Source organism: Virgibacillus salexigens (assembly GCF_014905415.1).
GTDB classification, from domain to species: domain Bacteria; phylum Bacillota; class Bacilli; order Bacillales; family Amphibacillaceae; genus Virgibacillus; species Virgibacillus salexigens.
This window is the reverse complement of the sequence record NZ_BNEO01000001.1, coordinates 346,028-461,370: the sequence shown is the minus strand read 5'-3', so window position 1 is coordinate 461,370 and position 115,343 is coordinate 346,028. Positions and strand designations below refer to the sequence as shown.

The 115,343-nt window shown below is 38.1% G+C and carries 102 protein-coding genes (2 of these 102 running past the window's edge); 75 read left to right on the top strand and 27 right to left on the bottom strand.

Going from position 1 to position 115,343, the window contains the following annotated elements; all coding sequences use genetic code 11:
• Window positions 1-1,145: the 3' portion of a PTS sugar transporter subunit IIC gene (locus JKP73_RS02230; RefSeq protein ID WP_021289310.1), read on the top strand. 202 nt of this gene lie to the left of the window's left edge; 1,145 of the gene's 1,347 nt are visible here — the last part of the coding sequence; the start codon falls outside the window, past its left edge; it ends in the stop codon at window positions 1,143-1,145.
• Window positions 1,146-1,147: 2 nt separating this feature from the next.
• The gene (locus tag JKP73_RS02225) at window positions 1,148-1,480 is read left to right on the top strand and encodes a PTS lactose/cellobiose transporter subunit IIA (protein WP_021289309.1); all 333 of its coding nucleotides are present in this window, start codon (window positions 1,148-1,150) and stop codon (window positions 1,478-1,480) included.
• Here the strand turns inward: JKP73_RS02225 and JKP73_RS02220 are convergent.
• Entirely contained in the window at window positions 1,477-2,208 is a 732-nt protein-coding gene (locus JKP73_RS02220; protein WP_021289308.1) for a MurR/RpiR family transcriptional regulator, read from the bottom strand. The genes JKP73_RS02225 and JKP73_RS02220 overlap by 4 nt on opposite strands.
• 189 nt (window positions 2,209-2,397) lie before the next feature.
• On the opposite strand from JKP73_RS02220, the gene JKP73_RS02215 reads away from it, so the two are divergent.
• Complete coding sequence (locus JKP73_RS02215) at window positions 2,398-2,967, top strand: sigma-70 family RNA polymerase sigma factor (protein ID WP_021289307.1); 570 nt, start codon at window positions 2,398-2,400, stop codon at window positions 2,965-2,967.
• Between the two features lie 63 nt (window positions 2,968-3,030).
• Here the strand turns inward: JKP73_RS02215 and JKP73_RS02210 are convergent, their stop codons facing one another.
• The 3 genes from JKP73_RS02210 to JKP73_RS02200 form a co-directional block, all read right to left on the bottom strand.
• Window positions 3,031-3,717, bottom strand: a complete 687-nt coding sequence (locus JKP73_RS02210; RefSeq protein ID WP_021289306.1) for a DUF421 domain-containing protein — start codon at window positions 3,715-3,717, stop codon at window positions 3,031-3,033.
• Window positions 3,718-3,878: 161 nt separating this feature from the next.
• A complete protein-coding gene (locus JKP73_RS02205; RefSeq protein ID WP_038242801.1) occupies window positions 3,879-5,012 on the bottom strand; it encodes a M20 peptidase aminoacylase family protein in 1,134 nt (377 codons plus the stop codon).
• The gene (locus JKP73_RS02200) at window positions 5,002-5,817 is read right to left on the bottom strand and encodes a MurR/RpiR family transcriptional regulator (RefSeq protein ID WP_160806662.1); all 816 of its coding nucleotides are present in this window, start codon (window positions 5,815-5,817) and stop codon (window positions 5,002-5,004) included. The genes JKP73_RS02205 and JKP73_RS02200 overlap by 11 nt, the downstream gene beginning before the upstream one ends.
• 120 nt (window positions 5,818-5,937) lie before the next feature.
• Between JKP73_RS02200 and JKP73_RS02195 the strand changes: the two genes are divergently transcribed.
• Both JKP73_RS02195 and menC read left to right on the top strand, forming a co-directional pair.
• Entirely contained in the window at window positions 5,938-7,350 is a 1,413-nt protein-coding gene (locus JKP73_RS02195; protein ID WP_021289303.1) for a YfcC family protein, read from the top strand.
• Between the two features lie 17 nt (window positions 7,351-7,367).
• Window positions 7,368-8,474, top strand: a complete 1,107-nt coding sequence (menC, locus tag JKP73_RS02190; protein ID WP_021289302.1) for an o-succinylbenzoate synthase — start codon at window positions 7,368-7,370, stop codon at window positions 8,472-8,474.
• A 247-nt stretch (window positions 8,475-8,721) separates the two neighbouring features.
• Here menC and JKP73_RS02185 read toward each other — a convergent pair whose 3' ends face one another.
• Window positions 8,722-9,621 carry an NAD(P)/FAD-dependent oxidoreductase gene (locus tag JKP73_RS02185; protein ID WP_200410844.1) on the bottom strand — a complete coding sequence of 300 codons (900 nt, stop codon included), beginning with the start codon at window positions 9,619-9,621 and terminating at the stop codon, window positions 8,722-8,724.
• Window positions 9,622-9,944: 323 nt separating this feature from the next.
• Here JKP73_RS02185 and JKP73_RS02180 point away from each other — a divergent pair, with 323 nt between their 5' ends.
• The 13 genes from JKP73_RS02180 (at window position 9,945) to JKP73_RS02120 (ending at window position 26,649) form a co-directional block, all read left to right on the top strand.
• A complete protein-coding gene (locus JKP73_RS02180) occupies window positions 9,945-11,039 on the top strand; it encodes a nitric oxide synthase oxygenase (RefSeq protein WP_021289300.1) in 1,095 nt (364 codons plus the stop codon).
• 196 nt (window positions 11,040-11,235) lie between these two features.
• Entirely contained in the window at window positions 11,236-12,078 is an 843-nt protein-coding gene (gene glcT / locus JKP73_RS02175) for a glucose PTS transporter transcription antiterminator GlcT (RefSeq protein WP_021289299.1), read from the top strand.
• Window positions 12,079-12,231: 153 nt separating this feature from the next.
• Window positions 12,232-14,280, top strand: a complete 2,049-nt coding sequence (gene ptsG, locus JKP73_RS02170; protein WP_021289298.1) for a glucose-specific PTS transporter subunit IIBC — start codon at window positions 12,232-12,234, stop codon at window positions 14,278-14,280.
• 293 nt (window positions 14,281-14,573) lie between these two features.
• Window positions 14,574-15,302, top strand: a complete 729-nt coding sequence (locus JKP73_RS02165; RefSeq protein WP_021289297.1) for a GntR family transcriptional regulator — start codon at window positions 14,574-14,576, stop codon at window positions 15,300-15,302.
• 45 nt (window positions 15,303-15,347) lie between these two features.
• Window positions 15,348-16,397: a TRAP transporter substrate-binding protein gene (locus tag JKP73_RS02160; RefSeq protein ID WP_021289296.1), complete on the top strand. Its 1,050-nt coding sequence runs from the start codon at window positions 15,348-15,350 to the stop codon at window positions 16,395-16,397.
• 33 nt (window positions 16,398-16,430) lie between these two features.
• The gene (locus JKP73_RS23000) at window positions 16,431-18,338 is read left to right on the top strand and encodes a TRAP transporter large permease (RefSeq protein ID WP_200410843.1); all 1,908 of its coding nucleotides are present in this window, start codon (window positions 16,431-16,433) and stop codon (window positions 18,336-18,338) included.
• Window positions 18,339-18,383: 45 nt separating this feature from the next.
• Window positions 18,384-19,571, top strand: a complete 1,188-nt coding sequence (locus JKP73_RS02150; RefSeq protein ID WP_021289294.1) for an iron-containing alcohol dehydrogenase — start codon at window positions 18,384-18,386, stop codon at window positions 19,569-19,571.
• A gap of 61 nt (window positions 19,572-19,632) precedes the next feature.
• A complete protein-coding gene (locus tag JKP73_RS02145; RefSeq protein WP_021289293.1) occupies window positions 19,633-19,929 on the top strand; it encodes a LysR family transcriptional regulator in 297 nt (98 codons plus the stop codon).
• Window positions 19,923-21,698: a sulfoacetaldehyde acetyltransferase gene (gene xsc / locus JKP73_RS02140; RefSeq protein WP_200410842.1), complete on the top strand. Its 1,776-nt coding sequence runs from the start codon at window positions 19,923-19,925 to the stop codon at window positions 21,696-21,698. The genes JKP73_RS02145 and xsc overlap by 7 nt, the downstream gene beginning before the upstream one ends.
• A gap of 174 nt (window positions 21,699-21,872) precedes the next feature.
• Complete coding sequence (locus tag JKP73_RS02135; protein ID WP_021289291.1) at window positions 21,873-23,174, top strand: 6-phospho-beta-glucosidase; 1,302 nt, start codon at window positions 21,873-21,875, stop codon at window positions 23,172-23,174.
• Between the two features lie 12 nt (window positions 23,175-23,186).
• Window positions 23,187-23,489, top strand: a complete 303-nt coding sequence (locus JKP73_RS02130; protein WP_021289290.1) for a PTS sugar transporter subunit IIB — start codon at window positions 23,187-23,189, stop codon at window positions 23,487-23,489.
• A gap of 16 nt (window positions 23,490-23,505) precedes the next feature.
• Window positions 23,506-24,771: a PTS cellobiose transporter subunit IIC gene (celB, locus tag JKP73_RS02125; protein ID WP_021289289.1), complete on the top strand. Its 1,266-nt coding sequence runs from the start codon at window positions 23,506-23,508 to the stop codon at window positions 24,769-24,771.
• A 33-nt stretch (window positions 24,772-24,804) separates the two neighbouring features.
• A complete protein-coding gene (locus JKP73_RS02120; protein ID WP_160806658.1) occupies window positions 24,805-26,649 on the top strand; it encodes an exo-beta-N-acetylmuramidase NamZ domain-containing protein in 1,845 nt (614 codons plus the stop codon).
• Between the two features lie 185 nt (window positions 26,650-26,834).
• Here the strand turns inward: JKP73_RS02120 and JKP73_RS02115 are convergent, their stop codons facing one another.
• Complete coding sequence (locus tag JKP73_RS02115) at window positions 26,835-28,229, bottom strand: NAD-dependent succinate-semialdehyde dehydrogenase (protein ID WP_038242814.1); 1,395 nt, start codon at window positions 28,227-28,229, stop codon at window positions 26,835-26,837.
• A gap of 522 nt (window positions 28,230-28,751) precedes the next feature.
• Between JKP73_RS02115 and JKP73_RS02110 the strand changes: the two genes are divergently transcribed.
• On the top strand, window positions 28,752-30,368 hold the full coding sequence (locus JKP73_RS02110) for a S8 family serine peptidase (protein ID WP_021289286.1): 1,617 nt from the start codon (window positions 28,752-28,754) through the stop codon (window positions 30,366-30,368).
• 240 nt (window positions 30,369-30,608) lie between these two features.
• On the opposite strand, the gene JKP73_RS02105 is transcribed toward JKP73_RS02110, so the two are convergent.
• Complete coding sequence (locus JKP73_RS02105) at window positions 30,609-30,935, bottom strand: hypothetical protein (RefSeq protein WP_021289285.1); 327 nt, start codon at window positions 30,933-30,935, stop codon at window positions 30,609-30,611.
• A gap of 711 nt (window positions 30,936-31,646) precedes the next feature.
• Between JKP73_RS02105 and nikB the strand changes: the two genes are divergently transcribed.
• From nikB to JKP73_RS02045, 12 genes are all read left to right on the top strand, one after another.
• A complete protein-coding gene (gene nikB, locus JKP73_RS02100) occupies window positions 31,647-32,585 on the top strand; it encodes a nickel ABC transporter permease (protein WP_021289284.1) in 939 nt (312 codons plus the stop codon).
• A gap of 19 nt (window positions 32,586-32,604) precedes the next feature.
• On the top strand, window positions 32,605-33,498 hold the full coding sequence (locus JKP73_RS02095) for an ABC transporter permease (RefSeq protein WP_021289283.1): 894 nt from the start codon (window positions 32,605-32,607) through the stop codon (window positions 33,496-33,498).
• A gap of 21 nt (window positions 33,499-33,519) precedes the next feature.
• Window positions 33,520-35,046, top strand: coding sequence for a glutathione ABC transporter substrate-binding protein (locus JKP73_RS02090; RefSeq protein ID WP_200410841.1), 1,527 nt, complete (start codon window positions 33,520-33,522; stop codon window positions 35,044-35,046).
• 14 nt (window positions 35,047-35,060) lie between these two features.
• On the top strand, window positions 35,061-36,059 hold the full coding sequence (locus JKP73_RS02085; RefSeq protein WP_200410840.1) for an ABC transporter ATP-binding protein: 999 nt from the start codon (window positions 35,061-35,063) through the stop codon (window positions 36,057-36,059).
• Window positions 36,031-37,002 (top strand): ABC transporter ATP-binding protein, encoded by a 972-nt coding sequence (locus JKP73_RS02080; RefSeq protein WP_021289280.1) that lies wholly within the window; start codon window positions 36,031-36,033, stop codon window positions 37,000-37,002. The genes JKP73_RS02085 and JKP73_RS02080 overlap by 29 nt, the downstream gene beginning before the upstream one ends.
• A 497-nt stretch (window positions 37,003-37,499) precedes the next feature.
• A complete protein-coding gene (locus JKP73_RS02075; protein ID WP_021289278.1) occupies window positions 37,500-37,814 on the top strand; it encodes a PTS sugar transporter subunit IIB in 315 nt (104 codons plus the stop codon).
• A 76-nt stretch (window positions 37,815-37,890) separates the two neighbouring features.
• Window positions 37,891-39,189: a PTS cellobiose transporter subunit IIC gene (gene celB, locus JKP73_RS02070; protein WP_021289277.1), complete on the top strand. Its 1,299-nt coding sequence runs from the start codon at window positions 37,891-37,893 to the stop codon at window positions 39,187-39,189.
• 26 nt (window positions 39,190-39,215) lie between these two features.
• A complete protein-coding gene (locus JKP73_RS02065) occupies window positions 39,216-39,521 on the top strand; it encodes a PTS sugar transporter subunit IIA (protein WP_021289276.1) in 306 nt (101 codons plus the stop codon).
• Window positions 39,522-39,546: 25 nt separating this feature from the next.
• Window positions 39,547-40,929 (top strand): glycoside hydrolase family 1 protein, encoded by a 1,383-nt coding sequence (locus tag JKP73_RS02060; protein WP_021289275.1) that lies wholly within the window; start codon window positions 39,547-39,549, stop codon window positions 40,927-40,929.
• 188 nt (window positions 40,930-41,117) lie between these two features.
• Window positions 41,118-43,046 carry a BglG family transcription antiterminator gene (locus JKP73_RS02055; RefSeq protein ID WP_021289274.1) on the top strand — a complete coding sequence of 643 codons (1,929 nt, stop codon included), beginning with the start codon at window positions 41,118-41,120 and terminating at the stop codon, window positions 43,044-43,046.
• 313 nt (window positions 43,047-43,359) lie between these two features.
• Window positions 43,360-44,214 (top strand): ROK family protein, encoded by an 855-nt coding sequence (locus JKP73_RS02050; protein ID WP_021289273.1) that lies wholly within the window; start codon window positions 43,360-43,362, stop codon window positions 44,212-44,214.
• A gap of 170 nt (window positions 44,215-44,384) precedes the next feature.
• Complete coding sequence (locus JKP73_RS02045; protein WP_200410839.1) at window positions 44,385-45,578, top strand: Ger(x)C family spore germination protein; 1,194 nt, start codon at window positions 44,385-44,387, stop codon at window positions 45,576-45,578.
• 259 nt (window positions 45,579-45,837) lie between these two features.
• Here JKP73_RS02045 and JKP73_RS02040 read toward each other — a convergent pair whose 3' ends face one another.
• Genes JKP73_RS02040 through JKP73_RS02025 form a run of 4 tightly spaced genes read right to left on the bottom strand, consistent with a single transcriptional unit; the run spans window position 45,838 to window position 48,826 of the window.
• Complete coding sequence (locus JKP73_RS02040; protein WP_200410838.1) at window positions 45,838-46,515, bottom strand: N-acetylmannosamine-6-phosphate 2-epimerase; 678 nt, start codon at window positions 46,513-46,515, stop codon at window positions 45,838-45,840.
• Between the two features lie 46 nt (window positions 46,516-46,561).
• A complete protein-coding gene (locus JKP73_RS02035) occupies window positions 46,562-47,449 on the bottom strand; it encodes an ROK family protein (protein WP_038242822.1) in 888 nt (295 codons plus the stop codon).
• Between the two features lie 10 nt (window positions 47,450-47,459).
• On the bottom strand, window positions 47,460-48,137 hold the full coding sequence (locus tag JKP73_RS02030) for a FadR/GntR family transcriptional regulator (RefSeq protein WP_021289268.1): 678 nt from the start codon (window positions 48,135-48,137) through the stop codon (window positions 47,460-47,462).
• Window positions 48,134-48,826, bottom strand: a complete 693-nt coding sequence (locus JKP73_RS02025; protein WP_200410837.1) for a FadR/GntR family transcriptional regulator — start codon at window positions 48,824-48,826, stop codon at window positions 48,134-48,136. Before JKP73_RS02025 ends, JKP73_RS02030 begins: the two co-directional genes overlap by 4 nt.
• 211 nt (window positions 48,827-49,037) lie before the next feature.
• On the opposite strand from JKP73_RS02025, the gene JKP73_RS02020 reads away from it, so the two are divergent.
• From JKP73_RS02020 to JKP73_RS02005, 4 genes are all read left to right on the top strand, one after another.
• Complete coding sequence (locus JKP73_RS02020; RefSeq protein WP_021289266.1) at window positions 49,038-49,907, top strand: N-acetylneuraminate lyase; 870 nt, start codon at window positions 49,038-49,040, stop codon at window positions 49,905-49,907.
• 75 nt (window positions 49,908-49,982) lie between these two features.
• Window positions 49,983-51,506: a sodium:solute symporter family protein gene (locus tag JKP73_RS02015; RefSeq protein WP_021289265.1), complete on the top strand. Its 1,524-nt coding sequence runs from the start codon at window positions 49,983-49,985 to the stop codon at window positions 51,504-51,506.
• Window positions 51,507-51,594: 88 nt separating this feature from the next.
• Window positions 51,595-51,906 (top strand): hypothetical protein, encoded by a 312-nt coding sequence (locus tag JKP73_RS02010; RefSeq protein WP_021289264.1) that lies wholly within the window; start codon window positions 51,595-51,597, stop codon window positions 51,904-51,906.
• 156 nt (window positions 51,907-52,062) lie between these two features.
• The gene (locus JKP73_RS02005) at window positions 52,063-53,424 is read left to right on the top strand and encodes a GntP family permease (protein ID WP_074436633.1); all 1,362 of its coding nucleotides are present in this window, start codon (window positions 52,063-52,065) and stop codon (window positions 53,422-53,424) included.
• A 191-nt stretch (window positions 53,425-53,615) separates the two neighbouring features.
• Here JKP73_RS02005 and JKP73_RS02000 read toward each other — a convergent pair whose 3' ends face one another.
• A complete protein-coding gene (locus tag JKP73_RS02000) occupies window positions 53,616-53,810 on the bottom strand; it encodes a TrkA C-terminal domain-containing protein (RefSeq protein WP_158295219.1) in 195 nt (64 codons plus the stop codon).
• Between the two features lie 144 nt (window positions 53,811-53,954).
• Window positions 53,955-54,260 carry a hypothetical protein gene (locus JKP73_RS01995; RefSeq protein ID WP_188943070.1) on the bottom strand — a complete coding sequence of 102 codons (306 nt, stop codon included), beginning with the start codon at window positions 54,258-54,260 and terminating at the stop codon, window positions 53,955-53,957.
• 135 nt (window positions 54,261-54,395) lie between these two features.
• Between JKP73_RS01995 and JKP73_RS01990 the strand changes: the two genes are divergently transcribed.
• From JKP73_RS01990 to ilvA, 11 genes are all read left to right on the top strand, one after another.
• Window positions 54,396-55,223 carry an aldo/keto reductase gene (locus JKP73_RS01990; RefSeq protein ID WP_200410836.1) on the top strand — a complete coding sequence of 276 codons (828 nt, stop codon included), beginning with the start codon at window positions 54,396-54,398 and terminating at the stop codon, window positions 55,221-55,223.
• Window positions 55,224-55,408: 185 nt separating this feature from the next.
• Window positions 55,409-56,470, top strand: a complete 1,062-nt coding sequence (locus JKP73_RS01985; protein WP_021289259.1) for an NAD(P)H-dependent flavin oxidoreductase — start codon at window positions 55,409-55,411, stop codon at window positions 56,468-56,470.
• Window positions 56,471-56,730: 260 nt separating this feature from the next.
• Window positions 56,731-58,416: a dihydroxy-acid dehydratase gene (ilvD, locus tag JKP73_RS01980; RefSeq protein ID WP_160806650.1), complete on the top strand. Its 1,686-nt coding sequence runs from the start codon at window positions 56,731-56,733 to the stop codon at window positions 58,414-58,416.
• Between the two features lie 790 nt (window positions 58,417-59,206).
• On the top strand, window positions 59,207-60,928 hold the full coding sequence (ilvB, locus tag JKP73_RS01975; RefSeq protein ID WP_200410835.1) for an acetolactate synthase large subunit: 1,722 nt from the start codon (window positions 59,207-59,209) through the stop codon (window positions 60,926-60,928).
• Window positions 60,925-61,443, top strand: coding sequence for an acetolactate synthase small subunit (gene ilvN / locus JKP73_RS01970; RefSeq protein ID WP_021289256.1), 519 nt, complete (start codon window positions 60,925-60,927; stop codon window positions 61,441-61,443). Before ilvB ends, ilvN begins: the two co-directional genes overlap by 4 nt.
• A 26-nt stretch (window positions 61,444-61,469) precedes the next feature.
• Window positions 61,470-62,513, top strand: coding sequence for a ketol-acid reductoisomerase (gene ilvC / locus JKP73_RS01965; RefSeq protein ID WP_021289255.1), 1,044 nt, complete (start codon window positions 61,470-61,472; stop codon window positions 62,511-62,513).
• On the top strand, window positions 62,500-64,047 hold the full coding sequence (locus JKP73_RS01960; protein WP_160806649.1) for a 2-isopropylmalate synthase: 1,548 nt from the start codon (window positions 62,500-62,502) through the stop codon (window positions 64,045-64,047). The genes ilvC and JKP73_RS01960 overlap by 14 nt, the downstream gene beginning before the upstream one ends.
• 14 nt (window positions 64,048-64,061) lie before the next feature.
• Window positions 64,062-65,168, top strand: a complete 1,107-nt coding sequence (gene leuB / locus JKP73_RS01955) for a 3-isopropylmalate dehydrogenase (protein WP_021289253.1) — start codon at window positions 64,062-64,064, stop codon at window positions 65,166-65,168.
• Window positions 65,169-65,186: 18 nt separating this feature from the next.
• Window positions 65,187-66,593 (top strand): 3-isopropylmalate dehydratase large subunit, encoded by a 1,407-nt coding sequence (gene leuC, locus JKP73_RS01950; protein WP_021289252.1) that lies wholly within the window; start codon window positions 65,187-65,189, stop codon window positions 66,591-66,593.
• A gap of 12 nt (window positions 66,594-66,605) precedes the next feature.
• Window positions 66,606-67,190: a 3-isopropylmalate dehydratase small subunit gene (leuD, locus tag JKP73_RS01945; protein WP_021289251.1), complete on the top strand. Its 585-nt coding sequence runs from the start codon at window positions 66,606-66,608 to the stop codon at window positions 67,188-67,190.
• A gap of 69 nt (window positions 67,191-67,259) precedes the next feature.
• Entirely contained in the window at window positions 67,260-68,219 is a 960-nt protein-coding gene (ilvA, locus tag JKP73_RS01940; RefSeq protein WP_038242839.1) for a threonine ammonia-lyase, read from the top strand.
• A gap of 82 nt (window positions 68,220-68,301) precedes the next feature.
• Here ilvA and JKP73_RS01935 read toward each other — a convergent pair whose 3' ends face one another.
• Together JKP73_RS01935 and JKP73_RS01930 are read right to left on the bottom strand one after the other, a co-directional pair.
• Window positions 68,302-69,153, bottom strand: a complete 852-nt coding sequence (locus JKP73_RS01935) for a YitT family protein (RefSeq protein WP_031335018.1) — start codon at window positions 69,151-69,153, stop codon at window positions 68,302-68,304.
• 113 nt (window positions 69,154-69,266) lie between these two features.
• The gene (locus JKP73_RS01930; protein ID WP_021289248.1) at window positions 69,267-69,725 is read right to left on the bottom strand and encodes an SRPBCC family protein; all 459 of its coding nucleotides are present in this window, start codon (window positions 69,723-69,725) and stop codon (window positions 69,267-69,269) included.
• 793 nt (window positions 69,726-70,518) lie between these two features.
• Here JKP73_RS01930 and JKP73_RS01925 point away from each other — a divergent pair.
• The 7 genes from JKP73_RS01925 to JKP73_RS01895 all read left to right on the top strand — a co-directional run bounded on the left by JKP73_RS01925 (window position 70,519) and on the right by JKP73_RS01895 (window position 78,952).
• Window positions 70,519-71,928: a hypothetical protein gene (locus JKP73_RS01925; protein WP_021289246.1), complete on the top strand. Its 1,410-nt coding sequence runs from the start codon at window positions 70,519-70,521 to the stop codon at window positions 71,926-71,928.
• A 159-nt stretch (window positions 71,929-72,087) separates the two neighbouring features.
• Window positions 72,088-73,674, top strand: coding sequence for a lipase family alpha/beta hydrolase (locus JKP73_RS01920; RefSeq protein ID WP_021289245.1), 1,587 nt, complete (start codon window positions 72,088-72,090; stop codon window positions 73,672-73,674).
• Window positions 73,675-73,781: 107 nt separating this feature from the next.
• Entirely contained in the window at window positions 73,782-74,246 is a 465-nt protein-coding gene (locus tag JKP73_RS01915) for a hypothetical protein (protein WP_438874661.1), read from the top strand.
• A 213-nt stretch (window positions 74,247-74,459) separates the two neighbouring features.
• Window positions 74,460-75,821, top strand: a complete 1,362-nt coding sequence (locus tag JKP73_RS01910) for an extracellular solute-binding protein (RefSeq protein ID WP_021289243.1) — start codon at window positions 74,460-74,462, stop codon at window positions 75,819-75,821.
• An 83-nt stretch (window positions 75,822-75,904) separates the two neighbouring features.
• Window positions 75,905-76,810: a carbohydrate ABC transporter permease gene (locus JKP73_RS01905; protein ID WP_051170039.1), complete on the top strand. Its 906-nt coding sequence runs from the start codon at window positions 75,905-75,907 to the stop codon at window positions 76,808-76,810.
• Between the two features lie 12 nt (window positions 76,811-76,822).
• Window positions 76,823-77,647 carry a carbohydrate ABC transporter permease gene (locus JKP73_RS01900; protein WP_021289241.1) on the top strand — a complete coding sequence of 275 codons (825 nt, stop codon included), beginning with the start codon at window positions 76,823-76,825 and terminating at the stop codon, window positions 77,645-77,647.
• 180 nt (window positions 77,648-77,827) lie between these two features.
• Complete coding sequence (locus JKP73_RS01895; RefSeq protein WP_200410833.1) at window positions 77,828-78,952, top strand: GntR family transcriptional regulator; 1,125 nt, start codon at window positions 77,828-77,830, stop codon at window positions 78,950-78,952.
• 45 nt (window positions 78,953-78,997) lie between these two features.
• Here JKP73_RS01895 and JKP73_RS01890 read toward each other — a convergent pair whose 3' ends face one another.
• Genes JKP73_RS01890 through rfbA form a run of 7 tightly spaced genes read right to left on the bottom strand, consistent with a single transcriptional unit; the run spans window position 78,998 to window position 85,750 of the window.
• A complete protein-coding gene (locus tag JKP73_RS01890; protein ID WP_306465031.1) occupies window positions 78,998-80,698 on the bottom strand; it encodes a DUF6044 family protein in 1,701 nt (566 codons plus the stop codon).
• Window positions 80,658-81,788, bottom strand: coding sequence for a dTDP-4-amino-4,6-dideoxygalactose transaminase (rffA, locus tag JKP73_RS01885; protein WP_021289238.1), 1,131 nt, complete (start codon window positions 81,786-81,788; stop codon window positions 80,658-80,660). Before rffA ends, JKP73_RS01890 begins: the two co-directional genes overlap by 41 nt.
• 4 nt (window positions 81,789-81,792) lie before the next feature.
• A complete protein-coding gene (locus tag JKP73_RS01880; protein WP_021289237.1) occupies window positions 81,793-82,149 on the bottom strand; it encodes an EamA family transporter in 357 nt (118 codons plus the stop codon).
• Window positions 82,150-82,151: 2 nt separating this feature from the next.
• The gene (locus tag JKP73_RS01875) at window positions 82,152-82,841 is read right to left on the bottom strand and encodes a GNAT family N-acetyltransferase (protein WP_021289236.1); all 690 of its coding nucleotides are present in this window, start codon (window positions 82,839-82,841) and stop codon (window positions 82,152-82,154) included.
• A gap of 4 nt (window positions 82,842-82,845) precedes the next feature.
• Window positions 82,846-83,811 (bottom strand): glycosyltransferase family 2 protein, encoded by a 966-nt coding sequence (locus JKP73_RS01870; protein WP_021289235.1) that lies wholly within the window; start codon window positions 83,809-83,811, stop codon window positions 82,846-82,848.
• Entirely contained in the window at window positions 83,787-84,827 is a 1,041-nt protein-coding gene (rfbB, locus tag JKP73_RS01865; RefSeq protein WP_308436474.1) for a dTDP-glucose 4,6-dehydratase, read from the bottom strand. The genes JKP73_RS01870 and rfbB overlap by 25 nt, the downstream gene beginning before the upstream one ends.
• The gene (gene rfbA, locus JKP73_RS01860; RefSeq protein ID WP_038242855.1) at window positions 84,824-85,750 is read right to left on the bottom strand and encodes a glucose-1-phosphate thymidylyltransferase RfbA; all 927 of its coding nucleotides are present in this window, start codon (window positions 85,748-85,750) and stop codon (window positions 84,824-84,826) included. Before rfbA ends, rfbB begins: the two co-directional genes overlap by 4 nt.
• 384 nt (window positions 85,751-86,134) lie before the next feature.
• Here rfbA and JKP73_RS01855 point away from each other — a divergent pair, with 384 nt between their 5' ends.
• A complete protein-coding gene (locus JKP73_RS01855; RefSeq protein WP_200410832.1) occupies window positions 86,135-86,287 on the top strand; it encodes a hypothetical protein in 153 nt (50 codons plus the stop codon).
• Here JKP73_RS01855 and JKP73_RS23705 read toward each other — a convergent pair.
• Together JKP73_RS23705 and JKP73_RS01850 are read right to left on the bottom strand one after the other, a co-directional pair.
• On the bottom strand, window positions 86,277-86,621 hold the full coding sequence (locus JKP73_RS23705; RefSeq protein WP_438874666.1) for an acyl-CoA dehydrogenase family protein: 345 nt from the start codon (window positions 86,619-86,621) through the stop codon (window positions 86,277-86,279). The two genes, JKP73_RS01855 and JKP73_RS23705, sit on opposite strands and share 11 nt — an antisense overlap.
• A 6-nt stretch (window positions 86,622-86,627) precedes the next feature.
• The gene (locus JKP73_RS01850; RefSeq protein WP_438874660.1) at window positions 86,628-87,434 is read right to left on the bottom strand and encodes an acyl-CoA dehydrogenase family protein; all 807 of its coding nucleotides are present in this window, start codon (window positions 87,432-87,434) and stop codon (window positions 86,628-86,630) included.
• A gap of 542 nt (window positions 87,435-87,976) precedes the next feature.
• Between JKP73_RS01850 and JKP73_RS01845 the strand changes: the two genes are divergently transcribed.
• The 13 genes from JKP73_RS01845 (at window position 87,977) to JKP73_RS01785 (ending at window position 104,548) form a co-directional block, all read left to right on the top strand.
• Window positions 87,977-88,996 (top strand): ABC transporter ATP-binding protein, encoded by a 1,020-nt coding sequence (locus JKP73_RS01845; RefSeq protein ID WP_160806646.1) that lies wholly within the window; start codon window positions 87,977-87,979, stop codon window positions 88,994-88,996.
• Window positions 88,983-89,915, top strand: a complete 933-nt coding sequence (locus tag JKP73_RS01840) for an ABC transporter ATP-binding protein (protein ID WP_021289230.1) — start codon at window positions 88,983-88,985, stop codon at window positions 89,913-89,915. Before JKP73_RS01845 ends, JKP73_RS01840 begins: the two co-directional genes overlap by 14 nt.
• 7 nt (window positions 89,916-89,922) lie before the next feature.
• Window positions 89,923-90,885 carry an oligopeptide ABC transporter permease gene (gene opp4B / locus JKP73_RS01835; protein ID WP_200410831.1) on the top strand — a complete coding sequence of 321 codons (963 nt, stop codon included), beginning with the start codon at window positions 89,923-89,925 and terminating at the stop codon, window positions 90,883-90,885.
• A 28-nt stretch (window positions 90,886-90,913) separates the two neighbouring features.
• Window positions 90,914-91,819: an ABC transporter permease gene (locus tag JKP73_RS01830; RefSeq protein WP_200410830.1), complete on the top strand. Its 906-nt coding sequence runs from the start codon at window positions 90,914-90,916 to the stop codon at window positions 91,817-91,819.
• Window positions 91,820-91,945: 126 nt separating this feature from the next.
• Window positions 91,946-93,778 carry an oligopeptide ABC transporter substrate-binding protein gene (gene opp4A / locus JKP73_RS01825; protein ID WP_021289227.1) on the top strand — a complete coding sequence of 611 codons (1,833 nt, stop codon included), beginning with the start codon at window positions 91,946-91,948 and terminating at the stop codon, window positions 93,776-93,778.
• 210 nt (window positions 93,779-93,988) lie between these two features.
• Window positions 93,989-95,836, top strand: a complete 1,848-nt coding sequence (gene asnB, locus JKP73_RS01820; protein WP_200410829.1) for an asparagine synthase (glutamine-hydrolyzing) — start codon at window positions 93,989-93,991, stop codon at window positions 95,834-95,836.
• 415 nt (window positions 95,837-96,251) lie between these two features.
• Window positions 96,252-98,636 (top strand): penicillin acylase family protein, encoded by a 2,385-nt coding sequence (locus JKP73_RS01815; RefSeq protein ID WP_200410828.1) that lies wholly within the window; start codon window positions 96,252-96,254, stop codon window positions 98,634-98,636.
• Window positions 98,637-99,035: 399 nt separating this feature from the next.
• Complete coding sequence (locus JKP73_RS01810; RefSeq protein ID WP_021289223.1) at window positions 99,036-99,872, top strand: MIP/aquaporin family protein; 837 nt, start codon at window positions 99,036-99,038, stop codon at window positions 99,870-99,872.
• Window positions 99,873-99,885: 13 nt separating this feature from the next.
• Window positions 99,886-101,379 carry a glycerol kinase GlpK gene (gene glpK, locus JKP73_RS01805; RefSeq protein ID WP_021289222.1) on the top strand — a complete coding sequence of 498 codons (1,494 nt, stop codon included), beginning with the start codon at window positions 99,886-99,888 and terminating at the stop codon, window positions 101,377-101,379.
• 116 nt (window positions 101,380-101,495) lie between these two features.
• Window positions 101,496-102,491, top strand: a complete 996-nt coding sequence (gene dhaK, locus JKP73_RS01800) for a dihydroxyacetone kinase subunit DhaK (protein ID WP_200410827.1) — start codon at window positions 101,496-101,498, stop codon at window positions 102,489-102,491.
• Between the two features lie 10 nt (window positions 102,492-102,501).
• Complete coding sequence (gene dhaL, locus JKP73_RS01795) at window positions 102,502-103,122, top strand: dihydroxyacetone kinase subunit DhaL (RefSeq protein ID WP_021289220.1); 621 nt, start codon at window positions 102,502-102,504, stop codon at window positions 103,120-103,122.
• A gap of 1 nt (window position 103,123) precedes the next feature.
• The gene (gene dhaM, locus JKP73_RS01790) at window positions 103,124-103,507 is read left to right on the top strand and encodes a dihydroxyacetone kinase phosphoryl donor subunit DhaM (protein ID WP_021289219.1); all 384 of its coding nucleotides are present in this window, start codon (window positions 103,124-103,126) and stop codon (window positions 103,505-103,507) included.
• A gap of 93 nt (window positions 103,508-103,600) precedes the next feature.
• Window positions 103,601-104,548, top strand: coding sequence for a threonine ammonia-lyase (locus JKP73_RS01785; protein ID WP_160806641.1), 948 nt, complete (start codon window positions 103,601-103,603; stop codon window positions 104,546-104,548).
• Between the two features lie 47 nt (window positions 104,549-104,595).
• On the opposite strand, the gene JKP73_RS01780 is transcribed toward JKP73_RS01785, so the two are convergent.
• A complete protein-coding gene (locus tag JKP73_RS01780) occupies window positions 104,596-105,045 on the bottom strand; it encodes an Lrp/AsnC family transcriptional regulator (protein ID WP_021289217.1) in 450 nt (149 codons plus the stop codon).
• Between the two features lie 261 nt (window positions 105,046-105,306).
• On the opposite strand from JKP73_RS01780, the gene JKP73_RS01775 reads away from it, so the two are divergent.
• From JKP73_RS01775 to JKP73_RS01750, 6 genes are read left to right on the top strand one after another with little or no spacing between them, the layout of a single operon-like run.
• A complete protein-coding gene (locus JKP73_RS01775; protein ID WP_021289216.1) occupies window positions 105,307-106,290 on the top strand; it encodes a tripartite tricarboxylate transporter substrate binding protein in 984 nt (327 codons plus the stop codon).
• Window positions 106,291-106,301: 11 nt separating this feature from the next.
• On the top strand, window positions 106,302-106,778 hold the full coding sequence (locus JKP73_RS01770; protein ID WP_021289215.1) for a tripartite tricarboxylate transporter TctB family protein: 477 nt from the start codon (window positions 106,302-106,304) through the stop codon (window positions 106,776-106,778).
• Window positions 106,779-106,793: 15 nt separating this feature from the next.
• Window positions 106,794-108,299, top strand: a complete 1,506-nt coding sequence (locus tag JKP73_RS01765; RefSeq protein ID WP_021289214.1) for a tripartite tricarboxylate transporter permease — start codon at window positions 106,794-106,796, stop codon at window positions 108,297-108,299.
• Between the two features lie 24 nt (window positions 108,300-108,323).
• On the top strand, window positions 108,324-109,937 hold the full coding sequence (locus tag JKP73_RS01760; RefSeq protein WP_038242869.1) for a gamma-glutamyltransferase family protein: 1,614 nt from the start codon (window positions 108,324-108,326) through the stop codon (window positions 109,935-109,937).
• Between the two features lie 34 nt (window positions 109,938-109,971).
• Entirely contained in the window at window positions 109,972-110,553 is a 582-nt protein-coding gene (locus JKP73_RS01755; protein WP_021289212.1) for a chromate transporter, read from the top strand.
• On the top strand, window positions 110,553-111,080 hold the full coding sequence (locus JKP73_RS01750) for a chromate transporter (protein WP_021289211.1): 528 nt from the start codon (window positions 110,553-110,555) through the stop codon (window positions 111,078-111,080). The genes JKP73_RS01755 and JKP73_RS01750 overlap by 1 nt, the downstream gene beginning before the upstream one ends.
• 321 nt (window positions 111,081-111,401) lie before the next feature.
• Here the strand turns inward: JKP73_RS01750 and JKP73_RS01745 are convergent, their stop codons facing one another.
• Together JKP73_RS01745 and JKP73_RS01740 are read right to left on the bottom strand one after the other, a co-directional pair.
• Window positions 111,402-112,217, bottom strand: a complete 816-nt coding sequence (locus tag JKP73_RS01745; RefSeq protein ID WP_234447037.1) for an HAD family hydrolase — start codon at window positions 112,215-112,217, stop codon at window positions 111,402-111,404.
• Between the two features lie 455 nt (window positions 112,218-112,672).
• On the bottom strand, window positions 112,673-113,452 hold the full coding sequence (locus tag JKP73_RS01740) for a DeoR/GlpR family DNA-binding transcription regulator (RefSeq protein WP_038242871.1): 780 nt from the start codon (window positions 113,450-113,452) through the stop codon (window positions 112,673-112,675).
• A gap of 265 nt (window positions 113,453-113,717) precedes the next feature.
• Here JKP73_RS01740 and JKP73_RS01735 point away from each other — a divergent pair, with 265 nt between their 5' ends.
• Both JKP73_RS01735 and JKP73_RS01730 read left to right on the top strand, forming a co-directional pair.
• The gene (locus tag JKP73_RS01735) at window positions 113,718-114,830 is read left to right on the top strand and encodes an MDR/zinc-dependent alcohol dehydrogenase-like family protein (RefSeq protein ID WP_021289208.1); all 1,113 of its coding nucleotides are present in this window, start codon (window positions 113,718-113,720) and stop codon (window positions 114,828-114,830) included.
• A gap of 30 nt (window positions 114,831-114,860) precedes the next feature.
• On the top strand, window positions 114,861-115,343 hold the 5' end (the start) of the coding sequence (locus tag JKP73_RS01730; protein WP_021289207.1) for an MFS transporter. Its footprint extends 795 nt past the window's final position; the window shows 483 of its 1,278 coding nt (coding positions 1-483); its start codon is at window positions 114,861-114,863; the stop codon falls past the right edge of the window.

The window sequence follows — 115,343 nt, the reverse complement described above, 5'->3', positions numbered from 1 at the left end:
TAGATAAATTATTCCCGAATCTAAGTAACTATCAAGAAATCTTTACCCCAGTATTACGGGGATCGACAGAAATTATGTCTATCTTCATTGTGTTTTTAGTTGCAAGAAATCTTGCAATCTATTTAAAGGCGGATGATTTATTAGCAGGTTTAACTGCTTTATCCTCTTATTTTATCGTTTATACGGCAAATATCGATGTTGATGGGCAAGGTTATATGACTGTTCAATGGCTTGGTGCTCAAGGATTATTTGTTGCGTTAATTATTGGATTATTAGTTGGTGAAATCTTTAGTAAGCTTTCGAAAGCAAAGCGATTACAAATTACTATGCCGCCTCAGGTGCCATCGGCAGTAGCAAGGTCATTTCGTGTGTTATTCCCGATCATTTTTATTACAATTGGTGTTTCTGTATTAAACTATTTAATTATTAAATTTAATGATGGGGGCATTCATGAGTTAGTTTATACCGTATTACAGGCGCCATTGAAAGATATGGGCACAAACGTATGGACAGTACTATTTCTAGGTGTTGTTTCTAACCTCCTTTGGATTTTTGGAATTCATGGGCCAAATACAGTTGCGGCTGTACGGGAAGCAATTTTTGCAGAGGCGAATTTAGAAAATCTGGAATATGTAGGACAAAATGGGATGGCTTGGGGAGCACCGTATCCTGAAACATGGGGAACGTTGTATGATGCTTTTGCAAACTATGGTGGTTCTGGAATGACGATTGGTTTGGTACTAGCAATATTGTTTATTTCTAAGCGGAAGGATCATCGTGAAATTGGAAAACTTTCACTTGCGCCAGGTTTATTCAATATTAATGAACCCGTTATTTTTGGTTTACCAATCGTTTTGAATCCGTTGTTTATGATTCCGTTTATCATGGTTCCTTTTGTTAACACACTCATTGGTTATTTTTTTATTACACTAGAATTGATCCCACCCTCAGCGTATGCGATACCTTGGACAACGCCTGGCGTACTTATCCCTTTCTTAGGTTCGGGAGGAAATTGGCTGGCTTTATTTGTAGGGATTTTATGTGTGGTTGTCTCCATTCTAATTTATTTACCGTTTGTAATTGCCGCGAATAAAGCAATACCTGGGAATCAACCTAATGATAGTTTAGATAAAGAAGAGGTGTGACTATGAAGGTAGAAGAACAAGCAATATTTGATCTAATTAGTCATGTAGGTTCAGCTAGAAGTTCATTAATGGAGGGATTATATGCCGCTAGAGAAAATCGAATGGAAGAAGCAGAACTAAAAATAGCTGAAGCCGTTACATTATTAAATAACGGCCATAAGGTTCATACAGCTTTTATAACCCAAGAAGCTGCAGGGAGCAAAATTGAATTCTCCCTGCTCCTCATGCATGCGGAAGACCTGATGCTCACAACCGAAACTTTAAAAGAGATGGTGACAGAAATGGTAGTCATGTATAAGAGAATCCATCATCTCTCCATACATGGGCAGAATTAATCTCGTTGCATTACTTCATAGGTTGCTTTAGCTAGGCTTTCTAAAAAATGAATCACAGGGATTTGGGTGGTAAGGTTATATGTTTTCCGATATTCTGGTGTAACAAAGTAAGCAAGGTTATAATCCGAAATTTTAGCTAATGTGCAGTCAGAATGATTGGTAATACTTACCACCGTACTTCCTCTTTGTTTCATCTGATTGGTTAAATTAAGTACATGATCTGTCTCCCCGGATACGGAAAGGATAAGGGCAACACTGTCTTCAAAAGTTGTTGGGTGAATGGGAAAGAAAGGGTCCTTTATATGTAGGGAAAATTTCCGCAATGCAGAGAAATAACGTGCTCCATATTCTGCTAAAATACCAGACGTGCCAATACCAATAAAAATTAAATTTTTCGCCTTTACTAAGTGGTTGGCAATCTCATATATTTTCGTTTGATAATCGTGTTGTAACGTACGTTCGAGAAATTCAGAAAGGGAAGTAGTTGTATTTATCATCCGCAGCTGCTCTGCTTCTTTCAGGTATAATTTTAACTTAATTTTGAATTCCGAAAAACCATCACAATCAATCTTTTTACAGAAACGAAGAATACTGGTTGTAGATACATGCGTTTCCTTTGCTAATTCTCTAATCCGCATATACTGTACCTTTTCCAGATGGTTCATAATAAAGTTATAAAGACTATATTCTAATTCAGAAAAATGACTAATCTGGTTGTCAGAAAACATAAAACCCCTCCCCAATAAACGAATTTTATTCCATTATATACGATTTACACGATCCTTATATGCATAGATTGCCTATATCACCGGTTTGGTAGGTACCAGCTTTTTTGAAGGAAATTGATAACAAAATGCCACTATTTGTCATGTTTATTCGATTATAGTATTAACAAGCATTGCTAGGAGGAAAGTGGCATGAAGCAATCCAATACGTTTGATCTAACTTTTGAAGAAGTACTTGCTCAGAATGAACGGAGAATTCATTATCATATTCACAGGTTAAAGATAAGAGATCCCCATCAAGAATTTTTTCAAGAGGGGTTAGTGGCGATGTGGAATGCGTATGAAACCTATCATGCGGATAAAGGCCCGCTAGCTACCTATTTCAATTATGCAATTCGTAATCGGATGATCGATTTGATTCGTAAACAAACAAAAGAGAGAGAAAATGTAAAAGCCTACATTGAACAACAAAAAATAAAAACGATGACTGGAAATTATTATCAGAAAGGAACAAGTAATTATTCAGTTAAGCAGATGGAATCCGTACATTTCGATGAGAAGATCTTTTTAAGTGAGGCGAAGAAGGTATTAACCGAAAAGCAATGGAAATGGTTAAATCTATTTGCTGTTCAGAACTTAACGATGAAAGAGATTGCCGAAATGGAAGGTGTATCAATTGATGCAGTAAAAAGCTGGGGGAGAGAAGCGAGAAAAAAACTACGTACCAGTGAATCACTGGATGTAGGAGATAATCGCTTTTAAAAATTTCATGTCATGCGGCGGGAATTAATGTCAACTATTTGAATGATTACATAACTGTACAACTTATGGCTGTCGGTGTACATCTCCTTCTCCATTATCAATCGTTAACAAATGGTTGTTATCTTGAACGACTGCATAAAAAATGTTGCGCTCATCTGAATATCCAGCTGAAGTAAGCTCTTTTCTTAACCATTGGACGTCTTTGTTAATAAGTTTCAAGTTTTGATGCTGAATTTTCCCTTCAACAATCGCTGCAAGCGGAAGTCCTTGGTAGGGAGCAGCCATATCTAGTTGCTTTGGTGTGACAGGTGCATCTTCTGGTTTTGGTAAAATACTAATTTCCCCACTAGGTTCAATAATTGCATACTCAATAGAATCGATTGTTGAATACCCTTTTTCTCTTAAGCTCGACAACAATTCAGCCAGTGCAAAACGAGATTGTTTTAGATTTCTCTTAATCAGCTTGCCGTGTTTGATAACAATAGTTGGCTGTCCGATGAAATATTTATTTAACCGATTAATTAGTGTAAGTTTTGAAAAGATGATATGAATAGTGCCAATAGCTATGAGTGCGACAATTGCATAGGCCAGGTTATCTGTAACCACCGGGCCGATCGCTATCGAAACGACGAAAAAGACGCCTGCTAAATCGTGAGCGGTTAATTGAGCAAAAGCGGATTTACCTAACAAACGAATAATGATGATCGTTAGGATGTATATTAAAATGACTTTTCCGATATATAAAATCATATTCGTATCCTCACCTCTAACATATCTAGTAATAGTATGGATGAACCAAGCAAAAATATAAGTTAAGATAGGAACCTTTTGCCTATACACTTGAAAAGGCATTCTGTCTGTTTATGAAAGTTAAAAAATCCCCAAACCATATCGGGCTGGAGATTTTTTAACTAAAATTTATATACTTGTTTTACTGCCTCGTATAGAATATGAACCCCGTTCATTAATGCATCTTTATTGAACATCATTTGCGGATGATGAAGTCCAGGAGTAAGATCGCAACCCAATCCAAGCATGGTGGCTTTTAAGTTGGGTTTTTTAATGGTATAGAAATGAAAATCATCGCCACCAGGTGTTTCTAGAGGAGCATCTGTGTTTTCTGTTCCTAGCACATGGTTTATTGCAGCTTCCATAATGGCAATTGCTTCATCGCTGGTTTCGGCTGCAACAATGCCATCGGTATTGGTAATGTCGATTTCGACGTCATATAAATTCTTCATGGTTTCAAAAATATGAAGTACCTTTGCATCGAGTTCTTCCATAATTGCATTCGTTTGGGCCCTCATATCTAGGGAGAAGGATGCGTTACCAGGAATAATATTTGTGCTCTTTCCACCTGCTTGGAAGTTCGTCATTTTTACAGAATGCGGAATACGAGGATCTAGATGAATTTTACTTAATAAATTGACAATTTGAGCACCTACTTCAATCGCGTTGATATTTAAATGTGGTCTGGCGCCATGTGCATCATGTCCTTTGATGACTGCATTGTACATTTTAGCAGCACCGTGAACAATAACTGGTGTAGCATGACCCATTTTCGTCTCTTGTTGTGGACGAAGGTGAACGCCGAATAAGTAGTCAACTTCGTCTATCATTCCTTTATCTACAATGGATAATGCACCAGATCCCTTTTCTTCAGCTGGTTGAAAAATGAACCGTAAAGCTACTTTGTCTTTTAATTCTGGAGATTGGTTTATTTTCCATAATAGCCCTAGAACTATGGACATATGGGCATCATGACCGCAGGAGTGATTCGCTTGAAATTGACCATTTACTTCTTGCCATAATGCATCTATATCAGCTCGAACCGCAACAATTGGTAGGTTTGCATGAAATCTTCCGAAGTCGCCAATGACACCTGTTTGATCATGGAAAGTAGTAACCCGGCAGCCATTCTTTTCTAAGATAGAGGCAATATATTGCGTGGTTTCCGTTTCTTCCCAACTAATTTCTGCGTGATTATGTAAATACGTGAATGTATCTTTAACCTGTTGTTCAATATTCATATACCTATTCGCCATCCTTTATAAAGTATTTATAGGTTGATTGAATCTTCCCTCTGTTCTCCACTCGCTCCACTAATTCAAACAGAATTGCGTTGATTACTGCTAATGTCACAGGTCCTTTACTAAATAATGTATGCTGATTAATAGATAAGGAGATACAAATATCTGCAAATTCCACAACTGGTGACACTCGTGAGTCAGTAATGGTAATGACAGTAATTCCTTTTGCTTTTGCTTCTTCTGCTAAGCGAATCGTATCTATCGCATATCGGTAAAATGAAAAAACAATGATACAGGCTTTATTGGGTAATAAATCGAGCAATCCTGCATCTGTCTCTGGCCGATACAAGTCAGCATTTCCAACAATATAATTTAAGTTAAAATAAAGCCAGTGTGCAAATGTGAAGGAATGATGATATCCAGCAACGACTATCTTTTCACAGTCGATAATCGTTTCTACTATTTTTTCCATGTCATGGATGGACAACTTCTCTAAATTATTTTCAATCATCTTGATATCCTTCTGTACACTTTCAGCAAAGTAATTGGCTTCTATTTTCATATCATGGTTAGATGTTTGGCTTAACTCTAGTAAGTGTTGACGGACCTCTTTTTGTAAGGAAGTATAGCCATTATATTCGATAGAATGACAAAAACGGATTACCATTGTTTCACTAACACCAAGTATATCTCCTACTTTTTTTGCAGGATGAATTGCAAAAATCATTGGATCAGATAATAACGCATCCGCAACTACCTTTAATCCCTTCGTTAGTTTTGAAAAGTTGGCCTCCGTTTTTTGAATAAAATCAGCAGTCAAGGTTATTCTCCTTATTCTTTTTAAAGTTTTTACAATATTTTATATTGAAATAAATTATATCCTTTATTATAATACAATGCAAGTTGTTAATATTTCGAAAATTGAAAGAGGAGGAATTGAATGGAGAACAAAAAGAGGAATAGCAAACAAAGAAAGCTAGCGCTCCCAGATGCGTATATTATTCTATTTATCATACTAATTGTAGCGGCCATTGCAACGTATTTGATACCAGCCGGGACATTTGAAAGAGAAACAGTGAATGATATCACGACGGTGGTGCCAGATAGTTATCAGCAAACAGATCAACAGCCCACATCCTTTATTGACATTTTCACATCGATTCAACAAGGGATGATTGATTCAGCAGGGTTAATTTTCCTCGTACTTATTATTGGAGGAGCTTTTGCGGTAATTGAATATACTGGAGCAATTGATGCGTTAATTATGAAAACCATTAATCAGACGAAAAATAGAGAGTATTTGCTGATAATTATTGTATGTACGCTGTTTTCAATTTTTGGCGCATTAGGTATTATTGTAAATGCAGTGATTGCTTTTATTCCAATTGGTATTATTCTTGCTCGATCCATGAAATTGGATGCAATTGTTGGAGTTTCTATTATTTATCTTGGCGCATATGCCGGTTTTAATACTGCCTTTCTTGATCCTTTAACGACAGGAATGGCGCAGGAAATTGCACAAGTACCCTTGTTTTCGGGAATTGGTTTTCGGATACTGATCTATGTAACGGTGCTTGCCTCTACCATTGGTTATATATGGTGGTATGCCAATCGTGTCAAAAAAGATCCAATGCGCAGTGTTTTAGGCGAAAATCGCTTTCCGAAATATGATGAGAAAAGTGTGGATACAGCACCTTCCGAGTTAACAGGTATACATAAACTCGTCTTATTATGGTTAGCTATTGGAATTGGAATTTATATTTTTGGTGTATTTCAATACAAGTGGTCGTTAAACGAAATGGCAGCGATGTTTCTCGTCATTGCTATTGGAACTGCAGTTATAGCCAAAATTAATCCGAATGCGCTCGTTGTACAATTCTTTGAAGGATGTAAAGGGCTTGTCTATGGAGCATTAATCATTGGAATGGCTCGTTCCATTGTCGTTATAATGGAAAATGGACAGATATTAGATACGATTGTCCAAGGCATGGCAACGATTATGGAACCATTTACGAATGTGATGGGCGCGTTAGTTATGTTTGTAGCAAACTTCTTATTTAATATTCTCGTCTCATCAGGTAGTGGTCAAGCTGTAATTGTAATGCCGATTATGACACCACTTGCAGATATTATGGAAATCCCTCGCCAAGTAGCCGTGCAAGCCTATAAAATGGGAGATGGATTTTCAAACGTCATCACCCCCATTTCTGGAATATTAATGGCCAACCTAGCCATCGCAGGGGTATCCTGGGTAAAATGGATTAAATTTGTGATGCCGCTAGTAATTATATGGTGTCTAATTGGAATTATTTATCTTACAATTGCTGTCTTAATGGGTTGGGGACCAATTTAAAAAGGAGAATGATGGTTATGAAAATCAAGGAAGTTATCATGTATAAAATGAAAATGCGCATGAAAAACCCGTTTACGACGAGTTTTGGAACCGAGCAAGATCGTGAGTTCTTATTAGTTGAGGTGAGAAGCGAGGATGGACTTTCCGGCTGGGGAGAAGGGGTCACCTCTGAACGGCCATTATATAGCGAAGAATTCACTCTGCAAAGCTGGTATATGCTGGAGGAGTTTCTGATCCCGCTAGTAGTAGGTCAAAAAATTGATCACCCGGATAATTTACAAGAACTATTCAAGCCCTATAAGCGTAATCATATGGCCAAATCAGCTTTAGAAGGTGCGGTTTGGGATTTATATGCGAAGCAAAACGGGGAATCTTTAGCGAAAAGTCTAGGAGGAACGAAGTCTAGAATTGAAGTTGGTATTAGTTTGGGGATCGAGAATAGTTATGAAAAGCTAATGGAGTCCATACAAGCAAAAGTGGATGAAGGCTATAAACGAATCAAGCTCAAAATTAAACCAGGAAAAGACGTTGAGATGATTCGTGAAGTTCGTAAGCATTTTCCAGATATTCCGTTAATGGTAGATGCAAACTCTGCCTATACATTGGATGATATAGACGTGTTGAAAGCATTGGATGAATTTGATTTAATGATGATTGAGCAACCATTAATGGCAGGGGATTTGATCGATCATGCAAAATTACAAAAGCAAATCAGTACCCCAGTTTGTTTAGATGAAAGTATTCACTCCCATGAAGACGCTCGTCAAGCCATTGAATTAGGAAGTTGTAAAATTATCAATCTAAAGATTGGCCGCGTTGGCGGATTGACTGAATCGAAACGAATTCATAATTTATGTGAGCAGGCAGGCATTCCTCTATGGTGTGGTGGGATGTTAGAATCCGGTATTGGCCGCGCACATAATATTGCAATTGCTTCGTTGGCCAATTTTACATTACCAGGGGATACCGCTTCCTCATCAAGGTATTGGAACAAAGATATTATCCAACCAGAGGTGATAGCTGAAAATGGTATCCTTACAGTAAATGATCATCCTGGAATAGGATATGGTGTTGACCGTAACGAGGTGGCCAAGCATACAGTGAAGAAGAAAATATTTGATTAGCATTAGTAGCTGGAACGTAAAAAGACGGATAATTGTATCACAGTGGAAATCGTTTCCCTTTCTGCCGGGCATGGCCCTAGCTAACTCTAGTAAACGCAAATCGCTTACTAGAGTCGATCTACGAGCTATGTTGTTCCCACTGGAGTTTCAACGATTTCCACTGTTTGATTATCGACAGTCCAGTCATTACATCTTCTATAAAGTTGGAAAAACGCGGATTGTAATGAATCTTGCCATTTTATTTGGATTAGAAATCTTCCTCAATAAACGCTGCATTGACTCCAATAGCAGCTTTATGACCTTCTGAAGCAGCAATTACTAATTGGGCTGGACCTGCAATTGCCATGTCTCCGCTGGCAAATACACCGTCGACATTTGTACGTCCGATACGATCTGTTATTATTCCACCTTGCTCATTTAATTCACAGCCTAAGGATTCACCAATAGAAGAAGCCTGTTTCATTTCTGGCACAACGAATCCCCCATCACGCAGAATCTCTGTACCATCAGCAAAGATGATCTTTTCCAAATAGCCGTTTTCTCCAACTAAAGATGTAATTGATTCCACGTATACATGTATTCCTTTTTTCTCTAGCAAATCCTGTTGTTCACTGGAAAGAATGTAATTACCATTTGTACAAACAATCAGATCTTTACTCCAATTAAAAGCAACTTTAGCCATATGAAAGGCATGGGTATTGTCTGCAATAATAGCCAATCGGCGATCTCTTAATTCCCAACCATCGCAAAATGGACAGCTGAATATACTAGTACCATAGAACTGTTGCATCTGCTTTACATTTGGTAGTGTTTCTTTCAAGCCTGTTGCCAAAATTAATTTCTTTGATCGATAAACTTCTCCAGCCTCTGTCTGCATCGTAAATAGTTGCTGAACTTTATGCACTTCTGTTACGCGCTGTTTTTTGATGGTAACATCTGGATAATTTTTTAAATCTTCCTGCCCCAGTCTTCTAAATTCAGAAGGGGTGATACCATCACGAGTAAGGAAGCCATGTGATTCGTTAGTTACAGCGTTCCGAGGTTGATTATCATCAAATAAAATGGTTTTACGTCTTGATCTTCCTAAAACTAAAGAAGCGTTCATCCCTGCTGGACCCCCACCAATTACAGCACAATCTAAAATCACCGAATCATCTCCAATCTAATTTGTTTAAAAGTGAAGAAAGATAGATTACTTGTTGAGTTAGGTTCACTTCCTCAATCTCAATCCATCTCCGCTTAATATAGTTATTAAAGACTCTTAATATCTATAATTAAAATCTTACCATGATAGACATAGTCACTCAACTTTTTTGTATTTATAGTTTATATAGGCGCTTAAGCCTTTCTATTTATTCAGGTAAAATGTTGTGTTACGCTTTTTCAGAATTATATTGTACGTACTTTGTCACAAAAAATGAGCTGCGCTTTGATACACTAGAAAGAGACAAAAGTCGGGGGCAATAGGACATGGATAAACAACAACTTTGGGAAGAAGCATTGACATTCCTTAAACAGTACCATTCTGAACTAGAAACATCATCAGATGATTTCCAACTAAGATGCAACGAAGTGAAACAAGAAATACAGGCGAATGGAATGTATAGACAGACGTATGATGAAATCGCTTATGGAGCAAAATTGGCTTGGCGTAATTCCAATCGTTGCATCGGTCGTCTATTCTGGGAACGTATGGAAGTGATTGATGCAAGAGATGCTTCGACAAGCGAAGAAGTATTTACGTATCTCATTGATCATATAAACAAAGCAACGAATCATGGGAAAGTTAAACCATTCATTACCATTTTCCAACCCGAACAATATCAAACTGGTGAGCAGCCGATTAAAATTTGGAATCATCAATTGCTTCGCTATGCTGGCTATGAAACAGAGAATGGGGTTATTGGTGATCCAGCGTCATTAGAATTTACGAAGCAATGTCAAAAGTTAGGTTGGGAAGGAAAAGGAACGTCTTTCGATATACTGCCATTGGTAATTCAGGTAAATGATCAATCACCACAATGGCGGGAGATCCCAGAGGAGGTAGTCACTGAAGTTCCCATTAACCATCCAACAGTAGACATTTTTGCTGGAAAAAATGTGAAATGGTATGCCGTACCAATTATTTCTGATATGCGTTTAGAAATAGGTGGTCTAAATTATGTAGCGTCCCCATTTAATGGGTGGTATATGGGAACAGAAATAGGTGCTAGGAATTTCGCTGATGAAGATCGTTATAACTTGCTCCCCATTGTTGCTAGACAATTAGGTCTAAGCACAAAACATTTAAGTACATTATGGAAAGATCGGGCGCTTGTTGAGCTAAATGCTGCTGTTCTTGAATCATACAAAAAAGCAGGCGTATCCATTGTAGATCATCATACCGCTGCGAAACAATTTGAAATATTTGAGAAGCAAGAAGCGAAACAAGGCAGAGTTGTGACTGGAAAATGGGCTTGGTTAATCCCACCGCTTTCCCCTGCCACGACGCATATCTTTCATAAACCATTTGATAATACAACCAATAAACCGAATTACTTTTATCAAAATCGTTTTTGGGAGTAAATGAAAGATTATCAGAGCATCCGATCGAGCATAGACTTCGGATGCTTTTCGTACTTTTAATAAATTTTAAAGCTACGGATAGCTTTTCATTATAATTAATTGGTATTTTTTAGATAGCTAGATCGTTTTGCCTAAATCGGGAATCATGTTATAATCATACGTATTGCAAAACACCGACTTGAGGGGACGGACCACTTTGAATACGTTTACGGTAAAAAAAGTCTTAAATAATAATGTATTAATTGCCCTGGATCAAGGTCAATCAGAAGTCGTATTAATCGGCAATGGAATTGGTTTTCACCATAAGAAAAAAGAGAATATAGATGAAAAGGCAATAGAGAAGTTATTTGTTTTACGTAATGCAAAAGAGCAAGAAAACTATAAAAAATTACTGCCAAATATAGATGAACCCCTATTACAATCAATTATAGAAGCCATTGGTATTATTCGAAACAGGTCACAGGAAATGCTAAATGAAGCGATTCACGTTGCATTAACGGATCATATTCTTTTTGCTGTAAATCGTTTGAAAAATGGATTAGAAATTCGTAATCCATTTCTAGCCGAGACAAAAGTGCTCTATCCGTTTGAATATGAGATTGCTGCGGAGATGGTTGATTATATTAATCATCATTTAGCTATTAACTTGCCGGAAGGAGAAGTTGGTTTTATCGCATTACATGTGCATAGTGCGATTACGGATAAAAAACTTTCTGATATTAACAAATATTCACAACTTGTTACTCAATTTATTGATATCATTGAAAGCCAGCTAAGCATCCGGGTCAATCGAGAAGGGATTGAGTACATCCGCTTGGTAAGGCATATTCGTTATACGATTGAACGGGTTTTGAAAGGAGAACGAATTGAAGAACCAGAAAAAATTGCTTCTCTATTGAAAAGAGAATATCCGACATGCTATAATCTAGCATGGAAGTTGGTAAAAATTATGCAACAAACGATGAAAAAACCCGTATATGAAGCGGAAGCGGTTTACTTAACCATGCATTTACAACGCTTAAATCAAAAATACGAATGATATCTAACGTGTTACTGATACGATCAGGCATGAGTGGAAAGGATAATAAGTAGATAAGGAATGGATGTCCTTGTTAGCTTATTTGTAATTTCTGCTCATGCTTTTTTTAATGGTTTTTTCGAAAGAATGGTTGAGAAAAAGGAGGAATATAATATGTTTAAAAAAGCATTTGGCGTGCTGCAAAAAGTAGGTAAAGCATTGATGCTTCCAGTTGCATTATTACCTGCAGCCGGTTTGCTTTTAGGATTGGGTAATGCTGCACAGCAGGAAACGATGCTCGAGTACTTGCCATTCTTAGGAACAGAATGGATTCAACTTGTGGCTACCGTAATGGAAGATGCTGGTGGCATTGTTTTTGATAACTTAGCACTAATTTTCGCAGTTGGTGTTGCAATTGGTTTAGCAAGTGATGGAGCTGCTGGACTTGCCGCGCTTGTTGGCTATTTAGTACTAAATCAAGTGATGGGGTCTTGGATCGGTGTGACACCGGAAATGATCGAAAATGATCCTAGTTTTGCTTCTGTATTAGGCATTCCAACCCTGCAAACAGGGGTATTTGGCGGGATTATCATTGGTCTGATTGCTGCCTTTTGTTACAATCGCTATCACGATATTGAAATGCCTTCATTCCTTGGTTTCTTCGCAGGAAAACGATTTGTGCCAATCGCAACAGCCGCCTTTTCGTTTGTAGCAGGTTTTATATTACTGTTCATCTGGCCTCCTGTCCAAGAAGCAATGAACAGTGCATCTTATTGGTTAATTGAAGAAGGAACGTATCTAGCCGTCTTCTTTTTCGGTTTTATAAAACGATTGCTTATTCCATTTGGTCTGCATCATATCTTCCATGCGCCTTTCTGGTATGAGTTCGGTTCTTATACTACAGAAGCTGGAAATTTGGTACGTGGGGATATGACGATCTTCTTTGCCCAATTGAAAGACGGTGTAGAAATTACAGCTGGTAATTTCATGGCTGGTGAATTCCCAATTATGATGTTTGGTCTACCAGCAGCAGCATTAGCAATGTATCATGCTGCTCGACCTGAAAAGAAAAAATTAGTAGCTGGATTATTAGGCTCTGCAGCTTTAACATCTTTCTTAACAGGAATTACCGAACCATTGGAATTCTCATTTATGTTTGTATCGCCGTTACTATTTTTCTTGCATGCGGTGTTAGATGGTTTGTCCTTTGTGCTCATGACCTTGTTTAGTGTGAATGTGGGTTACACGTTTTCTGGCGGGGCCATCGATTTTGCATTATTTGGTATTCTGCCAAATCAAGAGCCGTGGTGGATTACAATTGTACTTGGTCTTATTTTCGCAGTAATCTATTACGTCATTTTCCGCTTCTTCATCAAGAAATTCAACTTAATGACGCCTGGTCGTGAAGAAGATACGGAAGAAATAGAAAGTGGAAATAGTAAAAATGGTGATTTAGCTTATAATGTTCTAGAAGCCATGGGTGGAGAGAAAAACATCTCCCATTTGGATGCATGTATTACCAGACTGAGGGTTTCGGTAAATACGATCAATAACGTAGATAAAGAAGAATTAAAACGATTAGGTGCTTCAGGTGTATTAGAAGTTGGCAATAATATTCAAGCTATATTCGGACCACGCTCGGAAACGATTAAGGGACAAATGCAAGATATTATTTCTGGAAAAACACCACGAGAAGCAGAGGTAGATCAACAAGCTGAAATTCAGCAACAAATTGAAGAAGTGAATCCAGATGCGATGCAGAATGAACCGTTCGCGGATACATTCGTCGCCCCGTTATCAGGTGAAATCCTAGCGATTACAGAGGTACCTGATAAAGTATTTTCTGAGAAAATGATGGGAGATGGCTTTGCAATTGTACCAAAAGATGGACTTGTTGTTGCACCGGTAGATGGAAAAATCGTAAATGTTTTTCCAACGAAACATGCCATTGGTATGCAATCAAATGGAGGAAAAGAAATACTTATTCATCTTGGTATTGATACCGTAAACTTAGAAGGGGAAGGTTTTGAGGCATTGGTATCAGAAGGAGAGCATGTCAAAGCAGGTCAGCCAATATTAAACGCCGATCTCTCATTCATTCAAAGTAAGGGTTTGAAGATCATTACGCCGATTGTATTTACGAATTTAAACGATGGCGAGCAAGTTACCCTACAAAAATCAGGAAATATAGAAAAAGAAGAATCTAATATTATTAAATTATAGAAAGAGAATAAATCTAAACACCTCCAAACCGTCGAGTATGCGTAACGACATGGAGGTGTTTTTATAAGGAAATAAATATAGCAAAGGAATGATCTATTCCGATTTCATGTGAAGGAAGATTTGCTTCTTAGATTGCGTATAAATACTTATAAAATATTCTTATAATTCAAATTAGGGTTAATTATTGATTTATTGTAGGATACCTGTTTTAATAAAAACAAATTAATCTTGCCAAATTTTATTTAAATTAACTGGTAGGTACGTCATGATGAGCATGAAATGGAGGGAAACCGATGATTGATGCAGAATTACCTATCCCGTTGCATATACAAATTGGAAATGTTTTAGAAAAACAAATATATAATGGGACGTATACAGATAAGATTCCTAGTGAACGGGATCTGATGGATATGTTCTCCGTAAGTAGAACTACAGTTAGAGAGGCTGTAACCAAATTAGTCCAGGATGGTGTATTGAAAAAAATACACGGAAAGGGAACTTTTATTGCAGAGAAGCCCCCAATTGAGGAATGGCTCTCTTCCCTAAACAGTTTCACAGATACGGTAAAAAGAATGGGAATGAAACCAGGGAGTAAATTGCTATTCGCTGGAAAGCAGAAGGCAGATACATTAGCCCATTTTTTCGGAGAAGAACTTTACACGATCAAACGTTTACGATATGCAGATGCAAAGCCCGTTGCGATAGAGAAGCATTATTATCCAATTCAGGTTGGATTGGAACTTCAAACGTATAATTTAAATAATGCAACCATTTATGACTTATTAGAGAATGAATTACATATTACATTGACAGAAGCAGAGCAGTTTATTTCTACAGAGAAGGTAATAAAGGCGGACGCGGTACATTTAAATATAGAGCCTTCCTCCCAAGTATTAAGTGCGGAAAGAGTTATTTACGATCAGTATGGCGAACCCATTGAAGCATATCAAGGTTTGTATCGACCGGATATGTATCGATTTCGGATTAAGACGAGGCGTGATAGTAGACAGAGGAGAGGTTGAATGTAATTAATTTGTAAGCGTTATCAACGTGGGGGGTGAGAAGGGTTGAAGCATTTTATGAATTCGGTTTTTGTTGTACTTATATTTATCACCTTATTTGTACTTGGAAACCTTGCAATGAATCAAAGTGCTGGTTCAACAGATGCCGATGTAATTACTTTTCGGGTTGCCCAATCGAAATCTGCTAACCACCCTGTTTCTAAAGGGATCGATAAGTTTGCAGAACTTGTAGAAGAAAAATCAAATGGGCAAATTCAGATTCAAACGTATCATGATGCACTAATCGGAAATGATCGAGAAGTGATAGAGAGTGCACAAAAAGGAGGTATTGCATTTGCTAGTTCATCGACACCGAATATGACAAGCTTTACAAACTATTTTACAGCTTGGGATTTACCATACATTTTTGAAAACAAGGACGAGGTATATCAAGCAATTGATGGAGAACCTGGAGATGTTATTCGTAATGAAATGAAGAAATCGGGATTTCAAGTTATCTTCTTTCCAGACTATGGATTTCGGCAAATTGTTAATAACGTGAAGCCAATTCAAGAGCCATCCGATTTAAAAGGGATGAAGGTTCGGACAACGAACTCCAAGATTGAACAGGCTGATTTTGATGCACTTGGTGCAACTCCTACCCCTGTTTCATGGTCTGAAGTATTTACTGCCCTGCAGCAAGGAACGGTTGAAGGAGAAGGGAATAGCTACTCCTTATTATGGGATTCAAAACACCAGGAGGTGCTTCGTTATGCTACCGAAGTTAACTATAACTATAGCTCCGACATTGTCGTGATGAATAAAGAAAAATTTGATGAGCTAACTCAAGCAAATCAACAGCTTATTATGGAAGCTGGAGATGAGGCGATGATATGGCAGCGGAAATTAGCAAATGAAAGAGAGGAAGAGGCGAAACAACAATTTATTGATTACGGGATAGAAATTGTCGAACCGAATGAGGAAGAGATGCGGAAATGGAAACAAGCTGTAAAACCGGTTTGGGATCGTTTTGTCAAGCCTGGTGTCGCTGATCCTGCATATGTTGACTTAATTCTTGAAACACTTGGTAAGACAAAGCAAGAAATCTTTGAGTAAACAAATAGATTCTGCTGAAGGGATGGAAAGGGAATGAGCCAAGGGTCTTCTGTAGTCAAGGGTATACAACTTTCTACTTCTAAGAATAAAAGAAATCCGTGGAATCGTTTTTTAAAGGGCTTGGATAGGAGATTGGAAGAAGTACTGATTGTGATTGGGTTTCTTGTTTTTACAATTTTAATTAATTTACAGGTGATTAATCGCTATTTACTGCCTTTCATTGAAATTGCCAATATTACAACATGGACAGAAGAAGTAGCTAGATATTTGTTTGTTTTTGTTTCCTTTATTGGTGCTAGTTTATCTGTAAAGAATAGAGAGTCTATCCAAGTAACGATTGCTGTTGATAAGTTATCGAGTGGAATACAAAAATCGATTTCAACAGTAACCGTTATCTTCATGCTTTATTTTAGCTATATTTTAATTCATTACGGGGTTGATATGATTTTATTTCAATTGGAAACCGCGCAGACAACACCTGCTCTGTCGATACCGATGGCAATACCCTATAGTGCAATTCCAGTTGGGTTTCTGTTTATATCAATCCGACTATTACAGAACCTATGGCAAGATATGAAAGGGATGACTGTAAAAGAGGGATGGATGACTTGTCTAATAGCTGCCCTTTTTATCATACCTTCCCTATTTCTAACTCATTCCTCTATTGCTATTTTACTATTTGGCTATTTTCTATTGTTTATTCTAATTGGTATGCCAATCGCTTTTGCGCTTGGAATTAGTACGCTAGCAACCGTATTAGTTACCGATGCGATCCCGATTGATTTTTTTCCACAAACCGCATTCACAAGCATTGATAATTTTCCAATTATGGCTGTTCCTTTTTTTATTGCGGCAGGTGTCATTATGGGAAGCAGCAGTATGATTAAAAAGTTACTTCATTTATCGGATGAATTATTAGGCTTCCTTCCGGGTGGTCTGGCATTAGTAGCAATTGTAACGAGTATGTTTTTCTCGGCAATTAGTGGGTCGGGACCAGCAACTGTTGCGGCTATTGGTACGTTATTAATACCTGCAATGATTAAACAAGGGTATCATCCCGGCTTTGCAACTGCAATCGTGGCTGCCGCAGGAACAATTGGCGTCATTATTCCACCAAGTAATCCTTTAGTGATATATGGTGTTGTTTCACAGCAATCTATCTCCCAGCTGTTTATGGCTGGGATCCTACCAGGGATCCTTTCTGGGATCGCACTAATGGTGGTTACCTATGTAATTGCCAAGAAAAAAGGGTGGAGAGGGAATCAAACATCCTTTCAATTCAAGAGCGTATTACGTGCAGCATGGGATGCAAAGCTCGCATTATTGGTACCAATTTTTATTCTTGGAGGTATCTACGGTGGCATTATGACACCGACAGAAGCAGCAGCAGTTGCCGTTTTATATGGGTTAATCATTGGGATGTTTGTATATAAAGATTTATCAATGAAAGCAGTCTATGAAAATGTAGTAAAAGCCGGCATGACTTCTTCGATTATTATCTTACTTATTGTTATGGCAAGTATTTTCGGAAAACTGATTACATTGGAAAGAGTTGCCGAGACCGTTGCCAACTTTGTATTAGGGATTAGTGAGAATCAAATCATCATCTTGCTATTATTAAATATCCTGCTATTACTCGTTGGTCTTGTAATTGAAGCGTTAGCGGCAATTGTTATTCTAACACCAATACTTTTACCAATGGCAATGGAAATAGGCGTTGATCCTATCCATTTTGGTTTGATGATGATCTTTAATTTAGCGATAGGATTTATTACCCCACCTGTTGGAGTGAACTTGTTTGTGGCAGCAAGTGTTGCCAAATTGCGTATTGAGGAGGTGATCAAAGGAATTGGTCCACTGTTAGTTACCCTGGTGGTTATCTTACTATTCATTACTTATATTCCAGCAATAAGTATGTGGTTAGTTGATGTTTTGAGGTAAAAACAAGAGAAGAGGACTATTTTTGTAAACCGAAGGAGGGAGAAGATGTCCACAACATATTTACCGAGGCAAATGATGTTAGGAGAAGGCAAGCTAGCACATCTAGATAGACTTGCTTCGGAACTAGGTGTTCGTCATTTGTTTATTATCATCGATCATTTTTTAGTTTCTCCGCCTCTAAATTATGACCAAAAGATACGAAAGCAGTTAAGTAAAGGTGTTCATCTAACCTTTTTTACTGACTTTCAGGGAGAACCCACAACCGAACATGTATCAGAAGCTGTTGACCGATTACATCAAGTAAAAGCAAATGGTGTGATAGCAATCGGAGGTGGAAGTGCGATTGATTTAGCGAAAGCTGTTTCGTTGTTCGCTGCCTCTCCACACCTGGATTGGGAGGAAATACCCCATCAACATCAGTTAAATAGACTTCCATTAATTGCGGTTCCAACAACATCTGGCACAGGATCAGAAGCAACCAAGATAATGGTGATTAAAAACACAGAGACATATGTCAAAATGAATCCGGGCCATAAAGATTTAGTTCCAGATACTTCCATTTTAGATCCGGAATTAACAATAAGCTTACCAAAGAAATTTACAGCCTATACAGGATTAGATGCATTAACGCATGCTATTGAAGCATATATATCAACAAAAGCTACTCCTGTTACAGATTTTTATGCTACCTTTGCCATTGAAAAAATCGGGAAGCATTTACCTATTGTTTATCAGAATGGGGAGAACTTACAAGCGCGCGAAACAATGCAAATGGCAAGTTGTTTTGCTGGAATCGCCTTTTCAAATGCATCTACGAATCTCGCACATGCAGCTGGCAGACCTTTAGGAGCACACTTTCATATCCCCCATGGATTGAGTGTTGCTTTATTGCTGCCATTTGTGCTGCGATTTAGTCTTGATTCAGCGGTAGAGAGACTTTCACAAATTGCAATTCTTTTAGGCGAGCAGGATAGAGAAAATCAACATTTATTAGCTGAAAAGGCAGTGCAAAGAATCGAGCAATACAATAACCAGTTCGGGATTTGGCAAGATGCGCTTGCTTATATCGATCTAGATGAGTTAAAACAGGAGCGGCATACACTTGTGGAGGATGCATTAAATGGGAATGGGATTGTAACGAACCGGAGAATTCCAGAGAGACGGGATATTGAAATGCTCTATTTATCCCTCGGTGAAAAATTAGAAAAGCAAGCGAAATCTCAAACAGTATAAATGGCTTCTTCAACTGGTACGGACGTCACTATGAATCATTATTTTTCATGGAGGAAAATCTATGAATTATGAAAGATTGAAGACATTTCTAGCAGTAGCTGATAAAAGGAGCTTTTCAGAAGCAGCGAAAATATTACATGTGACGCAGCCGAGTGTAACGATACAAATAAAAGAACTCGAAATGGAATTAGATACGCGATTATTCGAACGCTCTACAAAACAAGTCAAGTTAACACCATCAGCAGGAATTCTGTTAAACTATGCGACTGAAATCGTACGTTTAGGTGAATTAGCAAAGAAAGATATTCTAGAAGCAAAGGATGCTTCATGCATTATGAAGGAGGAATGGAAATGGTAAAACAACAGGAAGAAGTTAAAAACGTAGTCCGTAAAAAGGTGAGAATGACACCTAGTGAAGCAATTGTAGAGACTTTGGTAGCGGAAGGAATTCGAGAAGTATATGGCATTGTCGGATCTGCATTTATGGATATGCTCGATCTTTTCCCAACTGCAGGCATTCGGTTTCTTCCGGTAAGGCATGAGCAAAGCGCTGCACATATGGCAGACGCATATACAAGGGTTTCCGGTACAGCTGGTGTGGTGATTGGACAGAATGGACCTGGTATTACAAATATGGTGACTTCCGTTGCAGCAGCCAACCAAGCGCATACGCCAATGGTGATTATTTCACCATCTGCAGGAACGCCGTCAGTTGGCTGGGATGGCTTCCAAGAAGCAAATCAAGTATCCATTTTTGAAGATATCACAAAAGAAACGGTTCGAGTTACACATAAAAGCAGGGTAGCAGATTGTTTACGTACAGCCTTTCGAATTGCCTATGCTGAAAGAGGGCCGGTATTGTATGATATTCCGAGAGATTTATTTTATGGGGAATTAGAAGATGAAATTCTAGAACCTCGCCAATATCGAGTAGATAATAGAGGAAGTGGCGACCCCGCGTCGATTCAAGCAGCCGTTAATTTACTTAAAAATGCAAGTAATCCAGTAATTTTGTCTGGTCGTGGTGTGGTAGATGCAGAGGGTGTTGATACGGTAAAGAAAATCGCAGAACATCTAACAGCCCCTGTTGCTGTGTCATATATGCACAATGATGCTTTCCCTGCAGATCATCACTTAGCTGTGGGACCAATCGGTTATATGGGATCAAAAGCAGCCATGTATACGCTGCAAAAAGCAGATGTGGTTTTAGCAATTGGCACAAGATTATCGGTATTCGGTACATTGCCTTGTTATGATATTGATTATTTTCCGAAGGCTGCCAAAATTATTCAAATCGATATTAATCCGCGTCATATTGCGAGAACGCATCCGGTTGAGATTGGCATTATAGGGGATGCAAAAGCAACTAGTGATGCCATTTATCATCAATTAAGTCAGAAGGCCCAAGACAGACCTAAAAATCAGCATCGATTAGATGATATAAGCAAATTGAAGACTGCGTGGGAGCAAGAATTAATTGATTTAGCGATGGAAGACGGGAATCCAATCAATCCACGTCGTGCATTATTAGAATTAACAAGAGCTTTACCTGAAAATACGATCATTTCCACAGATATTGGAAATGTCTCTTCCACAGCGAATGCGTATTTAAAATTTAACCAGACCAGACGTCATATTGCTGCATTGACATTTGGTAATACGGGCTTCGCTTATCCAGCGGCATTAGGGGCGCAATTAGCAGAACCGGATTCACCTGTGGTTGCTATTATTGGGGATGGTGCATGGGGAATGAGTTTGCATGAGGTAAGCACAGCCGTTGAGCAGAATATACCGGTAATTGCTTGTGTATTTAATAATAAATCCTGGGCTGCTGAGAAAAAGAACCAAGTCGACTATTATGATAATCGATTTGTCGGATCCAATATTCAAGCTCCTGATTTTGCTGAAGTAGCGAAGTCAATGGGAGCTCTTGGCTATACGATAAATAATCCAAACGAGATGGAACCCGTGATAAAAGAAGTGTTAGAAATGAGAAAGCCGGCAGTTCTGAATATTTTTGTTGATGGTACGCAGCTCGCTCCACCTTTCCGAAAAGATGCCTTAAAAATGCCAACCAGGTACTTGGATAAATATAAACATCTGGATTATGAAGCGTGGAGAAAATAACATCGTTGGTTGAAACGTTGGATCAGAAAAACTGATTCAACGTTTTTTTTAATGGAATAGATAAAATTTTCCCAGCTGCTAAACATATGTGTTCCATTTAATTAAATATCTACTAAATTACAATCATCCTTAATAAACTGTATCAAGGACGTTTACTAGAAAGGATGGATTACTATGAAACCACTAAAAATTGTGGTCATTGGAGGTGGATCATCGTACACCCCAGAATTAATTGAAGGCTTGATTGACAACCATGATGTATTACCAGTTTCAGAGGTTTGGTTGGTAGATATTCTTGAAGGCAGAGAAAAATTAGAAATTATTGAAGCATTGGCGAAGCGAATGGTAGAAAAAGCAGGATGTCCGATTAAGATAGTTGCCACATTAGATCGCCGTGAAGCAATAGAAAACGCTTCCTATATTATCACCCAGATTAGAGTAGGGCAACTAACGATGCGAAAAAGTGATGAATACTTATCCATTAAGCATGGTGTTATTGGGCAGGAAACCACGGGAGCAGGTGGTTTTATGAAAGCATTACGGACAATTCCAGTAATGTTGGATATTTGTGAAGATATCGAGGAACTTGCTCCAGATGCATGGTTACTTAATTTTACGAATCCAGCAGGTATTATAACCGAGGCAATTCTCAAGCATCGTCATGTGAAAGTAGTTGGATTATGTAACAATCCAATCAACTTTTATAAAAAATTTGCTAAAGACTATCAAGTACCAATCAAGGATGTGAGTCTCCAGTTTGTTGGTATTAATCATTTGATTTGGATTACTGATTTTTCAATTAAAGGGATATCACGATTAAATGATGTGTTAACAGGAACATCTGATAGTTATCAAGCTAAAAACATACCAAACATGGGATGGGATCCTATTTTCTTACAATCACTAGATGCCATTCCATGTAGCTACCATAAATACTATTATCAGACAGATCAAATCCTGGCGAAGCAATTAGAGGAATATAAGCAAGGAGAAACAAGAGCTGATCAAGTGCAACAAGTAGAACAGGAATTGTTTACTATTTATGCGGACCCATCTACCACAGAAAAGCCAGAAGCACTAGATAGACGAGGCGGTGCGTATTATTCAGAAGCAGCGATTAATCTAATTAAATCCATTCACTTGGATGTTAAGCAAATTCACACAGTGAATGTGCGTAACAATGGTGCTATTCCATGCTTACCTAACGATGCCTGTGTCGAAGTCAATTGTCTTGTTGAAAATCATCAAATAACACCCTTGCAAACAGGAGATATTCCACCACAAATCAGAGGGTTACTGCAGGTTGTTAAGGCTTATGAAGAATTAACCGTAGAGGCAGCAGTTACTAGAGAAATAGGTACTGCTCTACAAGCTTTAACGCTTCATCCATTAATTCCATCAGCTGAAAAAGCGCATGAATTGCTACAGGATATGTTTATAGCGAATGAGGCTTATTTTCAACCAATTCTTACTTAGGAGGTGAGATATATGAAAATTACCCTGGTATGTGCATTAGGAATGAGTACAAGTATGCTTGTAGATAGAATGGAAAAGGTGGCAGAGGAAAAAGCAATTAATATCCAAATTGAAGCACATTCGGTTGATGAAATGGAAAAGCAGTTTGCTACCTCAGATCTTATTTTGCTGGGACCGCAAATTCGCTACAAACAAAAAGAACTTGCCGAAAAAGCAGCAGAAGCTAATGTGCCTATAGCTATGATTAATATGAAAGCATATGGAACGCTGAATGGAGAAGAGATACTGGAACAAGCTTTGGAGATATTACGTTAGAAAGGAGTGTAGACTATTGAATAGGTATCAAGCATTTATGGAACGTTACTTTTTGCCGGTTGCTGCGAGGTTGGCTGAACAGCGTTATTTACGGGCAATCCGAGATGGAATTATTGCCACGATGCCTTTATTAATTATTGGAAGTATTTTTTTGATCATTTCTTCGCCACCTGTTGAATCATGGGCAGCATTCATGAAGCCATATGCCACAACACTTAATATCCCAGTTAATGCAACATTCGGTTTGTTGGGACTGATTGCCGTGTTTGCGATTGCATATCATTTAGCCAAAAGTTATAACATGGATGGTTTGTCAGCAGGGGTACTTAGTATTGCAGCGTTTTTTGTAGCGACACCATTAACAGAAAACGGGAATATTCCACTTCATTTGATGGGAAGTGAAGGACTATTTATTGCTATTTTATTGGCATTATTTACGGTGGAAGTATACCGCTTTTTTGAAAGTAGAAATATGGTCATTCGTATGCCTGATGGCGTACCACCGTCTGTTTGGCGGGCTTTTACAGCGTTAATTCCAGGAGCAGCAATCATTGCTATTGTTTGGGGCATCGATTTGGTATTAAAAACAACTTGGGACTTATCCTTGCATGGTATCGTTGGTGCTGTGTTAAGAGAACCATTACAGCTGCTCGGGGGAAGTTTTTGGGGGGCAATTGTAGCGATTATCTTAATTCACTTATTATGGTCTTTTGGCATTCATGGTATTTCTGTCGTTGCTAGTGTAATGGCACCTATTTGGTATAGTTTGACGGAAGAGAATGTCGCAGCTCATCAGGCGGGAGAAGCACTGCCACATATTGTTGGTCAGCCGTTTATGGCAATTTGGTGGGCAGTGGGCGGTTCTGGTATGGCTTTGGCTTTGACATTGTTATTTGTATGGCGAGCTCGATCCAAGCATTTGAAAAGTTTAGGAAAAGGTTCCGTATGGGCAAGTGCGTTTAATATTAGTGAACCAGTTATTTTTGGTGCTCCGGTGGTAATGAATCCAATCCTTGTTATCCCGTTTATTCTTGCACCGCTTGCGGTTGGAATTATTACCTATGTTTCGATGTCGATTGGTTTGGTTGGAAAGCCATACGTGATTGTTCCTTGGACAACACCACCGCCGTTTTCAGGTATTTTGACAACAGGTGATTTTCGGGGTGGCATTCTTATGATTGTAAATATAATTGTAGCGATGGCTATTTATTATCCTTTCTTTAAGATGTATGATCGTCAGCTTGTCCACGAAGAGCAAGGAGATCAAACAGAAAACGTATAAATGTTCGCTATTTAGATGGATGGGAGTGTTTTGGTGAAGATTAAGATACTATGTTTATCAGCAATTGCAATTGTTTCCGTTCTATTACAGCAACATACGGTACTTGGACAAAAAGAACTGAGTCATAATGGGAAGAAGAAAGTAAAACCAGGTATTGAGGTTTTGTTAGAAGATCATTTGGATTGGATAGCTGGAAAGCGCGTAGGTTTAATTACCAATCCAACAGGAATCGATCAAGATTTAAAAAGTTCCATTGACCTTTTACATGAACATTCAGAAGTGAATTTAACCGCTCTATTTGGTCCAGAACATGGAATTCGTGGAGATAGAGAAGCTGGAGAGTATGTGGAGTCCTACATTGATGAAAAGACTGGATTACCTGTTTACAGTTTGTATGGTCCAACCTGGAAACCGACAGAAAAGATGCTTGAAAATGTTGATGTGTTGCTATTCGATATTCAAGATATCGGTTCGAATGTGTATACGTATATTTATACCCTTGGTTTTGCAATGGAAGCAGCTGCGGAGCAAGGTAAAGAGATCATTGTCCTAGATCGACCAAATCCGATTGGCGGTGAGCGAGTAGAGGGTCCTGTTCGTTCAGCGGATGCGGTTAGTTTTATGGGGAGGTTTTTGCTACCGGTTCGCCATGGAATGACAGTAGGGGAACTAGCAACGATGTGGAATCACGAATATAGTTTGGGTGTATCGTTAAAGGTAGCAAAAATGAAAGGTTGGAAGCGTTTTATGCATTTTGAAGATACTGCATTGCCATGGATTCAACCTTCACCAAATATTCCCACTCAAGAAACCGCTTATCTGTATGCAGGAACAGAACTACTGGATGATACAACATTAACAACTGGTCTGGGAACAACCAAACCGTTTGAACTAGTAGGTGCTCCATGGATTAATGGCGAGCAATTAGCGGAAGAAATGAATGCCAAGAGCCTAGAAGGTGTCCGATTTCGGTCCGCTTATTTTACACCGATGTTTGGAACATATGAAGGGGAACGAATCGGTGGTGTCCAAGTGCATATAACAAACCCTAAGAAAATAGAGTTAGTTAACTTAGGACTACAGCTTTTAGATACGATGCGTAATCAAGATCCAGCGCAATTTTCGATGACAGAAAAATACGCGAATCTAATTGGCGATTCAGATGCGGCTGAAATGATTGAAGAAGGGGAACCGGTGGAGAGGATTATCAATAGTTGGCAAGAGGAATTGACGAATTGGGTTGACCATGTACGTAATCAATACTTACTTTATGGACCTTATCCAGAAGGGGTAAAGCCTTATAAAGAAAAAACCGTACTTGGTATCTTACCATTGGATTTATCCGCTGCAGTTGGGCAAACAATCCCTCTAACCTTACAAGGTTTTGATAAGAAGGGAGAGGAACTAGAAATAAACCCGGAAGAAATTAATTGGGAAGTCTCAAACGGATTAGGGAATGTTGAAGATAATCAATTTTATGCAATCAAAGAAGGTACCGGTGAAATTATTGCAACCTTTCGAGAAGAAAAAGCAGTACGTAACGTTGATATATCTGCTACGTTAATTAAAAACATCCGTTTTGGTATACACGATGCTTATACACGAATCGTACTGGATTTAAATAAATCTGTGACCAATTATACTTTGGAAGAAGATGATCATCGCTTGTTATTAACCATTCCATATGGAGAGATAGATGGTGAGTTAGCTCAGGAAGGCGGAAGTATACCAGTCTCGAACAGCCCGGTAATAGAGCATGTTGATTATCGGGTAGAGGGAGAAGATTTTTTGGCAGAATTTCATTTAAAGCAACCTTCCGTAGATATAGAAACGCCAACATATGACTCACGTATTGTAGTAGATTTACAACATCAATAGAACAATTTGTCAAAAATGCGTATTCAAATCGAAATTCCATGTGACAAAATCCCACTATTGCAAGGAATTGGTTTCTGTGAAAGCAACGAAACACGATTAAGCTATTTTACTTTTTGTAAGAAAACGCCAATTCAATGAGCGAAATGGAAGCTCATTGAATTGGCGTTCAACATCTAGTGACAACCTTATTCTAAATTTCCAATGGACAAGTACTTTGTCTCTAAATATGGTTCAATGCCTTCTAGGCCGCCTTCACGTCCTAGCCCACTTTCTTTCATACCACCGAATGGTGCGTGTGCTGCAGATGGACCGCCATCATTCCAGCCAATAATTCCATAGTCTAATTGTTCATGGAGATACGTACCTGTTCGGTAATCATTTGTAAAAAAGTAAGCGGCAAGGCCGAATGGTGTATGATTTGCAATAGAAACGGCTTCCTCAATTTCAGTAAAGGTGGTTATAGGAGCAACTGGACCAAACGTTTCCTCGTGCATGATATCCATTTCTTTGGTTACATTTGTAAGCACGGTTGGATGAACAAAAAAGTAGCCTTTCTCTTTATTCGCATCGAAATGGTCACCTAACAGCACCTGGGCACCTTTTTTCTTTGCATCTGTAATATGAGAAATGATTTTTTCATAACCGCCTTGGTTTATAATTGGTCCAATATCAACACCTTCGTTTAATCCATTTCCGACCTGCAGTTGTTTTACTTCTGCAATCAATTTTTTAGAGAAGTCGTCAACGACATCTTCATGGACAATAATCCGGTTGGCGCAAACGCAAGTCTGTCCAGCATTGCGAAACTTAGTTGCAACGGTTTGTTTGGCGGCCAACTCGATATCTGCATCTTTGGCGACAATTAATGGTGCATGACCACCCAGTTCCATTGTTACATGCTTTACTGTATCTGCACTATTTTTTATTAATTCTTTACCCACTGACGTAGATCCAGTAAATGTAATTTTTCGAACATATTCACTTTCCGTAAATAAATCTCCAATGACGCTACCTGATCCAGTAACATATTGAATAGCTTCTTCTGGAATACCAGCTTCATGTGCTAATTCTATGATTCGTATACCAGTTAATGGTGTCTCAGAAGCCGGTTTTACAATAAATGTACAACCTGCTGCAAGTGCTGGTGCAGCTTTACGCGTCATCATAGCCGCTGGGAAATTCCAGGGGGTAATGGCTGCTACCAAACCAACGGGCTGTTTACTAATTATAATACGCTTTGATTCGGTATTTGCAGGGATTGTTCGTCCATATATTCGCTTTGCTTCTTCAGCATACCAATCAATATAACTTGCAGCGTACTCTACTTCTCCATACGACTCTTTTAATGGTTTCCCATTTTCAAGCGTCATTTGTTCGGCAAGATCATCTTTGGCATCGCGAATTTTTTTCGCCCATGCGTTTAATAGTTTCGCACGTTGATGGGCGTTGACCTTCGACCATGTTGAAAAATAGTCGTGTCCTTTCTTAAGAGCAATCTGAACATCTTCTTTGCTGTGCTTTTTAATCTCTTTAATCGTTTCCCCATTAGCAGGATTTGTAACAACAATCGAATCAGTCATGATAAAAACTCCTTTACTTAGTAATAGAACACTTCATTATTTTTATTATATTCCCTAATAGTCCATGGATAAAAACATTTGCTTCCTGTATTTAGGGAAATTTACGAGAAAAGGCTTATAAATGAAGAGGAAAAATAGTAGGTTCCAAAGGAAGTATAGGTGTTATTATTCATTTTTGTAAAAATATACTAATTTATGATTGAGCTTTGAAGCTGCGAATAAAGCTTGAAAACAAGGTATACATTTGATTTGAAGCAAATCTAATAAGTGAAATTCATTATAATTACCTAGGATAAAACATGAGAATTTTGCTACGAATCTACTAATTTATCAATAACGGCTTTTCTTTCGACTGCAATCGACAGCTTTTTTCTCGCTGCTTTTACTATACTTTTCATTACAACCTAGATCGTTCAAAAAAGCACCACTGTCAGCTAAGGGCCAAAATTTGTAAGGAGGGTAGACAGCAGGTGTTCTTTATCAAGGTTCTTATCTGATCTAAAAACGATGGGAGGAATAGCTGTGAGAATAAAACGGAGACATCGAATGAAAGCAGTTTTTAGCATAGCTGTATCGGCAATCATGACTTTCTCATTATTCACACCAGCAGTAGTAAATGCAGAAACAAGTACTAAATCCAATCAGGTGGTACAAGCAAAAGTTAGTAAGCGGTTAGTGAACGAATTTAATGATGATAGTAAAATAACCTTCCTAGTCAAATTTCGTGAAAAAGCCGATACGATGAGGGTGGCTAAACAAGCAAAAGCTTCCAGTCAAAGGGCACAAGTAACTGCTGAGAAGGCTGAGCTAACCCAACGGTCTGCTGTCTTAACCGAATTAAAGGAAACATCGTTGGATACGCAGCAAAATGTGAGGCAGTTTCTAGCAGAAGAAGCTAAAAAAGGTAATGTAGAATCATTTAAGTCGTACCATATTGTAAATGGGATGGCAGTAACAGCAACAAAAGACACAGCTAATAAAATCGCCGGTTTTGAGGAAGTAGAAAAGGTGTTGCCTAATGAAACAAGGGAATTATTTACAGCAGTTAGGCAAGATGCAGAAGCGCCTGCTTCACGCATTGCTAATGTAGAATGGAATGTTGAGCGTATCGGTGCTCCCGCTGTATGGGATATGGGATTTGATGGTTCTGGTGTAACTGTTGCTAGTATAGATACGGGGGTTCAATGGGATCATCCGGCATTAAAAGAAAAATACCGTGGCTATGATGCAGCTTCAGGAGAGGTAAGTCATGATTTTAACTGGTTTGATGCAACAGCAGGTGAAGCAGCGCCTTATGATGATCAAGGCCATGGTACACACGTAACCGGTACAATGGTTGGAAGTGAAGCTGATGGCTCTAACCAAATTGGCGTTGCTCCTGGAGCAGATTGGATCGCAGTAAAAGCATTTTCTGCCACTGGAGGTACAGATGCAGATTTATTAGAAGCAGCGGAATGGATATTAGCCCCGACGGATGCTGAAGGAAATGCACATGTAGAAATGGCTCCAGATATTGTTAATAATTCCTGGGGGGGCGGTTCAGGTCTTGATGAATGGTACCGTGATGTTGTACAAAATTGGAGAGCTGCAGAAATATTCCCTGAATTTTCAGCAGGCAACACGACGCTTACGAATCCAGGTGGACCGGAATCGGTAGCAGTACCAGCGAATTACCCTGAATCATTTGCAACTGGTGCAACGGACTTGAATGATCAACTAGGTAGCTTTTCTTTACAAGGACCGTCCCCTTATGAAGAAATAAAGCCTGAAATTTCAGCACCAGGTGTAAACATCCGTTCTAGTGTACCAGGTGGTGGCTATGAAGGCGGATGGAATGGAACTTCCATGGCTGGCCCTGCAGTTTCTGGAGTAGTAGCATTAATGAAACAAGCAGATAGTAGTTTAACCGTCGATGAGATAGAACAAGCGATTATATCGACAGCTAACCCATTGACGGATAGCGAATTTCCTGAATCGCCCAATAATGGATACGGTTATGGATTAATAAATGCATCTGATGCAGTTTCATCAATTGTACCGGGTGTCGGAACAACTCAACGACAATTAAAGAAAACAGTAGTGAATCAGGATGTCGCCATTGCATTTGTAAATCAACATAGAATAGCCCTCATGCGTTAACACAACATAGTCGGTTATTTTTGATTAAAAGGCAGATCTATCCGAACTATCATTCCGAGTATACGAAATTATAGTGGGGAAGGGTAGTTCGGATTTTATTGGTCCAACTAAATAAACCTAACGACTTAATGGTTAAGTGGTATGGTTCTAAGGAACTTTATCGACTATTCTTCAATTGAGGATAACATATCCTTGGTGTGATTATCGCTAATACTATTCGTACTAATTTAAAACAAATGACTAATTCACATAAAGATTACAGAGACGATTGTGGCCATTATATGGATAAATAAGGAAATCATATCTGGTGCGATAACTTTCTTGGGTATCCATTGAAGTGTAGCCCATATAGTAGATTGCGATGGTGGATACGTAACTAATAGCCACTCCGAGAGCCAACCCCAGCAAGAGCCACCGCCAGGATACTTTACGAAAGTCAAAAGAAAAAGCGGATCGAATACGTATGATGAAGGCTGCTCCAAAGGATCCTAATCCGTCCAAAGCGGATAATGCAGAGAGAGCATGACCCATAAACCCGGGATTAGGATCGGTGACTTGTTGAAGCAATATCACAGCTCCTACAATAATTACGATATATATTTTCGACCGTGATTTCTGGCCAACCAGGCGTCTATTTACCCCGATTAAGAGTATCTCCAGTTTTGTGAGGATTCTTGAGTCCCCTATTCATTCATATCATAACAACTCCCATCATTTGTTGACGTATTTCAAGAGAAAACTGTGACATATTAAAACTCCTTTTCTGTTTAAATTTAGTTGATTTGATTTAATTCGTAGCGTACATAAGCTATGGGAACAGCCATATAACAATGAATTGTAGTATCAGGAGAGAAAACTGTAACAAATTCAAGTTAAAAACATTATGCAAAATCTACTTATTTAACTCTGTAGTGATTTCGTGTACTATTTTCAGGATCATGATAAAGGGATCAGTGGTAACGATAAAATCTTCATTTCATGTAGACTTCAGCCAGTGCAGAATCGCTATATATAATGAAGATTAGTGCTTTTTTATCCACGTTTCCGATGTAATTGAAGGTATTTAAACATGTTATGGCAGCTATAAACAACAATATAGTGCTAATGACATAAACGAAATAATTATAGGGATATTTCCTTAAAAAAGAAAGTAATTATTTAAAAAAATGGTTAAATCGACAGCTGATAATATTGACAACTGTCGAATTGTGAAATAGAATAATATTTAATTTATATAGAAAAATAAGAAAAATGAAACAATTGAAAGGGGAGGAATGAATGGTCGGATTAATTATTCGACGGTTTTTACAATTACTATTGCTGTTATTCGGTATTTCGTTTTTGGTTTTTATGAGCATGCATCTTGCACCAGGAGATCCTGCAACTATCATTGGTGGTCCTAATGCAACCGCATCAGATTTGGAGGCTATTCGGGAAAATTTAGGACTAAATCGGCCTGTCGTTGTTCAATATTTTGACTATTTAGCTGGAGTGTTGCAAGGAGATTTCGGCTACTCATATCAAACGAATCAAGCAGTTACAGAAGCAATTATTACTCGATTTCCTGCGACAATAAAGCTTGCAACCGCTAGTATGATTGTGGCTATTATTATTGGAATCGTTGCAGGTATGATTTCAGCAAGAAAGCAGAATAGCTGGATTGATGTGACAAGTACAACTTTCGCTTTAGCTGGTGTTTCTATTCCTAATTTTTGGCTTGGTGCAATGCTTATATTAATTTTCTCCGTAAACCTACAAATACTTCCAGTAGGTGGATTGAATTCCCCTTTTTACACAGTAGAAGGCATGAAAGAGTTAATTTTACCTGCAATTACTTTAGGTACGGCATCTGCAGCACTTATTGCGAGGATGACTAGGTCATCTATGCTTGAGGTAATTCGATCAGACTATATTCGTACAGCCAGAGCAAAAGGGGTTCGCAAGCATTCGTTAATATGGATACATGCACTTAAGAATGCAATGATTCCGGTAATTACTGTCATTGGCATTAACTTTGGTGGGCTACTAGGGGGAACGATTATTACGGAGCAGGTTTTCGCCATTAATGGTGTTGGCAGATTAATGATTGATGCGATAGCAGCAAGAGATTTTCCTATTGTACAAGGAACGGTATTATTAGTTGCCGGCATATTTGTAGTTGTCAATTTGGTAGTAGATATTATCTATGCACTCATTGACCCAAGAATAAGTTATTAAGTTAGAAAGGAGGTAAACAATGTCATCGGTAGCTGGGCTTAAGGAAAAACAAGAGAAATCATGGAAGGAACATCGATTGATCACCATATTTCGGGATTTAGTTAAAAACAAATTAGCTGCGATTGGGATTGTAATCATCGCAAGCATTTTTATTGCAGCGGTATTTGCTCCTTGGTTATCGAGTTATGGTCCCTATGAACAGGATTTAAGTGGTACCAAATTAGCAGCTGGGGCAGATGGCCACATCTTAGGAACAGATAATTATGGGAGAGATATGTGGTCGAGATTGGTTCATGGAGCGAGGCTATCTCTAGTGGTGGGTTTAAGCTCCGTAGCAATCGGATTGATCGGCGGAATTGGTCTTGGTCTACTAGCAGGTTATTACCGAAAGTTAGATGGATTGATTATGAGAGTTGTTGACTTATTGTTTGCATTTCCTGGAATTCTATTAGCCATGTTAATTATAGCAATGCTTGGCACAAGTTTAATAAATGTCATTATTGCGATAAGTATTTGGTCCATTCCAGGCTGTGCTCGTATCGTTCGCGGAAGTGTGTTATCCATAAAACAACAAGAGTATATTCTTGCTATGAAAACATTAGGGGCAAGTGATAGAAGAATCTTATTAAAACATATTCTTCCTAATTGTACTGCTCCTTTAATTGTATTTGCGACAATGCGAATGGCTACTGCTATTTTATCAACCTCTGCATTAAGTTACTTAGGATTAGGAGCGCAACCACCTACGCCTGAATGGGGGGCAATGATAGCAGCAGGGCAGGATTTTATGTGGGAAGCGCCGCATATGGCTATTATCCCAGGATTAGGTATTATGTTAACCGTTTTTGCCTTTAATGTAGTTGGTGATGGATTAAGAGATGCACTTGATCCAAATATGGACATGAATGTTTAAAAAAGAGAGAGGGAGATATGAATGAGAAAATGTTTTGTACCAATATGTTTGCTCGTATTAATGATTGTTTCTGCTGCTTGTAGTAGTGAGAATAGTAGTGGAAAAGAAAGCACAACACCCCCACAAGAAATCACATATGCCTCTACTTCAGATGCAGCAGGGTTGTCTCCAATTGATACCAATGACTCTGTATCTTCAAATGTAACGTATCAAGTGTATGAAACATTATTCACACAGGATCCAGAAACAATGGAAATCGAACCATTATTAGCTGAATCGTATGAAAATCCTGATGATAATACATGGGTTATTAAGTTAAAAGAAGGGATTACCTTCCACGATGGTACTCCGTTTAATGCTGAAGCGGTGAAGTATACATTTGAACAATTGAAAGATCCAGATAGAGCCGCGCCTCGAGCATCTTTGCTTGCACCGATCGAATCGATCGAAGTGGAAGATGAAAATACCGTCGTATTAAATACGGAGGAACCGTACGGACCGATGTTAGCTGCTCTCAGCCATACGAATGCAGCAATTGTTAGCCCAACAGCTGATCAGGAAGGGGATATCAATAAAGAACCAGTTGGAACTGGACCATTTGTATTTGATGAGTGGGTGGAAGGCGATCATATTACATTAACTAGAAATGAAGATTACTGGAGAGATCCAGCAAAATTAGAAAAGGTGACATACAAAGTAGTTCCAGAGTTTTCAACCGCTATATCCATGTTGGAAACAGGGGAAGTCCAATTTATCGATGCAATCGCATCTGATCATATTAATCGTGTCGAATCGATTCAAAATGTTGAAGTACAAAAAACGGAAGGTACGCGTGTATCCTATCTAGGATTTAATATGGAAAAAGAACCATTTAATGAATTGGCATTTAGACAAGCGGTTGCATACGGTATTGATCAAGAAGCATACGTATCTCAACTGAATGATCTTGGTATAGACAATGAGAGTATTATTGGTCCAAATGTTTTCGGCTATCAAGAAGATGCTAAGGAAAAAGGGTATGCATATAATCCTGAAAAAGCCAAGCAACTGATAGAAGATAATGGGTACGCTGGTCAGGAAATCACACTATTTGCTGCCAACCGTGACAATTATATGAAAATGGCCGAAATTGTACAATCACAGTTATCAGAAATCGGATTAAATGTTTCTATTGAAACAATGGAGTGGGCAAGCTTTTTGGAGAGTGCTAGAAAGGGAGACTACGAGATGACTTTTCTAGGCTGGTCAAATAGTACTGCAGACGGAAGTGAATTACTCTATCCGAATTTACACTCAGATAATATTGGTTCTTCCAATTATGCAAGATACGAAAATAGCGAATTTGATAAATTGGTACAAGAATCACGTTCGTCTGTTGATCAAGAAGTTAGAAAGCAAAAATTACACGCAGCAAATTTAATTGCTATGGAGGAAGCTCCTTGGATTGTAATGAATCATGGCATTGTAACAGCAGCTTATGATGCGTCTATGGAGGGGTTAATTGTTGATCCTACCGGAAAGTGGTCGCTATATCCAGTTAGTAGATAGAAAGGATGAATCTTATGAATCCACTATTACAAGTAACGGATTTAGAAACAACGTTTCATACACCAAATAAAGATTTGACTGCTGTCCGAAATGTATCCTTTTCGGTGGATCATGGGGAAACGTTGTGTATTGTCGGTGAATCAGGTTGCGGAAAAAGTTTGACTTCTCTTTCAATCATGGGTCTTTTACCAGCGAAGGGAAGAATAACGAATGGAACCATTTTACTCGGGGAAGAAGAACTAACGAAACAATCAGAAGTGCAAATGGAGAAGATAAGAGGAAATAAAGTATCCATGATTTTTCAAGAACCGATGACTGCGCTTAATCCCGTCCTAACTATTGGTTTTCAACTTCGTGAATCACTAATGATTCATCGGCAAATGAATAAAAAAGCAGCTACTGTAAAAAGTATAGAGTTATTAAACAAAGTAGGAATTCCTAGTCCGAGAGAGAGGTTAAAACAATATCCACATGAATTAAGTGGTGGTATGCGTCAGCGGGTGATGATTGCTATCGCATTAGCTTGTGAACCAGATCTATTAATTGCTGACGAACCAACTACTGCGCTTGATGTAACCATTCAAGCACAAATTTTGGATTTAATTGATGAGCTGCAACAAGAGATTGGAATGGGAGTTATTTTTGTCACACACGATATGGGGGTGGTTGCTGAAATTGCTGATCGTGTCATGGTAATGTATGGAGGGGAAGTCGTTGAGACGGCTGATGTCGATGCGATTTTTGAAGCTCCCCAACATCCGTATACAAAAGGGTTACTTCATTCCGTTCCAGATGTTGATAATCCAATGCAGGAGTTAAAAATAATTGAAGGTTCTATGCCTGGACCCGACGATAAGATAACAGGATGCCGATTTCATCCCAGATGTCCATTTGCTATGGAAAAATGTAAACAGAAAGAACCTCCATTATTTAATCTGTCTCCGATGCATACTAGTAAATGTTGGTTACAGGAGGTGACAGAGAGTGAGTCGAACACCGTTATTAGAGGTTAACAATGTAACCAAACATTTCCCAATAAAAAAAGGGGTGTTTCGGCGTACAAAAGCACATGTAAAAGCGGTTAATGGTGTGGATTTGTTTGTTCATGAGGGAGAAACATTAGGTGTGGTTGGGGAATCAGGCTGTGGTAAGTCTACCTTAGGAAGAGTAATTATTGGTCTTGAAAAAATGACCAATGGAACCATTTATTTTCAAGGGGACTCTATTGGACAATTATCAGATCGTCATTTGAAAAAATATAAACGGAATTTGCAGATGATTTTTCAAGATCCTTTTGCATCACTTAATCCAAGACAAAAAGTGGGAGACGCCTTAGAAGAAGTATTTATTATTCATGATTCCGATTTAAATAAACAGCACCGAAAGCAGCGTGTTTTGGAATTACTTAAAGAAGTTGGATTAAAAGCAGAACATTATCATCGATATCCACATGAGTTTAGTGGGGGGCAACGGCAGCGCATAGGTATTGCACGTGCGTTAGCATTAAATCCGTCATTGATTGTATGCGATGAAGCTGTATCTGCTCTTGATGTTTCTGTACAAGCTCAAGTTATAAAGCTTTTAAAAGATTTACAGAAAAAATATCAGCTTAGCTATTTATTTATTTCCCATGATCTGGGAGTCGTCCGACATATGAGTGATCGAGTCCTTGTTATGTACTTAGGCGCACAGGTTGAATTAGGAGATGCAAGTCGAATTTATGCAAATCCCCTTCACCCATATACGAAGGCATTATTATCTGCTATTCCTCGCCCGAAAACTAAAATAAAGCGAGAACGCATCAAGTTACAAGGGGACATGCCTAGTCCAGCAAATTATCCAAAAGGCTGCCCATTTCATACACGATGCCCGATTGCAAAATCCTATTGTGCGGAAAGGATGCCTGCGTATCGTGAAGTAGAAGAAAATCATTTTGTTGCTTGCCATGAGGTTTAACAAACATGCAGGAACTGGTTCTTTGCCAGTTCCTGCAACCTTTTTCTTCATAATAGTATCTGATCCTTATAGTTCCCCGCTATTAATCATATCTACGACAGCTTCCAGCGAAAAATCATCGCCATTTATAAGCGATTGCTTTTTCTCTTCTATTGCAGCTTGTTTTTTATATGGTTTTCATTCGCCGTTTGTTGTATGCAAATTCGTTAGACTTGATCATTCATCTTAAATAGACATTGATGTTCAACTAAAACTTCCTCCATCCAAGCTGCTTCATATTGATTTAACCTTTTCATGAACTGTCTCCTTCTCATTTCTGTCTAAATATGTTAGTACCCACCTAATTGATGAATTAAACTTTATCCTTTACTTATGTAAATAATTGTAAGCGCTTAATTATTTCCGTTTCGTGACGGAAAAAGTATAGGTGTAGTTTCCGGTAGTATTCTTTTAAACTATAGTTAAAATTAACTAATTACCAACTAGGAGGAATTCTCTTGAAAAATATTGTTTTAGCATGTTCAGCAGGTATGTCAACAAGTTTATTAGTTTCTAAGATGGAAGAAATAGCTACTGAAAAAGGACTAGATGTCCGGATTTGGGCAGTAGCACAGGATAAAGTGGTTAAAGAAATGGAACAAGCAGATGTACTACTTATTGGACCGCAAATGCGCTTTTTGAAGAAGAAGCTTTCGAAGGCCGCGGAAGAGTTGAATGTCCCTATTGATGTCATTGATCCGATTGCATATGGAAGAATCGATGGAGAAGCGGTGTTAACAACAGCATTAGAGATGCTTGAGGGAAATAAATAAAAAGTTAATAACGATTTCAAGTGTTTGATAATTATTTAATCGTTATTTAGCTGCCATTTAAAAGGGGGAGATTTAAATGAATGGGAAGTTTATGGAAATGTTGGAGAACTTCTTATTACCTATTGCTGATAAGTTAAACAATAATCGGTATTTATCAGCTTTACGTGATGGATTTATGGTTGCTTTACCACTGATTATTTTTGGATCCATTTTTGTTGTTATTGCCAATTTTCCTTTTCTGGATAAGATGATTAGTGAGGAGGCATATACAGCATACCAAAATGCTTTAGGTCCAGCTTCAGCTGCAACGTTGAGTATTATGGGGATGTTCGTCATTGTTGGGATCGGTTATAAGCTAACCGAACATTATGAAGGCGAGGCAATATACGGTGGAGTTGTGGCATTAGCTGCATTCCTTATCTTAACTCCGCAAGTATTAGAAGGTGTTTCCGGGGTTATTCCTACAGCGAGTCTTGGAGCAGAAGGAATGTTCCTTGGTATCTTTACAGCCTTTATCTCTGCAGAATTATATCACTTTTTTGTGAAAAAAGATTGGACTATCAAAATGCCTGCTGGAGTACCAGGTGCTGTTTCTAGATCATTTAGTGCATTAATTCCAATCACGTTAACATTATCTGTATTTTTAGTTATCCGTATTCTATTTAGTTATACTAATTTTGAGACGCTACAGAATTTTATTTATACTATTATACAACAACCATTAACTGAATTAGGTAGTGGATTACCCGCAACGATTATTGCCGTACTATTAATTCAACTCTTCTGGTTCTTTGGTCTTCATGGCCAAATCATTGTGAATTCCGTTTTCGATCCAATTTGGTATGCATTAAATGATCAAAACCTGTCTGCATTTCAGGCTGGAAATGAATTGCCAAACATTGTGACCAAACAGTTTGTTGATTCTTTTCTTGTTGGTATGGGTGGGTCAGGTATGACATTAGCTGTCATTATCCTAATCTTTATCATCGGGAGAAGTAGACAATTGAAAGAATTAGGAAAGCTAGGAGCTCCTGCTGGTATTTTTAATGTAAACGAACCAATTATTTTTGGTTTACCAATTATTATGAATCCATTGATTATTATTCCATGGCTTGTTGCACCAGTAGTAGTTACCGTTATTACGTATGTTGCAATGGCTACAGGATTAGTTCCACCACCTGCAGGGGTCATTGTTCCTTGGACAACACCTGTTATTTTAAATGGATTTCTAGCAACTGGGAATGCATGGCAAGGCGGTGTATTACAAGCTTTCAATTTACTTGTTGTTATTGCTATTTGGTGGCCATTCTTGAAAATTATGGATAAAAGCTACTATGAGAAAGAGAAAAAAGCAGAAACAAAAAAATCGACGTAATTGAACAGTCATGAGAGGTGAAAATCGTGGATCAAACAACAGAAATTGCATTTCAAATTATTTTGCATGCAGGTAATGGTAAATCGAATGTGATGGAGGCTATTCAAGAAGCTAAACATGGTGATTTTTCTAAAGCGGATGAATTAGTAGAAGAAGCGGGTGAAGAATTAAGTAAGGCACATGAGTATCAAACAAAACTCCTTCAAAATGAGGCAAAAGGGGAGGAGAATGTGATTAATGTCATGCTTATCCATTCACAGGATCATTTAATGACAACTATGACAGTAAGAGATCTTGCGATTGAAATAATTGAAATCTATCGAAATAAGTAGTCAGATATAAATAGGAGGTACAGTAATGGAAGTGAATTATCAGTTTCCACAAGGTTTTTGGTGGGGGAGTGCAACTTCAGCAACGCAGATAGAAGGGGCGGCAAACGAAGACGGCAAAGCAAAAAACATTTGGGATCATTGGTATGAACAAGAACCTCATCGATTTTTTGATAACGTCGGTCCGAGTAAGACCTCTGATTTTTATCATACCTATAAAGATGATATACAGTTAATGAAAGAAATTGGACATAACACCTTTCGAATCTCGCTTTCATGGTCTAGGCTCATGCCTCAGGGAGAGCTAAATCAACAAGCTGTAACATTTTACAATTCGGTAATCGACGAGTTAATAGCTAATGATATTGAACCGTTTGTCAATCTCTTTCACTTTGATATGCCATTTGATTTGCAAAAACAGGGTGGTTGGGAAAGTAGAGAAGTAGTAGATAAATATGTAGATTATGCTGCTACATGTTTTCGGCTGTTTGGCGATCGTGTAACGAAATGGTTTACGTTTAACGAACCAATTGTACCAGTAGAAGGTGGCTACTTATATGATTTTCATTATCCAAACATCGTTGATGCCAAAAAGGCTGTTCAAGTAGCTTATCATACGATGATTGCACATGCGAAAGCAGTGCAAGCATTTCGTCAATTTGACTTTACACAAAGTAAGATTGGAATTATCTTAAATCTAACTCCTTCTTATCCAAGAAGCAATAACCCAGCCGACCTTAGAGCTTCTCGAATCGCGGATCTATTTTTTAATCGTAGCTTTTTAGACCCAGCTGTTCTTGGTGAATATCCAGAAGAATTGATTGCTATTCTAAAAGAGCATGGTCAACTGCCTTCAACATTCGAAGGGGATAAGGAGCTCTTAAAACGAAATACGATTGATTTACTTGGCGTAAATTATTACCAGCCTCGTCGAGTCAAAGCAAAAGAGCATTTACCAAATCCATATGCTCCGTTTATGCCTGATTGGTTTTTCGATAATTATGAAATGCCAGGAAGGAAGATGAATAAGTATCGGGGTTGGGAGATTTATGAAAAGGGTATTTATGATATCTTGATTAATTTAAAAGAGAACTATGGAAATATTGCGTCTTTCATCTCAGAGAATGGGATGGGCGTTCAAGATGAGGAGCGTTTTATAGAAAACGGAGAAATTCAGGATGATTATCGCATTGAATTTATCCGTGATCATCTAAAATGGGTCCATCAAGCGATTCAAGAAGATTGTAATGTAAAAGGCTATCATTTATGGGCGTTCATGGATAATTGGTCTTGGATGAATGCTTATAAAAATCGTTACGGTTTCTACTCGGTGAATCTCAAAACCATGAAACGAACACCAAAGAAAAGCGCACATTGGATAAAAAGCGTAGCTGAGCATAACGGATTTTAAAAAAGAATGGCCTTCATATCCATTAAAAGACAAATACTAAAAAAGTATCATTCTATTAACAAATCGACTAAAATAAAGAGAATTGAGTAATTTTGGTCTTCAGTAAAAAAACAGCGTTCTGGTGGATTTAGTACATTCAACTACCAGAACGCCCTCTTTTCTAAACCTTCAGTAAGGAGCAATTAGATATGCTTACCTTAAGGATGCGAATGATTTTAAAAAAAATGATGATTGCCGATGCTCCTGTTACAGGAGCTTTTTTGGCTGATTTAAATAATGTAACTTCTCGCACGACAAGGGGAGATATAAAGAAGTTGGATGACCAGATTCAAGGATATGGCGCAAAGATTGAAACGATTATGGGAAAAGGGTATAAACTAGCAATACTTGACGAGACGAGGTTCCGCGATTTTCTGCATAGGATTGCTTATCATGAATTACCAATTGGAATAATGCATCCACAAACACCAGAAGAACGGGAGACAGAAATTATTCGCAGGCTATTAGTTAGTAATGACTATGTAAAGTTGGAACAATTAGCTGATGAGCTGTTTGTTAGTAAATCTACCGTGCAAAATGACTTGAAGCAAGTGAAACGTATTTTACAGCGCTACTCCATTCATTTAAAATCCCGACCTAATTATGGATTGCGATTAGAAGGTGAAGAATTAAAGATTCGATTTTGTATGGCTGAATATATCGTTGAGCGAAACGATGATCGTGGTGAACAACCAATGGAAAAATTCATTGATTCTATCGAAAAGGAAGATGTAGAGTCTATTTCCCAGGTTATTATCCGACAGATTAGGAACTATCATATTAGTATGTCAGATATTGCCATTCAAAACTTAGTTGTCCACATCGCTATTGCGTTTCAGCGCATACGTAGTGGAAATCATATCACGTTGCAGTCTAGTGAAGTAAAACAAATTCGTACGCAATACGAATATCAAGTAGCTGCAAGGATCGTAAAGAAAGTTGAGCAGCACTTTCAAGTTGCATTCCCACTTGAAGAAACAGCCTATATAGCTATTCACTTACTAGGAACAAAAATGTTATCGGAACCTAATAAAGCAGAAGTACTCGATGAACATATGATTTCAGAAAATATCTTAGCTATTATACGAAAAATGCTGCATAAAGTAGAGGGAGAATATAACTTAGGAATTGAACATGATAAGGAGTTAATTATTGCGTTAGGATTGCATTTGAAACCAGCCATCAATCGATACAAATATGGCATGAATATACGAAATCCATTACTTGAAGAAATTAAAAGAAAGTATCCTTTGGCATTTGAAGCAGGAATTTTAGCAGGGTTGGTAATTGAAGAGGAAACAGGTTCAGAGATTGATGAAAATGAAATTGGCTATATTGCCTTACACATTGGTGCTGCAATCGAAAGGAAAAATTTCCATACAGGTCCGAAACGCTGTTTAATTGTTTGTGCTTCTGGGTTTGGAACAGCACAGCTTATTTATTACAAAGTAAAAACAGAATTTAAACAAACGCTAGACGTTGTTGGAATTACGGAACGATACAAGTTACATGAGTATCCGTTACATGAAATTGACGTCATTATTAGTTCCGTGCCAATTGCATCGAATATTTCTGTGCCTGTTGTCGAAGTTAGCGCTATATTGGGAAGTTCGGATTTAGAACGGATTGAACAGTTTATTAACAATCAAGGACGAATAACTACCTATTTCCAAAAACACCTCATGTTTTTAAGAGAAGATTTAGTGACAAAAGATGAAGTGCTTGAATTTTTATATCATCAGCTCTTTCAGTTAGGGATGGTTCAAGGTGATTTCCTGAATTATATATATCAACGTGAAAAAATTGCGCCAACTTCCTATGGTAATTTAGTGGCCATTCCACACCCAATCACACCGCAGACAAATGAAACATTTTTAACCGTATGTACGTTAAAAAAGCCGGTGTTATGGGGGACAAAGCCTGTTCAGTTCATATGTTTGTTAAATGTGAAAAAAGATAGTAAGGAAGATTTACAGCAGATGTATGAGTTGTTAGGATCTATTGTCAATTCAGAAATAACTGTCCAACAACTGATAAAATCTACTACCTATCAAGCTTTTATCCAAGAATTGCAATAAAGGCAGGGCATTGTTTTCTTCTGGTTTATCTATGAAACAAGTTAAGTAAGATTTTGTTATACTATTACTGAGTAATGAGCAGGACATATGGTATGGATAAGGATCCGATTTTTTTAGCCCGTGTCTCAAAAGAGAATATGGGCGGGGAGAGAACAATCGCTGGATTTTCTACAATGTAGCGTGATAAAACAATTTGCGATTGAAAAAGGAGACCATTTTATTCTGCATCGCGGCATACAAACATATCAAATTGAATGGTCATGCAGAATTCATTGTCTCCCATACATAAACATTTAGTGAGGAGCGAGCATGTATGTTAACAGGTGGTATTGAAGCTGGCGGTACAAAGTTTGTCTGTGCAGTAGGTAAAGGATCAGGGGAAATCATTGACAAGGTAACCTTTCCTACAACAACTCCGGATGAAACACTTAGGCGTGTACGTGACTATTTTTCTGAATTCTCTATACGTGCTATTGGAATTGGAAGTTTTGGACCAGTGGATTTGGACAAGAAGAGTACCTCTTACGGGACCATTTTGCATACGCCAAAGCAACAATGGCGGCAATTTGATTTACTAACTGCAATGAAAGAATATGTTCAAGTCCCGCTTTTTCTAGATACGGATGTAAATGCTGCAGCTTTAGGAGAGTACAAATATGGAGTTGCACAAAAAGATCAGAGCTGCTTATATATTACTGTTGGAACGGGTATTGGTGCTGGTTTTGTTAAAGATGGCGTAACGTATCAAGGAAAAAGTCATCCAGAGATGGGACATATCATGATTCAAAAACATACGGATGATTATTTCGCTGGCATTTGCCCCTCTCATGGTGCATGCTTAGAAGGTCTAGCGTCCGGCCCAGCCATTGAAAAGCGATATGGTAAAAAAGCAGAATTGCTTGCAAGTCACAAGGAGGTATGGGAGTTAGAAGCTTTTTACCTCGCACAAGCGATTATAAACTATACGCTTGTATTATCTCCCGAACGAGTTATTATTGGTGGCGGCGTTATGAAACAGCATGAATTATATCAGCGTATTCGTAATTACTTTTCACAGCTAATGAATAATTATGTGGAATTAGGTAATCTAGAAGATTTTATCACAGCTCCAACGTTATCAGATGAGCAGGGGATAAAAGGCGCTATTGCACTTACGTACATGGAATAAGAAAAAATATATAAAGTGAATGCATTTTGAATACTTTTTTTGCTAGAGACTGCCCCGCTTTGGTGCAGTTTTTTATATTGTTTTGCTATGCATATCTCCTTCTTATTGAGGACAAGTTAACCATAAAAATGCTGGAATTATAGCTTAACGTGGTAAGGGATTTGGTATGAGTGGGCAAAAAGCATATCGTTATCGTACTCAGTTGTTGCATATTCCTAACAGGTTGTTGGGATCGTGTGGAAATTGAAGATAGAGGGTTCGTTATTGGATCCGCTATTGATTTAAAAGAAAAAAAACCTGACGGCTCGTATGTATTAGAACTGACACACCAAGCAGCTGTTCCTTCCGAGTTTGGTTCCCCTTTAAAAGGAGGAGGTGGCAGTGAAAAAGCATATTCCAATATATCAGCTTCTGGAGAAAGCTTGTTTGAGTTAACTAGGCAAATGTCTACAATAACCAGCCATGCCTTGTTTTTTTCTCATATGCAAGTACTCATTCTTTCTGAAGAATTAGCGAAAGAGCCCAATTTAATTGCAAATATTGTGGATTACTTTATTCGAGATCATGAGATGAGACGTTCGATAAAGTTAGTCATTGCAGATGGTGGAGCTAAAGAAATCTTAAACTCAAAAGTGGAGAATGAACATCTTCCGGCTTTGTATTTGGAATCGCTCATGGATAATGCATATAAAAATACAGAATCAATGAAACCAGTACATATTGGAGAAGTTCAAGAGATGCTCCTAGGCAATCAAAGTTTTGTCATCCCTAAAGTAAACATGACGGATAAAAATTACATTCAATATAAAGATGCTGCTGCATTTCAAGGAATGAGCCATAAAATGGTTGATTCATTATCGGATGAAGAATCAAAAGGATTAAACTTCCTAACACAACATAACCAAGGAGGACCAATTAAAATTAAGATCGATGGTCAAATGGTTGCTGTTGAATTAAGTGATATTAAACCGTCCATCCGTCTAGTAAATAAGCATAAAAATACGGCAGAAATTGCTATAACCATTGATTTAGAGGGAAGAATCACCGAAAGAATAGGGGATATGAGTGTTTTAAATGATGCATACCTGAAAAAGGTAAAAAAAGCCATTGAAGAAAAGGTAAAGGCCATGTCCTACCAAGTAATAGCAAAAGCACAAGATGAATTGCATACGGATATACTTGGGATTGGAGAATTCTTATACACATATCATTATGGGTTTTGGTCAAAGGTTAAGGATAATTGGGAAACGGGAGAAAATTATTTCTCACAAAGCTCGATCCATGTGTCAACAGATGTAAAAATTGAAATGGTTGGTTCGGCAGATAAAGTAACCAATACGAAAGGGAATAGAAATTCTCGTTAAAGCTAGCTGATTGAAGCACGTTGTCAGATGAGGCAGGTGCAAGAGCAATTTCGAAATAAAATAACTGTAAACCCGAATACGTATTATTGTATTCGGGTTCTTGTCTCTTTCTATAGGATTTTATAAACAGGAAAATGAAACAGTTGAGCATGTTGAGAAATCTGCAGGAACGGCACAGGTCGTGCTGTTCCAATCGGGGGAATTGCTTGTTGCATACCCGAGTTAGCAGAGGTTGTTTTCGTAGAAGTTGCCGTATGACTTAACAACATACATTGATAAATCGTTTCGTTATTTCCTTTGGTCTAGTAATTGCACCACCTACTACACATGCAAAAGCGCCAATTTCTTTACATCGTTTGTACATATCAGGAGTCACAATATTCCCCTCTGCGATTACAGGAATAGAAACGTGTTCGATAACTTTCTTTAAGAAGGAGAAGTCATCATCGTATAGTTTCTTTCCATTTGTTCCTTCTGTATATCCGTGAAGTGTAGTTGAAATACAATCGAATCCTAATTTTTGTGCAGATATAGCTTCTTCAACGGTAGCTATATCCGCCATTAGCTCAACATGGGGAGCTGATCGTTTTGTATGTTTAATTATATCCCTAATTGTCGCGGATTTGGGTCTTCGCCGATCTGTAGCATCCATAGCGATCATTTCACAACCACTCTCTATTAATTCATCAATTTCTTTTTTCGTTGCTGTTATAAAAACAGAGCTGCCTTGGTAATCCCTCTTTACAATACCGATTATTGGAAGTGGTACTTCCTTTTTTATTTCTACGATATCTTCTTTGGTATTGGCTCTTATCCCACAGGCACCACCCTGAAAAGCAGCAAGTGCCAACTTCGACATAATAAAGGAGCTATGTAGAGGCTCATCAGGTAAAGCCTGACAAGAAACAATTAATCCATTTTTAACTTGCGCTAGCATTCGATCAACTCCTTATCTAAAGTTCTTCATCCTTTTTAAAAGTAGATTAATGCAAAGACGCTTCCGCGTTTGTTTTTAAAAAAGGGTAGATGGCGCCATATAACGCTGCATGATTATGTAAAGCAGCCATCCTTACCTTTGTCTTTAGAAAATGTTTAGGCAAATAGTGATGTATTTCTTTTTGAATAAAATTTAATAGATAATCACCTTGTTTGGAAATGCCACCACCAATCACGATATACTCTGGATCATATAGTAGGATAATCTGTGCCAAGCCACTTGCTATTTCCTTTGCCCAGTTACGAATAATAGTTAAACATTTGTGACACCCCAATTTTGCACGTTCAAATAACGATTCTGGGGTAACAGTATCATCAAGATGTTCCTTTATTGTTGAAATAAGTGCATTGGTAGAAGCTCTGGACTCGTAGTTTGTTCCTGTAGTAGGGTCATATGATAAGTAGCCCACAGAATTCGCTTGTTGATTTGCTCCATCTATTAAGTGATTTTTGTAGTAAGCTCCACCAATTCCAGTACCAATAGTGATGCAGAAGATATTGTTTTTATTTATCATAGAGCCTTTCCAGATTTCTCCCAATAATGCTGCATTCACATCATTCTCAACGACAACTGGTATACTGAATTTTTTGGTTAAAGGCTGTTTCCATTCCATCCCTTTGTAGAAAGGGAGAGTTGGTCCAGCATAAACAACCTTGCCAATGTATCTATCCACAATACCAGCAGTACTGATCCCAATTCCAGATAGGTTATATTCGTTCTGTATCTCTTTAATAATCTGTTCTATTTGTTGGTATAAAACTTGTTTACTAGTAGTTTTGGTTTGTTCCTTCCTATGATCGTTTAATTCTAAGTTTTCGTTTAAGAGGGCGTACTTAATATACGTTCCACCAATATCGATTGATAAATATTCCATCTAAAGCCCCCTATAGTTTTGCTCGTTTTATATGATTATTCAACAATGATTTTGCTAATTCAGCATTTTTGTTTTTAATTGCTTCTATGATGGATTGATGCTCACGAATAACTTGCTGATATTCTTCTAGACTAAGTTGGATGTACTCGGTTTCAAAAAAGTAGCTATTAATCATATTGGTCATTTGTATAAAAAGTGGGTTTCTTGTTGCTTTAAGTAATTGTTTATGGAACAACATATCAAAATTTCTATATTCCTCCATGGTATCAGCATCTTTACTCTTGATTAGGAGTGCTTGAATCGTTTCCATTTCTTCACGGTTTTCTTGTTTTACAATCTCTTCTACGGCACTTGATTCAAACATAATACGCAGGCTCATAATATCTTCAATATTGCCGCCGTTTATCTGCCAAAGAAAAAAGAAGCTATTTAAAAGAGTGTCAATATTTGATTCATTTAAGTAAGCTCCTTTTCCTTGCGTGGTCGTTATTACTCCTGTATTTTCTAAATAGCTTAAAGCCTCACGTACAACAGACCTGCTGACTTGAAACATCTCAGCTAGTCTTCGCTCGGTGGGAAGTTTATTCCCAGACGACAATTCGTTTTCGATAATATAGTTTTTAATCTCCTGAATAACTGTTTTTTTAAGTGAGGTTCTCTCCATACTCTGGATTGGTTCTATCTTCACGATTCTTCCTCCATTTGTTTTATAAATGTGAATATAGGATTGAAGTGTTGTGTTATCGTTTGCTGTGCTTTCGTCAAATCCTTTTCAGCAACTGCTTTAATTATTTGCGTATGTTCATCGTAGGACTTCATAAGATCTTCCTCTTTTTGAAATAAATCCATCTTTGCCAATAAGAAATATTCATTGATAATTTCGCTGAAATGATAGAACGTTTCGTTTTGAGTTGTTTTTATTAGTAACTGATGGAAATCATTATCATATTGATTTGTATTGTTATTATTAATGATCGATTGATAATAGGAATGATTAATGCTGTAAAATGCTTCTAGATTAACATCTATGTTTTTTTCAATTATTAAACGAAGCGCTCCGAGCTCAATTATTTTACGTATTTCCACAAGTTCTTTGATTTTTACACCGTAGGTTTCATAATGATGTTTTAAGATAGAAGTAATTGCATAGAGCTTTGTATCTGCAACAAATACACCGCCTCCAGCCTTAACCTTAAGAATGCCTAGAGCTTGAAGAGAAATTAGCGCTTCTCGAATAACGGTTCTACTGACTTGTAGTTGTTCGACTAATTCTCCTTCGGACAAAAATTTATCATTTGGTTTAAGATTATTGTCGATAATGGATTTTTTAATTCTTTCGATAACTACTTCCACTAATGATTGTTTTTTTGCTTTCATTCTAATCTCCTCATCCACTCACAAAACCATTGATATAGTTAGGTTTGTGATGATTGTTATCCATATCATATCATATTGGAATAGGAAACCCCTTACGAAAAAGGGTTGACTTTTATGGATAAGGAAATTATGATGAGTTTAACTAAAATTGGTCTGACCATATTATAACTTGATTAAGTTTATAAATCAATACATTATCGGAGGGGACAACATGAAGGGAATATTTTCTGCTCTACTCGTACCATTTGATGAAAGCGGAGACATAAAAGAGCAAGGATTACGTGAGATCATTAGACAAAATATTGATAAACAAAAAGTGGATGGATTATATGTGAATGGTAGTTCTGGAGAGAATTTTATGATGTCTACCGAGCAAAAAAAAGAAGTGTTTCGAATAGTGAGTGAAGAAAATAAAGGGAAAGTAAAGCTGATAGCTCAAGTAGGGTCGATTAATTTAAATGAAGCTGTTGCGTTAGGGAAATATGCGACAGATTTAGGCTATGACAGCTTATCGGCTGTTACTCCATTTTATTATAAGTTTTCATTCGATGAGATAAAATATTACTATGAAACAATTATCAATGAAACGAAGAATAATATGATTATTTATGCTATTCCTGCTTTAACAGGTATTTCGATGTCATTGGATCAATTTGAAGCACTTTTCCAAAACGAGAACGTAATAGGGGTTAAATTTACAGATGGGAATTTCTATTTATTAGAGCGTCTAAGAAAAAAGTACCCAAACAAGCTGATTTACTCGGGATTTGATGAGATGTTAATTTATGGTGCCATTTCAGGAATTGATGGTGCAATAGGAAGCACATTTAATATTAATGGAAAACGTGCAAAACAAATACTTACACTTTGTCAAGAAGATCAAGTTTCAAAAGCATATGAAATACAACATATAACAAATGATTTAATAGAGAGAATTTTAGATTTAGGTTTGTATCAAACACTGAAAGAAATTTTAAAAATTACGGGTATCGATGCCGGAGTCTGTAAAAAACCATTTGAAGCATTCAACTCTGAGAAACGAGCAGAAGTGAAGAAGTTAGTAAGTACATTTAATCTATAAGATGTCAGAAACGGTGCTGCTTAGGCGTGTGTTGCTGCGGCAGCACCGTAAAAATGAAACAAGGGGGAACTCGAAATGGATAAGGTAGGTTTAGGAGCAGTAAATTGGATCGTATTAATTGTTTATCTAGTTGCTATGCTTGGTGTGGGAGTATATTTTACAAAACGCTCAGGAAAAAATACGGATGCTTTTTTTACAGCAAGTGGAAAAATTCCTGCCTGGGCAGCAGGATTTAGTATTTACGCTACAACATTAAGTGCTATTACGTTTATGTCAACGCCGGAACAAGCTTTTTTAAGTGATTGGTCGTATGCTGCTGGTAATCTTGCAATTTTTGCGATTATACCAATACTCATCTATTTTTATATTCCGTTTTTTAGAAAACTCAACGTAACGACGGCTTATGAATATTTAGAAGAGCGTTTTGGACCTTCGTTACGGGTGGTCGGCAGTCTATTATTTGTGCTTTATCATATAGGTAGGGTAGCAATTGTTATTTATCTGCCTACGCTTGCAATTACATCCGTTTCTAGTATTAATCCAATTGTAATCGCTTCCGTGGTTGGTGGACTCTGTATTATTTATACCTTTTTAGGTGGAATGGAAGGTGTTATTTGGAGCGATGTCATTCAAGGGATTTTATTACTTGGAGGAGCAATTTTAGTTTTAGTCCTTGGTATATTAACGATCAATGGTGGATGGTCAACTGTAATAAACGATGCATTGGTCAATGATAAATTAATAACTACGGATAATTTTAAATTTGGAGCAGCTGCAGCCGCAATTCCTATTATTTTTATCGGATCAATTTTTAATAATTTACATCAATACACCGCTAGTCAAGATGTTGTTCAACGTTATCAAACAACAAAATCAATAAAAGAAACGAATCGGTCATTATGGACAAATGGTATTTTAGCATTAATCACAATTCCAATATTCTATGGAATGGGTACAGTTCTTTTTAGTTATTATTCAAATGTGGAGGCGCTTCCAGAAGGTTTTAATACTTCTGCGATTGTTCCTTACTTCATCGTAACAACCTTACCAGTTGGTGTTGCTGGATTATTAATTGCAGCGATTTTTGCGGCATGTCAGTCGACGATATCATCGAGTTTAAATAGTATCTCTGCCTGTATAACTGTCGACTTTAAACAACGTTTTTTTGACAAAACATGGAGGCTTAATGATGTGGTACTAGCAAGACTTGTTATAATCATTACCGGAATTCTTGGTATGAGTGCTGCGCTTTACCTGGTATCTACAAATCAAGCGGAAACATGGAATCTCTTTTTGGCAATGACTGGATTATTTGGAGTTCCAATTGCCGGAATATTTGCTCTTGGGATTTTTACAAAAAGAGCAAATGCTCCCGGTGTACTTATTGGTCTAATATTAAGTGCAATTACATCCTACTTTATTCAACAGACTAGTTTTTCACCATTTGCGGTAAGTGTGATGGCGTTCTTTTCTTCCTGCATTTTTGGATATATAGCAAGTATCTTTTTTCCGACTTACACCAAGAACACTACCGGACTAACGATTTATACGAAAAATGAAGATTTTATTAAGTCAGGTGTTAAACAAAATATTTCTTAAAAACATTTACATGCTATATAGGAATAATATTGATTTTATTGTTAAAACTAAATAGCAAGCAAAGAATTTACAATAAAGTGGTGATGGCATGCGGAAAAGACTGGTTATTATAGGCTTAGCTCTATTGCTTTTAGGCCTACCAACTATTGCACTTGCTCATACAGAGACGACGGAAGATGATTCCAACAAGTCGCATAATTGGCAAGAATATAGTAGAGATACGAATATTATTGATACAGGTACCCATGAATTTACATATTGGAAAAATTTTATGAAACACAAGCGCACATGCCAAATATCTCAAAAGGTTGAGACAATCGTATATTATTGTGATGTACATGATCACACCAAATCAGAAACGAAGTATCTGGAAACAATACACAGTCACAAACATAGCTAATGGAGAGCACCATCGGATTTATCGATGGTGCTTTTGTTATGCTTACGGAAAGATGAAGATTAAAACTTCCATTGGTCTATATACAGAATGGATGATAATATAATAATGTAACAATTGAAAACGCTAACAAACATCAGAGAGAAGGAGAGGAACAACGTGGAAGGATTAGGACTTATTTTTGTTATTATTCTGGGTGTTTTATTTGTTATTTTTGCTACAGCAAAGATGAAACTTCATCCCTTTTTATCTTTACTAATCGCAGCTTTTGCAATTGGCATTGTTGCAGGTCTTCCATTATCAGATGTAGTTGAAGCTGTGAATAGTGGATTTGGTGGATTAATGAGCAGTATTGGTCTGGTCATTATCTTCGGAACAATCATTGGTGTGATATTAGAAAAGTCAGGTGCTGCCTTACGAATGGCTGAAGTTGTATTGCGAATTGTTGGCGAAAAACGACCGCAGATGGCAATGAGTCTAATTGGCGGGATTGTTAGTATTCCGGTATTTTGTGATTCAGGGTTTGTTATTTTATCTTCTTTAAAAAAAGCACTGGCAAAAAAAGCAAAGGTTGCGGTCACCTCCATGACTATTGCTTTATCAACGGGCTTATTTGCTACGCATACTTTAGTACCACCGACTCCAGGACCAATTGCGGCAGCTGGTAATATTGGTGCAGAAGCGTATTTGGGTACGATTATTCTCATTGGCATTATTGTGGTTATTCCGGTGATTTTTACCGGCTATCTTTGGGCAATCAAAGTTGGCACAAAGATGAAAGTAGAGGGAGAAGATAAAGAAGAAGAGGCATATGATTATGAGGCTATTGTGAAGGCATTTGGCGAGATGCCTTCTGCCGCAAAGTCGTTTGCTCCAATTATTGTACCGATTATCTTAATTGGATTAAGCTCGATTATAACATTTGCTGGTTGGAATGGTACATTAGCATCTATCTTCTTATTTCTTGGTTCACCGGTGGTTGCATTATTGGTTGGGGTACTATTTGCCTTTGCACTGCTGCCCTCATATGATGAAGAAACATTAACAGAATGGATAGGCATCGGCATTAAAGAAGCGGCTCCAATATTACTGATAACCGGTGCTGGTGGTGCATTTGGAACAGTCATTAGCACCACACCAATTGCAGATTATATTCAGAGTTTTGGTCAAAACACGTTATGGACAGGCGCGATGTTTCTAATTATTCCATTTTTAATTGCTGCTGCTTTAAAATCGGCACAGGGTTCATCGACTGCGGCAATTGTCATTACATCTACATTAATTGCTCCACTTTTACCTGATTTGGGGATTACGGGTGCTGTTCCACTTGCTTTAGTAGTAATGGCCGTTGGAGCTGGGGCGATGGTTGTTTCCCATGTGAATGACAGTTATTTCTGGGTCGTTAAGGAATTTAGTGGGATGACGGTAACACAAGCCTACAAAGCACAAACAGCTGCAACATTATTCCAAGGATTGGTTGCATTTATTATCACATTCCTCTTGTGGTCCATCTTTGTTTAAACAGATGAGGTTGGGACAAAATCCTGGTAATAAAGAAAGAAGTCAGGCAAATCACCTAATGATGGATGATCTGCCTGACTATTATACGTTTGACTTAGACTACAGGTGTCTGCCTTCCGCGGGCACGGCCACAGTCACCTTTTGCTTCAGTCACCTGCATATTCTTAGCTAATTATATCATCACAGCCTCGTTAGTTTTCTTCTCGTAACACAAGATCAAGATCTTCTCTATTATTATCGGGCGCCAAGATATAAAGGACATCACCTTGGAACAGTTTGGTCTTTGCAGTAGGTGAAATCGTCTCACCGTCTCTTAGAATGATAATAATATTTGCTGCAGGAGGAAATCGTTGCAATGACTTGTCCATTAATTTTATTTTGTTCACCAACTTGATATTCAATGATACTAAGTTCCTTTTTGCCAACAGATAGTAGGTCTAAGGTATGCAATGGGTTTGTACCAACTGGTTGCGATAGTCCTAATTTTTTGGCGAATAATGGAATCGTTGTTCCTTGAATAACTGTAGAAGTTAATACAATAAAGAAAATAATATTGAAATACAATTGACTGTGTTGTAAATCAGCAAGCATAGGAATAGAGCAAGAACAAATAGAATAATAACTAATGCCATCATTCCAATAAGTTGAGCGATTTCCGGATCACGAAAATCAAAGACATCAATCGTGTCACTTCCAAGTATCATGCCGATGATAATAAAAAAGACCAAAGATGGTGAATTGATGCGTGCAGAAAATTGAACACCTAGGATACTAATGATAAGGATAATCGATACTGCAAGAATAAATAAATTTGAATGAAATAATTCTGGTAACATGTTTCACACCCTTTAATACCATTTACTGTACCCGGTTTCTGAACACGCTACACATCGCGTTATAGACTTATTCATTTTAACGATGAATGTTTTCCTTTAAAATATAAGTAGCAAAACTAATGGAGGATTGGATATATGATGAAGCATTTGCAAGATACGATAACTCTAAATAATAATGTGAAAATGCCTGGGTTTGGTTTAGGTGTGTATAAAGTAGAAGATGGAAGTACAGTAAAGGATGCAGTCAAAAACGCAATTATACATGGCTATCGCAGTATTGACACGGCTTCGTTCTATGATAATGAAACGGGTGTCGGTGAAGCGATTCAAGAATCAGGTATTCCGAGAGAGGAATTGTTTATCACAACAAAGGTTTGGAATGATCAACAAGGATATGGGAATACGAGAAAAGCTTTTCATCATAGTATGGAAAGGTTAGATTTAGAGTTTTTGGATCTTTATCTTATCCATTGGCCAGTAAAGGGGTTATACAAGGACACTTGGATGGCAATGGAGGAGCTCTATAAAGAGGGGAAAATCAGGGCCATTGGTGTCAGCAATTTCCATCAACATCATTTAGAAAATTTAATGGATGGTTGCATGATTAAACCAGCTGTAAATCAAGTAGAATATCATCCACATTTAACTCAACAAGCTCTCCATGCTTTCTGTAAAAAGCATGACATTCAATTAGAGGCATGGTCTCCACTTAAAAGAGGTGGCTTGGTTGATGAACCTGTATTAAAACAAATAGGTGAAAAATATAATAAAACCGCTGCACAAGTTATCTTACGGTGGGATATTCAGAATGAGGTTATTACGATACCTAAATCAACAAAAGAACATCGTATAATTGAAAATGCATCGATTTTTGATTTCACTTTAACAAAAGAAGAAATGAAGCAAATAACTAATCTAAATATAAATGAACGAAGTGGTTCAAATCCAGATCGTTTTGATTGATCAATAGGGTCAGGTATGATAAATAGCCTCCGATTATCGGGAGGCTATTTATTTGGCTATCTCCATATTTGTGTTACGTTAATCGAAAAAGAAGACTTCATCGTCCCTGGATTTATCGTTATAATGAGATGAAGGATATGTCTGAATAGGAAAAGGAAAGCACATGTATAGAGGAGGAGAAATGGATGTGGTATAGGAGTGAAATAACGAAGAAGCTAGGTGTCCAGTATCCCATCATACAGGCTGGAATGGCAGGAGGTGTTACCACCCCCGAGTTAGTAGCTGCTGTTTCGAATAGTGGTGCACTTGGTACATTAGGGGCAGGATATATGACTCCAGAAACGATGCAACAAGCGATTAAACAAATTAAACAACTTACAGATCAACCTTTTGCGGTAAATCTATTCATCCCGGAAATTCCGAATGTGGATACAGAAGCTATTAACCAAGCAAATGAATGGTTACGACCTTATCGAGAAGCATTACAACTAACCAAACCAGAAGTGAAGCAACCTTCCTCATCGAATTATGAAAAACAATTAGAGATTCTTTTACAAGAAGGGGTACCAATTTGCAGTTTTACATTTGGCGTACCTGATAAAGAAACCATTCAAAAACTCAAACAACATCATTTGTTATTAATTGGTACAGCAACTACTGTACAAGAAGCAATGATAAACGAAGTAAACGGGATGGATATGGTGGTTATGCAAGGGAGTGAAGCAGGAGGTCATCGTGGAACATTTTTAGGGGAATTTGAGGATGCGATGATTGGAACGATGGCACTTGTACCTCAAGCTGTTGACCAGGTATCTATTCCAGTTATTGCAGCAGGTGGAATAATGGATGGTCGAGGTATATTGGCAGCACTTACTTTGGGTGCTCAAGCTGTACAAATGGGTACTGCTTTTCTGACTTGCCTAGAAAGCGGTGCAAAAAAACAACATAAAGAAGCGATCTTACATACGACAGAAGAACAGCCAGTAATTACTTCCGCCTTCAGCGGCAAGCCGGCAAGAGGAATAAAGAATCAATTTATAACAAAGATGGCAGCATATGAGGAAGACCTACCAAGCTATCCAATTCAAAATGCATTGACGAAAGAGATACGTAGAGAAGCAGCTAACCAAAATCGACCAGAATGGATGCATTTATGGAGTGGTCAAGGCCCAAGATTAAGCAGACAACAAGCAGCTGGGGAGATGATATCAAAGTGGATCTTACAAATTGATGAGCGAATAAAATGAAGCTAATCATATACTTATATAATTATTGCCCCTAGTACTTTGTTATCACCAGTTTTCCATACTTGTGTCCAGGTTGGGTGTGTAAAAAGGGCATGATCATATCCATATAACAAAAGGCTTACGCTAATCCATGGCGTTAAGCCTTTTTTGTCCCTCTAACTATATGAGGTGGTAAATTTTAATTAATACCAATTAAATAAATTCATTGAACTATTCGATAATTAGTCATATAATAATTCGAAAGAAAGGTGGGAAATCCAGTGGGAAAAGATTTACGGATAAAGAGTAAAGTATTTAGTGAAGGGACAATGAAGGCCCCGAATCGTGCCATGCTGAGGGCTGTAGGAGTAACAGATGAAGATTTTCAAAAGCCGATGATTGGAATAGCTAGTACATGGAGTGAAGTTACCCCATGTAACATACATATTGATGATTTGGCTGTACAGGCAAAGAAAGGAGCACGGGAAGCTGGCGGTGTTCCTTTAATTTTTAATACAATTACCGTTTCTGATGGGATATCAATGGGAACGCAAGGTATGAGGTACTCCTTACCAAGCAGGGATTTAATCGGTGACTCGATTGAAACAGTGGTTGGTGCAGAAAATTTAGATGGTTTTGTTGCAATTGGTGCCTGTGATAAAAATATTCCAGGCTGTATGATCGCTATAGCAAATGCTGATGTACCAGCTGTATTTGTTTATGGTGGTACGATTGCCCCAGGCTCTGTAAATGGAAAAGATATTGATATTGTGTCTGTATTTGAAGGTGTTGGAAGACATAATAATGGCGATATCAATGATAGTGAATTACGATCAATCGAATGTCATGCTTGCCCAGGCGCAGGTGCTTGTGGAGGAATGTATACAGCGAACACCATGGCATCGGCAATGGAAGCAATTGGAATGAGTTTACCTGGAAGCTCATCAAATCCGGCGGAGTCAGCTGCAAAAGCAGAAGATTGTTCCAAAGCTGGGCAAGCAGTCTATCAATTATTAGAAAAAGGTATCTACCCGAAAGATATCATGACGAAAGAAGCTTTTGAAAATGCCATTACCGTCGTTATGGCTTTGGGTGGATCAACCAATGCAATCTTACATTTATTAGCAATTGCACATGCAATTGAAGTAGATATAACGATTGACGACTTTAATCGTATCCAAGAGAAAACACCACATTTAGCTGATTTAAAACCAAGTGGTAAATATGTTATGCAAGATCTTCATCGTGTTGGCGGGGTACAAGCAGTTATGAAGTTGTTATACGAAGCTGGATACTTACATGGGGACTGTCTAACTGTAACTGGCAAAACGTTAGCGGAGAACTTAGCAAATGCCCCGTCATTATTAGAAGGTCAGGACATTATCATGCCTTTTGATAAGCCAAAAAGAGAAGATGGTCCATTGATTGTACTAAAGGGTAATCTTGCTCCTCGAGGAGCGGTAGCAAAGGTCTCTGGTGTTAAGGTGAGTCGGCATACAGGTCCTGCAAGGGTTTTTGACACGGAAACAGAGGCTACAGCAGCAGTCATGAATAATCAGATTAATGAAGGTGATGTGCTTGTTATTCGTTATGTAGGACCAAAGGGTGGCCCTGGCATGCCGGAAATGTTATCTATTTCTTCTATTCTAGTTGGCAAGGGCTTAGGAGAAAAAGTAGCTCTATTAACCGATGGTAGATTCTCTGGAGGAACTCATGGTTTAGTAGTTGGGCATATTGCTCCAGAGGCCCAATCCGGCGGGCCAATTGCCTTTTTACGAGAGGGAGACCTTGTAACGATTGATTCAACAAAGAAGGAAATTTTCTTTGAGATTTCAGAAACTGAATTGGAACGAAGAAAACAAGACTGGATTGCTCCACCTTTATACAGAAAAGGAGTGTTAGGTAAATACGCACATAATGTTGCTTGTTCATCCGTTGGTGCAGTAACGGATTACTTAAATAAATAGAATAATGGTTACAAAAAGGGGCTTATCTAGGTAAGAGGCCCTTTTTGTATATCAATATATTAATTGTAGTAAATTGGTTTAAATAACAAAAAATAATAACTGATATATTACGAAGTGAAAAAGTTAATAAATATAATAAAACTAGGTGTTTAAATCAATATATCGGTTTGTAAAGAAAATGTAATAAAGACAAAGATGCTATGCACATTAAATATGTAAGCGCATCCAAAATAATTCGCAAATCAAAAATATCAAAAAACTTAAAAATATCTGTTGACTCTTGTTCGAAAACGGTATATGATTAACGGCAATATTAACTTATTAATTTTAACAGCGCCTAATTGACTGTAAGAACAATGAAAAGAAAAAAGTTCACAATTTTATAAAAATAACGCTATGACGGGAAAAAAGGAATATAACTTGTGTATTTGCAGAGATCCGGGGTTGCTGTGAGCCCGGAAGTACACTATATTCTGACATCATCTCTGAGTGCCGGACTGAACAGTTTACTTAATAGGCCGGCCAGGTACTGCTTACCTGTACCTGTTATCAATTGAGACCAATATATTGGTCTTGTTGAGTTAGTGTTCGCGAGGATACTAAAAACCTGGGTGGTACCGTGAAAAGAAGACGCTTTTCTCCCCAATCACTGTAAACGAATGTGCAGTTATGGGATAGAAGGCGTCTTTTTTATTTCAGCAAAAACTTATGAAAAAAGGTTGAATGATCCTTAGGTTCCATGAGAACGAGGATTTTCTATACAAATGATTACTAAAGGAGGCATGCAGCAGTGAAGGTTGAGGCAAAGCATGAATTGGAAAGTGCAAAGAAAGTAATGACAGGTGCGGATGTATTAATTAACGCATTAGTCGAAGCTGAGGTCGATACGATTTTTGGTTATCCCGGTGGTGCTGTATTACCAATCTATGATGCGATTTATCGTTCTAATGCTCAGTTTGAACATGTGCTTTCTCGTCATGAACAAGGGTCCATTCACGCAGCTGAAGGTTATGCTCGTGTTACGGGTAAACCCGGGGTTGTAATTGCAACTTCTGGTCCTGGAGCAACGAATCTAGTTACTGGTATTACAGACGCTATGATGGATTCATTGCCTATCGTCATATTTACCGGTCAAGTGGCAAGTAATGTTATAGGCACGGACGCTTTTCAAGAGGCGGATGTTATGGGGATTACAACACCAATTACAAAATACAATTATCAGGTCAATCAATTATCCGAACTTCCAGGGATTGTAAAAGAAGCATTTCATGTTGCTTCAACTGGCAGACCAGGACCGGTTGTCGTGGATATTCCAAAGAATATCTCAGCTGAGCTTTCGACAGCGGTCTATGAAAGTCATTTCGAATTACCGGGATATCAACCTAATAAAACACCGAACCCTTTACAAATTATTAAACTAACAGATGCATTAAGTCGTGCCAAGAAACCGATTGTATTAGCTGGTGCAGGGGTGATTTTTGCAAAAGCCACGAATGAATTAATTGAATTTGCAGAGAAATATCATTTACCAGTTACCAATACATTGTTGGGACTGGGGTGTTTCCCAGGCTCGCATCAACTATCGCTTGGAATGGCTGGAATGCATGGAACGTATGCAGCAAATATGGGATTGTACGAATGTGACCTATTAATTAACATCGGAGCTCGTTTTGATGATCGATTAACTGGTAATCTTAAACATTTTGCACCGCATGCCAAAGTTGCTCACATTGATATTGATCCTGCAGAAATTGGAAAAAACGTTCAGACGGAAATCCCGGTTGTTGCAGACGCAAAAGAAGCATTAGAAGCGTTACTGAAGAGATCCGTAGAACTTGGTGACCAACTAGTGTGGAAGGAGCGGTTAGCTCGATATAAGCAGGATTATCCGCTTTGGTATGAACGATCGGATCAACAGATTTCCCCGCAATGGCTACTGGAACGTGTACACCAGATCACGGATGGAGAAGCGATTGTAACAACAGATGTTGGGCAGCACCAAATGTGGGCAGCACAATTTTATTCGTTTGAAAAACCAAATCGCTGGGTTACATCCGGAGGGCTAGGAACAATGGGCTTTGGGTTCCCTGCGGCGATTGGTGCACAGTTAGGAGCGCCAGGTGAATTAGTTGTATCGGTTGTGGGGGATGGTGGGTTCCAAATGACTGCGCAAGAGTTGGCAGTCGTAAAAGAACGGAATCTTCCAATCAAGATTTTAATCGTAAATAATCAAGCATTAGGGATGGTTCGACAATGGCAGGAGAGCTTTTATGAAGAACGTTATTCTGAATCTTTATTTGTCCAAAATCCAGACTTTGTGAAGTTAGCCGATAGTTATGGCATAAGAGGAATGAGGGTGAATAAGGAGGAAGATGTTCAGGAAGTGCTGGAGGAAGCAATTGGTTTTGACGGGCCTGTCGTCGTTGATTGTCAAGTAGTTCAACAAACATGTGTATATCCAATGATTGCTCCTGGAAAAGGGATTCATGAAATGATTGGGGTGAGCAAATGAGGCGTATCATTACCGCTACGGTACAAGATCGAAGTGGGGTGCTGAATCGAATTACCGGCATGCTCCATAAACGGCAATTCAATATTGAAAGTATCTCGGTTGGTGCATCAGAAACAGAAGGGCTTTCCAAAATGACTTTTGTAGTTGAGGTTAGTGATCATCAAAAACTGGAGCAATTAACGAAACAGTTAAATAAACAGATCGACGTCCTGAAGGTTTCAGATATCACAGAAAAAGCTATTGTAGCAAGAGAATTAGCACTGATTAAGGTAGGTGGAAGTGGCCAGCTTCGCGCAGAAATTCAAGGGATAATAACTCCTTTTCGCGCAACTGTTATTGATGTAAGTAGAGATAGTCTGACAATACAAGTAACAGGCAGACCAGATAAAGTAGAAGCGTTAATTGCGCTACTTCGCCCCTACGGAATCAAAGAGTTAACCAAAACAGGAGTAACTGCCTTTTTACGCGGGCAGCAGCCCAATCAAGTTACTGAATTAAATTCATTTACTATTTAATTAATAATTTTGAGGAGGAATATATTATGTCAAAAGTACTTTATGAAAAAGATGTAAAAACAGAGGTTCTAAAGGATAAGAAAATTGCTGTCATTGGTTATGGGTCACAAGGTCATGCACATGCCCTTAACTTAAAAGAAAGCGGCTATGATGTTGTCGTTGGTCTACGTCCTGGTAAATCACAAGCGAAAGCAGAAGAAGATGGTTTTACTGTATTATCTGTAGCAGATGCGGTGAAGCAATCGGATGTAGTGATGATTTTATTACCGGATGAAAAACAGACAGCAGTTTATAAAGAGAGTATTGAAGCTAATTTACAAGCTGGAAATGCGATCGCATTTGCACATGGATTTAATATTCATTTTAATCAAATTGTTCCTCCAGCGAACGTGGATGTCTTCTTAGTCGCACCTAAAGGTCCAGGGCATCTTGTACGCAGAACGTATGAAGAAGGAGCGGGGGTTCCGGCACTTTATGGTGTGTTCCAAGATGTATCGGGTAATGCTACTGACATTGCACTTGCTTACGCGCAAGGTATTGGAGCAGCACGAGCTGGTATTTTAGAAACATCCTTCCAAGAAGAGACGGAAACGGACTTATTCGGCGAGCAGGCAGTACTTTGCGGAGGACTAACAAGTCTCGTCAAAGCAGGTTTCGAAACGTTAACCGAAGCAGGATATCAACCAGAGGTTGCATACTTTGAATGTCTGCATGAAATGAAATTAATTGTTGACCTTCTCTATGAAGGTGGGCTGGAGAATATGCGTTATTCCATCTCTGATACTGCACAATGGGGAGACTTTGTGTCAGGACCACGTGTAATTAATGAAGAGACAAAAGAGCGTATGAAGGAGATTCTTAACGACGTGCAAACAGGTACGTTTGCGAAGCAGTGGATTCTCGAAAATCAAGTAAATCGACCACAATTCAACGCAATTAATGTGAAAGAAAACCAGCATCCAATTGAAAAAGTAGGGAAGGAGTTACGAGAGTTAATGCCTTTTGTTAAACAGCCTTTGCAAGCAACTCAAAATAAACAAAAGGATGTGAAAGTGCATGTCACAAATTAAAATTTTTGATACCACATTGAGAGACGGTGAACAATCCCCAGGTGTAAACCTTAATCAGCTAGAAAAATTAGAAATTGCCAAACAGCTAGAACGATTAGGTGTGGATCGAATGGAGGCTGGATTTCCAGCCTCTTCCAAAGGTGATTTTCAAGCCGTTAAAGCGATAGCGGATACGATCAAAAATACGTCTGTTACAGGATTAGCAAGGACAACAAAATCGGATATTGATATTGCTTGGGAAGCATTAAAAGGTGCTGATGAGCCTTGTGTGCATATTTTTCTAGCTACTTCACCGATTCATATGACGTATAAATTAAAGAAAACACCCGACGAAGTAATTGAAACAGCAGTGGAAATGGTAGCTTATGCGAAGAAAAAATTCCCGCAAGTTGAATGGTCTGCTGAGGATGCTTCGCGTTCAGATTGGAGTTTTCTTGCACAAATTATTGAGAAAGTTATCGATGCTGGAGCAACTGTCATTAATCTACCGGATACTGTAGGCTATACCACTCCTCAAGAATATGGCAATATGTTTCAATTTATTCGGTCGACGGTTCCGAATATTGATCAGGTAACGTTGTCTTGCCATTGTCACAATGATTTAGGAATGGCGGTAGCAAATTCAATCGCTGCTGTTGAAAATGGGGCGACCCAGGTAGAAGGAGCGATAAATGGAATCGGAGAGCGTGCTGGTAATGCATCTTTGGAGGAGATTGCTGTTGCCTTAAAAGTCCGCTCAGATTTCTATCCGTATCAAACGAATCTTAATTTACAGGAAATCAAACGTACTAGCGATATGGTTGCAAAATTAACAGGCATGTATATTCAAGCAAATAAGGCAGTAGTTGGTAGAAATGCCTTTGCCCATGAATCTGGTATTCATCAAGACGGAGTGTTAAAGCATGCATCCACTTATGAAATTATTACGCCAGAGCTGGTTGGAGTTAACGCAAACACATTGTTCCTAGGAAAACATTCTGGACGACATGCCTTTAAAGACAAAGTAGAAGAACTCGGAATGGACGTTTCTGAGGACAATATTAAAAAGGCTTTTGAGCTATTTAAACAACTGACAGATCATAAGAAAGAAGTTACCGATGATGATATTTTTACCATTGTTACTGAAGTACAAACAGACACGACATCTATTGAAAAGTATCAATTAAAAATGTTCCAACTTCAATACGGCTCAAACAATATCCCGACAGCAGCTATTGAATTGACTACACCTTCGGGAAATACAGTAAAGACAGCATGTACCGGACAAGGCAGCGTAGAAGCGCTGTATACGACATTGGATTCACTGACAGAGGAAGAAACAAAGTTGATTGATTACCAAATTAACTCTGTTGGTGGGGGGAAAGATGCATTAGCTGAATCGCGTGTGCAATTAATTGTAAATGGTAAAACAGTTAATGGCAGAGGTTCTGCTCAAGATGTAATGGAAGCATCTGTTCAGGCATATTTAAATGCAATCAATCGGTTTATCATTCATCAAAATACCGAAAAGAAAAAGACAGTGAAATCAAATTAAGAGGAGGAGCGTGTATGAAGAGGGAGATTGTTTTACTTCCGGGTGATGGAATTGGCCAAGAAATTATGGAATCTGCAAAATCAGTGTTAAATACGGTCGCAGCTAATTTCGGTCATCAGTTTATATTTCATGAACATGCAATTGGGGGTACGGCGATTGATCAATATCAGACGCCGTTACCGGAGACAACAATTAAAGCGTGTAAAGGGTCCGATGCTGTATTGTTAGGGGCGGTTGGTGGAGAAAAATGGGATTCGCTTCCCGGTGATCAACGTCCTGAGAAAGGACTATTAGGTATTCGCAAAGCTTTAGATTTATTTGCCAATTTACGACCAATTAAAGGATTTGCTCCTTTACTTCATGCCTCTCCTTTAAAACAAGAAATAATAGAAGGTAGCGATATTTTAATTATCAGGGAATTAACCGGTGGCCTCTATTTTGGTGAACCGAAAAGTCGGGTAGAAGATGGAAATGCCGCGGTAGATACGTTGTATTATTCTCGACAGGAAATGGAACGAATTATTGATAAATCCTTCCAGACAGCACAAAAAAGAAGAAAAAAACTTACTTCTGTTGACAAGGCGAACGTACTAGAATCAAGTAGATTGTGGAGAGAGATTGTCGAAGAAAAAAGCAAATCCTATCCAGATGTTGAAGTAAATCACTTACTTGTAGATGCAGCAGCTATGAAATTAATTACCCAGCCAAATCAATTTGACGTAATTGTAACCGAAAACTTATTTGGAGATATTCTGAGTGACGAGGCTTCTGTTTTAACTGGTTCTCTAGGGATGCTGCCTTCAGCAAGCATACGTACAGATGGTGTTGGTCTATATGAGCCGGTTCATGGTTCTGCACCAGATATTGCTGGCCTGGGGATTGCAAATCCGTTAGGGATGATTTTGTCTACCGCTCTAATGCTTCGGCAATCATTTGATATGCAAGAAGAAGCAGATGAAATTGAAAAAGCAGTTCAAGAGACATTGGATCAAGGTTATCATACACCTGATTTGAGTATAAAGGATGGAATAAAAGTAGGGACGAAAGAAATGACAGATACCGTAATTGGAAATCTTTCAAGCAACAGTGTTTCCAACTGTATTTGTAACTCATATGCCTGATGGCTGGAGGTGAAGATAATGGGAAAACCAAAAACAATAATAGAAAAAATTTGGGATAAACATGTTGTCCATCAGGAAGAAGGAAAGCCAGACTTACTTTATATTGATTTGCATTTGGTTCACGAAGTAACGTCCCCGCAGGCCTTTGAAGGTCTGCGAATCAACGGTCGTAAGGTTCGGCGACCAGAACTGACTTTTGCAACGATGGATCACAATGTCCCTACGAAAAACAGAGATGTTATCAAGGATGAAATCTCACGAAAGCAGATGGAAACATTAAAGAAAAATTGTGAAGAAAATAATATTCCATTAGCGGATATGTTTCATCCCGATCAAGGAATTGTTCATGTTATCGGACCGGAGTTGGGCTTAACGCAACCTGGTAAAACGATTGTTTGTGGAGACAGTCATACTTCTACACATGGTGCGTTTGGTGCATTGGCTTTTGGAATTGGTACAAGTGAAGTGGAGCATGTTTTAGCGACACAAAGCATTTGGCAAGAACGGCCAAAAACATTAAATGTGCATGTAGAGGGGGATTTAGGACCAGGTGTAACGGCTAAAGATTTAATTCTGGCTATCATTGCAAAATTTGGTGTTCGATTTGGAACAGGATATGTGATGGAATATACTGGAGAGGCTATTCGTAATCTATCAATGGAAGGTCGTATGACAATTTGCAATATGTCCATTGAGGCTGGTGCTCGAGCTGGTTTAATAAGCCCGGATGAAACAACTGTTGAATTTTTAAAAGGAAAAACGCATGTACCAGATGGCGAGGCTTTTACGAAAGTTTCACAGGAATGGTTAGGATTAGCTACAGATGATGGAGCGGTATATGATGAACAAGTAATTATTCGTGGGGATGAAGTTGAACCGCAAGTAACTTGGGGCACAAATCCTTCTATGTGTGTTCCTGTTAGCGGCTCGACGCCTAATCTAAAAGAAGTGGAATATAAAGCCGATGTTGAACGCGCCTTGATGTATATGGGACTTAAAGAAAATCAACCTATTTCGTCAATTGAGATCGATCATGTATTTATTGGTTCTTGTACAAATTCTCGATTTAGTGATTTGCAGCGTGCAGCTGAAATTGTCCGTGGAAAAAAGGTACATCAGAATGTAAGAGCGATTGTTGTACCCGGTTCTTTTAGTATCAAATTGCAGGCGGAAAAAGAAGGAATTGATAAAATTTTCCAAGAGGCAGGTTTTGAGTGGCGTGAAGCTGGATGCAGCATGTGTCTAGCAATGAATGATGATATTGTACCACCTGAAGGAAGATGTGCTTCTACATCAAATCGTAATTTTGAAGGACGGCAAGGAAATGGTGCTAGAACCCATTTAGTAAGCCCAGAAATGGCTGCAGCTGCAGCTATTGAGGGACGGTTTGTTGATGTTCGTGACTACGCAGGTGTTCCGTTGTAAAGGAGGAGTGAAATGGAAGCAATAAAAGAGCATAAGGGCTTCGTATACCCATTGAATCGAACCAATGTCGACACAGATCAGATTATTCCGAAGCAGTTTTTAAAACGAATCGAACGAACAGGGTTTGGCCAATTTTTATTTTATCATTGGCGATTTGATGATGAGGGCAATACACGAAGTGATTTTGATTTAAACAAAGAACGGTATCAGAATGCATCTATTTTGATTGCCGGAGAAAATTTTGGATGCGGATCTTCACGAGAACATGCACCTTGGGCTTTGTTAGATTATGGCTTTCGTGTTATTATTGCTCCAAGTTTCGCAGATATCTTCTATAATAATGCTTTAAAAAATGGAATCATCTTGATTCGACTAGACCAAGATCAAGTAAGGCAATGGATGGAAGATGCAGAAACTGGGAATCTAGCACTAGAAGTTGATCTCGAAAAACAACTAATTATTGAAGATGATCAGGAATATCCCTTTGAGATCCCTGCATATCATAAAGAGAAACTAGTGAATGGATGGGATGATATCTCGCTAACACTTCATTATGAAGATAGAATCTCAGACTATGAAACAAGTATGAAGAAATAATAGGAATAGCTGAACAAGGAGAGTGACGGAATTGGGAATTGCTTAACAGGTGAAAAGGTTCACACCGCGATGCAGCGGCTGGTCCCACTCGTGCATCGAACACCATTATTAACATCGCAGACAACGAATAATCTTTTGGGAAAACATGTCTATTTTAAAATGGAAAACCAGCAAAAAACGGGTGCTTTTAAATTTCGAGGGGCCACGTTTAAATTAATGCAATTAACCAAAGCGCAATTGAAAAAAGGCGTAATCACTGCTTCAGCCGGCAATCATGCTCAAGGTGTCGCCTATGCCGCAGCGAAATTAGGTGCGAAGGCAACCATATTTATGGGAGAAAAAACTCCTTTAGCTAAGGTGAATGCAACCAGGAACTATGGAGCGCAAGTTGTGCTTACTGGAGAAACATTTCAAGAGGCATATGAAGCCTCGGTAGAACATCAAATGAAAACAGGAGCAGAATATATTCACCCATTTGATGACTATGATGTAATGGCTGGTCAAGGAACGATTGCCATGGAAATGCTTCGACAGGAAGATCGAATCGATACGATTCTAGTTCCAGTTGGTGGTGGTGGATTAATAAGTGGGATTGCAGTTGCTGCCAAATATGTCAACCGCAATTTGAGAATAATTGGGGTGCAAGCATCTGGAGCAGCAGCTATGCATTCCAGTTACCATACCGGTCGAAGTCAAAACTTAAAATCAGTCGACACCATCGCAGAGGGGATTGCTGTGAAGAAGCCGGGAAAACGCACATTACCACTTATTAAAGAATATGTAGATGAGATGGTTACCGTTTCTGATGAGGAAATTGCATCCTCTATTGTTTATATGTTAGAGCGGAATAAAACGTTAATGGAAGGTGCAGGTGCAGCTGCTTTAGCAGCATTATTTGCTCACAATAAGCAAATTAAGTCCCGACATTGTGGCGTCATTGTTAGTGGCGGTAATATGGATATTGGTACAATGCCGCAAATTCAACAACTCGCCGATCGATTGCATCACCCAATATTAGTTAATTCATAACCCTTTAAACATAAAAAAGATTCATCTCTTCGTGGATGAATCTTTTTTAGTCCGTTTTCTGTCATTAGAAGCTTTCAACTAACTATAGTTTTTGTCCGTAATATTTATCAATAGAAAATCCCCGACCTAATATTTCTGAAGCATTTAAGAAGATAACAAAAGCATTTGGTTCCTCTTTTTGGAGTATCTTTTTAAGGTAGACTGCTTCTTGTTGTTCGACTACACATAGGATCATCGTTTTATCCGTATGAGAGTATCCACCAACGGAGCGTACTTTTGTTAATCCACGATCGATTTCGGTACGGATGATGTTCTGAATGTGCTCTTCATTTTCTGTAATAATCATAACTAACTTGGATGCTGAAGTCTGTAATTGCACAATATCAATGGTCTTGCTAGTAATATAGATACACATTAAGGCAAATAATGTTAATTCAAGATTAAAGACAATGATAGAAGAAATAACGACCAATCCATCAACGATTAATTGGGAGTAGCCGCTCGATAGACCAGTGAATTTTTTTACAATCTGGGCAATCGCTGCTGTCCCACCTGTCGAACCATTGCCTTTATACACAATTCCTAGCCCTGTACCTAGAATAATTCCACCATAAATGGCACCAAGTAAAGGGTTTGTTACGGTAAAAGGGATGTCGCCAGTTAACCAGATAATAAACGGCACCCAAAACGTACCTACTAAGGTCTTCCAACCAAAATCTTTTCCCAAGGTGAGTAGTCCTATAATAAAGATAGGTATATTAATTAGAAATTGACTATAAGCCGGGCTTAAAGAATATACCTCATAAAGAATTGTACTAATTCCTGAGATTCCGCCAGCCGCTAATTTTGATGGGAGTAAAAATAAATTATAGGATAATGCAACAAGTGTGGCTCCAAAAATAATTTGAGTATAAGACAAAACGGTTTTATTCATATTTTTAGTTAATCCTGTCATAACGATAGATCCTTTCTTGATAGCCTTGTGACGGCTATATTCTAACATGAAGGATCTAAACTGTCGAACTTAAGAGAGGAAAAACCTGTCAATCAATGCATAACAACGGTTTCTTTCTTCTGTATTTGTCTAATGACTGCATCGGTAAGATCAGCAGTTGCTTTCGGAATAAATGGGCGTAGTACAGAGTTGATCATCGTTCCTTTTATGCCTTTTGCAGTAATTGTTAGGGAACCAATCATTTTTGTATTATCTTTTGAAATCTTTACTGCTTGAAAATAGCCGTTACCCATTACTTGTTCATTTCCGCTAGAAAGAGTGAAGGCAACTTTGGTTGGACGTTTCCACTCGGTAATCCAAATGGATAAACGAACGGTTTTTTGGATGATACCTAGATCACCTTTACAGATCCAAATCGATTGTTTCATATTAATAATGCGATGTTCCTGATAGCCGGGAACAAGAGGAGCCCAGTTATTCATATCACTAACAAAGCGCCATATGTTTTCAATAGGAATATTAACTTGACGTTCACAAATACCGCTCGGCAAATCCAAAACCTCCCTGTTAATCAACGATGGTTACACACCCTTTCATGTATATGCAGAGATGGTGGCATTAGAAGTTATTTTTTTATGAATGATGCCTGTCAGCATAATAGATGATAAAGACGGAATTGTTTTATGCTTAAGATTTTGAAATAATTACCAACATGGAAATCGTTGAATAAGGGGATGGTCTGATGCTTACCAAATACGTCAGAAAATCTGAGCGGTCTGCAGGACATTATTTTATGGGGTGACATGATGAACGATATTGTAATGGTTATATTAACATTGATTGTACTAATTCAAAGCTTAATTAAAAATAGGGATATAATTAAAAAACTTACTTTCGGTAATATGTTACAAGTGTTCGGTTCTTTTATGGGCATCATTATAGCTGCAACTTTTTTGCTATATTACCTGGGTAACTGGGTGGTTAATCAAATTTCAAACCATATAATAAGCAATGTAGTAACATGGGTGTTCCTTATCATGGTCTCCTATCATCTAGTTTTCTATTACATAAACAACTTGAAAAATATCTTAGTCAGAAGTGGTAAATGGTAGAGTTATCGACTAGGATTAACGATGATAGGAAAAAACTACTTGTGGCACATTAGCGTGGAAGGAATGGGATGTGGGATAGGACAGGACATCTTATATTGAATCTTAGCTGTTTGCAAAGGAAAGGTGAATCAATTATATAATAATTCGAAAGTCGAAATAGCTTGTGTAATCGTTAGATAAACGCTATCCTAATGAAGGTAAATAATATTAATTAGATTAGGAGATGGGGTGTATGCAGTCAGTCATCAAATGGGGGTTAAGGATTTCCATTATTTCCTATACACTTCTCCACTTTGTAACGACTTTCCTTGAAGTAGAACCGTTGCTTTCTATCTTAGCTGTCTTAGGATTTTTGATCCTTCTATTTGCAGGGCTTTCGAAAACATTACGCCAATTTAAATTGCCGCTTTTCTTATTTGCAGCTGGACTTATCATTCTTTTTTTTGCTGAAGGTTCTGTATGGAAAGGACTGTATGGCGGATTCTTGCAGATGCGAAGTATTGTCGGTTTACTTGTGATTGTACCAATGATTAGCTGGGTATTAAGAGAGGAGCCATATATTGAAGACATTATGGGAATGGCGCATCGATTTTTAAATACCAGTCGGAAGTTCTATTTGGGGATGATGTCGTTAACCCAAATATTTTCCTATTTTCTTTTATTCGGTGCAATCCCCATGATGTATCAATTTATTAATCAGATTTTGAAGAAGAAAAGAAACGAAGCATGGGAAAACTTTAAGGGGACCGCACTCTTACGTGCTTTCGCTTTATCTACGATGTGGGTAATTAGCATTCCTAGCTTTATATTTGCAGTAGAAACAATGAATGCTTCCCTCTGGATTTGTATTCTGCAAGGCTTTCTTATTGCCATATGTGGGATCATGATCGCGGTTCTATTTTCTTATTTCCAAGAAAAGCATTATGGTGTAAATTTGACGTATGAGTTGCAGCAAGAAATTGATGAAGTGTTACGTCATGCCGATCCATTAGAAGAACGAAAGAGAAAGGTTATTGAATTTGTCGTTTTATTTCTTAGTTTATTCGGGTCGATCTTTATCATCCATGGTTTGTTTTCTGCTGATTTGATGATCGTCATTCCATTAACCATCTTGGTATGGACCTGCTTATATTATGCAGTTAAAAACAAACCAAGAAAATTTGCAAAGGAAGCAAAAATTTATTTTCAAACAAGCTTGGCAAATCAATCGTACCAGCTCAGTATTATGCTGGCTGCTGGGGTGTTAATATTTGCCCTTAACCAAACCAATTTTGCCACGAAAGTGGTAGATGGGGTCTATGCACTACAAGAGTTATTACCGTTTATTAATTTTTTATATTTACTTCCGTTTATCGTCATTTTACTAGGGTTTCTAGGAATGGGGCCATTAACCGTCATGGTATTGGTTGCTGGAATATTAGAAAATATAGCATTGCCATACCCACCGGAATTAATCGTGTTAGCTGTTACTTCTGGTAGTGTGATTTCCATTTTAATTTCACCACTCATTATGCCAGTCATTATGTTAAGTGCATCAAATGGATTAAATGGGTTTAAAAATGGTATTCGCTTTAATATTAAATATGCGATTGTCTTTTATATCATGGTACAAATCTATGTGCAGACGATGATCCATCTTTAGAAAAAACAGCTGAATCTCTACTCATAGATTCAGCTGTTTTTTTAGAATAGAGAAGTTCTGAACAGGGCTTGTTATAACATATTCATTTAACAGTTCTAATCCCATCATTTAAAAAATGGTGTTTCGATATACATTACAAAGTAGAATGGAGGAGAAAAGATGACGATTCGCATTGTCGTTATGCTGCTTTTCAGCTTAATCGTATTATCCATTCCGTGTTATGTAATTGCCCAGTCGAAAGGGTTAGCTAATCCAAGGTTAGTCGGCAAGGGGGAAGAAAACGTATTGATGGGAAAGGGTGGTAATGGAAATGAAGAAACACCTGGCGATTGGTATGTTGGCCAGGCACCAGTCAATCCGGTTGAAAATGCACCGATATTATTATTCGTACCTGGTTTAAACAATGTCGCACAAATCTTTTGGGAAGAGGAAGATGGGCTGTATCATGCTGCCTATGAAGCTGGTTATCAGACAGCATTCGTACAACTATATGATGCTGGTGGTGCATCAGCTGATATGTGGGACAACGGTATGTTATTAGCTGAAAAAATTGAGGAGATTTCGGCGCATTTTAATGGACGGCCAATTACATTGGTGGCTTATAGTAAAGGGGGAGTCGATGCTCAAACTGCTGCCGCTTATTATGGTGCTTGGCGTTATGTCGACAATATTATTACGTTATCAAGTCCTCATCATGGTTCGCAATTGGCGGACTTAGCAAACAGTAATTGGGCAGGATGGCTTGCAGATCTACTAGGCTTTCAAGGTGAAGGAACGACGGCGGTAGAGACCGGTCGTATGACGCATTTTCGATCTGAAATAGATGAACAGCCTTATGCGTATTATAATGATTATTACACATTCGGTGGTATGGATTGGGGTAGTGTTCTATCGGTTACATGGTATGGTGGTGTTTATCTGTCCAGTTATGGTGAAAATGATGGGGTTGTTACTGCGGTAAGCAGTAGTTTGCCAGAGGGACAAGAAATAGCGATTGGAGAATGGGATCATCTATCGATTAAAACCGAAATTATTTTTCCGTTTATGGACGATTATATTATGGATGGACAGGTAGCAGTAAGGCCCGAACTAACGAAAGCTGTAAAGCCGACATCGGCTCCAGTATCGAATCAATTGATACGAGGAAATGCCATCACGAAAGGGAATCCCGAACAACAGGAACTAGTCGTTGAAGATGGTGTAGAAAGTATTGATTTACTTGTGTATGCTGGACATAATCTCAAAGATTTAACATTAATTGATCCGACCGGAAGATCCTACTCAGCAAAAAAAGTAACGACACATGATACAGGTGGAATATTTTATGGGGCAAAGTCGTATCGAATTGCAGTGAAAAATCCTCCTGAGGGGAATTGGAAAGTGAAATTAAGCAGTAATCAAGACAGTGCTTATTTACTAGTCACCAAGTTTGATAAACAAAAAGATCTTCCATTAATAAAAAAGATCAGTGAGAAAAGTAAGCCATCTACATTTAACTACCAAATACAAGCAGATTCAGCGCAAGTAAAACAAGATAGTTTGCAAGCAACCTATACAGTGCTTGAATCTGGGAATCGTTCAACCGCAAATACATGGAAAAAAAGCGGGACGCTCGACTTTAGCAGTGAATTGTCTAACCTAAAAAAGAACCAATCTTATAATATAACCATTGATGTGAAAGGAGAGACTCGTTCCGGTTTTCCATTTGAACGGACGCTTATCGATAGTATCTATACTGCAGATTAACGAATAGAAAAAGCTGTTACAGTAGATGTAACAGCTTTTTATTTGCCAGAGATTCTATAATAATTTGAGACTAGCTAGAATAAGATGATAGCAGAGATAAAAAGGAGATGGGACGGTTGAAAAAATTACTTCTTCCATTAATTATTCTGGCTACCCTTGCTACTGGCATTATTTATTTTATCGTTCTAGTATCACCAGAAAATCAAGCAGAGGGAGCAGCAGAGGAATTTTATGCTTATGAACAAAGCGGTGCCTTTGCCGAGTCATGGGAAATGTTGCATCCATTAATGAAAGAAAAATTCCCAAAAGGAACGTACATTCAAGATCGTTCAGATGTGATTATGAACTACTTTGGCGTTCTGCATTTTACATATAGTTTCGAAGACGTAGAAGAAATAAAAAATTGGTTACCTGCTGTTGATAAAGAACCAATTCCCACCGTTTATCGCATTACCGTTTCGCAACATTTTAACGGGAAATATGGAAACTCTACATTGATACAAGATGTGTATATGACTGAAGTAGAAGGAGAATGGAAGCTATTATGGGATTATGAAAATATGGACAGTTAGCCCTAACCAGTTCGTTTTAACGTTCAATAAATAATTATCCTTTTGCGGACCTAAATGTGGTCTTTTTTTTTGGATAATTTTAAATTGATTCATTTTCGCCAGTACTAATAATATATATATAATATGTTATTCATATATCATTTAAAGGAGTTGATATATCAATTATTCCACTTAAATGAAAACGTTTACCGAATAGGCTTTAAGGGGGATTTTATGAGAAAGTGGTATAGGATACTTGGATATGGCTGTCTGCTTGTTTGCTTACTTTTAATTGCTGCATGTTCCAATGAAGATAATACGGATTCAGATAATGAACTTCGTATTACATTTCGCTCAGGTGGCGGTACGAATAGTGGGTTAATACATTGGTTAAATAACGAAATAATACCTCAATTTAATGAAAAATATCCAGATGTGACGGTGAATTTAGCCCCGTTAGAAGTTAGTGAAGGGGATTATTTTGCTAAAGTATCTTTACTGTTACAATCAAAAGACGCTGCTCCAGATATTGTGACGGAAGATACATTTATGGTTAATTCTGATGCAAGTGCCGGTTATCTTGAGCCATTGGATAGTCGTATTGAGAAGTGGGGAGAATGGGATAATTTTACCGAAAATGTAAAAGACGGCGTGATTGCTGAAGATGGAAAGATTTATGGTGTCCCTTATAATACGGATTCTAGGGGATTATGGTATAACAAGGAATTATTAAAGCAGGCTGGTATTTCTATCCCGTGGGAACCAAAATCCTGGTCAGATATTTTAGATGCTGCAACAGCAATAAAAGAAAAAGGGTCAGGTGAAGTAGTTCCAATTTGGATGAATTCTGGAAAGGCTACCGGTGAAGCAACATCCATGCAAACATTTGAAATGCTGCTCTATGGAACAGGCGATCCATTATATGATAGTGAAAATAAAAAATGGATTGTAAAGAGTAATGGATTATTAAATACATTCAAATTTATTGATAAGGTTTACGAACAAGATCTAGGTCCAGATCTTTCTCAAGTGTTAAATGGGCAAGGTAGTAGTATTGCCTATCAAGAATTAATGCCAAATGGGAATCTAGCAATAGGTCTTGATGGAATATGGCAGGCAGGTACATGGCATGAAAGTGGACCTGCTCCATGGCCTGAAGCATTTGAAACATTAGGTTTTGCTGCTATGCCAACAGAGAATGGTCAATCTCCAGGTACGACGTCAATGTCTGGCGGATGGGCATTATCTATACCAGCAAATTCAGATAATAAAGATATGGCTTGGGAATTTATTAAAATGGCATCAACAAAAGAAAATAATTTGAAGCTTCAATTAATCGATAGAAACCTAACTCCAAGAGAGGATGTCGCTAAAGAAAAATCTTATTTGGAGATAGAAATGTTTGAAGAAGCTACAGAATTTCTTCAACATACCAATTTTCGCCCTGCTGTTGATAAATATCCTAATGTATCAACAGTAATTCAATCATTGGTAGAAGATGTAGTGACTGATAGAATTACGCCTGAGGAAGCGGCAGAGATGTATAAAAAAGAAGTTACAAAAATTGTTGGGAAGGACAATGTCACAGAGAGATAGATTTTAAAGCTTCCTTCTATAGCGCGGGAGGAAGCTTTTAATATAAGCAAAATAAGATTTGGAGAGAAGGGTTAGGCTTGAATATGAATGCATCTAACTATGTTACGAAAGAAGGGAGACTTAAAAAACCACAGGCCCTGCGTTCCATCGTATTCTTACTTCCTTCTTGGTTATTATTATTACTTTTCTTTGTAGGTCCGATTTTGTTAACCGTGTTTTTTTCATTTACGAATCTTGCTTTAACTGGAACACAGGCACAGAACATAGATTTTGTAGGCTTTCAAAACTTTGCTGCAATGTTTGATGATGCGAATTTTAGAATAAGCGTTTTAAAAACTATTGTCTTCCTATTCTTATCAGCAATTATAGGTCAGCAAGTATTAGGATTTCTGTTGGCACTTCTAATGAAGGGGAGAAAGCAATCATTTAGAAGAATTATCGGTATTATCATTATCGCTGGGTGGGTAACCCCTGAAATTGTAGTGGCATTTTGTTGGGTTGCATTTTTGAATGATAGCGGCACATTGAATATGATATTAAACGCAATTGGTCTAAGTGCAGTTACTTGGCTATATACATTCCCCATGATAAGTGTTTGTATTGCAAATATTTGGCATGGAACCGCATTTTCCATGATGGTGTTTCAAGCATCCTTAGATGATGTTCCAACAGAATTAGAGGAGGCTGCACGTATCGATGGAGCGTCAAAGATAAAAGTTTTGACTAAAATTGTCCTCCCAATTGTAAAAGGAACGATTGTAACAAACATGATCTTAGTTACCCTTCAAACGCTTGGTGTATTTACGTTAATTTACACGATGACTGGAGGAGGACCAGGAACCTCGACTCAAACATTACCGATCTTTATGTATAATCAAGCATTTGTTAATTATCAATTAGGATATGGTACGGCTATCTCACTAGTCTTACTTGTAATTGGAATAATCGCAAGCTTATTTTATATCCGATCTATGAAAGTTCAGATATAAGGAGGGATAAACATGAAAAAGATAAAACTGGAAGTAGCCGTTCCTTATATAATTTTATCTGTTATAGGGGTTTGTTTCCTTCTTCCGCTATTATGGGTTATTTTCGCTTCTATTGATGAAAATGCACAACAAGCTTTAACATTACCAGATAAAATAACATTTACCAATTACACTTCTATATTATCAGACCCAGCAAATATTCGTTCTTTTATGATTGGCTTAGGATTATCATTAGGCCAATCTATATTAGTTGTTGTTGTAGGCGTATTAGCTGCTTATCCATTATCTCGGTATACACAAAAGTATAAGAAGCCATTTATGTATACGATCTTATTTATGACTTCATTACCAATAACAGCAGTAATGGTGCCAGTTTATCAATTATTTGTTTTTTTGAATCTACAAGACTCCTTATTTGGAACCATGTTATTCTTAACTGCCTCAGGTCTGCCTTATAGCATTTGGATGTTAAAAAATTTTATGGATTCCGTTCCAATTAATTTAGAAGAATCCGCATGGGTGGATGGTGCTTCTATATGGAAAGGGGTTAGGAAAGTAGTAGCCCCGTTAATGATACCAGGAATTTGTACTGTCGCCATTTTTACATTTTCAATGAGTTGGGGAAACTTCTTTGTGCCGTACATTTTGATTCAAACTCCAGATAAATTTCCTGCTTCTGTAACGATCTATCAATTCTTTGGAACTTATGGAATGGTGGAATATGGGAAGTTAGCCGCCTTCTCTGTTATATATACCATGCCTGCAGTTGTTCTTTATCTGTTTTCCCAGCGATTTATGTCTCAAGGCTTCAGCTTAGGCGGGGCGACAAAAGGATAATCAATACAAGTCGATTTAGAAACATAGGATGAAATAAACATTTCTTTCCTAGGGAGGAACTTGAGTATAATCAATCAAATCATTTCATTTAATTAAACATACCTCCACTGTAGTGGAGGATATTTTATTTCGATGAGGAAACGGTTATATATGTGGACAATTATTAGTTGAGGTGAACAAATGAAACCATTATATGAACAAGTTTATGAATCTCTTAAAAAAGATATTGTATCCGAACGATATAAAACTGGAGATCAAGTACCATCGGAAAAAGAGCTAGCAACTACATTTCAAGTTAGTAGAATCACTAGTAAAAAAGCGTTAGAGAAGTTAGCGGAAGAAGGTTTTATCTACCGAAAAAGAGGAAGAGGCTCTTTCGTTAAAGATTCCAATCAGATGGAAACTAGAAGTTCACATGCTGAAAGTGAGGGCAAACCGTTATTTGGTTTAATCGTAACTGCTTTTGATGACAGTTTTGGTAGTGGCCTTATTACATCAATTGTAGAAGGATCGAGGGATAAATGTCATTTTATATTAAAATGTTCATTTGGCATTCCGGAAAATGAGGAGAAGCTAGTTAAAGAATTATTAGACGATGGGATCGAAGGTTTAATAGTATTTCCAGCTAAAGCTGAACATTATAGTTCAGAAATCTTGAAAATGGTTATAAATAAATTCCCATTCATTTTGATTGATAGATCATTTAAGGGGATAGCTGCTAATTCTGTATCAACGGATAATAAAGCAGCGGCTAAAAAAGGGATAGACTATTTAATTAATAAAGGGCATCAAGAAATTGGTGTTCTAATGCCATATTATTTTAAGACAACTACTATAGATGACAGGTTACATGGAATTGTCGAAGCTTTTTCAGAAAAACAGTTACGTGTTAATCGAAAAATATGGTGTTATGATTTAAAAAGTACGTTGCCAACACCACTGGCAGCGAAGGAAGAAGATATTAAGGTTATTAAACATTTTATTCGAAAACATCAGGATATAACGGCATTGTTTGCTTTAGAATATAAAATAGCAGTATTAGCAAAAGTCGCCTTAACAGAATTAAGCATAGAGGTACCTAATGATATGTCCATTATTTGTTTTGATAGTCCACCATGGAATACGATTGAATGGAACTTCACACATTTGAAACAGAATGAAAATGAACTAGGAAAACTTGCCACCCAACGGTTATTAGCGATGTATAGCGGGGAAAGTCAAATTGTAAATGAACGTATTCCAGCAAAGTTAATCATTGGGCCCACTACGAGTAGCTGTGCTGTTAAGGATGATTCAGGTGTCTGATTTTATACAACAATCGCGCAAGTCTTATTGACTCGCGCGATTCCATTAATCTACACGGTAAAGCCAGATTTTCCAAGCAGCGTCAGATTGTTCGAATGTACGCTCTAACGTGAGATTTAATTCCTCTGCATTACCAATAGGAACAGCCGACAGAATATAATCTCCGCCAAGATCCTTTAATGCTTCCGTATTAATATCCAGTTGTTCAATTGGATCATTACGATGCTTTGTATAGAGATAGTTCTCGCCATGTTCAGCAACATACATATACAATCTGCCACCCCACGTATCGAAATAATTTTCTAATGATGGGTTTTTATCGAGCTCACCTGCGATAACTTCTCGAAACGTATGTTTATACGATAATGGAAAACTATTATTGTATGTATCCAGCGTATAGAACCCGTTGTATTGAGCGATAGTCGGATGCATTCCGATGCTTACCACTCGATAATCTTTAGGGTCTTGACCAATATAGGACTGGATGTCGTCAAATAAATCTTCTGAATAAAATTCCTTAAATGTGGGTGTTCCAATTAAATTATATTTGGTTTCTTCGTTTAACGGAAATAAAACCAACCCACATTGCGCAATTATTAAAATAATGGTAATTACCCTGCCAAATCGTAAATGTTTCCAAAAGATAGCCAATGCCAAAGCAAAACAAATATACCAGATTGCCGGATCAAAAAAATGTATTCGTGCAAAGTTAAAGGTATTGGCTATCATAAAGTTATCTTTAACAATACGCCAACCTTCCCAATACCAGAACGCATACCAGATAGAAAGCAGTAAATTAAAGAAAAATAACCCGACAAGCCAGTTTGGTTTTACATTCCGATAACCAGCAACAATTAAGGCGATACCAATAACCGGAAAAATAATCCAATAATGTTGTGCCATATCATGGGTATGACCATGGAGGAAGTTCTCCAATGATAATTCAATACTTCGCTGGAAAGAATTATGACCTAAATCTAACGCATCACGATGAGAAGTAAACCCAGAACTAAAAAACATCGAAGTAATTAATAGGTAGTTTTTAATTACATAAACACTTGTCATGGCTGCAATTGCAATAAAAAATGGCCAATTCACGTGCTTCCTGCGAAGCCAATCGAGAAGCCAAAATACTCCCATCATGGCTAAAAAGAAAACGAAGGTTAAAACAAAGTTAGATAAAAATGGAATAACCAGTAACGTTAGCCAATAATACCACGGTGTTGCTTTCCCATATTTCCGAATCGTTAGGAAAAGAAATAATGCTAGTGGTAATCCAGCAATGGATAGCATACCGGATGGCCAATATGGCAAAAGCGCAAAGCCTAACGAGGCCCCAACCGTAATGATTGGTATCTCTTTCCCAAACGAGGTAAAATGCTTTAGTAAGAAGTACATACCGAAGAAAGCTGTAAACCGCATAATGGTTTGTCCAATCGTGTATGCCGTCATTGGTTCAAAAATGGCGTATAACCAAACCATTGCATCTAATCCAGATGGTAGAGCACTTCTTGGTAAGCCGTTAATCGCGTTAGGAAGTACTGTGTCCGTTAAACTAAAAATTTGTCCGCTTTCTGCAAGTAATTGATACCATACAATATTCGAATCTAAATTGTCATGGACACGAATATGAGTATCTTCCCCTAATATAAAGTAAGGCATGAGGTAGGCGATGATGACGAAACAAGCAATGCCTACCCATAGTTTAGGATTGGAAGTATTGCTGTATTTTGTTGACCACATCATTTATTGCCTCTTCTCCTATTCCATAATAAAGCGGTAACCGCAATAAGCGATCACTTTCCGTTGTTGTATACCTATCCTCTCCAACAAATAAACCGAATTGTTTGCCAGCATGTGCAGTGTGCAAAGGCACATAATGTGTAGCTGCGGTAATATGGTTTTGCTTTAAAAATTGTCGTAATTGGTTTCTTTCCATTTCATTTTCCAATTTAATATAATACATATGTGCATTATGTTCGCATACATTAGGAATGGTTGGTAATTCAATTGCACCATCTAGTTGTAAATTCATCAATCCATGGTTGTATTGAGCCCAACTGTGTCGTCGATTCTGATTAATTTCGTTCGCGTGCTGGAACTGTACGGATAAATAAGCTGCATTTAATTCACTTAATAAGTAGGAAGAACCTACATCCCTCCACGTATATTTGTCAATTTCTCCACGAATAAATTGGGAGCGATTTGTTCCCTTTTCCTGAATCATTTCTGCTCGTTCAATAAGGGAAGCGTCATTAATCAGTAATGCCCCGCCTTCGCCACAAGTATAATTCTTTGTATCATGAAAGCTAATCGTGCCTAGGTGGCCAATTGTACCTAGTGATTCGCCTTTATACGTACTCATTAAGCCCTGGGCAGCATCTTCAATCACCCATAAATTATGGTTGTTTGCTATGGTTAAAACGGTATCCATATCACAGCCTACACCAGCATAATGAACAACCACAATTGCTTTCGTATGTTCGGTAATCGCTCTTTCGATAGCTTGTGGATCAATATTCATTGTTGATGGCTCAATATCAACAAATCGAATGGAAGCGCCACGTAGTACAAAGGCATTCGCCGTTGATACAAATGTATAAGAAGGCATGACTACTTCATCACCTGGTTGTATATCTGTTAGTAATGCCGTCAACTCTAGTGCGGCAGTACAAGAGGGGGTAAGTAATGCCTTCTCACATGTTAGCTGTTCTTCCAGCCACTTCATACACTTCTTCCCAAATTCTCCATTCCCAGATAGTTTATCAGCGGTTATAACCTGTTGAATTGCGTGTATCTCAGAACCAATCACGCAAGGTTTATTAAACGGAATCATCCTATCACCTCATTATAATTATACCTACAATTACGAGGGAAAATCCTATAATTTTTTGTGCAGATACTGGTTCCCCGAAGAAAAGCGCAGATAGGATAAACACGAGCACAAAAGAAAGACTCATGAAAGGGTAGGCATAGCTAATATCGAACTTTGTCATCGCCGCCATCCAACACAGCGCTGCTAGAAAAGCAGAGAATAATCCAGATAGAATCCACGGATTTAGTAATAATTGAAGTAAGAAGATAACTTTATCCATGAAGGCATCTGGCAGACTACCATATTGGTCAATTTTCCATTTTAGAATTAATTGACCATACACCGTGAATCCAATGGTTCCTAAAATATATAGATAACCCATGGTTACACTCCTACTGGTAACGTACCATTTAATTTATGATAGACATCGACTGCTCCATTTAATCGGAATCCTAAAGAAATGAACACATTTAACGATGCCGAATTAGAAGGGGAGATCGATGTACGTACCTCATCATAATTACCTATACGAAATAATTCTGCGACACAATGGCTTGTAAACGACTTAGCAAGACCTTTTCCTCGGTAGGATTTATCCATTGCTAAGAGCAAGACTTTATCTCCTTCATAGGCAAAGAACCCAGCTAAATGATTCTCATAAATTAGCGCGACAATTTTGTCCGCTTGAATGAGGTCATTTACCCAGTTTTTATAGCGATGATCGGCCATGAAGTTAGGGATATGAAAGTCGCGATGAAAACGTCCATTCGTAAAAACATCTCCAGCGATTTCTAATATATGTGTTTTATCATATTCTCTAGAAAGTTCGATACCTTCTTGCTCAAATAATTGTAATCTATCTTTTTTACATACTGGTTCCATTAACGTATCTGTATAGTAAAACCCATATTTATGCAACTTCTCTGTATTGACGGTAGGATCAATCTTTAATGTAAAATGCCCCTCGATTTGATTTGTCTCTTGTAGGGCTTCCTCTGAAGCACTTGTAAGCTCATAGGTATTAATATGAAAGTTCCGTTTATCCCAAGGGGTTGGTTTCAAAAATGTGTTCATTCTATCAGCTCCGTTTGTTCGTTTGATTTTCTTCCTTGTCTGTCGTATCTTTTATCAAATAGAGCGGTCGATCTTTCGTCTCGTTAAAGATTTTCCCAATATACAATCCTAGAATACCAAAATTAAAAAAAATCAATCCACCGATGAAATAAATAGATACCATTACACTGGTCCAACCTTGTACTGGTTCAGCAAGGAAAAAATACCTGCCAAATAAGTACATGCCATAAATAAATGACACGGATGAAATAAGGAATCCGAATTGAATAGATAGCCTTAAAGGCTTATTGGATTGTGAAATAATAGCATCGGTGGCAAGTGTAATCAATTTCTTTAAATTGTAGGAAGACTTCCCTTCTTTACGTGCATCATGTTCAATAGCAATAGAAGTACTTTCAAACCCCATCCATTGTAGGAATAATGGGAAGAAACGATTCTGTTCTCGCATGTGGCGATATCCTTCCACTACTTTTTTGGTTACCATGCTGTAATTGGCCACCGTATGATCAGAAGCTCCTCCAGTAAAATAATCATAGATTCGATAGAAGGCTCTTGATGAAATTCGCTTAAACCAAGTGTCTTTTCGTTCCATTCGTTTTCCAAAAACGACTTCATAGCCTTCTAATGCTTTCTCATATAATTTTTTTATCTCTTCTGGTCGGTCTTGCAAATCACAATCCATGACGACAATAAAGTCTCCATTAGTATAATCTAAACCTGCTGTGATTGCGTGGTGTTGACCAAAGTTACGAGCTAGATTAAACCCGCGTATTTGTTTATCTTCATTGCTTAATGCTTTAATGGTTGGCCAAGCGTTATCCGGACTAGCATCATTAACTAGAATTATTTCGTATTGGGCTGGAATTGCTTCTATTGTCGATTTGATTCGGTTGCATAGTTCATGTAGACATTTTTGGCAACCATAGACCGGAATAACAACAGAAATTAATGGGTTTTTGTTCTCGACCATTGATTAACGTACCATTCTACTGTTTTCTGAAGACCTGTATGGAATTCTTCCACAGGTTGCCAGCCCAATTCTGTGCGTAGTTTTTGATCATCGACGGCGTAGCGTTGATCATGTCCAAGCCGATCTTTTGTGAAGGTGATAAGTTCTTCATACCTAGAAATCCCGTGCTCCGTTTTTAACTCCGGAACAAGTTCATCTAAGATGCTACAAATCTGCTGCGCAATTGCAATATTAGATTGTTCATTAGAGCCCCCAATATTATATTTTTCTAATGATTGGCCATGGTGGTAGACAAGGTCAAGTGCTTTACAATGATCCAATACATAGATCCAATCACGAATATTGGAGCCATCACCATAAATTGGTATTGCTTCTCCGTTTAGAGCTTTTCGAATAATCGTGGGAATTAATTTTTCCTGATGCTGTTTCGGACCATAATTATTTGAACTACTTGTTACGATGACATTCATTCCATACGTATATCCAAAGCTTTTTGCTAGCATATTTGAACCAGCTTTGGACGCACTATATGGATTTCTGGGGTTATAAGGTGTTGCTTCTGTAAATTTACCCATTTTACCAAGTGATCCGTACACTTCATCTGTTGAGATATGGTGAAATCTTCGGTTGTGTAATTCGTGCTTCTGTTCCCAATTATTTTTAGCAATCTGTAGTAAAACCATTGTGCCCATAACATTGGTGTGGATAAATTGTTTTGCATCATTAATAGATCGATCAACATGTGATTCAGCTGCAAAATGAATTACACCATGGATGTCATAACGCTCGAATATGTCGGTAACTAGTTGTTCGTCTGCAATATCGCCATGGATAAAATGGTAGTTAGATAAATTACTGACTTCTGTTAAATGTAATGGATTACCAGCATACGTAAGGTTATCTAGGTTAATAATTTTATAATTTGGATGTTTATTCATAAAATGAGGGATAAAATTAGAACCAATAAACCCCGCACCACCGGTAATTAAAATGGTAGTTTCGTTTGTTTTCATCATTCAACCAGTCCTAGCATTGGATTACGATCAATGGAATCCCAATATTGTTGTGTATGCTTGCGATCCGCTATTTCTAGGAGATACGTTCCATAATCGTTTTTCTCCATTGATTTTCCCTTGTTATATAATGCTTCTCTAGAGATATAACCAAGGTAATAGGCAATTTCTTCAAGACATGCAAGTTTAAATCCTTGGCGTTGTTGTGTGATTTTAACAAATTCAGCTGCGTCAAATAATGATTCATGGGTGCCTGCATCCATCCAAGCAAAACCTCTGCCAAGAAGTTCAACATCTAATTGTCCACGTTTTAAATACGCTCTATTTAGATCAGTAATCTCTAGTTCCCCTCGTGCAGATGGTTTTAATTTCTTTGCTAGTTTCACAGCTTGATTATCATAGATATAAAGGCCAGTGACGGCAAAATCAGATCTTGGATCATTTGGTTTTTCTTCTAACGTTATAGCTTTTTGTCGGTGGTCAAATTCTACTACACCAAACCGACGTGGATCTTTGACGCGATAACCAAAAATAGTCGCATATTTATGATGCTTTATTGCATTGCGAAGTAATGTTGTAAATCCTTGACCATAGAAAATATTATCGCCAAGAATTAATGTCACATCATCATCACCAACAAAATCTTCCGATAAAGTTAAAGCTTCAGGAATACCATTGGGATCTTTTTGTTCGCTATAGGTTAATGTAATTCCAAGCGATGATCCATCTCCTAATAAAGCTTCAAATCTCGGTTTATCCTCGGGCGTGCTAATAATCATAATGTCCTTCATTCCTCCAAGCATTAGAACCGATAACGGATAGTAAATCATTGGTTTGTCATAAACTGCAAGTAAATGCTTATTAATACTATCTGTGCTTGGAGATAATCTACTTCCACTTCCACCTGCTAAAATAATACCTTTCATCGTAACACCCCTTGTACTTGGAAGATACTTCCTAATCCTAACCTTAAACATAGGAATCTTATATATTATTACCCTTAAATAGGCTAATTATAATCTTACATTTCTATTTCAAATATATTTCGTTTTGTAAAATTTTTACTAATTATTGAGGAAGTATAAAAAGAGAGGCAGAAACACAACTAAGCCAGGAATGAAATAAAAGCTAATATACGTACAATCAACCTACGTAGACTCAGACTCCTGTGGGAACATGGGAACAGCAAGAGTTGAAGATCTCGAAGGAATGTGTTCTAATGAGGGCCAACGAAACTCATCCTTTGTGGGCCACATTGGGATACCCTTACCGGGGCAAGGAAACTGAAAGCGAAGTATGTTGACGGAGTGATGGTAGAACCTGTTTTATGTAACCAAATCACCCGAACGGATTTGAATGGAATCGTTCGGATGATTATAGGAATAAGTTACTTTGGTCTTCGTATCGATAGCTTATCAAAATACAACAATGCATTATTTTCAAAGAATGAGATTAATCATTAAGGTCTTTTAAACTAGTGTCAGCAAGTTTTATTATTGTCATGTCATCCATTGGTGGATTATGCAATCCTGCTCTTACGTCACGATAATAACGCTGAAGTGGATTACTGTTGGAAAGGCTGCGTGCGCCAACAACTCGCATAGCCAAATCAACCACTTCAATGGCTTTATTCACTACAGATAATTTCACTGCCCCTAGTAAAGGTTGCATGTCAGTGCGTTTGGATGCTGTTCCATGATCCCATTGCTCGGTTGTTCCGTAAAGAAATTGTTCACTCTCCATTAGTTGAAGTTCCATTTCCCCTAGTTTTTGTTTAACATTTGGTAAATCAGAGATGGTTCCTTAAATACTATTTGGTGAGTAGCTTGTAGCAAACTGCAATGCATACTTCTGAGCTGCCCGAGCAATTCCTAAATAACAAGCAGGTATATGAAGGAGCCAGCCTGCAGCTGCTTTTTTTCCAGGTGTGAGCTCTTCCACATAGTCACTTTTATCTAAAGAAACGTGATTTAGAACAAGATCGTGACTGCCCGTACCTTTCATTGCAATAGAGTCCCATGTTTCATCAATGGAAACACCAGGACGGTCACGCTTTACTAAAAAGTTGCCAGTTTTTGTTGTACCTTCAATCGATGCACTAACTACGAAATAGGTTAGAACTGGTGCTAATGTTGTAAATGTTTTACGACCGTGAATAACCCAACCATGTGAAGTTTGTTTTGCTGTTGTTTCTGGTCTGCCTCCACGTGTAGGACTTCCGGTAGCACGTTCGGAAGCAGCATTATTTAGTAAGGCACCAGTTTGAATAACATCATTAGCGAAAGCTTGATACTTGGTTGATTCCCAAATCTCATTTTCACCAAGGTGTTTGGTAATCCCCATATGCCAGCCAATACCTAGGGCTGTTGGCCCATCTGCTCTTGCAATAATTTCTTGCGACTTTATTAATTCTGTTAAAGATATTCCCTTTCCGCCATATTTGGAAGGAATGGTTAATGCAGGGTAGCCAATTTGTTTTAAATCATTAAAATTGTCGTGAGGGAAAGTATTTGCTTGATCATGCTTTGCGCCTCGTTCCGTGAATGGTTTAACCGTTGTTTCTAACGCTTGTAATCGTTCTTCCGCTGTTTTTAATTGGGATAAATTCATTCCGATCCTCCTAATATAATTCTTATCCGATTAGTAAGATATATTATGGCATAATTCTTGTAGTAAGATCAATTTGGGAAACTTTCTTTTACATTAAGAATTTCACCATGTGAAAAGGGAAAAAACTAAGAAAAAATACCTGCATAAATCGACAAATTATTTATCTATTAAATATACTAGCTTTAGAGGCGTAGAACGTTGATATAACTAGATATTAATGACTTTTGTCTGACAATTTTCGTCAGAATATAGACCGGATTATCTATGAAATATTGAAAATAATATTGCTTTTTCGAAAACATTCCCATATAATCACAATATATTAACATTGATAATATTCTCAATAAATAATTTATATTCGATGAACACGCCATTTTTTTGAGGGTGTGTCGTTAAAGTGAGTAATAAGTTTAGAAATATCAGAATAATTAAATATAATAGGGTATTATTTTTATTTTAAGATAAATTTTCTGAAGTTTCGTTCATTGTTGGCCTAGGGATAACTATACAAATGAATATAAAACAAGACTAGGGGGATTAATTTGAACAACGCATTATTAGAAATTAAAAACCTGAAGACATCTTTTCGCATTCGCGATGATTATTATGCGGCAGTGGATGATGTATCACTAACTGTAAATAAGAATGAGGTATTGGCCATTGTCGGAGAATCTGGATCAGGAAAAAGTGCGTTAGCATTTTCGGTCATGGGATTACATAATCGCGCAAAAATAGAAGGGAATATCTATTTTAAGGATCATGATCTTGCCAATCTGCCAGCCAATAAGCTGAATAAGCTGCGTGGCGATGATATGGCTATGATCTTTCAAGACCCACTAACAGCACTAAACCCGTTAATGACAATAGAAGAACAAATTGCTGAAACACTTTTACTCCATCATAAGAATCTCTCGAAGAAGAAACGTAGAGAGAAAGTAATAGATTTATTAAATCAAGTAGGGATTCCACGTCCTGAACATACATGTGATCAATTCCCCCATGAATTATCTGGAGGAATGAGGCAACGTGTCATCATTGCGATTGCAATTGCAAATGATCCTGAACTTCTTATTGCAGATGAACCCACAACAGCATTGGATGTAACCATTCAAGCGCAGATACTTGATTTAATTAATGATTTGAAAGAAAACATGAATGCTGGAATTGTTTTAATTACACATGATTTGGGTGTTGTTGCAGAAATGGCCGATCGTGTAGCTGTCATGTATGCTGGTCAAATCGTAGAAATCGCTGATGTTCATACATTGTTCGCTAATCCAAGGCATCCTTATACAAGGTCTTTATTGCATTCAATACCAAATATAGATGGAGGAAACGATAAACTACATGTTATTCAAGGCATTGTACCTCCATTACATAAATTACCTCGGGAGGGTTGCCGGTTCGCTGCCCGTATTCCATGGATAGACACTTCTGCTCACGAAACGAATCCAGAATTACATGAAATAAAGCCTGGGCACTTTGTTCGCTGTACATGCCATAATCAATTTTACTTCCCAGATGAAAAGAAGAAGGAGGAGCAGGCGGATGGGATTTCTTGAAGTGAACGATTTGAAGGTACATTTTCCGATTAGGGGCGGTATTCTAAATCGAAAAATTGGGGCAATTAGAGCGGTTGATGGTGTGTCCTTTTCAATTGAAGAAGGGAAAACATATGGTCTCGTTGGTGAATCTGGTTCTGGAAAAACAACCACTGGAAGAGCAATTATTGGATTAAATCATATTACATCGGGCCAGGTTATGTTTGAAGGGAAAGATTTAACTAGCAAGAAAAGTAAAACCCAGCATGTTCGAAAAGACATTCAAATGATCTTTCAGGACCCTTATTCTTCATTAAATGCAAAAAAACGCGTGCTAGATATTGTTGCAGAGCCTCTGCGAAACTATGAAAAGCTAACTAAAATTGAAGAAAAGCTACGGGTGCAAGAATTATTAGAACAAGTTGGCTTAAACCCTGAAAGTATATTGAAATATCCCCATGAGTTTTCTGGTGGACAGCGACAACGAATTGGTATTGCTCGAGCAATTGCCTTAAAACCAAAACTGATTATTGCTGATGAGCCGGTGTCGGCATTAGATGTTTCGGTACAAGCACAAGTTTTGAATTTTATGCAGGAAATTCAAAAAGAATTAAATTTAACTTACTTATTCATCAGTCATGATTTAGGGATTGTCAAACACATGTGTGATGATATTGGCATTATGTATAAAGGTCGTTACGTAGAAGAAGGTACGAAGCAAGACATATTTAATAACCCGCAACATATTTATACAAAACGTCTGGTGGCAGCTATTCCTGATATTGACCCACAGAATCGCCAAAAGCAGAAACATTTGCGTGATGAAGTGCAAATGGAATATCAACAATATTATAACGACTACTTTGATAATGAGGGCTTGGCTTATAGATTACGGAACATTTCTGATTCACATCTCGTAGCTTTGCCAGAGAAAGGTTGAGTATAATATGTGGAAATTTATCGTTCGACGACTTTTAATTACATTGCCGCAAATTGTTTTACTTAGTATTTTAGTATTTGTTATGGCACAAATGATGCCAGGTGACGCATTAACCGGGTTAATTGATCCAAATATTGACCCGGCTGCTATTGAAGAGCAACGAGAGAAAATGGGGTTAAATGACCCGTGGTATATCCAATACGGTGATTGGATATCTTCGGCATTACAGGGAGACCTAGGACAATCGTTTCGTTTCAAGATGCCTGTCACTGATTTAGTAGAACAGCGCCTGATAAATTCCTTTTGGTTAGGGTTAGTTACCCTTATTTTTACTTATATCATCGCAATTCCACTTGGTATTACGAGCGGCCGCTATAATGATACAATGCGCGACCAGCTAATTACTGGCTATACGTATATCGGTTTCGCAACCCCATTATTTATCTTTGCACTTGTTATGCTTTGGGTTGGGGGATTTCAGTTGGGATGGTTCCCAACAGGTGGAAGTGTAGCACCAGGATTAGAACCAGGAACATTTGAATATGCGCTCAGCAAATTTCAACATTTATTATTGCCAGGCTTATCGATGGCATTAATTACAACGGTTAATACGGTCCAGTATTTACGCAGTGAAATTATTGATACAAAGCAAAAAGATTTTATTGTCACTGCAAGAGCAAAAGGGGCCTCTGAATCACGTGTTTATAACCGCCATATTTTACGAAATTCGCTTTTGCCAATCGCTGCGTATTTTGGCTTTGAAATTACCGGTTTAATTGGGGGAACAGTGTTTATCGAGACGATCTATAGTTATCCAGGAATGGGACTATTATTTATGGATTCTGTATTGCAGCGTGATTACAGTGTGGTAACCGCAGTTGTTCTGTTATTTGGGATAGCTTCCATTCTAGGAGCGCTACTTTCAGATATCATTCTAAGTCTTGTGGATCCTCGTATTCGTATTAAATAATAACTTGATAAACATGGAGGTGATTCAAATGGCCAATGCACATGTTGATACGGCTCAAACAGACACGGAAGTAAAAACCCCTTCTACATGGAGCATTATTTGGAGGGAAATTGTAAGGGATAAAGTAGCGCTTATATCACTCATTTTTCTTGTTGGAACAACTGGGTTTGTATATGGTATTTCAATGTTTTTGGAACAATCAGAAATCGTAACCGTCGATTTATTTGCAATCAATGAAGCGCCATCTGAACAATTTTGGCTAGGTACTGATTACGGGGGAAGGGATATCTTTGGACAGTTAATTATTGGGACGAGGAACTCATTATCGATAGGTATTCTCGTTACACTAATGACCGGTGTTATCGGCGTCGTTTATGGACTGGTTTCTGGCTACTATGGGGGAACCGTCGATAATATTATGATGCGGATTGTTGATTTTTTCTTAATTCTACCATTCTTAATGATTGTTATTGTTTTTGTTGCAATTGTACCGAAGTACAGCATATGGTCCTTTTCCTTGATCATGACTGCTTTTCTGTGGATGGGAATTGCCCGCCTCATTCGCTCGAAAGCATTGCAAGAAAGAGAATTGGATTATGCACAGGCTTCTAAAACATTAGGAACATCTAATTTTAAAATTATGTTTACCCAAGTGTTACCAAATCTTAGCTCGCTTATTATTGTAACGATGACGTTAAATCTGGCCGCCAATATCGGCCTAGAGTCTGGGCTTTCCTTTTTAGGATTTGGTTTCCCGGAAACAACACCAAGTCTTGGAACACTACTAGGCTATGCAAGAAATCCACAAACATTGGAGTTTCACTGGTGGGTCTGGGTACCAGCAGCAGTTCTTATCTTCTTACTGATGTTGGCTGTTCGAAACGTAGGGGAAGCATTAAAGCGTGCTACTGACGCAAGACAGCGGAGAGGGTAAGCATAAATCCGATCATTTAGTAATACAGTTTACTAATTGTTACTTGCATCATCAGATGTTAAGTATAAATGCTGTCAACATCTTTGTTGACGCAACAAGAAAGACAAAAAAGGGGAGGTTATAAGGATGAGAAAGACAAGTTGGAGCAAAGCACTTCTCGCACTGTTGCTAGTTTTGCTGCTTGCTTTAGCGGCATGCAGTGGCGGATCTGAGGAGGGAGAAGCAGAGGGAGATAGTGGTGGATCTGATTCCAATAAATCAGAAGATAGTGGAAAGAAATTATATTCGATTGATGATTTTAGTGCGGAGAAAACAAATGAAGGAGAAGCAATTGACGGTGGTCACTTAAAATTTGGCCTCGTTACCGATACAGCGTTTGAAGGTACATTAAACTGGAACTTCTATTCAGGAACATATGATGCAGAGGTGATTGAATGGTTTGATGAACCTTTATTAGCAGATGATGAGAATTTTATGTATACCCAAGATGGCGCTGCGACATTTGAAACATCTGAGGATGGCAGAGTATTCACATTTACGATTCGTGATAATGTCAATTGGCATGATGGCGAACCAGTTACTGCAGAAGACTGGGCTTTCTCTTATGAAGTAATTGGTCACCCGGATTATAATGGCGTTCGTTATGGAGAGGACTTCACGAATGTAGAAGGAATGGAAGCTTACCATAATGGGGAAGCTGACAGCATTTCCGGTATTGAGGTAGTTGATGAAAAAACATTAAAAATTACTTACAAAGAAGCGACACCTTCGCTTCTAACTGGTGGAATTTGGCCATATGCGATGCCAAAGCATATCTTTGAAGATATTCCAGTTGCAAAAATGGCTGAATCACCTGAAGTAAGAGAACATCCGATTGGATTTGGTCCATTTAAAGTCGAAACCATTACACCAGGTGAATCGGTTGTTTATACGAAAAATGAGGATTATTGGCAAGGGGAGCCAAAGCTAGATAAAGTTACTCTATCAGTAATTAATCCGACCACAGTAGTGCAAGCATTAGAAACAGGAAAAGTTGATACCGTTGACAGTTTTCCAGTTGATCAATATCCGGACAATGCAGAAATGTCCAATGTTGAATTCTTAGGACAGATCGATATGGCTTATACGTATATTGGCTTTAAGTTAGGTACATGGGATAAAGAGAAGAAACAAGTGAAACCTGATCCTAATATGAAAATGGCGGATGTTAACCTACGTAAAGCGATGTGGCATGCTGTGGATAATAATGCCGTTGGTGAACAGTTCTATAATGGACTTCGCTGGAATGCAACTACATTAATTCCGCCATCTCACCCAGAATTCCATGATTCCGAGAATCCGGGTTTAGCTTATGACCCAGAGAAAGCAAAGGAAATTTTAGATGAGGCCGGTTACGAAGATGTGAATGGCGATGGTATGCGTGAAAATCCGGAAGGGGAAGAATTAGTAATTAATTTCGCCTCCATGTCAGGTGGGGACACTGCAGAGCCATTAGCAAACTATTATATTCAATCATGGAAAAAGGTAGGTCTGAATGTCCAACTATTGGATGGGCGCTTACAAGAATTCAATACCTTCTATGATCGTGTCGGACAAAATGGCGATGACGATCCAAAAGTAGACATCTTCCAGGGGGCTTGGAGCGTTGGGAATGATGTGAATCCAGCCGGATTATACGGCCGTGATGCCATTTTTAATTTCTCACGTTATGCAAGTGAGGAAAATGATAAGTTAATTGAAGAAGGAATTTCTGAAGCATCCTTTGATGTGGAACATCGTAAAGAAGTTTATAATGAGTGGCAAAAACTAATGGTTGAAGAAATTCCAGTATTCCCAACCCTTTATCGTTCCGAATTAGTACCGGTTAACAATCGTGTCCAAAACTATTCAATTGCTTTTGAATGGAGTGGATTACATGAGATTGCTGTTACCCAAGAAGAACCAATGAAAGCAGAATAAATCTAGTTGAAAAGGAAGCCTCTGACCAGGGGCTTCCTTTTCATGAATCCGGCTTGCTATTCGATCAACTTTAACTAGAACCAAATAAAATAGTAATACTGCTAGACATGCAATCATATAGTAATAGATGGTGAATCTGTCATATTTACAACTGTTTCTGCATAAAATGCTGCGTAGGCTATTTATGCAACTTAGAGAGGGTGACGATATTTGTGCGGGATCACGGGTTATGTAGACTGGGGAAGCGATGTTCGAGCGAATAAACAAATGCTTCAAGATATGACAGAAACGTTGTCATTACGGGGGCCGGATGATACAAATTGTTGGATGGATCAGCATATTGCCTTTGGACATAAGCGTCTTTCTGTTGTTGACTTAGAAGGTGGAAAACAGCCAATGCAGAAGGCGAAAGATGGTTATACGTATACCATTACTTATAATGGAGAGTTGTATAATACGGATGAGCTTAGAAAAGAACTGCTGACAAAGGGGTATCGCTTTGCAACTACTTCTGATACGGAAGTATTGTTAACTGCTTATATGGAGTGGAAAGAAACATGTGTAGATTATCTAAACGGCATTTATGCGTTTGGTATTTGGGATGGACAAAAGAATCAACTATATATGGCGAGAGATCGGCTTGGCGTAAAGCCACTATTTTACCTGACGCAGGGGAAGCAGTTTATCTTTGGTTCAGAGTTAAAAGCAATTTTAGCACATAACGATGTGAAAGCAGAAGTAGACCGTTCTGGCCTAGCGGAAGTGTTTGGGTTAGGACCATCACGAACACCTGGGCATGGTATCTTTAAAAGTATGAAAGAACTTCGTGCTGGCCATGCGCTTACCTTTTCTATACATGGATTAAAGGTATGGCGATATTGGAATGTGGAAAGCCATCCGCATACCGATTCACTAGCGGATACTACAAATAAGGTAAGAGAGCTGTTTGTCGACGCGGTTCAGCGTCAACTCGTAGCAGATGTGCCTGTATCTACATTTCTATCTGGGGGCTTAGATTCCAGTGCAATTACAGCGATTGCATCCAATTATTTTACAAAGCAAGGAAATGCTCCTTTGATTACCTTCTCCATTGATTATGAAGGCAATGCAGAGCATTTCCAAGCAAGTAAATTTCAACCATCGATGGATCAGCCCTGGGTTGATAAGATGGCTGCGGCTTTTGCAACAGATCACCATAATGAAATAATCACAGGGAAGGAGTTAGCAGATCATTTAAAAGAATCCGTTGATCTACGTGATCAGCCAGGCATGGCTGATATTGATTCATCGATGCTTTGGTTTTGCAGGCGGATAAAAAAGCATACGACGGTGAGTCTCTCTGGGGAATGTGCTGATGAAATCTTTGGAGGTTATCCTTGGTTTCATGATCCTTCAAAGGAAGCAGGATCAGGATTTCCGTGGATGCGCTCCCTTGACTCGCGAATTCATCTATTGCACCCCGAATGGCAAGAAAAGCTAGACTTAAAAAACTATGTATTTGATCGTTACCAAGAAACGATTCGTGAAACACCTCAGTTACATGGCGAGAATGATACGGACGCGAGAAGAAGAGAATTGTTTTATTTAAATATGCACTGGTTTATGGCCCAATTACTAGATCGTAAGGATCGTATGAGTATGGGAGCCAGTCTTGAGGTACGAGTGCCGTATGCAGACCATAAATTGGTTGAATATGTATGGAATATTCCTTGGGATATGAAAATGGCGGAAGGAAGAGAAAAAGGCATCTTACGAAAGGCAATGGAAGGGATTTTACCTCATGACGTGCTATATCGTAAAAAAAGCCCATATCCGAAAACCTTTCAACCCGAATATACGCAAGCAGTAACGACATGGATGCAAGAGATTTTAGATGATAAAGAAGCACGGTTATTTGAGTTTCTTAAGCGTGAAAAGGTTGAAGCGATTTTACAAAGTGAAGGGAAAGAATTCAAAGACCCTTGGTATGGTCAACTAATGAAGGGCCCCCAACTTATTGCCCATCTCTGTCAAATTGATTATTGGCTGCGGAAATATAACGTAACAGTGAGTGAATAAAAGGTGTTAAGGCGCGGATATAGCTTAAGTAGTGAGTAACTCCCAAGTTGAATAATCTTTTATTGTTTAAATGGCAAACTGAAATATGGGCTGCTTTCCGCGGTTACGGACACAGTTAACTTCGGTAAGCAAAAATCGCTTACCGGATTGGATCTTCGGACTCGTGCTGATTCCGCAGGAGTCACCCATATTTTATTTGCTATGATAATGGTATCCATTCCTTTCAGACAAGAATAGTATTTTATGAACAAAATACTATTTCGAATCTGATAATCTCCTATCAATGCAGACAAATTAAAAAATCTGTTGCTTGGAGGCAGCCTTTAAGAGGAAAACCATAAGGATTTGCCGAAATAAGAAGATATTGATTAGAGAAAAAGATGGATTTGTCTTCGAAGAATATAGGAGGGGGAACATGGAAGAACGTGTATTTGATAAACAGCCACATAGGCAGGAAAGAAAGAAGAAAAAATTTGCCTTCATTACTAGTGGCATTTTATTGCTAACGATCGGTAGTTTGATCCTTATTGTAAACGCATTCATTGGACGATCTGTTGAACAAGTGAATGGTACGATCAACTTACCAATCCTGAAAGAACAAGTACAGGTAATAACGGATGAAAATGGTGTTCCACATATTAAAGCTGCGAATGATCATGATTTGTACGTAGCACAAGGATATGTTCAGGCACAGTATCGGTTGTTCCAAATGGAGATGTCGAGAAGACAAGCATCTGGCACATTAAGTGAAGTAGTAGGAGAAGCAGCGATTGATCAAGATAAATATTTTCGAACATTGGGTCTAAGAAGGGCAGCTACCAAATCCTACGACATTTATAGCGAACAAGCAAAGCAGGTATTACAATACTTTTCCGATGGCGTAAATGCCTACGTGGATGAAGCAATACGGACCAACCGTCTGCCGATTGAATTTACCTTAATGGGAATAAAACCAGAAGCATGGACACCAATAGATTCATTAACCATTGGGAAGTATATGGCGTTTGATTTAGGCGGGCATTGGGAAAGACAAGCATTCAACTACTACTTATTACAAAACTATCCGGAAAATAAAGCGTATGAACTATTTCCTGATTATCCTGAAGAGAAGCCAGTAATTATGGAAGAACCGTATGTATCGATACCAGAAAGCTTTGATAAGGCGATTATCCCCCCTGCTTTTAATGGAAGTAATAACTGGGTAGTAAGTGGGGATAAAACAGCATCCGGATTACCGTTACTTGCAGATGATCCTCATTTAGGATTAGCTACCCCATCTATATGGTTACAGATGCAATTGGAATCAGATACGAATCATGTAAGTGGTGTTATATTTGCAGGTGTTCCTGGAATTATTTTAGGTCATAACGATACCATTGCATGGGGGGTTACAAATACAGGCCCAGATGTACAGCAATTGTATTTAGAAAAACAGCATCCTGAGAGGGAAAATCAATTTTACTATGAAGGGAAATGGGAAAAGGCAACGGTTATAGAAGAACCGATTAAAGTAAAAAATGAGGAAACACTAGATTATCATGTAGTAGAAACGAGGCATGGGCCAATTATCTCTGAATTCGCTGAAGAAAGCGGAAAAGATACAATGCTATCTTTAAGGTGGACAGCACTCGAACCTACCACAGAATTGGAAGCCATTCTTGAAATAAACCGGGCAAGTGACTGGTCTTCTTTTGAAAAAGGGCTTGAAAAGTTTCTCGTACCTGCGCAAAATTTTGTGTTTGCACAGAAAAATGGAACCATTGCTTATAAGGCAAATGGAAACATACCAATCTATCAGGATGGGACTGATGCGTTATTACCATTACCAGGGTGGGAGAAAGAAAGTGAATGGAAAGGGTATATCCCTTTTGAACAATTACCACGTATTGTAAACCCTGCGAAAGGTTATATTGCTACAGCAAATAACAAAATTACAACAGAAGATTATCCTTACCATATAAGTAATGTTTGGGCACAACCATATCGGTATGAACGAATAGCAGAAGTATTAGAATCTAGTAATGCATTAACCGTTCGTGATATGCAAGATTTGCAAATGGATACAAAGAACATGCAAGCAGAAGAGTTTGTCCCTGTTTTTTTATCGATATTGCGTAATATGAACATTTCAGAAAAAGAAAAACAAGCGGTCAATGTCATGAAAAAATGGGATTACCATGATGAAGCAACAGCAGTACAACCATTAATCTTCCATCATTGGATGAATGAATTAGAAGCAATTATCTATCAAGATATACCAGATAATATGATGGATTTATTTGGTTCGCGCGGTCAAACAACAGATGAGCTAATTCGAAAATCTGTTGAAGGAAAAGATGCAATATGGGTAGAGAACGCAGGTGGATTACAGCAGGTAGTAAAGGATGCACTAACAAATTCATTGAATAAACTTGAAAATGACTTTGGAAAGAAGATGAATGATTGGCAGTGGGGAGATTATCATCAAGTCTCTTTCCGTCATCCATTATCTGAAATCAATCCAGTACTAGAATTCTTTTTCAATAATGAAGCCCCTTTACCTGTTGGAGGGAGCAAAGTAACACCTATGGCTGCTGCCTACAAAACAGAGACAGGTATCGTGAATCATGGAGCTTCTTGGCGTTTTGTTGTCGATATGGAAGAACCAAAAAAAGGGTATCATATAGTGGGCCCAGGACAGTCTGGTCATTTCAAAAGTGATTGGTATCATGATCAATTAACAGATTGGGTTCATGGCAGTTATCATGAAACAACACTTTCGCAATCACAAGGTAATTTGTTGATTTTCCAACCAGAATAAATAATAGATTGGTCTAAATGCTAAAGTAGGACAATATTATTACCCGGGAAATATCGAAAAATGATTTTGTTTCACGGAAAAGCTCGAAATAGAAAATAAGCTGGGTAAAATGACTATGGTTTTTTTTTCCAAACGTGATCAGAAAGCACATTCGATTAGGATGGAAAATTTAGAATATTATTTAAATCTTGACAGCGTTTGCATACTAAAGTATGATTAGTTTACAAGTTAATTATGTGGCGGAGAATAGGAGACCCACACTTTAATCGTATCTTCCTTGGGGGGAGTATATCATTTAAAGTGCGGGTCTTTTTGCATACCATCAATCATATGTTGGAGATGTAAACGTTTTTTTAAAACATAGTTAGCATTGAGAAAATAAAATAAGGGGTGTTATACATGGCTGAGTCTGAATTTCTAGCAGAACTAATCGGCACGATGATTCTAGTTATCTTTGGGGGCGGAGTTGTTGGAGGCGTTTCCTTAAAGTCATCAAAAGCAGAAGGTGCTGGTTGGATAGTCGTAACCATTGGCTGGGGACTCGCGGTTGCATTAGGTGTATATGCGGTTGGTAATTATTCACCAGCTCATATTAACCCAGCAGTTACGTTAGGCTTTGCAGCAATAGGAGAATTTCCATGGTCAAAAGTACCAATGTATATAACTGCACAAATGATAGGCGCAATTATTGGGGCGGCAATTGTTTTCTTAAATTACTTACCGCACTGGAAGAAAACGGATGATCAAGCAGCAAAATTAGGTGTATTTGCAACTGATCCGGCAATACGTAGTCCTTTTTCAAATTTATTAAGTGAAATTGTAGGTACATTTGTACTAGTGATGGGTCTTTTATTCATTGGTGCAAACGAATTCACAGAAGGGTTAAACCCAATTATTGTAGGGGTATTAATTATTGCGATTGGGATGTCCTTAGGTGGAGCAACCGGTTATGCAATTAACCCTGCTCGTGATTTAGGTCCACGAATTGCTCATGCGATTCTACCAATTCCCGGAAAAGGTGGCTCTGATTGGGGATATGCATGGATACCAGTTTTAGGTCCAATACTAGGAGGCGTCTATGGTGCGTTCTTTTATAATGCATTTTTCATGGGTGATTTTACAGTAGGTTTTTGGATTACAAGTGTTATCATGGCTATATTAATTGTAAGCGCTGCTAGTATGGAATTAAAGAAATCGCAAACGGTTTCTGATAAAATAAATAATAAGGCTGTTTAAGGAGGAGATAGTGATGAGTAAACAATACATTTTGTCAATTGACCAGGGTACTACAAGCTCTCGTGCGATCATCTTTAACCAAAATGGTGAAATTGTAGAGACAGCTCAGAAGGAATTTGAGCAATTCTTCCCATATCCTGGCTGGGTAGAGCATGATGCAAATGAAATCTGGACCTCCGTACTTGCGTGTATTGCTGAGGTGCTACGCAAGGCAGATTTAGAAGCAAATCAAATTGCGGGTATCGGTATTACCAATCAACGAGAAACAGCAGTTGTTTGGGATAAACATACTGGTAAACCTATTTATAAAGCAATTGTATGGCAATCGCGTCAGACAGAAGCTATCTGTAAAGAGTTAAGAGAAGCTGGATACAATGATCTATTTAGAGAAAAAACAGGTTTATTAATTGATCCATACTTCTCTGGTACAAAGGTTAAATGGATCTTAGATAACGTAGAAGGAGCAAGAGAAAAAGCCGATAATGGTGACCTTATGTTCGGCACAATTGACAGTTGGTTAGTTTATCGACTTTCTGGTGGAACTACGCATATCACTGATTATTCAAATGCTTCCCGTACATTAATGTTTAATATTTATGATTTGAAATGGGACGATGAGCTACTAGAAATTCTCACTGTACCTAAGAGTATGTTACCCGAGGTAAAACAATCTTCGGAGGTTTATGCACATACGGTATCTTACCATTTCTTTGGTGAAGAAATCCCGGTTGCTGGAATAGCTGGTGACCAACAAGCAGCGTTATTTGGTCAGGCATGTTTCGAAAAGGGAATGGCTAAAAATACTTACGGTACGGGTTGCTTTATGTTGATGAATACAGGTGAAGAAGGCGTTAATTCCGAAAATGGTCTTTTGACGACACTTGCATGGGGAGTAGACGGAAAAGTAGAATATGCACTTGAAGGAAGTATCTTTGTAGCGGGATCTGCGATTCAATGGCTTCGCGATGGGCTTCAATTAATCCAAGATTCTCCAGAAAGTGAAAGCTATGCAAGTAATGTTGATAGCACGGATGGAGTATATATGGTTCCTGCCTTTGTTGGATTAGGTACACCTTATTGGGATAGTGATGCTAGAGGTGCCGTGTTTGGTCTTACTCGTGGTACCACAAAAGATCATTTCATTCGTGCCACATTAGAATCACTAGCGTACCAAACAAAAGATGTGTTAAATGCAATGATCGCTGATTCAGAAATTGATTTAAAAACACTACGTGTTGACGGTGGAGCAGTTAAAAATAACTTATTGATGCAATTTCAAAGTGATATTATAGGAGTTCCGGTGGAGCGCCCTGTCGTACAAGAAACAACAGCTCTAGGCTCAGCTTATTTAGCAGGTCTTGCTGTTGGGTATTGGAAGGACAAAGATGAGATCGCACAGCAATGGAATGTTGAAAAGACATTTGAAAACAACATGGAAGACCAGCAACGTGAAGATTTATATGCAGGATGGAAGAAGGCAGTTGAAGCAACACGTGTATTTAAATAAAACATACGACTGATATAAAAAGGGGTCATGATTATCGCAAATGGTAAAAATGACCTCTTTTTTTCGTATTTAATCGAAATGTATTACAATAATAAGAAAGGAAAGGAGTCGTGCATATGAAGAAAATTATAAATGATCCAAATCAAGCAGTACAAGATATGGTAAATGGTTTTGTTGCAGCTTATCCTGACAAGGTGACATTAATACCTGAAACACTAGCAGTGGTTAGAAAAGATGCTCCAATCACTGGGAAGGTTGGTCTTGTCAGTGGTGGAGGAAGTGGACATGAGCCTGCACATGCGGGATATATAGGAAAGGGAATGCTTGATGTAGCTGTTGCTGGAGAAGTGTTTACATCTCCTACCCCGGACCAAGTTTTAGAAGGTATTAAAGCAGTGGATGCGGGAGAGGGTGTATTCTTAGTCATCAAAAACTATACAGGGGATGTCTTAAATTTTGAAATGGCTGCAGAACTAGCAGAAGCAGAAGGGATACAAGTTGAAAAAGTAATCGTAAATGATGACGTTGCAGTAGAGGATAGCTCCTTCACCACTGGTAGGAGAGGGATTGCTGGGACGGTTTTCGTGCATAAAATTGCTGGGGCTAAAGCAGAAGCTGGTGGATCGTTATCAGAGGTTAAGCAAGTTGCTGATAAAGTAGTTGCAAATGTAAGATCGATGGGAATGGCCTTGACTTCAGGTACCGTTCCAGCCGCAGGCAAACCGGGTTTCCAATTAGAAGATAATGAAATGGAAATTGGTATTGGTATTCACGGAGAACCAGGTATAGAAAGAAAGCCAATTGCTTCAGCGGATACGATTGCCCAAGAACTAACAGACCGTATCCTTGATGATATCGATATTTCCAATGGAAATGAAGTTGCTGTTTTAATTAATGGTTTAGGAGCTACCCCTGAAATGGAACTATATATAGTAAACCAGAAAGTTCAAGCCATTCTTCGTGATAGAGGGATAGAGGTTTATCGAACTTATATTGGGGAATATATGACTTCATTAGAAATGGCAGGCTGCTCGATTACGGTATTGCATTTAGATGATGAATTAAAGCCACTACTTGATGCACCGTCTGAAGCTCCTGCATTTCGAAGGTAGGAGGGATAAAATGGAATTAGATGTTTTAAAAACTGTAGAATGGATGGAACAAACAAATGAGAAAATGCAAGCAAAAAAAGATGAATTAACCACACTTGACCAGCCTATTGGTGATGGAGATCATGGAATTAATATGGCAAGAGGGTTTCAAGAAGTAGTCAATAAATTAAATGATACCGAATATAATGAGGTTTCTGCTGTACTGAAGGATGTTGCAATGACGTTAATGTCAAAAGTAGGTGGTGCTTCAGGGCCATTGTACGGTACTGCTTTTTTAAAGATCTCTACAGCAGTCAAAGGGGCAGGCACTGTCGAAAGAGACTTATTTGCTAAAGCTTTAACCGAAGCTGTTAATGGCATAAAGCAAAGAGGGAAAGCCACAGAGGGTGAAAAAACAATGATTGACATGTGGTCGCCCATATCTGAAGCATTCCAACAAGCAAGTGACTTTCGTCCAGAAGATATGATGGAGGCAGCCCAAGCCGCATTAGAAAGTGTAAAAGAATTAGAGGCAACCAAAGGCAGGGCAGCCTATTTTAAAGAAAAATCAGTTGGTCATCTAGATCCGGGTGCTGTCTCTACTTTTTATCTATTTGAAGCTTTAGCTGATGTTTGGAAAGGAGACAACTAATATGGCGTTCGTAGGTATTGTACTCATCTCACATAGTTCCCACATTGCCGAAGGAACAAAAGAACTCATTCGTCAAGTGATGAAGGAGGTTCCAATTGAAACAGCAGGTGGAACGGACGAAGGTGAGATCGGGACAAGTATTGAAAAAATCAACGCTGCCATTGAACAAGCCAACCAAGGTGAAGGAGTTTTACTGTTTTACGATATCGGTAGTGCGAAAATGAATGCAGAAATGGCGATTGAGATAACAGGTCGTGATGATCTGAAATTAATTGAGGCGCCAATTGTGGAAGGATCGTATGTAGCTGCTGTGGAAGCGGGTATGGAAAAAAACCTCGATGAAGTTTATCAATCTGTTACAAGATCGTTTGGAAAAAAGCAGTAAAAGATGGATCCTCGGCAGTTAATTGCCGAGGATATTTAAAAAAATTGAGATGCAAAGTTGGACATTTATTATAACTGGATATGGAGGAAGTTGATGGTCACATTCGAAGCGATAAAAATTGCACGACATACCATTGCCGATACGATAAATTCTACACCGATTTTACGTTCGACGCAGCTGTCAAAGTTATTTGGTAATCATATGTTCTTTAAGGCGGAACATCTACAACAGACTGGGTCATTTAAAATTAGAGGAGCAACAAACAAGGTCAAACAAGCAGTGAAGGATGGAGCTTCCCTTGTTACGGCTGCATCTTCAGGTAATCATGGGCAAGCAGTTGCCTATATTGCAAATCAACTAGGAATTCCAGCTACAATTGTTGTGCCAGAAGATGCAAACCAAAGCAAATTGAATGCGATTAAGGCTTACCATGGAAGTATTGAAAAATGTGGCTATACATCAGCTGATCGCTTACCAAGGGCTGAAGCATTAGCAAAAGAAAACCAAGGAGTAGTCATCCCACCATATGATGATCCATTGATAATTGCAGGTCAAGGGACCGTTGGATTTGAAATCCTGGAACAATTAGAGGACGTTGATGTCGTTGTTGTACCAATAGGTGGTGGTGGATTAATCTCCGGCATATTAACAGCAATAAAGGAAAAGAAGCCGTCAATTAAAATCATCGGCGTAGAACCGGACACAGCCCAAGATACATTTCTTTCCTTGCAATCTGGACAAATTACTAGTATCCCCCCAACCAGGACTATTGCAGATGGGCTTCGGACAACCCATCCTGGCCATGTAACATTTCCCATCGTTCAACATTATATTGATGATGTTGTGTTAGTTCGTGAGCCGGAGATAAAAGCGGCGCTTTCGATAGTATTAGAGAGAATGAAACAGCTGATTGAGCCTTCTAGTGCTGTTACGGTAGCTGCAGCGATGTTCAATAAAATCTCAGTCCATAACAAAAATGTTGTTTGTGTACTGTCAGGAGGAAATGTTGATATTCGTCTAATTGAAACCATGATTCAATAAGTTAAATAAGCACGTAATGAATATAAATCATTCATTACGTGCTTATTTTATAGCTTAAATCCAGTTCGACTCTTAAAGCGTTTCAGAATAATGGAGCTTTCAACTCGAGTAATTCCTTCTACTGAGTATAACTCCTCATTTATAAAAACTTCTAATTTCTGAAAATCCTCTACCAGGACATGCATATGCAGGGTACTTGGACCAGTCATTTGGTAGATACTAGCAACTTGGGGGTGATCAGCCAGGTTCTGAGCAACTTCCTGCAACTGCATCGGTTCTACATCTACTTCGAAAAAAGCAGATACTTGTTTTCCGAATTTCTCTGAGTTGATAACAACCGTAAACTTCTCAATGACACCTTTTTCCTTTAAATTTTGAATGCGATCTTTTACAGCCACACGAGACAAACCAACTTTTTCTGCCAGTTCGACATAGGATAAACGGCCGTCTTCAGCAAGTTCTTCTAACAGCTTCTTATCAATGTTATCAAGTTTCATCGTTTTCGGCTCCTACATTTATTTTCAAGCTAAATCTAGTTTACCAGAATATCTTGGTAAGAAAAACTAGATGATACTGAAAATGTAAACAGCAACATAAAGTAAGAAAAATATCCCTTTATAATTTCAATAGGAAGAATAATTTTTATTTAGGTTTATTTATGTCAGAAAAATATATTGACAGCTGTATAATTGTTTATTATTATATTAACTAATTTAACAAAAGTATGAAATTACTGAAAAATAAAAGGAGGAAATAAAATGTACAGTCGTTTGACTTGTATAATCGCTCTAGTTGGTTTATTTCTATTAACTGCATGTAGTTCCCCAAGTAGCGGAAGTGGAGAAGAAGCAGCTGCAAATTATCCTTCAAAGGATATTCAACTCGTCGTGCCTTGGGATGCTGGTGGGGATACAGATGCAATTAATCGCATCGTCGCTGAAGAATTAGAAAAGGAACTTGGCCAAAGTGTTGTTGTAAAAAATGTTGCTGGTGGAAGTGGTGTGATTGGGGCACAACAAGCAATGCAAGCAAACAATGATGGATATACCTTACTTGCCATCCATGATTCGGTAGCGATGTCGCAATTAACCGGACAATCTGATTTTGGATACTTTGATTTTGAGCCTGTTTCTTTAATGACTTCTACATATCAGCTTGTTGCAACTAATCCATCTAACCCCTGGGATTCAATGGAAGACGTTGTCCAAGATGCGAAAGCAAAACCTGGAGAGATTACCTATGCAGCATCTATTGGCTCTACATCACAACTAGAACCAGCGCTAATTCAAACTGCAGCAGATATTCAATTTAATATTGTCGGGTATGATGGTACGGCAAAACGAATGAAAGCAGTTGTTGCTAATGATGTCAGTTTAGGAAGCGTTTCGATCGCAGCAGGAAAAGATTATATGGAAGATGAACGAATGAAATTATTAGGCTATACAGGGGAGGAGCGAAGTCCAGAACTGCCAGAAGTTCCTACATTAAAGGAACAAGGAATTGATGTAATAAACGCAGCGAACAGGGGAATTGTTGTACCGAAAGATACACCAGAAGCAATTGTTTCAAAATTAAATGAAGCATTGGAGAAAGTTGCAAATAGTCCGTCATTTAAAGAAAAAATAGCTTCATTAGGTACGGAGGTTAACTTTAAAGGTACAGAAGCATATATTGAATTCTTAAAAAAAAGTGAAGAAGATATGAAAGATTCACTAGAAAAAAGTGGATTACTAGATAACTAGGAGGTTGTGCATTGGCAAATGCTAAACGTGATTTTATAAACGCGATTATCTTGTTAGCATTTAGTGGGTTTGCCTATTTCGGGTCAACACAAATACCCATTCAAGGTCTTGGGAAAACAGAAGCAGACTTTTTCCCAACGATCGTTATTTCTGTATTAGCGATTTTAAGTATTTGTTTGCTGATTATAAGCATGTATCGTATGACAAAAGAAAAAAGAATGGAGAAAGTAGCTATTCGTAAAGTGATTAAACGGAATAAAAAAGTGGTGGCAACCTTCGGATTATTTGCAGGCTATGTTTTTCTTTTGCCATATATTGGATATTTTATTGCATCTGTATTATTCCTGATCAGTTTATACATAGTACTTGCACCAACTAAAAATAAATTAGGATTAGTCATTTTAGGGATGATCGGGTTAATTTTGCTGTTATATGTAATATTTCAACAGGCATTATCCGTGTTTCTACCTCCTGGAATGTTCTTTTAAAGGAGCATCGTGTAAATGGAATCAATACTATTAAGTTTTGAAGCAATTTTAAATGTAAAAACCATCCTTATTTTATTCATTGGGGTCATTGCTGGTATTATAGTAGGGAGTATACCTGGGTTCACTATAACGATGGGGGTAGCTTTGACGTTACCGTTTAGCTTTGGAATGGAACCAGTGAATGGGATTGCGCTGATGATGGGGGTACAGGTTGGTGGCAGTTCAGGAGGCTTAATAACCGCCTGTTTATTAGGAATTCCGGGGACACCATCCGCGATGGCAACAACGTTTGATGGATATCCGATGGTTAAAAACGGTCAGCCAGGTAAAGCACTAGCCATTGGTTTATGGTCTTCCTTTATAGGCTCCATTATTTCTGGAATCATCTTGATTTTTACTGCACCGATATTAGCAGAGTGGGCATTAGAATTTGGCCCATGGGAAATGTTTGCATTAATGTTATTTGGAATCAGTGCTATAGCTAGTTTAAGTGAAGGGTCGATGTTAAAGGGATTAATTTCAGGAAGCTTAGGTATTATGTTTGCCCTGGTTGGCTCTGACCCGCTTACTGCAGTATCGCGCTTTACATTTGGGTTTACAGAACTGATGGCAGGTTTTAACTTCTTACCGGTACTAATAGGGATATTTGCCTTTTCTCAGTTAATGGACGATATCCGGAAACCACCGAATCAATTAACATTAGACAGTACTGCACCGATTTCTTATCCCATTTTTAAAACAATACGCGATTTATGGAAATCTGGAGTTAATGTTGTGCGTTCGAGTCTTGTTGGTACATTGGTAGGTATTCTGCCTGCTGCAGGTGGTAGTATTGCTAATATATTAAGTTATGATATTGCTAAAAAGTTTTCAAAGCAGTCGCATGAGTTTGGAAAAGGGAACAAAGATGGCTTAATTGCTGCTGAATCTGCAAATAATTCATCTATCGGTGGTTCACTTGTTCCAATGCTATCATTTGGAATTCCGGGAGATGCGGTCACAGCAATGATGTTAGGTGCCTTATTGATACATGGAATTCAACCAGGACCATTATTAATGCAGAATCAACCAGTCTTGGTATATGGAATATTTATTTCATTTTTCTTAGCAGCCATTTTAATGTTGGTTGTACAAAGTTTTGGAATCAAAGCATTTATGAAAATTAATCAAATACCGCATCACCTATTAGTTCCCATTGTTTTACTATTATGTGTCTTAGGTAGCTATGCAGTAAACAATCGAATCTTTGATGTTTGGGTTCTATTGTTTTTTGGGATAATCGGGTTTTGGATGAAAGCCAACAAGTTCCCGCTAGCCCCGTTTATTTTAGGTATTATATTAGGCCCGATGATTGAAGAAAATTTACGACAGGCTATATCTGTAAGTGCTGATTTATCTTTATTTTTGACACGCCCACTATCTGCAGTATTAATTGTGCTTTCTATTATTTCAATGGGATATGGAATTTATAATAATATGAAAAACAGAAAGAAAACAGGAGAAGATTCACTCGGTCAATGATAAGAGAAGGGGAGTATGACTTACATGGAATTTTTTAATTCACAGACGTACCCATATGCTGCTCCAAGGCAAGCAACATATGCGAAAAACGGTATGGTTGCAACATCTCAGCCACTTGCTTCACAAGCAGGTCTTGCTATTTTGAAACAAGGAGGTAATGCAATTGATGCCGCCATTGCAACAGCAGCTTGTTTAACAGTTGTAGAACCTACTTCAAATGGAATAGGTGGGGACGCATTTGCTTTGGTGTGGACGAAGGGAAATCTACATGGCTTAAATGCTAGTGGTAGATCTCCAAAAGCAATATCAATCGATGCAGTAAAAGAAGCTGGACATCAAGCAATTCCAAAATATGGCTGGATTCCAGTTACGGTCCCAGGTGCACCAGGAGCTTGGGCAGAACTCTCGAAGCAATTTGGAAAACTTCCTTTACAAGAGGTGCTAAAGCCTGCCATTCTCTATGCACAAGATGGATTTCCTGTGTCACCAACATTAAGCAAGTTCTGGAAGAAGGCTTACGATGTGTTTAAAGCGCAATTAACAGATGATATGTTCCGTGAGTGGTTTCAAACGTTTGCACCAAATGATCGTGCACCAGAACCTGGAGAAATTTGGAGCTCGCCTAATCATGCAAAGACATTGCAGGAAATTGCAGAAACAGGTGCAGAATCTTTCTATCGTGGAGAATTGGCTGAGAAAATAAGTAACTTCTCCCAGGCAAATGGTGGATTTTTAGATCTGGATGATTTAGCATCCTATCAGCCGGATTGGGTGAGTCCGATCAAAGTCAACTATCATGGTTATGACGTATGGGAAATTCCACCTAATGGCCAAGGAATTGTTGCTTTACAAGCTTTAACTATTTTAAAAGGTTTTCATTTCACAGCCAAAGATTCAGTAGATACATACCATAAACAAATCGAAGCGATTAAATTGGCATTTTCTGACGGGCAAGAACATGTAACAGAGGAAAGGTATATGAAACGTTCAGCAGAAGAATTGCTAAGTGAAACTTATGGAAATGACCGAAGAAGCTTGATTGGTGATGCAGCCATGCAGCCAGAAGCGGGTGAACCTTCATTAAGCGGTACCGTCTATTTAGCTACTGCAGATAATGAGGGGAATATGGTTTCATTTATCCAAAGTAATTATATGGGATTTGGATCTGGTCTTGTAGTACCGGGAACTGGTATTGCGTTGCAGAATCGTGGTCATAATTTCTCTTTGGATCCGAATCATGTCAATGTATTAGCAGGAAATAAACGAACGTATCATACCATTATTCCTGGATTTTTAACGAAAGATACGCAACCGATTGGCCCATTTGGAGTTATGGGTGGTTTTATGCAGCCGCAAGGACATGTGCAAGTCATCATGAATACGATTGATTTTCATTTAAACCCACAAGCAGCATTAGATGCACCTCGTTGGCAGTGGATGAAAGATAAACAAGTGGAAGTAGAACACCGTTTCCCACATCATATCGCAATGGATTTAGCCAAAAAAGGACATGATATTCGCATCCAATTAGAACCGAATAGCTTTGGAAGAGGGCAGGTTATTTGGAGGGATCCTGATACAGGTGTCCTCGTTGGAGGAACAGAATCTCGTACAGATGGCACGGTAGCGGCTTGGTAAATAAAAATAACAACTTAGAAGAGGTACGTGACATATGAAAACACATTGGAATATCTTTATTGCGTTCTTTCGGGTTGGTATGTTGGGATATGGTGGTGGACCCAGTTCCATACCGCTGGTTCACAAAGAAGTAGTCGATAAATACAAATGGATGAGTGAAGAGGAATTTGGTGATTTATTAGCATTAGGCAATACATTGCCAGGACCAATTGCTACAAAACTTGCTGGTTATATTGGGTATCGTGTATCTGGTATATGGGGAATGATCAATGCTGTTTTAGCAACGATTTTTCCAACGGTTGTCCTTATGATTATTTTATTATCTTCCTTGTCATCTATTAAAGAATATGACTGGGTACAAGGAATGACGGCAGCGGTAATACCTGTTGTTGCAGTTATGCTTGCTACGTTAACTTGGCAATTCGTCCAAAAAGCAGGAAAAGGGATGGGATGGGTACAAACAGGTATCTTGTTGCTAGTTGTGTTCATTTTGCTGCAATTTCTGCAAATACATCCAGGAATTATCATAGCAACATTATTAATCTTAGCGCTTATTAAAAAAGATAAAAATCCTGAGCAAGATACGGCAGTCACCGAAAGGGAAGGTGATTCTTAATGATCTACTGGGAAATATTTCTGGCCTTTTTCATACCAGGAATTTTAGGCTACGGCGGTGGGCCGGCTTCTATTCCTCTGGTAGAAAATGAAGTGGTTACACGCTACGGCTGGATGAATGTTCAGGAATTCAGTGAAGTGCTTGCACTGGGAAATTCACTGCCAGGACCAATCGCTACAAAGATGGCTGGTTACATTGGTTATGATGTTGCGGGGATTCCGGGTGCTGCCATAGGTGTTTTTGCTACTGTTGCCCCGTCCCTACTATTAATTATTGTCTTATTAGGAATACTTTATAAATATAAAAACTCACCGAAAGTAAAGCGAATGACGCTCTATATACGGCCGGTTATTGGTATTTTATTAGGAGTAATGGCTTGGCGCTTCTTTAGTGAATCCTATGAAGGTATCGGCTTATGGCAGACAGTCATTCTAACAGTGGTTAGTTATTTGTTAATTGAACGGGTAAAATTACACCCAGCATTTGTCATCGGTGGGGCACTTATTTATGGCGGGTTTTTCTTGTAAATAGAAAGGTTAGCTTCATTGCTAACCTTTCAGAGCTTGTAGTGAAATCAGATGTTTTTTTGCAAGCTTTTTTTAGTCTCGCCGGGGAGAAAACCACTCGCTTTCCGTGGGCGAACGCCCAAGTCTCCTCGCGAAACTCACGCTGCGGGGTCTTGGCTCGCTCGTTATTCTACAGGAGTCTCGTAGTTTTCGTCCCACAGAACGGTGGCTTACGTATTGCCCAGGGGAAGGGTGGTGACGACATTAGCACCCATTAGAAAAGACTGTCAAATACGTTCTCGACAGCCTGAAAGGTTAGCTCTTTAGCTAACCTTTCTCTTTTTATTTCACTAACCCTAGCTTTTTCAGGCCATTAAAGATACCTGAATTATCAACAGAAGTCGTTTGATGTTTGGCATATGGGAAAAGTTGAGGATCGCCATTTTCCATAATGAATCCTTCACCAACTGTTTGCAGCATTTCTTTATCGTTCATCCCATCTCCGAAAGCAATCGCTTGTTCTTTGTATAGCTGAAGGTGATCAAGCACTTTCTTCACAGTTTCTCCTTTATTTACGCTGTCGCGAATAATATCATAACAGTTAGAAACTCCATTTACATTGACTCCAGATAAGTGAATATCTTCCTCAATCGCTTCATACCATTGCACTTGTTCAGGGCTGACATTCATTATGGTAGCCCCGAGAATATGGTCAAGTGAATCATCTGTGAGTTTTTCATTTTGTTTTAGCTGAAAAACTTCTATGAAGTCTTTGGTAGCTGGACTGGATAAGGAAGTAAAATAATTTTTTTTCGTTGTATAACATACAAGTTCATGTTGATGCTTGCTGGCAATTGATAGAAATTCCTCTAAAGTATTACGTTTCATCGGTTCATTGACAAGCGGTGTATCTTGATACACGGCATAGGAGCCATTATAACCAATGTATGCATCAACTCCCAATTCATGCGCTAAATCATTGACTTCATGAAGTGGTCTTCCTGTGCATAGAAACACAAGTAACCCTTGTTGTTGTACTTGCTTAATTGCCTCTTTTGTAGAGGGTGTATATGTATGGTCTGGCTTTAAGATGGTACCATCAATATCGAGGAATAGAATTTTATAGTTCATGGACTTCTCCTTTGCTTGTTTAATCATTGCTTGTTCCTTCTATTATTCAAATACGAAAAGCATTTGTCAATTCGTATGAAATGGGAGAAGCTTATTTAATGGTAACGCCACCATCCATGACAATTTGTTCTCCTGTAATTAAATTCTATTTCTTTTTTCGCTTTTTCCCCTGTCCATCCCTTTTTTCCTAACTCTGTAAGAATAACAATAGGTGAGATTGTATTTATATTGATGTGAACTGGCGCTCATTCATAAGCAAGGGATTTGTCCTACTCTAAATTGTATTCCATGTAAATCCTCTTTAAGTAATTAAAAAGGTGTGTTTAAATTCATAGAGATCATTCCTTTTTGGAAGTGACCGTTGAAGCAGAAATCAATATCAGAAAGGAATACCAATTTTTAAATAGCACTATCGGTTAGAGAGTTTTTAAATAATCAGATAATATTCATCAAAAAAGTAGTGGGCTTTGTTATCCCACTATTCAAGTCTCATTCGTAATAATAGTATCAATATGATGTGCATCTAACTTGTTTAGAAATGGCGACTCAATTGGTTGATCTGTGATTAACCGGTCAATTTGACCAAATTTGGCAAATACAGCACTGGATGATTTACCAATCTTAGAAGAATCGACCAATGCTATTACCTTGGAGGCACGTTTTACGATCTCTTTTTTAATTTGAACTTCATATAAGTTAAAGTCCTCTAGTCCGTTTTCCAAGGAAAATCCATTTGCAGACGTAAACATAATATCAATATTTACATAATCAAGAATATCAATTCCTAAAGTACCTTCAATTGATGTTGATTTTTTGGTAACGACACCACCAATTAATATCACAGTGATATCCGGATTATCTTTTAACTCGATCGCTGTTTGCAGGCCGCTTGTGACAACAGTTAACCGTAACGAGGTGGAATTTAATAATCGAGCCAATTCCAGAGCGGTAGAACTTGCATCAAGTAAGATACATTGTTTTTCTTCTATTAAATCTAGTGCTCTTTTTGAAATTTGTATTTTCTCTTTTTTATTCTTTTTTTGTCTTACATTAAAGCTTGTATCATTTTCTTTATCTTCATTAATTACTGCCCCACCATGCGTTCTTGTTAACAACCCATCGTTCTCCATTTTATTCAAGTCTGTTCGTAACGTTGCCTCAGATACCCCGATTTGGGAAGCGATTTCTTTAACTGTAATTCGCTTCCTTTCATGAAGAAGATCAATAATTTTACTTCTTCGCTCACTAGCAAACATTTTCATGAAGTTTCACCCTTATATTTATTCTACATTCATCTTATTGTATTTCACTGCATTTATCAATATAAATTCAATTATGTTTTTGTTTTCTGTCGTTTTTAATATAAATTAAACAAAATAATTGAAATCGAAAAAAATCAAAAAATAATATTGACAATGTGAAAATGAATGATAACATAGAACTAGAAATTGAAAACGATTTCAAAGTTTTCAATCATTCCAATGATGTCTTATACTCCAAAAATTTGATTTAAAGGGAGATGGAAGTATGGAAAAAGCAGTGGAGAAACATGCTGTGAAACAGCAAGAAATACCTGAACATATGAAGGCTATTGTTGCATATAGCCCAAAAAATTATAAATTTGAGGAGCAAGTGGAAACACCAAAATTAGAAAATGACAAAGAAGTTATCATCAAGGTGGAAGCTTGCGGAATATGTGCTGGTGATATCAAAGCATATGACGGTGCACCTAGTTTTTGGGGTGATGAAACACAACCAGCTTATATAAAAGCACCGATGATACCAGGGCATGAATTTATTGGGCATGTTGTCCAAAAAGGAGATGCAGTAACCGACTTTAACATTGGTGATCGTGTGATATCAGAGCAAATTGTCCCATGCTGGGAGTGCCGTTTCTGTAACCGTGGTCAATATTGGATGTGTGAGAAACATGATTTATACGGATTTCAGAATAATGTAAACGGTGGTATGGCTGAATACATGAAGTTTACGAAAGAAGCTATTAATTATAAAGTACCTGAAGATTTACCAATTGAAGATGCGATTTTGATTGAACCATATGCTTGTAGTCTCCATGCTGTTCAACGGGCTCAAGTGCAATTAGGGGATATCGTTGTATTATCAGGTGCAGGTACGTTAGGGCTTGGGATGGTAGGAGCAATAAAGAAGGCTGGTCCGAAAAAATTAGTTGTTTTAGATATGAAAGAAGATCGGCTTGAATTAGCAAAACAATTTGGGGCAGATGTCGTATTGAATCCTAGTAAAACAGATGTCGTGAAAGCAATTAAAGAGATGACCGAGGGGTATGGATGTGATATCTATATTGAAGCGACTGGGCATCCTAAGTCAGTGGAACAAGGACTTCATGCGATTCGTAAGCTTGGTAGATTTGTAGAGTTCAGTGTGTTTGGAGAACCGGTATCCGTTGACTGGAGTATTATAAGTGACCGAAAAGAGCTTGATTTATTAGGGTCACATCTTGGACCGTATTGTTATCCACTTGTCATTGAAGGAATTTCAAATGGAGACTTTCCAACTAGTGGTGTTGTAACACATCAATTACCTTTAGAAGCGTTTGAAGAAGGGTTTGAACTAATGAAGAAAGGTGAGCAATCGTTAAAGATTATATTAAAACCTTAATGATTCCATGACAAAAGGGGGGAGAAAGTTATGCCAAATTTAAATAACCAAACATTTTTAGATAAGATTGGTATCCCTGCTAACTTAGCGTGGGGATACTTTGGGGTACTTATCTTTATGATGGGTGATGGACTAGAATTAGCTTGGATTAGTCCATATTTAGTTGACCAAGGTCTTTCCGTGCAGCAAGCTGCATTTCTTACCACTTCTTATGGTGTTACAATCGCAATTGCTGCCTGGTTATCTGGGGTTTTAGTAGAAGCATTTGGACCACGGAAGACTATGACAGCGGGGTTAGTCTTATACTTAATTGGCCATGTGCTATTTGTTGGCTTAGCGATACCAAACCTTAATTACGGATTAATGATACCTACCTATGCCATTCGTGGGTTTGGATATCCATTATTTGCATATGCGTTTCTCGTTTGGATAACATACCGAACACCACAGCATCAATTAGGCACAGCTGTAGGTTGGTTCTGGTTTGTATTTACTGGTGGACTAAGTGTGTTA

Coding starts and splice junctions, on each gene's coding strand:
- JKP73_RS02035 (WP_038242822.1), bottom strand. CDS start 47,449: ATGGAATATTTATCAATCGATATTGGTGGAACGTATATTAAGTACGCC.
- JKP73_RS01840 (WP_021289230.1), top strand. CDS start 88,983: ATGGGATTTCTTGAAGTGAACGATTTGAAGGTACATTTTCCGATTAGG.
- JKP73_RS02010 (WP_021289264.1), top strand. CDS start 51,595: ATGCGGAAAAGACTGGTTATTATAGGCTTAGCTCTATTGCTTTTAGGC.
- JKP73_RS02020 (WP_021289266.1), top strand. CDS start 49,038: ATGAAGGGAATATTTTCTGCTCTACTCGTACCATTTGATGAAAGCGGA.
- JKP73_RS02095 (WP_021289283.1), top strand. CDS start 32,605: ATGTCATCGGTAGCTGGGCTTAAGGAAAAACAAGAGAAATCATGGAAG.
- JKP73_RS02060 (WP_021289275.1), top strand. CDS start 39,547: ATGGAAGTGAATTATCAGTTTCCACAAGGTTTTTGGTGGGGGAGTGCA.
- ilvC (WP_021289255.1), top strand. CDS start 61,470: ATGTCAAAAGTACTTTATGAAAAAGATGTAAAAACAGAGGTTCTAAAG.
- JKP73_RS01755 (WP_021289212.1), top strand. CDS start 109,972: ATGAAAACACATTGGAATATCTTTATTGCGTTCTTTCGGGTTGGTATG.
- JKP73_RS01785 (WP_160806641.1), top strand. CDS start 103,601: ATGGTCACATTCGAAGCGATAAAAATTGCACGACATACCATTGCCGAT.
- rffA (WP_021289238.1), bottom strand. CDS start 81,788: ATGATTCCGTTTAATAAACCTTGCGTGATTGGTTCTGAGATACACGCA.
- JKP73_RS01875 (WP_021289236.1), bottom strand. CDS start 82,841: ATGAACACATTTTTGAAACCAACCCCTTGGGATAAACGGAACTTTCAT.
- JKP73_RS02180 (WP_021289300.1), top strand. CDS start 9,945: ATGGATAAACAACAACTTTGGGAAGAAGCATTGACATTCCTTAAACAG.
- JKP73_RS02090 (WP_200410841.1), top strand. CDS start 33,520: ATGAGAAAATGTTTTGTACCAATATGTTTGCTCGTATTAATGATTGTT.
- JKP73_RS02195 (WP_021289303.1), top strand. CDS start 5,938: ATGGAGAACAAAAAGAGGAATAGCAAACAAAGAAAGCTAGCGCTCCCA.
- JKP73_RS01900 (WP_021289241.1), top strand. CDS start 76,823: ATGAAAAAGATAAAACTGGAAGTAGCCGTTCCTTATATAATTTTATCT.
- JKP73_RS01810 (WP_021289223.1), top strand. CDS start 99,036: ATGGCTGAGTCTGAATTTCTAGCAGAACTAATCGGCACGATGATTCTA.
- JKP73_RS01775 (WP_021289216.1), top strand. CDS start 105,307: ATGTACAGTCGTTTGACTTGTATAATCGCTCTAGTTGGTTTATTTCTA.
- JKP73_RS01735 (WP_021289208.1), top strand. CDS start 113,718: ATGGAAAAAGCAGTGGAGAAACATGCTGTGAAACAGCAAGAAATACCT.
- JKP73_RS01905 (WP_051170039.1), top strand. CDS start 75,905: ATGAATGCATCTAACTATGTTACGAAAGAAGGGAGACTTAAAAAACCA.
- celB (WP_021289277.1), top strand. CDS start 37,891: ATGAATGGGAAGTTTATGGAAATGTTGGAGAACTTCTTATTACCTATT.
- JKP73_RS01745 (WP_234447037.1), bottom strand. CDS start 112,217: ATGATTAAACAAGCAAAGGAGAAGTCCATGAACTATAAAATTCTATTC.
- JKP73_RS01995 (WP_188943070.1), bottom strand. CDS start 54,260: ATGTTACCAGAATTATTTCATTCAAATTTATTTATTCTTGCAGTATCG.
- JKP73_RS02145 (WP_021289293.1), top strand. CDS start 19,633: ATGAATTATGAAAGATTGAAGACATTTCTAGCAGTAGCTGATAAAAGG.
- JKP73_RS01740 (WP_038242871.1), bottom strand. CDS start 113,452: ATGAAAATGTTTGCTAGTGAGCGAAGAAGTAAAATTATTGATCTTCTT.
- JKP73_RS01880 (WP_021289237.1), bottom strand. CDS start 82,149: ATGGGTTATCTATATATTTTAGGAACCATTGGATTCACGGTGTATGGT.
- xsc (WP_200410842.1), top strand. CDS start 19,923: ATGGTAAAACAACAGGAAGAAGTTAAAAACGTAGTCCGTAAAAAGGTG.
- JKP73_RS02050 (WP_021289273.1), top strand. CDS start 43,360: ATGTTAACAGGTGGTATTGAAGCTGGCGGTACAAAGTTTGTCTGTGCA.
- JKP73_RS02055 (WP_021289274.1), top strand. CDS start 41,118: ATGCTTACCTTAAGGATGCGAATGATTTTAAAAAAAATGATGATTGCC.
- JKP73_RS02025 (WP_200410837.1), bottom strand. CDS start 48,826: ATGAAAGCAAAAAAACAATCATTAGTGGAAGTAGTTATCGAAAGAATT.
- JKP73_RS01760 (WP_038242869.1), top strand. CDS start 108,324: ATGGAATTTTTTAATTCACAGACGTACCCATATGCTGCTCCAAGGCAA.
- JKP73_RS02165 (WP_021289297.1), top strand. CDS start 14,574: ATGATTGATGCAGAATTACCTATCCCGTTGCATATACAAATTGGAAAT.
- JKP73_RS01830 (WP_200410830.1), top strand. CDS start 90,914: ATGGCCAATGCACATGTTGATACGGCTCAAACAGACACGGAAGTAAAA.
- opp4B (WP_200410831.1), top strand. CDS start 89,923: ATGTGGAAATTTATCGTTCGACGACTTTTAATTACATTGCCGCAAATT.
- rfbA (WP_038242855.1), bottom strand. CDS start 85,750: ATGAAAGGTATTATTTTAGCAGGTGGAAGTGGAAGTAGATTATCTCCA.
- JKP73_RS02215 (WP_021289307.1), top strand. CDS start 2,398: ATGAAGCAATCCAATACGTTTGATCTAACTTTTGAAGAAGTACTTGCT.
- JKP73_RS01765 (WP_021289214.1), top strand. CDS start 106,794: ATGGAATCAATACTATTAAGTTTTGAAGCAATTTTAAATGTAAAAACC.
- JKP73_RS01855 (WP_200410832.1), top strand. CDS start 86,135: ATGGTAGAACCTGTTTTATGTAACCAAATCACCCGAACGGATTTGAAT.
- JKP73_RS01985 (WP_021289259.1), top strand. CDS start 55,409: ATGTGGTATAGGAGTGAAATAACGAAGAAGCTAGGTGTCCAGTATCCC.
- JKP73_RS01990 (WP_200410836.1), top strand. CDS start 54,396: ATGATGAAGCATTTGCAAGATACGATAACTCTAAATAATAATGTGAAA.
- JKP73_RS02115 (WP_038242814.1), bottom strand. CDS start 28,229: ATGACTGATTCGATTGTTGTTACAAATCCTGCTAATGGGGAAACGATT.
- JKP73_RS01850 (WP_438874660.1), bottom strand. CDS start 87,434: ATGAATTTATCCCAATTAAAAACAGCGGAAGAACGATTACAAGCGTTA.
- JKP73_RS02220 (WP_021289308.1), bottom strand. CDS start 2,208: ATGTTTTCTGACAACCAGATTAGTCATTTTTCTGAATTAGAATATAGT.
- JKP73_RS02130 (WP_021289290.1), top strand. CDS start 23,187: ATGAAAATTACCCTGGTATGTGCATTAGGAATGAGTACAAGTATGCTT.
- JKP73_RS02015 (WP_021289265.1), top strand. CDS start 49,983: ATGGATAAGGTAGGTTTAGGAGCAGTAAATTGGATCGTATTAATTGTT.
- ilvN (WP_021289256.1), top strand. CDS start 60,925: ATGAGGCGTATCATTACCGCTACGGTACAAGATCGAAGTGGGGTGCTG.
- JKP73_RS02225 (WP_021289309.1), top strand. CDS start 1,148: ATGAAGGTAGAAGAACAAGCAATATTTGATCTAATTAGTCATGTAGGT.
- ilvA (WP_038242839.1), top strand. CDS start 67,260: ATGCAGCGGCTGGTCCCACTCGTGCATCGAACACCATTATTAACATCG.
- glpK (WP_021289222.1), top strand. CDS start 99,886: ATGAGTAAACAATACATTTTGTCAATTGACCAGGGTACTACAAGCTCT.
- JKP73_RS01910 (WP_021289243.1), top strand. CDS start 74,460: ATGAGAAAGTGGTATAGGATACTTGGATATGGCTGTCTGCTTGTTTGC.
- dhaM (WP_021289219.1), top strand. CDS start 103,124: ATGGCGTTCGTAGGTATTGTACTCATCTCACATAGTTCCCACATTGCC.
- JKP73_RS01890 (WP_306465031.1), bottom strand. CDS start 80,698: ATGATGTGGTCAACAAAATACAGCAATACTTCCAATCCTAAACTATGG.
- leuD (WP_021289251.1), top strand. CDS start 66,606: ATGGAAGCAATAAAAGAGCATAAGGGCTTCGTATACCCATTGAATCGA.
- rfbB (WP_308436474.1), bottom strand. CDS start 84,827: ATGATGAAAACAAACGAAACTACCATTTTAATTACCGGTGGTGCGGGG.
- JKP73_RS02040 (WP_200410838.1), bottom strand. CDS start 46,515: ATGCTAGCGCAAGTTAAAAATGGATTAATTGTTTCTTGTCAGGCTTTA.
- JKP73_RS01915 (WP_438874661.1), top strand. CDS start 73,782: ATGGGACGGTTGAAAAAATTACTTCTTCCATTAATTATTCTGGCTACC.
- JKP73_RS01895 (WP_200410833.1), top strand. CDS start 77,828: ATGAAACCATTATATGAACAAGTTTATGAATCTCTTAAAAAAGATATT.
- ptsG (WP_021289298.1), top strand. CDS start 12,232: ATGTTTAAAAAAGCATTTGGCGTGCTGCAAAAAGTAGGTAAAGCATTG.
- opp4A (WP_021289227.1), top strand. CDS start 91,946: ATGAGAAAGACAAGTTGGAGCAAAGCACTTCTCGCACTGTTGCTAGTT.
- dhaL (WP_021289220.1), top strand. CDS start 102,502: ATGGAATTAGATGTTTTAAAAACTGTAGAATGGATGGAACAAACAAAT.
- dhaK (WP_200410827.1), top strand. CDS start 101,496: ATGAAGAAAATTATAAATGATCCAAATCAAGCAGTACAAGATATGGTA.
- JKP73_RS01870 (WP_021289235.1), bottom strand. CDS start 83,811: ATGGTCGAGAACAAAAACCCATTAATTTCTGTTGTTATTCCGGTCTAT.
- JKP73_RS01960 (WP_160806649.1), top strand. CDS start 62,500: ATGTCACAAATTAAAATTTTTGATACCACATTGAGAGACGGTGAACAA.
- JKP73_RS02085 (WP_200410840.1), top strand. CDS start 35,061: ATGAATCCACTATTACAAGTAACGGATTTAGAAACAACGTTTCATACA.
- JKP73_RS01750 (WP_021289211.1), top strand. CDS start 110,553: ATGATCTACTGGGAAATATTTCTGGCCTTTTTCATACCAGGAATTTTA.
- JKP73_RS02205 (WP_038242801.1), bottom strand. CDS start 5,012: ATGGCGAATAGGTATATGAATATTGAACAACAGGTTAAAGATACATTC.
- JKP73_RS01780 (WP_021289217.1), bottom strand. CDS start 105,045: ATGAAACTTGATAACATTGATAAGAAGCTGTTAGAAGAACTTGCTGAA.
- JKP73_RS02210 (WP_021289306.1), bottom strand. CDS start 3,717: ATGATTTTATATATCGGAAAAGTCATTTTAATATACATCCTAACGATC.
- JKP73_RS02150 (WP_021289294.1), top strand. CDS start 18,384: ATGTCCACAACATATTTACCGAGGCAAATGATGTTAGGAGAAGGCAAG.
- leuC (WP_021289252.1), top strand. CDS start 65,187: ATGGGAAAACCAAAAACAATAATAGAAAAAATTTGGGATAAACATGTT.
- JKP73_RS01935 (WP_031335018.1), bottom strand. CDS start 69,153: ATGAATAAAACCGTTTTGTCTTATACTCAAATTATTTTTGGAGCCACA.
- JKP73_RS01920 (WP_021289245.1), top strand. CDS start 72,088: ATGACGATTCGCATTGTCGTTATGCTGCTTTTCAGCTTAATCGTATTA.
- JKP73_RS01815 (WP_200410828.1), top strand. CDS start 96,252: ATGGAAGAACGTGTATTTGATAAACAGCCACATAGGCAGGAAAGAAAG.
- nikB (WP_021289284.1), top strand. CDS start 31,647: ATGGTCGGATTAATTATTCGACGGTTTTTACAATTACTATTGCTGTTA.
- menC (WP_021289302.1), top strand. CDS start 7,368: ATGAAAATCAAGGAAGTTATCATGTATAAAATGAAAATGCGCATGAAA.
- JKP73_RS02135 (WP_021289291.1), top strand. CDS start 21,873: ATGAAACCACTAAAAATTGTGGTCATTGGAGGTGGATCATCGTACACC.
- leuB (WP_021289253.1), top strand. CDS start 64,062: ATGAAGAGGGAGATTGTTTTACTTCCGGGTGATGGAATTGGCCAAGAA.
- JKP73_RS01925 (WP_021289246.1), top strand. CDS start 70,519: ATGCAGTCAGTCATCAAATGGGGGTTAAGGATTTCCATTATTTCCTAT.
- JKP73_RS23000 (WP_200410843.1), top strand. CDS start 16,431: ATGAGCCAAGGGTCTTCTGTAGTCAAGGGTATACAACTTTCTACTTCT.